The sequence below is a fragment of the Amycolatopsis sp. NBC_00348 genome (assembly GCF_036114655.1).
In the GTDB taxonomy this organism is placed as follows: Bacteria; Actinomycetota; Actinomycetes; order Mycobacteriales; family Pseudonocardiaceae; genus Amycolatopsis.
Genome location: NZ_CP107994.1, coordinates 4,252,462 through 4,367,804, shown reverse-complemented (window position 1 = coordinate 4,367,804; position 115,343 = coordinate 4,252,462). Strand labels below are relative to the sequence as shown.

96 protein-coding genes and 2 pseudogenes (2 of these 98 only partly in view) are annotated in these 115,343 nt (G+C 72.2%); 56 read left to right on the top strand and 42 right to left on the bottom strand.

Annotated elements, in window-relative coordinates; genetic code table 11:
• From OHS58_RS18960 to OHS58_RS18945, 4 genes are all read left to right on the top strand, one after another.
• Positions 1–360: the end of an alpha/beta fold hydrolase gene (locus tag OHS58_RS18960; protein WP_328649248.1), read on the top strand. The gene continues 510 nt to the left of window position 1, outside the view; only the last 360 of its 870 coding nucleotides appear in the window; the start codon falls outside the window, past its left edge; it ends in the stop codon at positions 358–360.
• 66 nt (positions 361–426) lie between these two features.
• Positions 427–1,881, top strand: a complete 1,455-nt coding sequence (locus OHS58_RS18955; protein ID WP_328649247.1) for an FAD-dependent oxidoreductase — start codon at positions 427–429, stop codon at positions 1,879–1,881.
• On the top strand, positions 1,878–2,948 hold the full coding sequence (locus OHS58_RS18950) for a hypothetical protein (RefSeq protein WP_328649246.1): 1,071 nt from the start codon (positions 1,878–1,880) through the stop codon (positions 2,946–2,948). The genes OHS58_RS18955 and OHS58_RS18950 overlap by 4 nt, the downstream gene beginning before the upstream one ends.
• 28 nt (positions 2,949–2,976) lie before the next feature.
• The gene (locus OHS58_RS18945; RefSeq protein WP_328649245.1) at positions 2,977–3,576 is read left to right on the top strand and encodes a TetR/AcrR family transcriptional regulator; all 600 of its coding nucleotides are present in this window, start codon (positions 2,977–2,979) and stop codon (positions 3,574–3,576) included.
• Between the two features lie 53 nt (positions 3,577–3,629).
• Here the strand turns inward: OHS58_RS18945 and OHS58_RS18940 are convergent, their stop codons facing one another.
• The 4 genes from OHS58_RS18940 to OHS58_RS18925 are packed head-to-tail and all read right to left on the bottom strand — an operon-like array spanning position 3,630 to position 7,029.
• Entirely contained in the window at positions 3,630–4,748 is a 1,119-nt protein-coding gene (locus OHS58_RS18940) for an alpha/beta hydrolase family protein (RefSeq protein WP_328649244.1), read from the bottom strand.
• 21 nt (positions 4,749–4,769) lie between these two features.
• Complete coding sequence (locus OHS58_RS18935; RefSeq protein ID WP_326954211.1) at positions 4,770–5,759, bottom strand: ABC transporter permease subunit; 990 nt, start codon at positions 5,757–5,759, stop codon at positions 4,770–4,772.
• Positions 5,756–6,637, bottom strand: coding sequence for an ABC transporter ATP-binding protein (locus tag OHS58_RS18930; RefSeq protein WP_328649243.1), 882 nt, complete (start codon positions 6,635–6,637; stop codon positions 5,756–5,758). Before OHS58_RS18930 ends, OHS58_RS18935 begins: the two co-directional genes overlap by 4 nt.
• Positions 6,634–7,029, bottom strand: a complete 396-nt coding sequence (locus OHS58_RS18925; RefSeq protein WP_326948488.1) for a GntR family transcriptional regulator — start codon at positions 7,027–7,029, stop codon at positions 6,634–6,636. Before OHS58_RS18925 ends, OHS58_RS18930 begins: the two co-directional genes overlap by 4 nt.
• A 149-nt stretch (positions 7,030–7,178) precedes the next feature.
• Between OHS58_RS18925 and OHS58_RS18920 the strand changes: the two genes are divergently transcribed.
• The 5 genes from OHS58_RS18920 (at position 7,179) to OHS58_RS18900 (ending at position 10,465) form a co-directional block, all read left to right on the top strand.
• Positions 7,179–7,328, top strand: coding sequence for a hypothetical protein (locus OHS58_RS18920; RefSeq protein WP_328649242.1), 150 nt, complete (start codon positions 7,179–7,181; stop codon positions 7,326–7,328).
• Positions 7,329–7,366: 38 nt separating this feature from the next.
• Entirely contained in the window at positions 7,367–8,146 is a 780-nt protein-coding gene (locus tag OHS58_RS18915; RefSeq protein WP_328649241.1) for a hypothetical protein, read from the top strand.
• Between the two features lie 84 nt (positions 8,147–8,230).
• Positions 8,231–8,710, top strand: a complete 480-nt coding sequence (locus OHS58_RS18910) for a MarR family winged helix-turn-helix transcriptional regulator (protein ID WP_326954207.1) — start codon at positions 8,231–8,233, stop codon at positions 8,708–8,710.
• Position 8,711: 1 nt separating this feature from the next.
• A complete protein-coding gene (locus OHS58_RS18905; protein WP_328649240.1) occupies positions 8,712–9,809 on the top strand; it encodes an FAD-dependent oxidoreductase in 1,098 nt (365 codons plus the stop codon).
• A complete protein-coding gene (locus tag OHS58_RS18900) occupies positions 9,806–10,465 on the top strand; it encodes a VC0807 family protein (protein WP_328649239.1) in 660 nt (219 codons plus the stop codon). The genes OHS58_RS18905 and OHS58_RS18900 overlap by 4 nt, the downstream gene beginning before the upstream one ends.
• 22 nt (positions 10,466–10,487) lie before the next feature.
• Here the strand turns inward: OHS58_RS18900 and OHS58_RS18895 are convergent, their stop codons facing one another.
• On the bottom strand, positions 10,488–10,847 hold the full coding sequence (locus tag OHS58_RS18895) for a hypothetical protein (RefSeq protein ID WP_328649238.1): 360 nt from the start codon (positions 10,845–10,847) through the stop codon (positions 10,488–10,490).
• Positions 10,848–10,931: 84 nt separating this feature from the next.
• Between OHS58_RS18895 and OHS58_RS18890 the strand changes: the two genes are divergently transcribed.
• Positions 10,932–11,705, top strand: coding sequence for a maleylpyruvate isomerase family mycothiol-dependent enzyme (locus tag OHS58_RS18890; protein ID WP_326948495.1), 774 nt, complete (start codon positions 10,932–10,934; stop codon positions 11,703–11,705).
• Between the two features lie 10 nt (positions 11,706–11,715).
• On the opposite strand, the gene OHS58_RS18885 is transcribed toward OHS58_RS18890, so the two are convergent.
• The gene (locus OHS58_RS18885) at positions 11,716–12,597 is read right to left on the bottom strand and encodes an aminoglycoside phosphotransferase family protein (protein WP_328649237.1); all 882 of its coding nucleotides are present in this window, start codon (positions 12,595–12,597) and stop codon (positions 11,716–11,718) included.
• A gap of 70 nt (positions 12,598–12,667) precedes the next feature.
• On the opposite strand from OHS58_RS18885, the gene OHS58_RS18880 reads away from it, so the two are divergent.
• Complete coding sequence (locus OHS58_RS18880) at positions 12,668–13,429, top strand: MBL fold metallo-hydrolase (RefSeq protein ID WP_326954202.1); 762 nt, start codon at positions 12,668–12,670, stop codon at positions 13,427–13,429.
• A gap of 10 nt (positions 13,430–13,439) precedes the next feature.
• Here OHS58_RS18880 and OHS58_RS18875 read toward each other — a convergent pair whose 3' ends face one another.
• Positions 13,440–14,003 (bottom strand): hypothetical protein, encoded by a 564-nt coding sequence (locus tag OHS58_RS18875; protein WP_328649236.1) that lies wholly within the window; start codon positions 14,001–14,003, stop codon positions 13,440–13,442.
• 195 nt (positions 14,004–14,198) lie between these two features.
• Here OHS58_RS18875 and OHS58_RS18870 point away from each other — a divergent pair, with 195 nt between their 5' ends.
• A complete protein-coding gene (locus OHS58_RS18870) occupies positions 14,199–15,014 on the top strand; it encodes a hypothetical protein (RefSeq protein ID WP_328649235.1) in 816 nt (271 codons plus the stop codon).
• Between the two features lie 12 nt (positions 15,015–15,026).
• Here OHS58_RS18870 and OHS58_RS18865 read toward each other — a convergent pair whose 3' ends face one another.
• From OHS58_RS18865 to OHS58_RS18835, 7 genes are all read right to left on the bottom strand, one after another.
• Positions 15,027–16,871 carry a glycoside hydrolase family 5 protein gene (locus tag OHS58_RS18865; protein WP_328649834.1) on the bottom strand — a complete coding sequence of 615 codons (1,845 nt, stop codon included), beginning with the start codon at positions 16,869–16,871 and terminating at the stop codon, positions 15,027–15,029.
• A 79-nt stretch (positions 16,872–16,950) separates the two neighbouring features.
• Complete coding sequence (locus tag OHS58_RS18860; RefSeq protein WP_328649234.1) at positions 16,951–17,685, bottom strand: (R)-mandelonitrile lyase; 735 nt, start codon at positions 17,683–17,685, stop codon at positions 16,951–16,953.
• Between the two features lie 15 nt (positions 17,686–17,700).
• Positions 17,701–18,264 (bottom strand): TetR/AcrR family transcriptional regulator, encoded by a 564-nt coding sequence (locus tag OHS58_RS18855; RefSeq protein WP_247050376.1) that lies wholly within the window; start codon positions 18,262–18,264, stop codon positions 17,701–17,703.
• 459 nt (positions 18,265–18,723) lie between these two features.
• Positions 18,724–19,299: a PadR family transcriptional regulator gene (locus OHS58_RS18850; protein WP_328649233.1), complete on the bottom strand. Its 576-nt coding sequence runs from the start codon at positions 19,297–19,299 to the stop codon at positions 18,724–18,726.
• A 34-nt stretch (positions 19,300–19,333) separates the two neighbouring features.
• Positions 19,334–19,729 (bottom strand): nuclear transport factor 2 family protein, encoded by a 396-nt coding sequence (locus OHS58_RS18845; RefSeq protein WP_326954196.1) that lies wholly within the window; start codon positions 19,727–19,729, stop codon positions 19,334–19,336.
• Positions 19,730–19,780: 51 nt separating this feature from the next.
• On the bottom strand, positions 19,781–20,041 hold the full coding sequence (locus tag OHS58_RS18840) for a hypothetical protein (protein ID WP_328649232.1): 261 nt from the start codon (positions 20,039–20,041) through the stop codon (positions 19,781–19,783).
• A gap of 110 nt (positions 20,042–20,151) precedes the next feature.
• Positions 20,152–21,060 carry an SDR family NAD(P)-dependent oxidoreductase gene (locus OHS58_RS18835; RefSeq protein ID WP_328649231.1) on the bottom strand — a complete coding sequence of 303 codons (909 nt, stop codon included), beginning with the start codon at positions 21,058–21,060 and terminating at the stop codon, positions 20,152–20,154.
• Positions 21,061–21,194: 134 nt separating this feature from the next.
• On the opposite strand from OHS58_RS18835, the gene OHS58_RS18830 reads away from it, so the two are divergent.
• A complete protein-coding gene (locus OHS58_RS18830) occupies positions 21,195–21,860 on the top strand; it encodes a TetR/AcrR family transcriptional regulator (protein WP_328649230.1) in 666 nt (221 codons plus the stop codon).
• Here OHS58_RS18830 and OHS58_RS18825 read toward each other — a convergent pair.
• Positions 21,857–22,441 (bottom strand): TetR family transcriptional regulator, encoded by a 585-nt coding sequence (locus OHS58_RS18825; protein WP_328649229.1) that lies wholly within the window; start codon positions 22,439–22,441, stop codon positions 21,857–21,859. The two genes, OHS58_RS18830 and OHS58_RS18825, sit on opposite strands and share 4 nt — an antisense overlap.
• 107 nt (positions 22,442–22,548) lie before the next feature.
• Between OHS58_RS18825 and OHS58_RS18820 the strand changes: the two genes are divergently transcribed.
• Positions 22,549–23,445, top strand: coding sequence for an SDR family oxidoreductase (locus OHS58_RS18820; protein WP_328649228.1), 897 nt, complete (start codon positions 22,549–22,551; stop codon positions 23,443–23,445).
• Between the two features lie 3 nt (positions 23,446–23,448).
• Here OHS58_RS18820 and OHS58_RS18815 read toward each other — a convergent pair whose 3' ends face one another.
• Positions 23,449–24,174, bottom strand: coding sequence for an AraC family transcriptional regulator (locus OHS58_RS18815; protein WP_326948509.1), 726 nt, complete (start codon positions 24,172–24,174; stop codon positions 23,449–23,451).
• Between the two features lie 53 nt (positions 24,175–24,227).
• On the opposite strand from OHS58_RS18815, the gene OHS58_RS18810 reads away from it, so the two are divergent.
• Positions 24,228–25,499, top strand: coding sequence for an MFS transporter (locus tag OHS58_RS18810; protein ID WP_328649227.1), 1,272 nt, complete (start codon positions 24,228–24,230; stop codon positions 25,497–25,499).
• Here OHS58_RS18810 and OHS58_RS18805 read toward each other — a convergent pair.
• A complete protein-coding gene (locus OHS58_RS18805; RefSeq protein ID WP_328649226.1) occupies positions 25,489–26,094 on the bottom strand; it encodes a hypothetical protein in 606 nt (201 codons plus the stop codon). The two genes, OHS58_RS18810 and OHS58_RS18805, sit on opposite strands and share 11 nt — an antisense overlap.
• Before the next feature lie 222 nt (positions 26,095–26,316).
• On the opposite strand from OHS58_RS18805, the gene OHS58_RS18800 reads away from it, so the two are divergent.
• Positions 26,317–27,945, top strand: a complete 1,629-nt coding sequence (locus tag OHS58_RS18800) for a GMC family oxidoreductase (RefSeq protein ID WP_326948512.1) — start codon at positions 26,317–26,319, stop codon at positions 27,943–27,945.
• Between the two features lie 14 nt (positions 27,946–27,959).
• Entirely contained in the window at positions 27,960–29,534 is a 1,575-nt protein-coding gene (locus OHS58_RS18795) for a succinic semialdehyde dehydrogenase (RefSeq protein WP_328649225.1), read from the top strand.
• On the opposite strand, the gene OHS58_RS18790 is transcribed toward OHS58_RS18795, so the two are convergent.
• The gene (locus OHS58_RS18790; RefSeq protein ID WP_328649224.1) at positions 29,527–30,051 is read right to left on the bottom strand and encodes a CGNR zinc finger domain-containing protein; all 525 of its coding nucleotides are present in this window, start codon (positions 30,049–30,051) and stop codon (positions 29,527–29,529) included. The two genes, OHS58_RS18795 and OHS58_RS18790, sit on opposite strands and share 8 nt — an antisense overlap.
• A 72-nt stretch (positions 30,052–30,123) precedes the next feature.
• Here OHS58_RS18790 and OHS58_RS18785 point away from each other — a divergent pair, with 72 nt between their 5' ends.
• On the top strand, positions 30,124–31,293 hold the full coding sequence (locus OHS58_RS18785; RefSeq protein ID WP_328649223.1) for an MFS transporter: 1,170 nt from the start codon (positions 30,124–30,126) through the stop codon (positions 31,291–31,293).
• A gap of 132 nt (positions 31,294–31,425) precedes the next feature.
• Here OHS58_RS18785 and OHS58_RS18780 read toward each other — a convergent pair whose 3' ends face one another.
• Positions 31,426–32,280 (bottom strand): SDR family oxidoreductase, encoded by an 855-nt coding sequence (locus OHS58_RS18780; RefSeq protein WP_328649222.1) that lies wholly within the window; start codon positions 32,278–32,280, stop codon positions 31,426–31,428.
• Positions 32,281–32,397: 117 nt separating this feature from the next.
• Here OHS58_RS18780 and OHS58_RS18775 point away from each other — a divergent pair, with 117 nt between their 5' ends.
• Both OHS58_RS18775 and OHS58_RS18770 read left to right on the top strand, forming a co-directional pair.
• Positions 32,398–32,799 (top strand): winged helix-turn-helix transcriptional regulator, encoded by a 402-nt coding sequence (locus OHS58_RS18775; protein WP_326948517.1) that lies wholly within the window; start codon positions 32,398–32,400, stop codon positions 32,797–32,799.
• Positions 32,800–32,860: 61 nt separating this feature from the next.
• Positions 32,861–33,853 (top strand): YihY/virulence factor BrkB family protein, encoded by a 993-nt coding sequence (locus OHS58_RS18770; protein ID WP_328649221.1) that lies wholly within the window; start codon positions 32,861–32,863, stop codon positions 33,851–33,853.
• Here OHS58_RS18770 and OHS58_RS18765 read toward each other — a convergent pair.
• Positions 33,850–34,641, bottom strand: coding sequence for an SAM-dependent methyltransferase (locus tag OHS58_RS18765; RefSeq protein WP_328649220.1), 792 nt, complete (start codon positions 34,639–34,641; stop codon positions 33,850–33,852). The genes OHS58_RS18770 and OHS58_RS18765 overlap by 4 nt on opposite strands.
• A gap of 146 nt (positions 34,642–34,787) precedes the next feature.
• Here OHS58_RS18765 and OHS58_RS18760 point away from each other — a divergent pair, with 146 nt between their 5' ends.
• Positions 34,788–35,777: a TerC/Alx family metal homeostasis membrane protein gene (locus tag OHS58_RS18760; RefSeq protein ID WP_328649219.1), complete on the top strand. Its 990-nt coding sequence runs from the start codon at positions 34,788–34,790 to the stop codon at positions 35,775–35,777.
• Between the two features lie 62 nt (positions 35,778–35,839).
• Here the strand turns inward: OHS58_RS18760 and OHS58_RS18755 are convergent, their stop codons facing one another.
• A complete protein-coding gene (locus OHS58_RS18755; protein ID WP_328649218.1) occupies positions 35,840–36,193 on the bottom strand; it encodes a hypothetical protein in 354 nt (117 codons plus the stop codon).
• Between the two features lie 76 nt (positions 36,194–36,269).
• Between OHS58_RS18755 and OHS58_RS18750 the strand changes: the two genes are divergently transcribed.
• Positions 36,270–36,884, top strand: coding sequence for a TetR/AcrR family transcriptional regulator (locus OHS58_RS18750; RefSeq protein ID WP_328649217.1), 615 nt, complete (start codon positions 36,270–36,272; stop codon positions 36,882–36,884).
• A gap of 15 nt (positions 36,885–36,899) precedes the next feature.
• Here the strand turns inward: OHS58_RS18750 and OHS58_RS18745 are convergent, their stop codons facing one another.
• Complete coding sequence (locus tag OHS58_RS18745; protein WP_328649216.1) at positions 36,900–37,619, bottom strand: TetR/AcrR family transcriptional regulator; 720 nt, start codon at positions 37,617–37,619, stop codon at positions 36,900–36,902.
• Positions 37,620–37,708: 89 nt separating this feature from the next.
• On the opposite strand from OHS58_RS18745, the gene OHS58_RS18740 reads away from it, so the two are divergent.
• Entirely contained in the window at positions 37,709–39,238 is a 1,530-nt protein-coding gene (locus OHS58_RS18740; protein ID WP_328649215.1) for an FAD-dependent monooxygenase, read from the top strand.
• Positions 39,239–39,356: 118 nt separating this feature from the next.
• On the opposite strand, the gene OHS58_RS18735 is transcribed toward OHS58_RS18740, so the two are convergent.
• Positions 39,357–40,904 carry an adenylate/guanylate cyclase domain-containing protein gene (locus OHS58_RS18735; RefSeq protein ID WP_328649214.1) on the bottom strand — a complete coding sequence of 516 codons (1,548 nt, stop codon included), beginning with the start codon at positions 40,902–40,904 and terminating at the stop codon, positions 39,357–39,359.
• Between the two features lie 79 nt (positions 40,905–40,983).
• A complete protein-coding gene (locus OHS58_RS18730; protein WP_328649213.1) occupies positions 40,984–41,724 on the bottom strand; it encodes a sulfite exporter TauE/SafE family protein in 741 nt (246 codons plus the stop codon).
• An 87-nt stretch (positions 41,725–41,811) separates the two neighbouring features.
• Between OHS58_RS18730 and OHS58_RS18725 the strand changes: the two genes are divergently transcribed.
• The 17 genes and pseudogenes from OHS58_RS18725 to OHS58_RS18645 all read left to right on the top strand — a co-directional run bounded on the left by OHS58_RS18725 (position 41,812) and on the right by OHS58_RS18645 (position 81,177).
• Positions 41,812–42,576, top strand: a complete 765-nt coding sequence (locus tag OHS58_RS18725) for an AraC family transcriptional regulator (RefSeq protein WP_328649212.1) — start codon at positions 41,812–41,814, stop codon at positions 42,574–42,576.
• 86 nt (positions 42,577–42,662) lie between these two features.
• Positions 42,663–43,571: an AurF N-oxygenase family protein gene (locus tag OHS58_RS18720; protein ID WP_328649211.1), complete on the top strand. Its 909-nt coding sequence runs from the start codon at positions 42,663–42,665 to the stop codon at positions 43,569–43,571.
• Between the two features lie 4 nt (positions 43,572–43,575).
• Complete coding sequence (locus tag OHS58_RS18715) at positions 43,576–45,063, top strand: FAD-dependent oxidoreductase (protein ID WP_328649210.1); 1,488 nt, start codon at positions 43,576–43,578, stop codon at positions 45,061–45,063.
• Between the two features lie 547 nt (positions 45,064–45,610).
• Complete coding sequence (locus tag OHS58_RS18710) at positions 45,611–45,943, top strand: WXG100 family type VII secretion target (protein ID WP_247050426.1); 333 nt, start codon at positions 45,611–45,613, stop codon at positions 45,941–45,943.
• A 29-nt stretch (positions 45,944–45,972) separates the two neighbouring features.
• Positions 45,973–46,272, top strand: coding sequence for a WXG100 family type VII secretion target (locus OHS58_RS18705; RefSeq protein ID WP_247050428.1), 300 nt, complete (start codon positions 45,973–45,975; stop codon positions 46,270–46,272).
• Positions 46,273–46,364: 92 nt separating this feature from the next.
• On the top strand, positions 46,365–46,931 hold the full coding sequence (locus tag OHS58_RS18700; RefSeq protein WP_328649209.1) for a hypothetical protein: 567 nt from the start codon (positions 46,365–46,367) through the stop codon (positions 46,929–46,931).
• A 65-nt stretch (positions 46,932–46,996) separates the two neighbouring features.
• Positions 46,997–50,665, top strand: coding sequence for a WXG100 family type VII secretion target (locus OHS58_RS18695; protein ID WP_328649208.1), 3,669 nt, complete (start codon positions 46,997–46,999; stop codon positions 50,663–50,665).
• Positions 50,662–54,669 (top strand): type VII secretion protein EccCa, encoded by a 4,008-nt coding sequence (eccCa, locus tag OHS58_RS18690; protein WP_328649207.1) that lies wholly within the window; start codon positions 50,662–50,664, stop codon positions 54,667–54,669. The genes OHS58_RS18695 and eccCa overlap by 4 nt, the downstream gene beginning before the upstream one ends.
• A gap of 5 nt (positions 54,670–54,674) precedes the next feature.
• Positions 54,675–56,054, top strand: a complete 1,380-nt coding sequence (eccD, locus tag OHS58_RS18685) for a type VII secretion integral membrane protein EccD (protein ID WP_328649833.1) — start codon at positions 54,675–54,677, stop codon at positions 56,052–56,054.
• A 4-nt stretch (positions 56,055–56,058) separates the two neighbouring features.
• A complete protein-coding gene (locus OHS58_RS18680; protein WP_247050436.1) occupies positions 56,059–56,301 on the top strand; it encodes a type VII secretion protein EccB in 243 nt (80 codons plus the stop codon).
• 13 nt (positions 56,302–56,314) lie between these two features.
• On the top strand, positions 56,315–59,725 hold the full coding sequence (locus OHS58_RS18675; RefSeq protein WP_328649206.1) for a hypothetical protein: 3,411 nt from the start codon (positions 56,315–56,317) through the stop codon (positions 59,723–59,725).
• A 16-nt stretch (positions 59,726–59,741) separates the two neighbouring features.
• On the top strand, positions 59,742–62,780 hold the full coding sequence (locus OHS58_RS18670; RefSeq protein WP_328649205.1) for a right-handed parallel beta-helix repeat-containing protein: 3,039 nt from the start codon (positions 59,742–59,744) through the stop codon (positions 62,778–62,780).
• Between the two features lie 10 nt (positions 62,781–62,790).
• The gene (locus OHS58_RS18665; RefSeq protein ID WP_247050442.1) at positions 62,791–63,192 is read left to right on the top strand and encodes a YbaB/EbfC family nucleoid-associated protein; all 402 of its coding nucleotides are present in this window, start codon (positions 62,791–62,793) and stop codon (positions 63,190–63,192) included.
• The gene (locus OHS58_RS18660; RefSeq protein WP_247050444.1) at positions 63,185–63,556 is read left to right on the top strand and encodes a hypothetical protein; all 372 of its coding nucleotides are present in this window, start codon (positions 63,185–63,187) and stop codon (positions 63,554–63,556) included. Before OHS58_RS18665 ends, OHS58_RS18660 begins: the two co-directional genes overlap by 8 nt.
• Before the next feature lie 19 nt (positions 63,557–63,575).
• Positions 63,576–63,914: pseudogene (locus tag OHS58_RS48790) on the top strand (WXG100-like domain-containing protein); the annotation flags it as partial.
• A gap of 3,675 nt (positions 63,915–67,589) precedes the next feature.
• Positions 67,590–80,681: a hypothetical protein gene (locus tag OHS58_RS18650; RefSeq protein ID WP_328649203.1), complete on the top strand. Its 13,092-nt coding sequence runs from the start codon at positions 67,590–67,592 to the stop codon at positions 80,679–80,681.
• A complete protein-coding gene (locus OHS58_RS18645; RefSeq protein ID WP_328649202.1) occupies positions 80,671–81,177 on the top strand; it encodes a type VII secretion system-associated protein in 507 nt (168 codons plus the stop codon). Before OHS58_RS18650 ends, OHS58_RS18645 begins: the two co-directional genes overlap by 11 nt.
• Before the next feature lie 68 nt (positions 81,178–81,245).
• Here the strand turns inward: OHS58_RS18645 and OHS58_RS18640 are convergent, their stop codons facing one another.
• From OHS58_RS18640 to OHS58_RS18630, 3 genes are all read right to left on the bottom strand, one after another.
• Complete coding sequence (locus OHS58_RS18640; protein WP_328649201.1) at positions 81,246–82,412, bottom strand: M20 family metallopeptidase; 1,167 nt, start codon at positions 82,410–82,412, stop codon at positions 81,246–81,248.
• The gene (locus OHS58_RS18635; RefSeq protein ID WP_328649200.1) at positions 82,409–83,296 is read right to left on the bottom strand and encodes a polysaccharide deacetylase family protein; all 888 of its coding nucleotides are present in this window, start codon (positions 83,294–83,296) and stop codon (positions 82,409–82,411) included. Before OHS58_RS18635 ends, OHS58_RS18640 begins: the two co-directional genes overlap by 4 nt.
• Positions 83,297–83,391: 95 nt before the next feature.
• Positions 83,392–84,351: an ArsR/SmtB family transcription factor gene (locus OHS58_RS18630; protein WP_328649199.1), complete on the bottom strand. Its 960-nt coding sequence runs from the start codon at positions 84,349–84,351 to the stop codon at positions 83,392–83,394.
• 264 nt (positions 84,352–84,615) lie between these two features.
• Between OHS58_RS18630 and OHS58_RS18625 the strand changes: the two genes are divergently transcribed.
• Positions 84,616–85,209, top strand: coding sequence for a hypothetical protein (locus OHS58_RS18625; protein WP_328649198.1), 594 nt, complete (start codon positions 84,616–84,618; stop codon positions 85,207–85,209).
• Between the two features lie 79 nt (positions 85,210–85,288).
• The gene (locus OHS58_RS18620; RefSeq protein ID WP_326948546.1) at positions 85,289–85,963 is read left to right on the top strand and encodes a GntR family transcriptional regulator; all 675 of its coding nucleotides are present in this window, start codon (positions 85,289–85,291) and stop codon (positions 85,961–85,963) included.
• On the opposite strand, the gene mftR is transcribed toward OHS58_RS18620, so the two are convergent.
• Positions 85,949–86,578 (bottom strand): mycofactocin system transcriptional regulator, encoded by a 630-nt coding sequence (gene mftR / locus OHS58_RS18615; RefSeq protein ID WP_326948547.1) that lies wholly within the window; start codon positions 86,576–86,578, stop codon positions 85,949–85,951. The two genes, OHS58_RS18620 and mftR, sit on opposite strands and share 15 nt — an antisense overlap.
• Before the next feature lie 106 nt (positions 86,579–86,684).
• On the opposite strand from mftR, the gene mftE reads away from it, so the two are divergent.
• The 4 genes from mftE (at position 86,685) to mftD (ending at position 90,835) form a co-directional block, all read left to right on the top strand.
• A complete protein-coding gene (gene mftE / locus OHS58_RS18610) occupies positions 86,685–87,389 on the top strand; it encodes a mycofactocin biosynthesis peptidyl-dipeptidase MftE (protein WP_328649197.1) in 705 nt (234 codons plus the stop codon).
• Between the two features lie 61 nt (positions 87,390–87,450).
• Positions 87,451–88,236, top strand: a complete 786-nt coding sequence (locus OHS58_RS18605) for a mycofactocin-coupled SDR family oxidoreductase (RefSeq protein ID WP_328649196.1) — start codon at positions 87,451–87,453, stop codon at positions 88,234–88,236.
• Positions 88,233–89,663 (top strand): mycofactocin biosynthesis glycosyltransferase MftF, encoded by a 1,431-nt coding sequence (gene mftF, locus OHS58_RS18600; RefSeq protein ID WP_328649195.1) that lies wholly within the window; start codon positions 88,233–88,235, stop codon positions 89,661–89,663. Before OHS58_RS18605 ends, mftF begins: the two co-directional genes overlap by 4 nt.
• Positions 89,660–90,835 (top strand): pre-mycofactocin synthase MftD, encoded by a 1,176-nt coding sequence (gene mftD / locus OHS58_RS18595; RefSeq protein ID WP_328649194.1) that lies wholly within the window; start codon positions 89,660–89,662, stop codon positions 90,833–90,835. Before mftF ends, mftD begins: the two co-directional genes overlap by 4 nt.
• On the opposite strand, the gene OHS58_RS18590 is transcribed toward mftD, so the two are convergent.
• On the bottom strand, positions 90,836–91,909 hold the full coding sequence (locus tag OHS58_RS18590; RefSeq protein WP_328649193.1) for a DUF2235 domain-containing protein: 1,074 nt from the start codon (positions 91,907–91,909) through the stop codon (positions 90,836–90,838).
• Between the two features lie 154 nt (positions 91,910–92,063).
• Between OHS58_RS18590 and OHS58_RS18585 the strand changes: the two genes are divergently transcribed.
• A complete protein-coding gene (locus tag OHS58_RS18585; protein ID WP_328649192.1) occupies positions 92,064–92,861 on the top strand; it encodes an FkbM family methyltransferase in 798 nt (265 codons plus the stop codon).
• On the opposite strand, the gene OHS58_RS18580 is transcribed toward OHS58_RS18585, so the two are convergent.
• Genes OHS58_RS18580 through OHS58_RS18565 form a run of 4 tightly spaced genes read right to left on the bottom strand, consistent with a single transcriptional unit; the run spans position 92,858 to position 96,276 of the window.
• On the bottom strand, positions 92,858–93,346 hold the full coding sequence (locus OHS58_RS18580; RefSeq protein ID WP_328649191.1) for a DUF3592 domain-containing protein: 489 nt from the start codon (positions 93,344–93,346) through the stop codon (positions 92,858–92,860). The two genes, OHS58_RS18585 and OHS58_RS18580, sit on opposite strands and share 4 nt — an antisense overlap.
• A 21-nt stretch (positions 93,347–93,367) precedes the next feature.
• Positions 93,368–93,925 (bottom strand): TetR/AcrR family transcriptional regulator, encoded by a 558-nt coding sequence (locus OHS58_RS18575; protein WP_328649190.1) that lies wholly within the window; start codon positions 93,923–93,925, stop codon positions 93,368–93,370.
• A 2-nt stretch (positions 93,926–93,927) separates the two neighbouring features.
• A complete protein-coding gene (locus tag OHS58_RS18570) occupies positions 93,928–95,412 on the bottom strand; it encodes an MFS transporter (RefSeq protein ID WP_328649189.1) in 1,485 nt (494 codons plus the stop codon).
• Between the two features lie 48 nt (positions 95,413–95,460).
• Entirely contained in the window at positions 95,461–96,276 is an 816-nt protein-coding gene (locus OHS58_RS18565) for a class I SAM-dependent methyltransferase (RefSeq protein WP_328649188.1), read from the bottom strand.
• 122 nt (positions 96,277–96,398) lie between these two features.
• On the opposite strand from OHS58_RS18565, the gene OHS58_RS18560 reads away from it, so the two are divergent.
• Entirely contained in the window at positions 96,399–96,629 is a 231-nt protein-coding gene (locus OHS58_RS18560) for a hypothetical protein (RefSeq protein WP_247050471.1), read from the top strand.
• A gap of 51 nt (positions 96,630–96,680) precedes the next feature.
• On the opposite strand, the gene OHS58_RS18555 is transcribed toward OHS58_RS18560, so the two are convergent.
• Positions 96,681–97,853 (bottom strand): ROK family transcriptional regulator, encoded by a 1,173-nt coding sequence (locus OHS58_RS18555; protein WP_326948558.1) that lies wholly within the window; start codon positions 97,851–97,853, stop codon positions 96,681–96,683.
• 147 nt (positions 97,854–98,000) lie between these two features.
• On the opposite strand from OHS58_RS18555, the gene OHS58_RS18550 reads away from it, so the two are divergent.
• From OHS58_RS18550 to OHS58_RS18540, 3 genes are read left to right on the top strand one after another with little or no spacing between them, the layout of a single operon-like run.
• Positions 98,001–99,443 (top strand): APC family permease, encoded by a 1,443-nt coding sequence (locus OHS58_RS18550; protein WP_326948559.1) that lies wholly within the window; start codon positions 98,001–98,003, stop codon positions 99,441–99,443.
• A complete protein-coding gene (locus tag OHS58_RS18545) occupies positions 99,440–102,334 on the top strand; it encodes a glycosyl hydrolase 2 galactose-binding domain-containing protein (RefSeq protein ID WP_328649187.1) in 2,895 nt (964 codons plus the stop codon). The genes OHS58_RS18550 and OHS58_RS18545 overlap by 4 nt, the downstream gene beginning before the upstream one ends.
• On the top strand, positions 102,331–103,224 hold the full coding sequence (locus OHS58_RS18540) for an ROK family protein (RefSeq protein ID WP_326954147.1): 894 nt from the start codon (positions 102,331–102,333) through the stop codon (positions 103,222–103,224). The genes OHS58_RS18545 and OHS58_RS18540 overlap by 4 nt, the downstream gene beginning before the upstream one ends.
• A gap of 154 nt (positions 103,225–103,378) precedes the next feature.
• On the opposite strand, the pseudogene OHS58_RS18535 reads toward OHS58_RS18540, so the two are convergent.
• Positions 103,379–104,584: pseudogene (locus OHS58_RS18535) on the bottom strand (MFS transporter).
• A 228-nt stretch (positions 104,585–104,812) separates the two neighbouring features.
• Here OHS58_RS18535 and OHS58_RS18530 point away from each other — a divergent pair.
• Positions 104,813–105,655 carry a 1-aminocyclopropane-1-carboxylate deaminase/D-cysteine desulfhydrase gene (locus OHS58_RS18530; protein ID WP_328649186.1) on the top strand — a complete coding sequence of 281 codons (843 nt, stop codon included), beginning with the start codon at positions 104,813–104,815 and terminating at the stop codon, positions 105,653–105,655.
• Between the two features lies 1 nt (position 105,656).
• Here OHS58_RS18530 and OHS58_RS18525 read toward each other — a convergent pair whose 3' ends face one another.
• On the bottom strand, positions 105,657–106,652 hold the full coding sequence (locus OHS58_RS18525; RefSeq protein WP_328649185.1) for a LacI family DNA-binding transcriptional regulator: 996 nt from the start codon (positions 106,650–106,652) through the stop codon (positions 105,657–105,659).
• Between the two features lie 144 nt (positions 106,653–106,796).
• Here OHS58_RS18525 and OHS58_RS18520 point away from each other — a divergent pair, with 144 nt between their 5' ends.
• Together OHS58_RS18520 and OHS58_RS18515 are read left to right on the top strand one after the other, a co-directional pair.
• A complete protein-coding gene (locus tag OHS58_RS18520; RefSeq protein WP_328649184.1) occupies positions 106,797–108,458 on the top strand; it encodes a peptide-N4-asparagine amidase in 1,662 nt (553 codons plus the stop codon).
• A gap of 53 nt (positions 108,459–108,511) precedes the next feature.
• Complete coding sequence (locus tag OHS58_RS18515; protein ID WP_247050488.1) at positions 108,512–109,789, top strand: cytochrome P450; 1,278 nt, start codon at positions 108,512–108,514, stop codon at positions 109,787–109,789.
• Positions 109,790–109,841: 52 nt separating this feature from the next.
• On the opposite strand, the gene OHS58_RS18510 is transcribed toward OHS58_RS18515, so the two are convergent.
• The 3 genes from OHS58_RS18510 to OHS58_RS18500 form a co-directional block, all read right to left on the bottom strand.
• Positions 109,842–110,153 (bottom strand): hypothetical protein, encoded by a 312-nt coding sequence (locus tag OHS58_RS18510; RefSeq protein ID WP_328649183.1) that lies wholly within the window; start codon positions 110,151–110,153, stop codon positions 109,842–109,844.
• A gap of 486 nt (positions 110,154–110,639) precedes the next feature.
• A complete protein-coding gene (locus tag OHS58_RS18505) occupies positions 110,640–111,266 on the bottom strand; it encodes an alpha-ketoglutarate-dependent dioxygenase AlkB (protein WP_247050490.1) in 627 nt (208 codons plus the stop codon).
• A 43-nt stretch (positions 111,267–111,309) separates the two neighbouring features.
• Positions 111,310–111,885 (bottom strand): dihydrofolate reductase family protein, encoded by a 576-nt coding sequence (locus OHS58_RS18500; protein WP_247050492.1) that lies wholly within the window; start codon positions 111,883–111,885, stop codon positions 111,310–111,312.
• Between the two features lie 217 nt (positions 111,886–112,102).
• On the opposite strand from OHS58_RS18500, the gene OHS58_RS18495 reads away from it, so the two are divergent.
• On the top strand, positions 112,103–112,705 hold the full coding sequence (locus OHS58_RS18495) for a hypothetical protein (protein ID WP_371827507.1): 603 nt from the start codon (positions 112,103–112,105) through the stop codon (positions 112,703–112,705).
• 52 nt (positions 112,706–112,757) lie between these two features.
• On the opposite strand, the gene OHS58_RS18490 is transcribed toward OHS58_RS18495, so the two are convergent.
• The 3 genes from OHS58_RS18490 to OHS58_RS18480 all read right to left on the bottom strand — a co-directional run bounded on the left by OHS58_RS18490 (position 112,758) and on the right by OHS58_RS18480 (position 115,077).
• The gene (locus tag OHS58_RS18490) at positions 112,758–113,099 is read right to left on the bottom strand and encodes a tyrosine-type recombinase/integrase (RefSeq protein ID WP_328649182.1); all 342 of its coding nucleotides are present in this window, start codon (positions 113,097–113,099) and stop codon (positions 112,758–112,760) included.
• Between the two features lie 146 nt (positions 113,100–113,245).
• Positions 113,246–113,881, bottom strand: coding sequence for a response regulator transcription factor (locus OHS58_RS18485; protein ID WP_328649181.1), 636 nt, complete (start codon positions 113,879–113,881; stop codon positions 113,246–113,248).
• Positions 113,878–115,077, bottom strand: a complete 1,200-nt coding sequence (locus OHS58_RS18480) for a sensor histidine kinase (RefSeq protein ID WP_328649180.1) — start codon at positions 115,075–115,077, stop codon at positions 113,878–113,880. Before OHS58_RS18480 ends, OHS58_RS18485 begins: the two co-directional genes overlap by 4 nt.
• 166 nt (positions 115,078–115,243) lie before the next feature.
• Between OHS58_RS18480 and OHS58_RS18475 the strand changes: the two genes are divergently transcribed.
• Positions 115,244–115,343, top strand: partial view of an ABC transporter permease gene (locus OHS58_RS18475; protein WP_328649179.1) — the 5' portion only. 983 nt of this gene lie beyond the right edge of the window; only the first 100 of its 1,083 coding nucleotides appear in the window; the start codon lies at positions 115,244–115,246; the stop codon falls past the right edge of the window.

Sequence of the window (115,343 nt, the reverse complement as noted above, 5' to 3'; positions counted from 1 at the left end):
TACGCCATTCCCGCGCTCAACGCCACGCCGGACGCGTTCACCGACGCCGACATCGACGAGCTCGCCCGCACGTACAAGCGGCCCGGCGCGTTCCGGGGCGCGAGCGGCCTCTACCGATCGATGCTCCGCGAAGGCGACGAGATTCGTGAGCTGGCGAAAGAGAAGCTCGGGATCCCGGTGCTCACCGTCAGCGGACGGCCGGGCGAGTTCCTGTCGTCGACGATGCGGCAGGTCGCCACGGACGTGACGACCGTGACGCTCGACGGCGTCGGGCACTACGTGGCCATGGCGGCACCCGAGCGGCTCGCGGACGCGATGCTGCGTTTCTACCGCGACGTCGACGGTTCGCCGGTCCCTTGACACGCACCCGGCGTCATTCATACATTCGACGTCCATCTGTATGAATGACGCTGGGAGTTGATCCGCATGCGGCTCGGCAAGACGGCCGTCGTCCTCGGTGGCAGCGCCGCCGGTCTGTGCAGCGCCGGGGCGCTCGCCCCCTACTTCGACCAGGTGCTGGTGCTGGAGCGCGACGAGCTGCCCGCCGAGGCCGAGCACCGCCGGGGCGTGCCGCAGAGCAAGCACCCGCACTTCCTGCTGAACTCGGGCCGGCGCGCGATCGGGGCGCTGTTCCCCGGCTTCGAGGACGACCTCGTCGCCGCCGGGGGACTGCACCTGATGCCGTCCCTGGACGCCGCCTACCTCGACGGCGCGGGCTGGTCGGCCCGCAAGCGCAGTGCCATGACGATGATCTACAGCTCGCGGATCCTCATCGAACGCGTGCTGCGCGACAAGGTGCGCGGCCTGGCGAACGTCGTCATCCGCGAAGGCGTCACCGTGAGCGGCCTGACCACCCACGACGGCGCGATCACCGGGGTCACCCTCACCGCCGGCGGCGAGGAGCCCGCCGACCTCGTGGTCGACGCACTCGGTCGCGGCTCCTCCGTGAGCGCGTGGCTGGTGGCGGCAGGCTGGCCCAAGGTCGAGGTGCGGACGCTCGACGCCAAGGTCACCTACACCTCACGCTGGTACGACCTGCCCGCCGAACGGCCCGCGTCCTGGTGGTGGCAGCACCTGGTGATCATGCCGACGCCGGACCAGGGCGAGCATCCCGCCGAGCACGACTTCCTGGTCAACTTCTTCCCGATCGAGGGCGACCGCGTCATCGCGTGCATGGGCTCGTGGGGGCTCGAGATGCCACGCACCACCGACGCCTTCGTCGAGACGGCGCGCCGCGTGCGGACGCCGTTGTTCGCCGCCGCGATGGACCGGTGCGCGCCCACCTCGGAGGTGCACCTGACCCGCTCCACGGGCAACAAGTGGCGCCGCTACGACCGGCTGCCCGGCCCACCGAAGGGGCTGGTGTCCGTCGGGGACTCGATCTGCGCGTTCAACCCGTTCTACGCGCAGGGCATCAGCTCCGCGGCGGGCTCGGCCCTGCTGCTGCGCGAACACCTTTCCCGCGCCGGAACGCTCGACGCCGGGTTCGTGACGGGGTTCCTGGCCGCGCAGCGCAAGCTGCTCGGCGTGCCGTGGTCCCTGGCCATGGCCCGGGACCAGGGTTACGCGTGCGCGGTCGGCACGGAGAAACCGCCGGAGTGGCGGCGGCGCATCGTCGCGGCGTTGTCGGCGCCCGCGTTCAGCCTCATCGTCGGGGCCGCCCGGGAGTACGAAGTGGTCGACGAGCACTTCGCCAAGGTGTTCAACCTCGATGAGTCGCTGGGGGAGATGCTGCGGAACCCGCGGGTGCTCGCCGGCCTCGTGCGCTACCGCCTCCGCGCCGCGCTGGGGCGGCACCGGGTGCCCTTCGGGTTCGACCCCCAGGCCGAGCCGCCGGCCACGGACTACTCGCCGGCCGCGGCACCGGCCGGCGCCCGGTGAGCGACGGCTGCGGACCGGACGCCGAGGCCGTCACCCGCACCCTCGGCTTCGACTGCCACGACGTCTCGCCGGTGGTCTCGGTGCGCGCGCCTTGGGACCTTGCCGATCCGACGATGCCGCTGCTGGAGGTGCTCGTCGTCGGCGGCGCCGTGTTCGCGCTGGTGCACGCGCTGCGCCGGTACCGCGGCGGCGACCCGGTCAACCTGGCGCTGTGGTGGGCTTCGCTGGTCTACCTCTTCGTGACGGAACCGCCGCTGTACTTCCCGGAGTGGTTCGGCCTCGACAAGGTGTACGGCTTCATCTTCGCCCACAACCTGTTCACCGTGCAGTTCATGGGGGACCGGCTGCCGCTCTACATCGTCGCGTTCTACCCGGTGATCAGCCAGCTCGCCTACGAAGTGGTGCGGTCGCTCGGCGTCTTCCGGCGCCGCGGCCCGCTGGTCGCGTCGGTGGCCGTCGCGTTCGTGTGCCAGCTGTTCTACGAGGTCTTCGACCAGCTCGGCCCGCAGCTGAGGTGGTGGGCGTGGAACCCGGGCAACGACCTCGTCAACCACCCCGCGCTGGCGTCGGTGCCGATGACCAGCATGCTGCTGTTCGCCTCGGTCTCGATGGGCGGGCTGACCTACCTCGTCGTGCGGCTGGCCGGCACCGGTCCGCGACGCGGGTGGCCGCTGGTGTGGCGCGTGGTGGTGGCCGGCGTCCTGACGCCGTTGACGATGGCGCTCGGCGGGCTCCCGTCGAGCCTGTTCACCGGGAACGTCACCGCGCAGGCCTGGGTCCTCGGCGTCGAACTGGCCCTGCTCTGGGCCGCGGGCGCCTGGATTCTCTTCACGCGCCGAGGGGAGCCCGAGCCGCTGTCCGCCTTCGTCCGGATCTATCCCGCCGTCTACCTGGGCGGCCTGGCCGTGTGCTGGATCCGCGCGCTGCCGGCGTACTTCGCCGCGGCCGGCGGCGTCACCGGCGACGGCACCCCGATCGGCAGCGGGCTCTACGCGCTCGGCTGCTTCGCCGCGGCCGGCCTGCTGCTGACCGCGCTCCACCGCGCCCGCCGACCTGCTCCCGTCTGAGACTTCCGGCTCGGGGAAGATGGACCGCATGGGGTACCACGGCTGGCGGGGCAACCCGCCCGGCACCGAAGACGAGGCACGCCGCCGGATCGTCGAAGCGGCGACGGCGTGCCTCGACCGGGCCGGGCTCGCCAAGACCAGCCTCTCCGACGTCGCCGCCGAGGCCGGGGTGACGCGGCAGACCGTCTACCGCTACTTCCCGGGCCTGAAGGACATCCTCCGCGCCGTGGGCCTGGCCGGCGTCGAGGAGTTCGCCGGGCGGATGGAGCGGCACCTGGCCTCGTTCGGGACCGCCGCCGAAGCCGCCGTGGAAGCGGTGGTGTTCGCCGTCCGGACGGTCCCGGGCGAGCCCTACCTCGGCCTGCTCCTGCAGGCGGGCGAAGGCGAGTACTTCACCGCCGGCGTCACCTCGCAGCTCGCCTTCTCGGCCGGGGCGGGGATCCTGCGCAACGTCCCGGTCGACTGGGCCGCCGCCGGCGTCGAAACCGACGACGATCTCCAGGGCCTGGCCGAGATCCTGATGCGGCTGTTCCTGTCGTTCCTGCAGTACCCCTCGACCCCCGCGCTCACCGACGACGAGCTGCGCGCGCTCGTCCGCCGCTGGCTCGGCCCGGCGTTGGGCGGCTGAGCTCCGCCAGGGCCGGCCCCGGCCCCCAGGCCCGGGGCCGGCCCTCGCTCCCGTCAGCGGATGAAACTCACCTCCGGGAAGGCGGGCGACGGCGCGGCCAGCAGGGGCTGGGGCCGGCAGCGCAGGTGCTGCTCGAAGAACGCCCCGACGTAGGCCCGCGTGATCGCCAGCGCGCGGGTCCCCTCGATGGACGCGCCGATGTCGACGCCCAGCTGGTCGGCCAGCACACCGAGGTCGGTGAACGAGCTGTGCACCGTGCCCGACACCATGAGCCAGCGCTTCCAGCCGGTCAGGTTCGGCCAGTCGGTTTCCCAGTCGTCGTACGGGTTCGGCGTGCCCGGGGTGTAGTTGTCCATGCTGCCCAGGAACAGGACCGGCCGGGACAGCCCGGACGCGGGCAGCGGGACGTGGGTCGAGCCGTCGATGTCGATCCCGGCCCGGACGCGCGGGTCGGCGAGCATCGCCTGCAGGGTGTTGGCGCCGCCGGCGGAGTGCCCGGCCATGCCGACCCGCTGCGGGTCGATCAGCGCGCTGCCACGCCACTTCGGGTGCGGGCCGATCAGCTCGTCCAGCACGAACGACGTGTCGGCCGACCGCGTCGCCGCCACCTTCTCCCAGATCCCCGGCTGGTCGTCGACGTCGCAGGCGGCGCAGTCGGTGACGTGGCCGTCGGGGAAGGTGGTGGCGCGGTTCTCGTAGGTGTGGTCGATGACGGTGACGACGTAGCCGTGACTCGCCAGGTCCTCGGCCAGGCCGCTGAGCACGGCCCGGGGCTGCGTCCAGCCCGGTGACAGCACGACCATCGGCAGGCTGTGGCGCCGGCCGGCCGCCGGCGCGTCGACGACGGCGTTCGTCCGCACGGTGCTCAGGGCGTCCAGCGACAGGCCGGGAATGCCCTCCCGTTCGAGGTTGCGTTCGGACTCCAGCGGCGTCATGTACGGCTTCGTCGGCCCGTGCGCCGAGGCCGCCGGGTAGAAGACGGAGACCATCAGCTCCCGGTAGGGCACCGACGGCACCCAGGGGTCCGGCCGTGAAGTGTCCACAAGCGACAGTGAGGTGACACCGACCGGCTGTGACCCGGTCGGTCTGGGCAGGTGCGGCGTCGTGCTCGCCGCGGCGGGTGTCGCGGACAACGCGAGGCCCAGAGCGGTGGCGACAACGAGTGTGCGCATGGTTCCCCCAGCAGGATCGGATCAGGACAGGTGGCGGATGCGCCGGTAGCAGAACCAGGTGAGCAACGCGGACAGGGCGAGGAGCAACGCCAGTTCGAGCCACTGCAGCGGCCAGAACCGGGAGCCCGGCTGGTAGGTCAGGCGCTGGTGGTAGCCCCGGGTGTCCAGCTGGGCCATGCAGGTGTCGACGCCGCGCGGATCCGGTGGGCCGCCCCGGCCGCCCGGCTTCGGCACGCAGTTCTGCACGAAGTCGGGCAGTGGCGTGACGACGTTCCCGGCCGGGTCCACGGTTTCGTCGGCCAGCAGCCAGACACCGGCCGGGGTCTCCACCCCGATCTCCTCGATCACCCCGTCGCCGTTCCCGCTGATGTTCCTGATGGCCGAGTTCCCGATCGAGACGTCCTGCTGCACCGCGGGCAGGAGGTACGGGCGCACGTACAGGGGGACGGCGAGCAGCACGGCGGCGAGCACGACGAGGGTGACGGCCATGGCCGCGACGGTCCGCCGCAGCACCATCCCGACGGCGACACCGAGGACGAGCGCGAAGACCGCGTACCCGACCGGGACGACGCCGCGCGCGGCGAACACCACCGGCGAGATGCGGGACAGCGTTTCGCCGTTGGTCGCCGAGCTCGCGAGCGCGTCGATCGGGGACGCCCACCACGTGACCGCCAGGCTCAGCACCCCGGCCGCCACCATCGCGGCCGGCACCCCGACCACCAGCTTGGTCGTGAGCCACCGCTTGCGGGTGATGGTCTGGTTCCAGACCAGGTTGTGCGTGCCGTGCTCCAGCTCGCGGGTGATCATCGGCGCGCCCCAGAACAGGCCGATGACCGCGGGCAGCAGGTACAGCGCGAGGATCGTGCCGCCGAACAGCGTGTCCTGGTCCGAGAAGTTCGTGCGGCCCACCAGGTCCGGGCCGGTGATCGCGAGGATCACGGCGATCAGGAGCAGCGCGGCGAACACCGCCAGCGCGGGGACGCGGATCTGGCGCCAGGCCAACCAGGTCATCGGAGCACCTCCAGTGCGGGACGGGCGGCGGCCGGGTTGCTCATGTACTCGAGGACGAGGTCCTCCAGGCTGAGCTGCCCGACCGTCCACACGGGATCGAGAATGGGCGCTTCGGTGCGGACGAGCACCGTGGTCTGGCGGTCGGTGTGCGTCGCGGAGACGACGTGCTGGTCCGCGGGCAGGGTCTCGACGTCGCGCAGCGGCCCGGACAGGCGGTGGTGCGTGGCGAGCAGCTCGTCGACGTCACCCATCACCCGGACCTGGGACGCCACCAGCACGACGAGGTGGTCACAGACCCGTTCGAGGTCGTTGACCAGGTGCGAGGACATCACGACCGACAGCCCGTCCTCCGCGACCGCCTCCATCAGGACCTGCAGGAACTCCCGGCGCGCCAACGGGTCGAGCGCGGCGACCGGCTCGTCGAGCAGCAGCAGTTCGGGGCGTTTCGCGAGGCCGAGGGTCAGCGCGAGCTGGGCGCGCTGCCCGCCGGACAACTTGCCCGCGGGCTGTTTCGGGTCCAGCCCGAGCCGTTCGATCCGCTTCGTCGCGAGCGCGGCGTCCCAGCGCGGGTTGAGGTGGGCGCCGAACCGCAGGTGCTCGTCGATCGACAGGCCCGGGTAGACGGGCGTGTTCTGGGCGACGTACCCGACCTTGGCCAGCTGGTCCGGCCCGCTGCCGGGCACCCCGCCGCACACCTCGATCGTGCCGGTGGTCGGCTCGAGCATGCCGGCGGCGATGTTCAGCAGGGTCGACTTGCCGGCGCCGTTGGGGCCGACGAGCCCGGTGACGTGGCCGGCCTCGATCTCGAGCGTGCAGCCGGTCAACGCCCATTCGCGCTTGTACTTCTTGCCCAGTCCCTGGGCGCGCAGGACGATCACGCTATGTCCTCTCTTGCGGAGTCGCGAAACGTGGACATCAACAGGGCCTCGATGCTCTCTTCGTCGAGACCGGCCTTGCGGGCCTGGGAGAGCCAGCGGTTGAGGTCGCGGCGCAGCGGCCCGATCGCCGCGAACGACACGCCGTTGCCGAGCGTCGCCGTCACGAACGTGCCGACGCCGGGCCGCGCCGAGACGAGGCCGTCGTGCTCCAGCTCCCGGTAGGCCTTCAGCACGGTGTTGGGGTTGATCGCGAGGCTCGCGACCACGTCCTTGACCTTGGGGAGCTGGTCTCCCTCGTTCAGCAGGCCCAGGCGCAGCGCGTGCCGCACCTGCTGGACCAGCTGCTGGTAGGGGGACAGGCCCGACCGGGCGTCCAGGTGGAATTCGATCATCGGCAACTCCATTTAACTAGGTGACTAGTACTATAGCTAAACAGGCGACGCCGGCGCCAGTGCCCCCCTGTCTCATAGTGAGACCCGGGCGCTACGGTGCTCTGTGCTGTGATCGGAAGGCCTTGCCGGGCAACGAAAAGGGGTGCCGGATGCCGGAGGTCATGAACGGGTCTCGCCGAGCCGGCGCCGCGGACGACGCGCCGCAAGCCGAGGCCGAGCCGCACCTGGAGTGCCTGGAACGCGCCCGCCGTGACCTGGCCCCGGCCGGCTGGCGGATCGATGGCCTCGCCGAGGAGTGAGGCCTAGCCGGCCGACGGAGCAGCCGTAGGGTGACTGCGTGCCCGAGGACGTGAACCCGTGGCCGCTCGCCCCGTCCGGCACCACCGACTGGTTGCGGGAGCGGTGCGGCGACGGCTTGACCGGGTTCATGCCGCCGGCGATGCCCGACGCGGCCTGGGTGCTCAACGCCATGTACGAGCACGAGCGAGGGCCGACCGAGACGTCGTACCACGAGTACCGCCAGGCGCGGCTCGCGGACGGCAGCGTCCGGCCCCGCGTCATCGGCGGCGTCGACCTCGAAGCCGGGAGTGTGGCCACCGGCGGCGGACTGGGTCGCGCCGAGCATCCCGGCGCCGGGTGGCGGCGGCTGCGCTGGGCGGAACTCGCGCAGCGCACCGGCGACCCCGTCGTCCCCGAGGGGCTGCTGCCGTCGTACCGCTGTTTCCCCTCGGTCAGGAAGGACGGCAGCTGGCCGCTCGGCATCATCCCGCCTGCCGAGGGCAGCCTGGACCGCGAGACCTGGACGCGGCTGATCGGCATCCTCATCGAACAGACTCCCGCGGGCCCGAACACCCGCTGCCTGGCTTACTACAGCCCGCTGACACTCGGGGCGACCGACTTCGAGCACCTTCACGTGCGGGCAGGAACGCTCGGCGACGCCGAGAGTTTGTACGACGATTCCGAGGTCGACTTCAGTCCGGCCAACCTCTGGGCCGAGGATCGCTCATGGTGCCTCTGCACCGACTACGACCTGTGGGCCACCAAGGTCGCCGGCCCGTCGGCCCTGGTCGAAGCGCTGTTGAGCGACGTCGAGATCGAAGCCGTGCGGCTGCCCTGAAGCCCCTGATAGCGGATCGGGGGCATCCCTGAACTTCTCACGAACCACTTGTTTGCGTGGCGCAAATAGTGCACCGTGGAGTTCATGCCCCACGACTACGAGGACCTCGAGCAGGTGGTCTACCCGCTGATGCGGATCGGCCAGACGATGCGCCGCGCGCAGAACAAGGCCATCGATCCGACCCGGCAGGCGATCCTGCAGCAGGCGGCCGTCAAGCAGCAGGTGCGGCCGTCCGAGCTGGCCGCCGAGCTCGACCTGTACCCGTCGTCGATCACCCGGCAGACGCGGTCGCTGGAGGACGACGGTCTCATCGCGGTCGAGGCCGACCCGGCCGACCGGCGTTCCTGCCTGATCTCGCTCACCGAGGCCGGCTGGGACGAGGTCCGCACGCTGACCCGGATCGGGCTGGACCGGTTCGCCGACTTCATGGCCGGGTGGGACGCCGAAGACGTGCGGACGCTCGGGCGCCTGCTCACCCGGCTCGAGACCTCGGTCGATGAGGCCAAGCGCCGCACCCAGCGGCCCGGTGGCCGGCCGTGGCAGCAGCGGACCGGGGGCGAGTGACGTGCACGTGCTGATCGCCGGGGCCGGCGTCGGCGGCCTGTGCCTCGCCCAGGGACTGCGCGCGGCGGGGGTGCGGGTGAGCGTCTTCGAGCGCGACCCGGACCTCGGCGAACGCGACCAGGGCTACCGGATCCACATCGACGGCCACGGCGGCGAAGCGCTGCGACGCTGCCTGCCCGAGCACCTGTACCGGCGCTACCTGGCGACGTCGTCGGTGCCGGGCGCGGGCCGGATCAGCACGCTCGGCACCGACCTGACCGTGCTCTCGACGTTCGACGTCGGCACCGGCGGCGAGCACAGTGCCGTCAACCGCCGGACCCTGCGCCAGATCCTGTTCACCGGACTCGAGCAGGACGTCCACTTCGGACACCGGGTAACGGCCGCGGGCCAGGACGAGCACAGCGTGCGCGTCCGGTTCGACGACGGCCGGGAGGTCCGCGGCGACGTGCTGGTCGGCGCCGACGGGGTGCACTCCGCGGTCCGGGCGGCGGTCGCCCCCGGCAGCGCCCCGATCGACACCGGGCTGCGCTGCGTCTACGGCCGGACGCCCCTGGCCGCGCTGCCGGACCTGCCCGCCCGGTTCTTCGACGGCTTCACCGCGGTGGCCGGCGGCCCGGCGACGCTGGCTCTCGCCGCGTTCCGGGCGCGCACCCCGGTCTTCCCGCCGGAGCTGACCCCGGTCGACGACTACCTGATGTGGGCGGTCGTCGGCGCGGCGCCGCAGGAGCGGGAACCCGCTGCGCTGCACCGGTTCGCGCAGGACGTCGTCCGGGGCTGGCACCCGGAGCTGGTGCGGATCGTGGATCACGCCGACGTGCCCGCGACGTTCCGCACGCCGATCCGGACGTCGCCGCCGGTCCCCGCGTGGCCGGCCGGGCGGATCACCGTGCTCGGCGACGCGATCCACGTGATGCCGCCGTCGGGCGGGGTCGGCGCGAACACGGCGTTGCGGGACGCGGCGCTGCTGGCGGCGGGGCTGGCCGGCGGTGATCCGCTGACCGCGATCGCCGCGTACGAAACGGAAATGCGGGAGTACGCCACGGCCGTGGTGCGCCGCAGCAACCAGCTCGCCGGAGTGAAAACGGGGGAGAACCGATGAAGGGGAGAATCCGCGTACTGGCACCGTTCGCGCTGGACCTGGTGCTGCCGATCGTGGCCTACTGGCTGCTGCACACGGTGGCCGGGCTCAGCCCGTTCTGGGCGCTGGGCATCGGCGGCCTGGCCACGATGGTGAACGCGATCATCACGACCGTGCGCCGGGGAAAGCTCGACGGCTTCGGCATCCTGGTGGTCGTCGAGGTGGCGCTGTCGGTGGTCCTGCTGTTCGTCAGCGACGACCCGCGGGTGCTGCTGCTGAAGCCGGCGTTCTACGTCGGCGTCGCCGGGGTGTACGCGCTGGGCAGCCTGTTCGTGGGCCGGCCGCTGGTGTTCGAGGCCGGAAAGCCGTTCGCCACCCGGGGTGACCCGCGAACGGTCGAGGCCTACGACCGCAGCTGGGCGGTGTCCGAGCCCTTCCGCGCGGCGATCCGCGCGGTGACGCTGGTGTGGGGCGTGGGTTTCCTGCTGGACGCGGTGCTGCGGGTGATCATCGTGTACAGCTTCCCACCGGCGGAGATCACGGACTCGCTGCTGTTGTCGCAGGTGCCGTTGATCGCGGTGCTGGTGGCGATGATCGCCTACACCCGGCTGCGGATGCGCAAGGTCCGCCCGATCATGCTGGCCGAACGCGACCGCCTGCCGGCCGAGCGGCACTGACCGGCCTCCCCGGACATCACGGCTAGTGCAGCCACCGCAGCGCGGCGTCGACGCAGTCCTCGGGGGTGCTGTCGAAGGCGATGGCCGCGCCGGGAACGTGCAGCCGGACCAGGTTGATCACCTTCTCGAAGAACCCGAGCAACGGTTCGTGGGTGCGGATGCCGCCCCCGATCACCACGCAGCCGTAGTCGTCGCCGGTCAGTGCGGTCACCAGCGTTTCCTCGGCGTTGTCGCCGAGCGTCAGCAGGCACCAGTCGGCCTCGACGCCGTGCTCCACGAAGCGCGCCCGGCCGCGGGCGATCGCCGCCTGGACCGGCGCCGGGTCCCAGCCTTCCAGCTTGGCCGGATCGAGTCCGACCACCAGCACACGTCCCGTTGTCACGCGTCCTCCTCGGGCGAGCGGCGCTTCCTCACCGGAAACGGTGATCAGTGGAACACACACGTCCCCTCGGGAGTTGAGCGTGGCATGAGTCAACTCGTGGACCGCACCATCGCCGCCCTCCGCTCCGAGCACGACACGCTCGCCGGCCTCGTCGGCGGCCTCACCGACGACCAGCTCGCCACCACCAGCGGTGCCTCCGAGTGGACCGTCGCCCAGGCGCTTTCCCACCTCGGCAGCGGCGCGGAGATCGGCCGCGGGCCCATCGCCCGCGCCGCCGGGGAGACCGTGGCGGCCGAAGACAACCAGACGATCTGGGCCCGCTGGGACGCGTCCGCGCCGCGAGCGCAGGCCGAGGGTTTCCTGGAGCACAACGCCCGCTGGCTCGACACGGTCGAGGCGCTCACGCCCGAGCAGCGCTCGTCGCTGACCGTCGACCTCGGCTTCTGGCCGGAGCCGGTCCCGCTGCTGACCGCGCTGGGCATGCGGTTCAACGAGGTGGCCAACCACTCGTGGGACGTGCGCGTGGCCTTCGAGCCGGACACCGGCGTGGACCCCGGCTCGGCCGAGGTGCTCGTCGAGCTCCTGTCCGGGCCGGTGGGCTTCCTGCTGGGCTTCCTCGCGAAGCCGGCCGAACTCGCGGACCCGGTGTCGGTCGCGGTCCCCGGCGGCGCGCTGGTGATCGACGACGCCGTCACCCTGGTGGATCACCTGGAGGCACCGACCGCGACGTTCGACGGCCCGGCGGAAGCGTTCGTCCGGCTGATCAACGGCCGGCTCAAGGCGCCCTACGACAAGGGCGTCACCGTCGAGGGCGGCGTCACGCTCGACGACCTGCGCCGCGTGTTCCCCGGCTTCTGACCGGCCCGGTTCACCGGGTCAAGGCGAGCAGCTCGTCGATCACCGGCTCCGGACCGTCGTGGGTGAGGTGCGCGATCGCGAACATCGGCGCGACCACGCGGCTCCAGGCGTAGAGCCGGTCGCCGTCGAGCCCGCACGCGGCCGCCACCCGCCGGCACCGGGTCTCGACACCTTCGAGCCCGGCGCCGGCGACCACGTAGTCCACGGCGTCGAAGCACGGATCGCCGAGGCACGCCTTCGGGTCGATCGCGACCAGACCGCGCGACGGGCCGCCGTCCAGGGCGTTGCCGAGGTGCAGGTCGCCGTGCAGCAACACGACGGTGTCCTGCGTGTCCAGCAGTTCCCCGCAGCGCCGGATCGCGCGGTGCCAGGTGGCCTGGCCGATCCGGGCGCCGATCGCCGGGTCGGCCAGTTTCCGGCCGATCCGGGCGAAGGATTCGTCGAACCGGCCGCGCAGGTCCCACGGCCAGTCCGCGGGCGGGGCCACGGCGTGCAGCGCGGCGAGCAACTCGCCCCACAACCGGGGCAGTGACGTCTGCGGCAGGTCTTCGGCCTCGGTGCCGGGCCGGATCTCCTCCAGCACCATGGCCCCGGCTCCCGGGTCGGTGGCCAGCACGGCCGGCACCCGGCCCGAGGCCGCGAACACCCGCAGCATCTCCGCCTGCTTGGTCAGCAGTGTCCGATCCGGACTGAGCTTGAGCACCGCGGGTGTCCCGTCCGGCCATCGGCAGCGCAAGACGACGGACGCGGCCCCGCTCGCGAACACCTCGCCGAGCCCGAGACCCCACCGGGCGGCCAGCCGGGCCGCGAGAGCGGGGACGTCGGCGAGCCACCCCGCGGCCCCGGGACCGAACCGGTCCACCAGCCGCACGCGCACGTCGTCCAGGTCCACCTCGGCAGTTTGCCACCGCCGGAGGGTGTCGCTCCTCGCGCCGGCCGGGGACATCTGACAAAGTGGCCCGATGCTGAAGCAGGTGGCCGACGGGGTCTGGGTCCGGCAGAGCGAGTGGGTCTGGAGCAACGCCGTCGTCGTGCGCGGGGACACCGGGCTGGTCCTGGTCGATCCGGGCATCGACGGCGCCGACCTGAACCAGCTCGCCGACGACGTGGACGCGCTCGGCGTGCCGGTGGTCGCCGGGTTCTCGACCCACCCCCACTGGGACCACCTGCTCTGGCACTCCCGCTTCGGCGACGTCCCGCGTTACGCCACCGCCGCCGGCGCCCAGGTCGCGGGTGAGGCCCGCGAGCGGGCGCAGAAGATGGCGGAGGAGAGCGCCACGGGCATCCCGCTCGAGCTGATCGGGCTCCTCACCCCGCTGCCCGCGGACGGCGGACCGGTGCCGGGCGAGATCCTCGAGCACGAAGCGCACACCATCGGCCACGCCGCGATCCTGCTCGCCGACCGCGGCGTCCTGCTCGCCGGCGACATGCTCTCCGACGCCCTGATCCCGCTGCTCGACCCCCGCCGCCCCGACCAGCTGAACGCCTACGAGGCGGCCCTCGACCGGCTGGCCGAGGCGTCCCGGCAGGTCGACGTCGTGGTCCCCGGGCACGGCGCCGTCGCCGAGGGCGCCGAGGTGGCGGGCCGCCTCGCCGCCGACCGCGCCTACATCGAAGCCCTGCGCCGAGGAGAAGAACCGGTGGACGCGCGCCTCGAACAGCACGACTGGCTTTCCGCCCCGCACCAGATGAACCAAAAGCAGGCCGGCCACACCTCCGGCTGACAGACGTTTCCTAGTTCGCGCCGAACCGGTGTGCACCGGCCGCGGACGCCATGAGGGTCATCGGCCAGCGGACGTCGTAAGGCTCGTCCCGGGTCCGGCGGCGCAGCACGGTGTCCAGCTGCTCGCCGGTGAGGCGGCCGCCGGTGGCGACGCACTGGCGCACCAGGGAACGCGTCTCCTCGTCCGCCGCGGCGTGTTCGGGCTCCCACAGCTTCAGCGCGTGCACGGCCGCGCGGCGTGACAGGTCCGGCGTCGCCGCGTACCAGTGGCCGGTCTTGCCCGGCGGCGGATCGGCGGGCACGCGGCGGCCGAGCCGTTTCTGCTTCACGCGCGAGTCCGCATAGGCGGCGCCGGCGCTACGCCACTGCGCCCGGCCGGCTTCCAGCGCCGCCAACGCGTCCAGGAGGGCTCGCTCGTGCCGCTGGTACGGGCCGGCGAGCTCGGCGAGGAAGCTCAACGTCGCCCGGTGGCCGATCGGGTGGTAGAGGCGGACGCACGAACACAGTGCCGCGACGCGCTGACCGTGGGCCAGCCGGCCGTCCCGCACTCTGCGTGCTCGCTCGCCGAACCCCATTCCGGCAGCCTACCGAGCGGCACCCACCGGATTACGCCCATTGGTGCCGCCCAGGCGTTACAGAAAGACGCATTCAAGAATTGCAACCACTGAATCGAGTGAATCCGCGGCGTTCGCGGTCACGGACGGCTGGCGGCCACGTACGGTTGTTGTTTCCGCACCTCCGATCCGAGCCGTCGAGCACGGACGGACGGTGTGCGTTCCGGGCTCTACCAATCCAAGGCGGCGAGCTACGGCATGCAGGCGGACAGCCCGCTCGACTGGGACCTGTCCGAGTGGCAAGGGGCGACGATCATTCGCCCGTCCGGGGTACTGGACGTCGGCACCTACGGGGTGCTGCGGGACGCGCTGCTCAAGTGCGCGGCCGACCAGCCCCGTGCGGTGATCGTCGACCTCGAGGCACTCGCGATCACCAAGGATCACCTGACCAGCGTTTTCGTCGCCGTGTGGCTGCGGATCTCGCAGTGGTCGACGGTGGCGCTGGTGGTCGTCCCGGGCTCGGCGCACGCGGCCCTGGCGCGGCACGGCCCGATGCGGCGCTTCGTGACGGTCCGGCCCACCGTGCTCGACGCACTGGCCGGGCTGGGTGACCCGCCGCCGCGTCGCCGCACGGAACTGTGGTTGCCGTCCTCACCGCGCAGTGTGGGCGCGGCGGCCCCGTTCGTCACCGACACCTGCGGCAACTGGGACATCGATTCGCTGGGGGAGCCGGCGGTCACGGTGGCGGGTGAGCTCGTGGCGAACGCCGCCGAACACGCGCATTCGCCGGCGCGGTTGCGGTTGGAGCTGCGGCTGGGCCGGCTCACCGTCGCGGTCGCCGACGACGACGTGCGTCCGGTGTCGCTGCCCCAGGTCGGTAAGAGGACGCCGGAGCCGCGCAGCGGGCTTCCGCTCGTCGCGCACCTCGCGCACGCCGCGGGCTGGTCGCCGAAGCAGTCCGGCGGGAAGATCGTCTGGGCCGTCCTCCGGCCGCCGCACGCGCAGCCGGTACCGGTGCCCGACGGCGACTGAGCCGGCCCCGGTTCAGGAGCGGCAGAGCAGCGCGTCCGGCGTCCGGTTCGAGCCGACGCGGCCGGTGTAGGCCACCCCGGCGACGTACTCGCCCGGGGCGCACTGGCCCTTGTAGCTGCCCGAGGCGAAGTCGCCGCCGAGGTCGCCGGAGGGGCGGTTGTCGCCGCGGTCGAACCAGACCGTGCGGCCGGTGCGGCCCAGCGGGGTCGCCGACTTGCCGCACAGCACGGCCGAAACCGCCGCACCCTTCACGCTGTAGCCGACCACCGCGTGGTCGGCCGGGCACTGCAGCTTGGTGTAGCCGGACGCCCAGTCCGTGTCCACAAAGGACTCGTCGCGGGTCACGACGTACCCGGACGGCACCGGGAGCGTGCCCGTGCACAGGCCGCGGTTGCCGGTGTGGGCGAGACCGGTGAGGCGCTGGCCGTCGGGGCAGACGCCCTTGCGCGCGCCGGGATTCCAGTCCGGCAGCGCGCGGACCGCGCGGGATTCCTGGAAGTCGCCGTAGTCCAGGTTCAGCATCGACCAGTGGTCGGCCTGCGGGATCGGGCCGGTGCGCGACGGCGCGCTCACCAGCCGCTGCCACGCCGGGCCGCGCCAGTCCCGGCCGTCGAGCACGTCGATGCGGTTCCCGGCGCTGTCCCACGCGAGCAGCGACCAGCCGTCGCCCGTGCCACCGGTTTGGAAGCCGACCGCGGGCCAGTAGGCGAAGTCCGTGTCGGTCTCGGCGAGGTAGTTCACGAAGGTCTCGAAGAACGCGCGGGACGCCGGGTCGGTGGTGTTGCGGCCCTCGCCGAACTCGCTGATCCACAGCGGCGCGGTGTAGTGCTTGCCGGTGTCCTGCTCGACGAAGAACGCCTGCCGGTACAGGGTGTCACGCAGGCCCTGGGGCGAGAGGTCGCGGTAGCGCGGGTCGTGGGTTTCGCCGATGCCGGTCGCGCCGGAGTGGTTCGGCCCGGTGTAGCCGTAGAAGTGCGCGGAATAGACCAGCTTCCCGGAGTCCACGAGCGTGTGCGACAGCGTCCGGGCGGGTTCGAGGGTGGGCCGGCCGTGCGCGAAGCCGTCGATCGGCAGGCCGGTCCAGTTGATGCCCTCGACGATCATCAGCAGGTCCGGGTTCGCCTCGGTCAGGATGCGGTCGGCCACCTGCTGGCTCGCGCGCTGCCAGTCCTTGTCGTTGCCCCAGCCCCAGTTGGGGTCGTCGAAGGTGTTGCGGCGCACCTCGTTGTACAGGTCGGCGCCGGCCACCCGCTTGTTCGCGGCGTAGCGCCGCGCCATGAACAGCCAGTCGTCCTGCCACTGCTGCTCGGTCTGCGCGGTGTTCCAGCGCTCGTTGCCGTCGAGACCGCAGCACCAGCGCGACGTCGTGGTGTGGTTGTTGAGGATCACGGCGAACCCGCGCGCGGTCAGCCGTTCGACGACGCGGTCGTAGACCTGCAGCGGCGTCTTGCCGCGCAGGTCCGGGTTGGCCGGCAGGTCGGGCACCGGCGTCGTGTCGTGGATCATCGCGTTGGAGAACTGCAGCCGCACGCTGTTGAGGCCCAGCTGCGCGAGCCCGTCGATGACGGTGTCGATCGACGCGCGGTCCAGCCCGAGCGGCGTCTGGTAGGCGATCTCGCCGGCATGGTGGTCGGCCGGATCGCTGATGTCACCGGAACCGGTCCACGTACCGCTCGCGCCGTGCCAGTTGGCGGCCTTCAGCTTGAACCGGTTGCCCGCCGCGTCGACGATGTAGCGGCCGCGGGTGCTGAGCGGGCCGGCCCAGGGCGCCGGATCCGCGTGGGCGCGATCCGGCGCCAGCGCGGAGATCGGGGCGGCGACGCCGGTGGCCAGCAACGCGGTGAGCAGCGCACTCATGATCCTCACGCGCGGAGGCTAACGGGTGTTTCGCCCGGTTGTATACCGGCAGCCGGGTGCGGGCCCGCCGTTCGTCGGGTCAGCTCCCGAGCGGGGTCAGGCTGGGGGTTTCGCCCGGCCCGACGGGGAAGCAGGCCAGGAACGTGACGCCGTCCTCCTGCGCGTCGAAGCGCGCGATGCGGGCCGCTTCGGGCTCGTAGAAGACGTCTCCGGGCGTGAGCACCGATTCCGGCTCGCCGTCGATCTGGTAGACGGCCGAGCCGGTTTCGATGCTGCCGAAGACGGGTCCATTGTGGACGTGCAGCCCGGTGCCGAAGTCCGGTGCGATGGTGATGCGGCGCAGCTCGACGTAGTCGACCACCCGGGGTTCCGGGAGCCGCTGCTGCAGCACGAGCGTGCGCGTGACGGGCTCGGCCGGGACGGTCGCGGGTTCGGCGGCGCCTACGGGTTCGGCGAACTCCGCCGTGGTCCCGTCTTCGGGGAGTTCCTCGATGGCGAGGTGCGTCATCGACGTGGTGTCGGTGGCGCCGTGCCAGTGCCATTCGCCAGGGGCGACGCGGACGGTGTCGCCGGCCCGGATCAGCTGGGCCGGGCCGCCCCGGCGCTGGACGTAGCCGGTGCCCTCGGTGACGACGAGCACCTGGCCGAGCGGGTGCCGGTGCCAGCGCGTACGCGCACCGGGGGCGAACTGCACGCGGTCGACCTGCGTGCGCGACGGCCCTTCGGGGACGGCGAGCGAGGTGACCCAAGCGCTGCCGGTGATGACGTCGGCGGGCGCGACGGCGGTGGCGGACGGAACGTGACGGACGTGCACGGGAACTCCCCAGGTTCAGCGGGTGTGGGCAGCGAGCAGCGAGAGCACGCCGGAAACGGCTTGGTCGAACGGTCCGGGCGCGGCGGCGGCGCGAGCCAGCACGTACCCGCCCTGCAGCACGGCGACGATGGTGGCGGCGAGCGCGGCGGTGTCCAGCGCGGCGGGCAGTTCTTGCGCGGCCCGGCCTTCGTCGAGAACCGCGGCGAGTTTGGCCTGCAGGAGGGTCAGGGTCTCGTCGACCGGAGCCCGCAGCTGCGGGTCGGCCACGATGTCGGGATCCTGCGTGAGCCGGCCGATGGGGCAGCCCCGCAGCACTTCGCGCTCACGACGCAGGTACGCGGTGACCCGTTCGACGGCGGTCCCGGGCCCGCGCAGCTGAGCGTCGGCCGCGGCAAGCAGCTCATCGGCACTACGCCGCACGGCGGCCAGCGCCAGCTCCCGCTTGCCGGCGAAGTGGTGGTACATGCTGCCCTGTCCGGCACCCGCGCGCTGCTGGATGGCCTTGGGGCTCGTGCCCACGTAACCGCGTTCCCACAACAGTTCCCGGGTGCTGTCGATCAGCTGGTCTCTCGTCCCCATGAGTCGGACTGTACATACTAGTAGGTACAGAATCAACACAGGGGTCCGCGACGGATCCGCCCGTTGTCGTGTCGGCCGCTCCGGTCAGCGTGCTGGCTGCCGGCAGCGGGACCGTCGGCTGTGAACAGCCACCTCGACGGTCGCGGGTGGCAACTCGGTTGCTGGGGGTGGTCAGCGCGGCGTCCGGAAGGGTCAACTCGGCGGCGGAAGGCCCAACACGTTGGCCGGAGCGGCTAACGCGGCGACTGGAGCGGCCAGGTCGGCACCGGAGCGACCAACTCGGTGGCCGGAACGGCCGACGCAGCGACTGGAGTGGCTAACACGGTGGCCGGAGCGGCCGACACGACAACCGGAGTGACCAACTTGGCGACCAAGGCGGCCGACACGGCCACCGGAGTGGCCGACTTGGCGGCAGCCGAAGCGGCGGGCGGGAACGGGCGGAGCGAAACCGCCCTGTGGTCAGGGTTTTGTCGGTTGCCTCACCCGCGCGCGGAGGTCGAGGGTCCGGAGGGCCTGTCGGCACCAGCGGAGGTTCTCGTGTTCGAACGACAGCCCGCGCATCAGCGTCAGGTACGGCCCGATCCGCTCCGCCTCCACCAGGTAGTCGTCCTCGAAGCGGCCGTCCAGCAGGCGCGTGCGGAGCTTCTCGTAGCGGGCGATCTTGGCCTCCGCCGCCGTCGCCCGCTCCTCGAGTGCGGTCCGGACGGCGGGTTCGTCGCCCGCGTCCACCGCCTGGACCTGCACCATCAGCTCGTCGCGGATCGTGCCGGGGCGGGGTGGGCCGGCCGTGAACGCGTGCAATGCCTCCCGGCCGGCTTCGGTCAGCGAGAACAGGCGCTTGTCGGGCCGTCGTTCCTGGTGGACGACCCGGGCGCGCACCAGGCCGGCGGCCGCCATCCGGTCCAGTTCGCGGTAGAGCTGCTGCGGGGTGGCCATCCAGAAGTTCGCCACGGACGCGTCGAACACCTTCGCGAGGTCGTAGCCCGACGCCTCGCCTTCGAGCAGCGCGGCCATCAGCGCGTTCCGCAGTGCCACCCGGTTCCCTTCCGTGACCTAGTCAACGAATTGACTAGGCGCCGACGGCCTCGCGCTGGATCTGCTCGAACTGCGCGGCCATCGCGGCCGAGAGCGCCTGGGCGGCCGACAGCGGGCGCACCATCACCGTGAACTCGTCGATCAGGCCGTTCTCGTCCAGGTGCAGGAAGTCGCAGCCCTCGACCGCGGTGTCGCCGATCCGGGCCTCGAAGACGAGCGCGTGGTCCCGGCCGTCACCACCGTCTAGCTCCCGGACGTACCGGAAGTCCTCGAACACCCGGAGCACGCCGCGCAGGATCGCGGCGGTGATCGCCTTGCCCGGGTACGGCCGGAACGCCACCGGGCTCCGGAACACCACCTCCGGCGCCAGCGCGGCCGCCATGGCCTCGGGATCACGTGCCTCGACGGCCTGCCGGAAGCTGCTGCTCACATCGCACCTCGGGTAGTCAAAAAGTTGAGTACCCGACCAGCTTAGAGGGTGCTACTCCGGCATGGTCACCGGATCGCGTTCGGACTCGGTCGTCCACAACCAGGCGTCGTGCAGCGCGGCGATGAGCCGCTCGTCGTCCTCTTCGCTGGGCTCGTCGCCGACCGGCAGCCAGGTCTCCTCGGCCGGTGCGCCGTCCAGCTCGCGCCGGAGCACGATCCCGGTGTACTCGAACTCCGCGTCCGGGTCCGGATCGACACTGACATGACGTGGCTGAGCGGCCACATCGACCCGCCGAGCTCGACGTTCGGACATCCGCACCCCAGCCTTCCCGCGCGATACTGGACAGTCGCTGCGGCACCGGGACTCGTTACAGCCGTGAGGGTAGAAATACCCTCGTGCGAGATGAATTCACCGGGTAGGGGTCACCCGACGGGGTATTCGACGGCCGTGAGCTCCTCCGAAACCTGCCACAGACGCCGCTGAAGCGCCAGGTCGTGGGACTGTGGGCTGGAGGCGACGACCTCCGGGTTGCCGCGGTAGCCGCCCAGTCCGTCGGGGCCGTAGTACTGGCCGCCGAGGGCGCCGGGGTCGGTGGCGGCGCGCAGGATCGGCAGCGAGCCCCGCGCCGAGTCCTGGGTGAACAGGGGCGCGACCGCGGCGAAGACCCCGCGGAGCGCGGCGGGGGAGTTGCGCATCAGCTCGGTGCGGGCCACGCCGGGGTGGGCGGCGAGGGCGGCCGTGGTGCCGTGCGGCGCGAGTCGGCGCTGCAGCTCGTACCCGAACAGCAGGTTGGCGAGCTTGGACTGGCCGTAGGCCGCGACGCGGTCGTAGGAGTTCTCCCACTGCAGGTCGTCGAAGTGGATCGCGGCGCGGAGGCGGTGGGCGATGCTGGCGACCGCCACGACCCGCGAACCGGGCACCGGCAGCAGGAGGTCCAGCAGCAGGCCGGTGAGCGCGAAGTGCCCGAGGTGGTTGGTGCCGAACTGCAGCTCGAAGCCTTCGCGGGTGGTCTGCCGCGGCGGGTACATCACGCCGGCGTTGTTGATCAGCAGGTCGATCTTCGGCAACGCCGTGTGCAGCTCGGCCGCGGCGGTGCGCACCGACTCCAGTGACGCCAGGTCCAGCTCCTGCACGGTGACGTCGGCGCCGGCGCCGAAGCGGGCCGCCGCCTGCTTGCCCTTTTCGACGTCGCGGACGGCCAGCACCACCGACGCGCCGCGCTCGGCGAGCACCTGGGCGGTCTCGAAGCCGAGGCCGGTGTTGGCGCCGGTCACGACGGCCACGCGGCCCGTCTGGTCCGGGACGTCGCGGGCGGTCCAGTGTTCGGCCATGTCGGTCGCTCCTTCGGGGATCGGCCCTTGCGGACCGGCGGTCTGTTATGCCTCCGACGTTAAAGAACCGTCGGTCTATTGTCAAGAGACTGCCGGTCTTTAACTCCGGGTGCAAGACGGTTACCCTGTGTCGCATGACGTTCCAGCGGGCGCGCAGCGCGGAGCAGCGGGAGGAACGGCGTCGCAAGATCCTCGACACGGCGCTGGTGATGCTCGACGAGATGCCGGTGGCCGAGGTGAGCCTCAACGAGCTCAGCCGCCGGGTCGGGCTGGCCAAGTCGAACGTGCTGCGGTACTTCGAATCCCGCGAGGCCGTGCTGTTCGAGCTGCTGGACCAGGCGCTGGGGGACTGGCTGCCCGACGTGGCGGCCGAGCTGGCCGCCGGCGTCGATCCCGGCCGGTCCGTGCGGGAGCGCGGCGACCGGCTGGCGGCGATCGTGGCGAATTCGCTGGCCGAGCGCACCGTGCTGTGCGACCTCATCAGCGCGCAGGCCGGTGTCCTGGAGCACAACGTCTCCGTCGACGTCGTCGTGCGCTACAAGCGATCCGCGCTCGCGAGCCTCGACGCCATGGTCGAGCTCTTCGCCCGGCACGTGCCGGAGGTCGGGGCCGCGGCGAAGCAGGTGTGCCTGCTGGCCATGATCCTGGCCGGTGGCCTCTCGACGCACTGCCGGCCCTCGGCCAGCACGCTCGCCGCGTACGCGACGGATCCCGCGCTCGCCGAGCTGCGGATCGACCTGGCCGCCTCGCTGGAACACGGCCTCGCCCTGCTGATCTCGGGGGCCGTGGCGCGGGGTTAGCCCGCCGGCGTCGGGCTCGCGCTGGTCAGGGTGCGCAGTTCGGCCAGGACGTCGTCGGCGATGTCGCCCAGCGACCGCTCCTCGCCGTCGCGGATCCACTGCGTGAACGCGATCCCGAACACCGCGGTGACCGACTGCCCGGCCAGCGAGGCCGCCGGATCGTCGACGCCCCGCGCGCGGAAGGCGTCGGCGAGCGTGGTGGCGAGGACGGCCATCTTGTGCAGTTCCCGTTCCTGCAGTGCGGGATTCCGGTCGATGACGGACTGGCGGGTGCGGGAGTGCGGGCGGCGCTCGTCCGGGAAGAAGGTGGACGCGGACCGCAGCGCGCCGGCGACGACCTCGATCGGCGACGCCTCCGGCGGCGCGGCGTCCATGCCGCTGAGGAACGCCTGCGCGAACAGCTCCTGCCCGTGGAAGAGGGCCTCGCGCTTGTCGGCGAAGTGGCGGAAGAACGTGCGCTCGGTCAGGCCGACGGACTGGGCGATCTCCGCCGCCGTCGTCTCTTCGAACCCGCGGGTGGCGAACAGCTCGAGCGCGGCCCGCTGCAGCCGCTCCGGGGTTCCCGGTTCCCAACGCACCATGCCGTCGAGTCTAGGTGATGACAGCGACTGACTTCGGGAGTACGTTGATGTCAGTCACCGACGTCAGTCGCTGACATCGAGTTTGACCACAGAGGGAGTTACACCTCATGCGCGTTTTCGTCACCGGAGCCTCCGGCTGGATCGGCTCCGCCGTCGTCGACGAACTGCTCGCCACCGGCCACGAGGTCACCGGGCTCGCCCGGTCCGACGCCTCCGCCGCGGCCCTCGAAGCCAAGGGCGTCCGGGTCCGCCGCGGCGACCTCGACGACCTCGACGGCATCCGGGCCGGCGCCGAGGCGGCCGAAGCCGTCATCCACCTGGCCAACAAGCACGACTTCGCGAACCCGGCCGTGTCGAGCGCGGCCGAACGGGGCGCCGTCCAGACCATCGGCGACGCGCTCACCGGCACCGGCCGCCCGTTCCTGCTGGCGTCGGGGATCGCCGCGCTCACCCAGGGCCGGCCCGCCACCGAGGCCGACGCGTCCCCGTTCCACGGCCTGGAAAGCCCGCGCGGCGGCAGTGAGAACCTCGCGCTCGAGTTCGCCGGCCGCGGCGTGCACCCGGTGAGCCTGCGGTTCTCGCCGACCGTCCACGGCACCGCCGACCACGGGTTCATCGCGGTCCTCACCGCGATCGCCCGCGAGAAGGGCGTTTCCGGTTATCCCGGCGACGGGACCAACCGCTGGGCCGCCGTGCACGTGACCGACGCCGCCCGGATGGCCGTCCTCGGCCTGGAGAAGGCGCCCGCGGGCAGCCGCCTGCACGCCGTCGCCGAGGAAGGCGTGCCGACGCGCGAGATCGCGGAGGCCATCGGCCGCGCGTACGACCTGCCCGTCGCCTCCATCGCGGCCGACGACGTCCAGGACCACTACGGCTGGATCGGCGGCTTCTTCGCCATGGACCTCGCCGCGACCAGCACGCAGACGCGTGAGCTGCTCGGCTGGACGCCCACCGGGCCGACCCTCGTCGAGGACCTCGACGCGGGCGCGTACGGCACCAAGTAGCCGCTAACCGCCGGCGGCCGCGGCGCGGTAGGTGCCGGGGGTCTGGCCCATCGTCCGGGTGAAGGTGTCGACGAAGGCGCTGGTGGTGGCCCAGCCGCAGCGGTGCGCGGTCTCCGTGACGGTGCTTCCCGCGGTGAGCTCGAGCATCGCCTGGAAGACCCGGGTGGTGGTGCGCCACTGGGGGTACGTCGTGCCGAACTCGCCGCGGAAGAGCCGCGCGAGGTGACGGTCGCTGGCGCCGACCTGACGGGCGAGCCAGGTGATGGTCCGCGGGCTCCCGAGGTCGTCGGTCACCAGCCGGCAGGCGTGGGCCAGCCGGGGGTCGCGGGCGCGGGGGAGCGTCAGCGGGGCGACGTGGGCGCGGCGGACGCGGTCGTGGATCACGGCCCGCAGCCGGCGGGCCTCGCCCGGCGCCAGGCCGGGCTCGGTGGCCGCGATCAGCAGTTCGCGCAGCAGCCCGGAAACGGCGATGACCGTGGGCGAGTCGCCGGGCAGCAGCGCTTCCTGCGTCGCGAAGGCGAGGGTGTGGACCTCGGCGTGCCCGTGGACGCGGTGCTCGTGCCAGGTGCGGGCGGGAATCCAGGCGGCGCGGTGAGCGCCGGCGGCCCACGTCCCGTGGTCGGTGTGGACGGCGAGGACCCCGCTGCTCACGTAGATGAGCTGGTGCTCCTCGTGCCGGTGCCGGGTGATGACCTCACCCGGGTGGTGCCGATGGCGGGTTTGCGACACGAGGCGGCAGTTTATCGGAAGTCTGCCGGGTCGTGGCCGACCATCGTGGAGGGATGACCCCTGTCGTGCCGCCCCGGTTCCGGGACCGCCTGCGCCGCGTCGTCGCGGACACCCGGCCGCTGGCCGTGCCCGCGTTCCGGCGGACCTTCCTCGGGCAGAGCACCGCCGTCATCGGCATGACCGTCACCGCGGTCGCCGTCCCGGTGCAGCTGTACGCGCTGACGCGGTCGTCGCTGGTCGTCGGGCTCGGCGGCCTGGTCGGCTTCGTCCCGATCGTCGTGTTCGGCCTCTACGGCGGCGCGGTCGCCGACGCCGTCGACCGGCGGAAGCTGTACCTGCTGACGTCGCTCGTCACGTGGGTCGTGACGCTCGCGCTGCTGGCCCAGAGCGTCCTGGAGGTGCGGTCGCCGGCGCTGATCCTCGCGCTGGTCGCCGTGCAGTCGGGCGGGTTCGCCGTCTCCGCGTCCGTCCGCAGCGCGATGGTGCCGCTGCTGGTGCCCGCCGAGTACATCCCCGCGGCCAACGCCCTGAACTACACGGCCGGCAGCGTCGGTCAGGTGGTGGGCCCGCTCGTCGCGGGTGTCCTCATCGGACTGCCGGGCGGCTTCGGCTGGGCTTACGGTGCCGACGCCGTGTTGTTCGCGGCGGCGCTGTACGCGGCGGTCCGGTTGCCGTCCTTCCCGTCGGCGGCCCCGGCCGGGCGTCCCGGCCTGCGGTCGGTGCTCGAAGGCCTGCGGTTCCTCGGCGGGAACCCGGTCCTGCTGATGTCGTTCGCCGTCGACATCGCCGCGATGGCGCTGGCGATGCCGGAGGCGCTGTTCCCGCAGGCCGCCGCCACCCAGTTCCACGGCGGCGTGGGCCCGCTGTACTCGGCGATCGCCGTCGGCTCGATCCTGGCCGGGTCGCTGAGCGGGTGGATCGGCCGGGTGCGCCGGCAGGGCGTCGCGCTGACGTGCGCCGTCGCCTGCTGGGCGGCCGCCGTCGCCGCCGCGGGGTTCGTCCAGAGCCTCTGGGCCGCCGTCGCGCTGCTGGTCCTCGCCGGGGCGGCCGACCTGGTCAGCGTCGTCTACCGGCAGACGATCCTGCAGACCTACGTGCCGGACCGGATGCGCGGCCGGCTGCAGGGCGTCTACACGGTGGTGGTCTCGGGCGGCCCGCGTCTGGGCGACGTACGGGCGGGCGCGATGGCCGCCGCGACGACGTTGACGATCGCCTGGTCGGGGGCGGCGCTGCTCTGCGTCGTCGTGGTCATCGCCGGGGCGCTGTGCGTGCGGCCGTTCTGGCGCTACGACAGCCGGGACCACACCGGGGAAGTCAGAACCTGACCTGGCCGAGGAGTGCGTCGGCGACGGTGTGCAAGGCGTCGTCACGCACTTCGGGCGCTTCGGAGGACACCATCAGGGCCGCGTCCCCGCCGGTGGCGGCCAGCCCGCCGACGGCCACCGAACCCCCGACGACCTTGACCTCACCGGGGCCGGGTTTGGTGTCCAGGAAGGCCCGCAGGTCGTCGACCGCCAGGCGCGCGTCCCGCTGGAGCTGCGGGGCGAGCAACGCCATCGCGCCCTTGGCCCGGGTGGCGACCAGCCGGACCGTGAGCGCCTTTCCTCCGACCTGGTAGCCGCACTCGAGGTACGCGCCGGCGGCCGCGTCGAGCGCGGACATCCCGTTCTGCTGCGCGGCGATCGGGTCGGCCGCGGGCGTGCTGGTTCTGGACACCTCGACGTCGACGGCGTCCGGCGTGACCGGGCGGTCGACCCCGGCGGTCCGCAGGGCGCCGGGTACGTCGAAGCCGACGGGGCAAGGTCGCGGGCTTGCCGCCGGAAGCGGCCTGGCGGACCGCGTCCACGGCGACCTGGACGAACAGCCGGCCAGCGACGTGGCTCCGGCGAGCAGGGCCAGGCAGAGCAGAGAGCGCACCATGAAGGGAAGTTAGCGCGCCGGCTCCGGTCCGCGAGGCGGAATGGATCAACCGCACGGCGTGGTGGACGCCCTCGTCGTGGACGTGCGCAAGCCGCGGTCCGGCCGACCGCGCCCGCCAGGGGCCCGGCGGGACATTGCGCGTCGTGGGCGAACGCTATACGGTGACGCCAGAACTAGAACAGGTTATAGTTTCTGGGTGGCGGGCCGGACCGAGGAGCGGACATGGCGAACAAGGCGCCGCGCGGCGACGAAGCCGACTACGTGGTCGTCGGGTCGGGGAGTTCGGGGGCCGCGATCGCGGGGCGGCTCGCGGCGTCGGGCGCGAGCGTGATCGTGCTCGAAGCCGGCAAGACCGACGAGAAGCTGCTGCTCAAGAAACCGGGCCTCGTCGGACCCATGCATGCCGTGCCCCAGCTCAAGAAACCCTTCGACTGGGGCTACTACTCCGTGCCGCAGAAGCACGCCCTCGACCGCCGGATGCCGGTGCCGCGGGGCAAGGTCGTCGGCGGCTCCAGCTCCATCAACGGCATGGTCTACGTCCGCGGCAACCGCGCCAACTTCGACTCCTGGGCCGCCGAGGGCAACACCGGCTGGGACGCCGACAGCGTCAACGCCGCGTACAAGCGGATGGAAGATTTCGAGGACGGCGAGAACGCGTTCCGGGGCGCGGGCGGGCCGATCCGGGTCACCCGCAACAAGAGCCCCGAAGAGGGCGCCCTGCAGTTCATCCAGGCCACCGCCGACACCGTCGGCTGCAAGATCCTCGACGACTACAACGGCGAGTCGCAGGAAGGCGTCAGCCGGATGCAGCAGAACGCCGCCGACGGCCTGCGCTACAGCGCCTCGCGCGGTTACCTCCACCACCTCGCGGCCCCGACCCTGCAGCTGCAGTCCGGCGTGCTGGCCAAGAAGGTCGTCATCGAGAACGGCCGCGCTGCCGGCGTCGAGGTCGTCGACGCCGACGGCACCCAGCGCACGATCCGCGCCGGCAAGGAGGTCATCCTCTCCGCCGGGTTCGTCGGGTCCGCGCAGCTGCTCATGCTCTCCGGCGTCGGCCACGCCGAGCACCTCCGGGAGCACGGCATCGACGTCGTCGCGGACCTGCCGGTCGGCGACAACCTGCACGACCACATGTTCCACGCACTGACCTTCCACGTGACGTCGAGCCGCAACTCCGGCACGCCGGCGTACTTCGCGCGCGGCCTGGTCAAGGAGCTGCTCCGGCCCGGAACGACGTTCCTGGCGAACTCCGTGTTCGAGGCGGTGGCGTTCCTCAAGACGTCCCAGGCCGACGCCGTCCCCGACCTCCAGCTGCACCTGCTGCCGTGGGCGTACGTCTCGCCCAACCAGGACGCGCCGATCCGGCACGACGTCGACAAGCGCACCGCGCTCACCGTGCTGACGACGCTGATCTACCCGAAGAGCCGCGGCACGCTGCGGCTGGCGTCGGCGGATCCCACCGCTGCTCCGCTGATCGACCCCCAGTACCTCGCCGACCCGGCCGACCTCGAGGTGCTGGGCGAGGGTTCGGAGCTGGCGCGCGAGATCTTCGCGTCGAAGGCGTTCAACGGCGCGGTCAAGGAAGAGATCCACCCGGGCCCGGCGCTGAAGGGCCAGGCCCTGCGCGACGCCATCCTCAACCGCGCGACGTCGGTCTACCACGGCGTCGGCACCTGCCGGATGGGCGTCGACGAGCTCGCGGTCGTCGGCCCCGACCTCAAGGTCCGCGGCGTCGAGGCGCTGCGGGTCTGCGACGCCTCGATCATGCCGTCGATCACCGGCGGCAACACGAACGCCCCCAGCATCATGATCGGCGAGATGGGCGCGCACCTCGTCCTCTCCGGCAACTGACGGGAAGTGCGACCATGACCCTCACCCCGCTCGGGATCACCCGGCCGGCGTCGGCGACGGACGCGTTCCTGAAGGGGCTCGTGGCCCGCGTGCCGGGCACCTCCGGCGCGACCTGGAAGCTGACCGAGGTCTACACCGGCGACACGCTCGTCGAGCTGCCGCAGTCGGCGCCGGCCGACATCGAGCGGGCGTTCACCGTCGCGCGCGAGGCGCAGCGCAAGTGGGCGGCCACCCCGCTCAAGCAGCGGCTCGCGGTGTTCAAGCGGGCGCACACGCTCTTCGTCGACCAGGCGCGGATCGTCACCGACCTCATCCAGGCCGAGAGCGGCAAGAACCGCCGGATGGCGATCGAGGAGACCTGCGACCCGGCGATGGTGATGAGCCACTACCTCCGGCGGGCCGCCAAGCTGCTGGCGCCGACCAAGCGCGGCGGGCCGGTGCCGCTGCTGACGACGTCGACCGAGATCCGCCAGCCCAAGGGTGTCGTCGGCATCATCGCGCCGTGGAACTTCCCGTTCGCCACCGGCATTTCCGACGCCGTGCCGGCGTTGATGGCCGGCAACGCCGTCGTGCTGAAGCCCGACAACAAGACGGCCCTCTCGCCCCTTTACGGCATCCAGCTGCTGGAGGAAGCCGGCCTGCCGAAGGGGCTGTTCCAGGTGGTGTGCGGCGAGGGCCCGGACGTCGGCCCGACGCTCATCGACCACGCCGACTACGTGATGTTCACCGGCTCGACGGCCACCGGCCGGGTGATCGGCGAGCGGGCCGGGCGCAACCTCATCGGCTGCTGCCTCGAGCTCGGCGGCAAGAACCCGATGATCGTGCTCGACGACGCCGACCTCGAGGAAGCCGCGCAGGGCGCGATCTTCGGCGCGTTCGGCAACACCGGCCAGATCTGCATGCACATCGAGCGGATCTACCTGCCGGAGTCCCGCTACGCCGAGTTCACCAAGGCGTTCGTGGCCAAGACGCAGGCCCTCGACGTCCGCGCGGCCTACGACTTCGGCCCCGACATGGGCTCGCTGGTGTCCGTCGACCACATGCGCCGCGTCAAGGAGCACGTCGACGACGCCGTCGCGAAGGGCGCCACGGTGCTCTGCGGCGGCAAACCGCGGCCCGACCTCGGCCCGGCGTTCTTCGAGCCGACGATCCTCGAAGGCGTCACGAAGGACATGCTCTGCGGCGTCACCGAAACCTTCGGACCCGTTGTGGCACTGCACAAGTACGGCACCGTCGACGAGGCCGTAGCGCTCGCGAACGACACCGACTACGGCCTCAACGCCTCGGTCTGGGGCGGTGACCTCGACGCCGCCCGGGCCGTCGCCGCGCGCCTGGAATCGGGCAACGTCAACATCAACGACATCCTCGCCACCGCGTTCGCCGCCAAGGGAACGCCGTCCGGCGGGGTGAAGAACTCCGGCGTCGGCGCCCGCCACGGCGATCAGGGCCTGCTCAAGTACACCGACGTGCAGAACCTGGCCGTGCTCAAGAAGCAGGTCATGGGGCCGAAGCCGGGCCAGGATCACGAGAAGTACGTCAAGAGCATGCTTTCCGGGCTGAAGCTGATGCGCAAGCTGCGCATCAGGTGACTTCCGCGTTCTTGCGACGCCGGTAGTTCGCCGACTTCGTCTTGGTGCCGCAGGTTGTCATGCCGCACCAGCGGCGACGTCCCGCGTGGGACGCGTCGAGGAACAGGCGGCTGCAGTCGGGGTGCGCGCACTCCCGGATCCGGTCGGCGTGCGGGCCGGCGAGCAGGTCGATGGCGTCGCGGGCGAGCGTGGACAACGCCTGGTCCAGGTCGCCGCGGTACTCGACCGCCGTACCGGTCCACTGCGATACCAAAGGCGGCCCGGCCGCGAAGTCGTTGAGCCGGGCGCGGTCATCGGCCCGGTTCGCGGTGCGGCACAAGCGGTTGACGACCTCGCGGAGGTCGACGGTCCGGCGCAGCCCGGCGTCGTCGACGGCGGCGGGGGAGTAGCCCGCCTCGGCCAGCCAGCGCGTGACGTCCTCCGGGACCGCAAGCAGCTCGCGGGGGTGCTCGTGGTGACGGACCTGCAGGGTCGTCGTCAGGTCCAGGCTGGGCCGGCCGCTGAGGAAGGTGAACACGTCACCATATTGACCGGTGACGCGCCCCTCTGACAAGGTGGCGTCACCAGTCAAAGGGGTGACGGGGGTGTGATGTCCGGCTTGGCGCGTTACCTGACGGCGGCGGTGCTGGTCCGCGGGGCCGACAGCGGCGCCACGGTCGGGCTGGTCCTGCTCGCCGCCGACCAGCACCAGCCGGCGGCGGTGGGCGGGCTGCTCGTCGCCGCGCTCAACGCGCCGCACCTGCTCGGGCCGTGGCTGGCGGCCAGGCTGGACCGGACCCGCGAACCCCGGCGGCTGCTGGCGGCGTCCTACCTGGTCTACGGCCTGGCCCTGGCCGCCGGCGCGCTGGCGCTCGGCCGGACGTCGCTGGTCGTGACGGTGCTGCTGGTGGCCGTCGCCGGGTGCTGCGGGCCGCTGCTGACCGGCGGGCTGAGCAGCGTGCTCGACGACCTCGGCCCGAACCGGCGCCGGCAGGGCTGGGACGCGTTGTCCTACGGGATCGGCGGCACCCTGGGCCCGGCGGCGACGGCCGGGCTCGCCGGCGTGACCGGTCCGGTCGACGCGCTGCTCGGGCTCGCGACCGCGGCCTTGGTCGCCGCCGGCCTGGCACTGACGTTGCCGCTCGGCACCGGGCGGACGCCCCGCGAAGCCCTGGGCCTGCGCGCCGGGCTCGGGATCCTGGTGACGCGCCCGCCGCTGCGCCGCGTCACGGTGCTGACGCTGCTGGGCGCGGTCGAGCTGGGCGCGCTGCCGGTGGTCGCCGTCGCGTTCGGCCGTGACCTGCACGGCACGGCCACGGCGGGCGCCGCGCTGACCGTGGCCTACGGCGCGGGCAGCCTCTTGGGCTCGGCGCTGGTGACGGTGTGGCCGCTGCGCGGCGAACCCGAGGTGCAGGCGGTCCGGCTGTTCGCCGCGATGGCCGTGGCGACGGCGGTGTGCGCGCTGGCCCCGGGGTACGGCCTCGCGGTCGCGGGGTTCACCGTGCTGGGCGTGGCGAACGCGACGTCCTTCACGGCGACACTGGCCTCCCGCAGCACCTACGCCCCGGAGGGCGCGCAGGCCCAGGTGTTCGTGACGAGCGCCGGGCTGAAGGTCGCGATGGCGGCGGTGGGCGCCGCCCTCGCCGGCACGGCAAGCGGCCTAGGCGGCCGAGCGTTGTTGCTGGGAGTGGCGGCGATCACCGGCCTGGCCGTGCTCGCGGCCTTGGTGGACCGGAGGCTCACGACCAGGCGGCTCGTCGCCGCCGGTTCGACGGACTGACGAGCCGCTTCGCCGACCTTCTGACGAGGGTTGTGATCGCGTCGGCGGGCGGCGTGGTCACGACGGCCCTGTGGTACTGGTTCCCTTTCGCAGTAAAGGGTTTTGGCCGCCGGTGGACCGCCGTCCGGGGGCTCAGCCCTTGACGAGGGCCGCGACCGCGTCGGCCAACGGCGTCGTCGGGCGGCCGATCAGCGTGCTCAGGTCGCCGCTCGTGGTGTTCAGTTCGCCTTCGCGGATGCCGCGGTCGGCGTCGGTCAGCATGTCGGCCACCGGGTCGGGCAGGCCCGCCGCGACGAGGAGCTTCCGGTGCTCCGCCGGCGGGACGTCCTGGTACGTCACGGAAGTCCCGGACGCCTCGGTGATCGCCGCGGCGAAGTCGGCGTAGCTCCACGCGTCGTCGCCCGCCAGCTCGTACGTCTTTCCGGCGTGGCCGTCTCCGGTCAGGACGGCGACCGCCGCCTGCGCGAAGTCGAGCCGAGGGACGGCGCCGAGACGGCCGTCGCCCGCGCTGCCCGCGAACGAGCCGGTGGACAGGGCCTGCTGCACCGTCGCCGCGTAGTTCTCGGTGTACCAGCCGTTGCGCAGGACGGTGAACGGGATGCCCGCCTCCTGGATCAGCCGCTCGGTCGCCTTGTGGTCGGGCGCGACGAAGATCTTCGTCGTGTCGGCGTACAGGACGCTCGTGTAGACGAGGTGGCGCACGCCGGCCTCGCGGGCGGCGTCGATGACGGCCTGGTGCTGCGCGAGCCGCTGGCCGGGCGTGCTGCTGGAGATCAGCAGGACCTTCTCCGCACCCGCGAAGGCCGCCGCGAGGGTCTCGGGCCGGTCGTAGTCGGCCTCGCGGACCTGCACGCCGCGGGCGGCGAGGTCGTCGGCCTTCCGCGGGTCGCGCACGGCGGCGACGACCTGATCGGGCGAGGTCTTCTCGAGCAGGCCGTCCACGACCAGGCGGCCGAGATGTCCGGTGGCGCCGGTGACCACGATCATGCGTAACTCCTCAGGTCGGGTTGCTTACCTTGAGAGTGTACTAACTTTCAGGAAGTGCAAACCAATGGTGAGTACCGTCACTGGGGATTGTGCTGTCTGCCCGGTACCGTGGGGGGCATGACGGAAGCGCCGGAGTGGGTGGACGAGCACGGGCAGGTGGTGTTCGACGTGTTCGCGCAGGCGTGCACGTCCCGGTCCACGCTCGAGCACATCACCGGGCGCTGGGGGATCCTCGCGATGGCCGCGCTCTACGACGGCACCTTCCGGTTCAACGCGCTGCGCCGCCGCGTCACCGGCGTCAGCGAGAAGATGCTGGCCCAGACCCTGCAGGCCCTGGAGCGTGACGGCTTCGTGCTGCGCGAAGCCCAGCCGACCATCCCGCCGAAGGTCGAGTACAGCCTCACCCCGCGCGGCCGGCGCACCGCGGACCTGCTGGTGAACCTGATCCACGACGTCGAAGGCCAGATGCCGGACGTGATGGCGGCGAACGAGGCCTACGACGCCCGCAAGGACGGCTGAGTCACTCGACCGGGTTTCTCCTCGCCCCGATCGGGTATGCCCCGCGGCGACGAAGCAGGAGATGGTGCCGGTGCGCAAGGGACGACAAAAGCAACCGGACGGCCCGACGGAGTTGTCGCGGCGTTCGTGGTGGGAAGTGCTCAAGCGCACCGTCCGGCAGTTCGGCCGGGACAACCTCACCGATTGGGCGGCCGCGCTCACCTACTACGGCGTGCTCTCGATCTTCCCCGGCCTGGTGGTCCTGACGGCGTTGCTGGGCCTGCTCGGCCCCGGCCCGACGCAGACCGTGATCGACAACATCAACCAGGTCGTTCCCGGTCAGGGGCGGGAAATCCTCGTCGGCGCGATCAAGGAGCTGTCCGGTTCGCGCAGCCTCGCCGGCCCGGTGGCGGTGCTCGGGCTGCTCGGCGCGCTGTGGTCGGCGTCCGGGTACGTCGGCGCGTTCATGCGGGCGGGCAACGCGATCTACGGCATGCCGGAAGGCCGTCCACTGTGGAAGGTCCTGCCGCTGCGGCTCGGGTTGACGATCGGCATCGTGGCGCTGCTGGCCGCGTGCGCGCTGGGCGTCGTGGCGACGGGCACGATCGCGCGGCGGCTCGGCGACCTCGTCGGGCTCGGCCCGACCGGCGTGCAGGTGTGGGAGATCGCGAAGTGGCCGGTGATCGCGGTCCTGATCAGCCTCACGTTCGCGCTGCTCTACTGGGCGGGCCCCAACGTGCGGCAGCCGGGCTTCAAGTGGCTGACCCCGGGCGGGCTGCTGGCGGTCGTGCTGTGGGTGGCGGCGTCGGCCGGGTTCGCGTTGTACGTCGCGAACTTCGGTTCCTACAACAAGACCTACGGCTCGCTGGCCGGGATCATCGTGTTCCTGGTGTGGTTGTGGATCTCCAACCTCGCGGTGCTGCTCGGCGCCGAGCTGGACGCCGAGCTCGCCCGCGGCCGCGGTATCGAAGGCGGCCAGGAGAGCGAGGACGAGCCGTTCCTGCCGCCGCGCGACACGAAGGCGATGGACGCCGACGAGGTCGGGGAAGTGACCGACGCCGAGCGGGCGCGCTAGGGCTTGCGGCCCACGCCTGCGTAGACGTCGTCCGGTTCGGCGTCGCGGATGCCCGGTTCGGGGTGCCAGAGCGGGGCGCTCACCACGCCCGGCTCGACCAGCTCCAGCCCGTCGAACAGGGCCGCGACGTCGCTGTAGGGGCGGAAGTACATCGGGTCCCGGCTGTGGCGCATCGCGTCCGCGACCGCCGCCATCTCGCGCGGCGCGTGGTCGGCCGTCAGGTGCGACAGCGCGACGAAGCTGCCCGGCGGCAGCGCCGCGCGGTAGTCGGCGACGATCTCGGCCGGGCGCAGGTCGTCCGGGACGAAGTGGAACACCGCCACCATGAGCAGCCCGATCGGCCGGTCGAAGTCCAGCAGGGCCCGCACGTCCGGGTCGGTCAGCACGGTCTGGGGGCGGCACAGGTCCGCCTCGACCACGACGGCGTCGCGGTTGCCCTCGAGGATGAGCCGGCTGTGGGCGACGGCGACCTCGTCGTAGTCGACGTAGACGACCCGGCACGCGGGGTCCAGGGCCTGCGCGACCTCGTGCACGTTGCCGACCGTGGGGATGCCGGACCCCAGGTCGAGGAACTGCGTGACACCCCGGTCGATCATGTACCGCACGGCGCGGCGCAGGAAGGCCCGGTTGGACGCGGCCACCTGCCGGCCCGACGGCAGGACCGCCATCACCCGTTCGCCGACGACGCGGTCGGCGTCGAAGTTGTGGCTGCCGCCGAGCAGCCAGTCGTAGACCCGGGCCGCGCTGGGCAGCTTGATGTCGACACCCTCCGGGATCCGCTCGCCCACGGACACCGCGCACCTCGTTTCGCTCTCGTCCCCGGTGCGAAGGATACCCGGAAATCGCGCGGCCCCGGTGTCCGTCCACTGTGGACTCCACGTGCGCGGACGCGGAAATGTCCCTACTATCGGTGACAACGGAAGCGGGGGACGAAATGGACATCGGGGTCGGCACCTGGCTGGTCACCCTGGCCGTGATCCTCGGGCTGCTCGCGCTGGACCTGGTGCTCGCCGCGGTCCGGCCGCACAAGGTCGGGTTCCGCGAGGCCGTCGCGTGGTCGGTCGGCTACATCCTCGTCGCGGTCGTGTTCGGGGTGTGGGTGACCCTGGCGCACGGCGGCGAGTTCGGCACCGAGTACTTCGCCGGCTACATCGTCGAGAAGAGCCTCTCGGTCGACAACCTGTTCGTGTTCGTCATCATCATGACCACGTTCGCCGTCCCGGAGGAGCACCAGCACAAGGTGCTCACCTTCGGCATCGTGCTGGCCCTGGTGCTGCGCGGGATCTTCATCGTCGTCGGGGCGACCCTGTTGTCGCTGTTCACCTTCATGTTCCTGCTGTTCGGCCTGCTGCTGATCTACACCGCCGTGCAGCTGTTCCGCCACCGCGACGAGGATCCCGACGTAGAGAACAACGTCGTGGTCCGCACCGCCCGCCGGGTGCTGCCGCTGTCGGACGACTACGACGGCGGCCGGCTGACGACCAGGGTCGCGGGCCGCCGGCTGGTGACCCCGCTCGTGGTGGTGCTCGTCGCGATCGGCGGCGTCGACCTGCTGTTCGCCCTGGACTCGATCCCGGCGGTCTTCGGCGTCACCGACGAGCCGTACCTCGTGTTCGCCGCGAACGCCTTCGCCCTGCTGGGCCTGCGCGCGCTGTACTTCCTGGTCAAGGGCCTGCTCGACCGGCTCGTGTACCTCTCGACCGGGCTCTCGGTGATCCTCGCGTTCATCGGCGTGAAGCTGATCCTGCACTGGGCGCACGTCGACATCGACGAGGGCTTCCCGGAGATCCCCACCCCGCTCAGCCTCGGCGTGATCCTCGGCATCCTCGCCGTGGTCACGGTGGCCAGCCTGCTCAAGACCCGCCGGGACCCGGATGCGAAGGCGCACCCGGGTTCCCTGCGGGGGTCCGATCCCGAACCGTGACCCTCAGCCGATCACGTGCGTGGTCCAGTTCCGCTCTCGTCACCCGGGCAACCGGGATTCCCTTACGGCTCCAGCCGCACCGTGACCGTCACGGCGCCTTTCGCGTCCTGGCGGGCGATCGCGTGGCCGGTGCGGTCGGTGCCGTCCAGCTCCACGGCGATCGGGCCGCCCTCGCCGGTGAAGTTGCGCCACCAGTTCTTCCGGCCCGGGATGCGGACGCCGATCTCGACCTCATCGCCCGTGCGCCGGTAGCCCACCGGGATGCTGAACGTGCGGCCCGAGCGCCGTCCCGTGTACGTCACGATCGTCAGGTGCCGCCGCACCGCCGCGCCCCAGCGGCGTGATGAGCGCAGGGCCAGCACCCGGCGGTTGACCCCGCCGACCGCGCGTTCGACCAGCCGGCCGTTCGTCCTCATCGGACCTCCTTTTCCTTGTCCGCCACCGTAGCCGCGTAAGAGGAGAGACCTGTCCGCTTGGCGTAAAGTGAGAAACATGAGTGCGGACCCTTCTCACCCGGCGCTGCGGCGGGACGCCCGGCTCAACCGCGAGCGCATCGTCGAGGTGGCCCACGACCTCTTCGCGCGCCGGGGCCTCGACGTGCCGATGGCCGCCGTTGCCCGGCACGCCGGCGTCGGGATGGCCACGCTGTACCGCCGCTTCCCGACGAAGGAAGCGCTGGTCGGCGAGGTGTTCTCGCACCAGTTCGACACGTGCGTCTCGGTCGTGGACGACGCGCTGGCCGACCCGGACCCGTGGCGGGGGTTCGTCACGCTCGTCGAGAAGGTGGGGGAGATGCAGGCGTGCGACCGCGGGTTCAGCGTCGCCGTCGCGACGGCGTTCCCGGCCGACGTCGCCGCGGAACGGGCGCTGGGCCGCGTCACCGAGCTGATCGACCGCGCGAAGGCGGCGGGCGAGCTGCGGGCCGACTTCGCGGTCACCGACCTGGCGCTGGTGCTCATGGCCAACGACGGCGTGACGACGGACTCCCCGGCGGCCACGCGCACGGCGTCGCGGCGGCTCGTCGCCTACCTGCTGAACTCGTTCCGCGCCGAGCACGCCGGGGTGCCGTTGCCGCCGCCGGCGCCCATGAGCGTCCTGCCGGTGTGAGCGTCGTCAGCGTCGTCAGGGGAGGTGGGCGGCGATGCCCGCGAGCACCCGCTCCAGGCCCGCCTCGAACCACCGGTCCCGGCGGTCGGCGGCGTGCGGCGTCTCGGCTTCGACCATCACCCGGGTGAACCGCGGGTACCGCCCGCTGCTCACGATCATCGGGCCGTACTCGCCTTCGCGCTCCATCCACTGCTCGTGGCTGAGCCCCGAGAGCCGCGCCGCCTCCTGGTCGCCCAGCTCGCTCAGCACGTGGCCCAGGACGAACGACGCGAGCGTGCCGAGGTTGGCGAGCAGCTCGTCGGTGTCGAGGTCGAGGCCGTCGAACGCCGAGAACGTCAGTTCCGTCCACCACAGGCTGTTCGGGCCGTGGTTCGGCCGGCCCGAGGCCAGTGCGGGGAACCACGGGTGCCGCAGGGCCGTGGCGCGCATCGACCGGGCGATGACGCGCAGGGCGTCCCGCCAGCCCCCGGGCAGCACGGTGCCGCGCAGCTCGCCGGTCACCTCGTCGCCCATCAGCTGCAGGATGTCGTCCTTTTTGGACACGTACCGGTAGAGCGACGTGGTCCCGGTGCCCAGCTCGGCGGCGATCCGCCGCATCGAAACGGCGTCGAGTCCCTCGGCGTCGGCGATCTTGATGCCCGCGGCGGCGACGTCGCGGCGGGTGTGGGCCGGTTTCGGCCCGCGTGTTCCGTGTTCGGGACGCAGCCAGAGCGGCGGGCTGTCGTTCGCCGGCAAGAGGCCTCCTCGGATATTGCGAACACTGTACCCAGTTCGCTACGGTGGCGATACCGGGAACGGTGTTGCCGGGTTCTTAAGGGGGAAAGATGGACTACGACGTGGTGGTCGCGGGCGCGGGCCCGGTCGGCCTGCTGCTGGCCTGCGAGCTGCGCCTGGGCGGTGCCCGGGTGCTGGTCGTCGAGCGTGAGACGGAGCCGCCGCGCTCGCGGTTCGGGTCGATGGGGGCCCGCGCGGTCAACGCGCCGTCGGTGCACGCGCTGCACCTGCGCGGCCTGCTGCCCGAGGTCGAGCGCGCGGCCGCGATGTGGCTCGGCGGGGGCGCCGGACTGCCCGAGTTCGAACCCGGGGACACGGGGGAGCGGCCGGACATCTTCGTCGGCCACTTCGCCGGGATCGGCATCCGCATCGACCGGCTGCGCCCGCCCGGCCCCGGCGAGGAGTTCCTCGGCGCCGGGGTGATCGCGCAGGGTGATCTGGAGGCGATCTTCGAGCGGCGAGCCGCGGAACTGGGCGTCGAGGTGCGGCGCGGGGTCTCGCTGACCGCGTTCGAGTCCGATGCGGACGGTGTGACCGTCCACATCGGACGTCCGATCCGGACCGGCTGGCTGGTCGGCGCCGACGGCGGCCGCAGCACCGTGCGGCGGCTGGCCGGGATCGACTTCCCCGGCCTGGATCCGGTGTTCACCGGCCGTCAGGCCATTGTGGACCTGGACGACCCGGGCAAGCTCGTCGCGGACGGCTGGCAGGCGGGCGAGCACGGGTCCTACGTGGTCGGTGGCTGGGACGACGGCTCCGGCCCGCCGCGGGTGCACACCGTCGAGTACGAGGTCGTGCCCGACCGCGACGCACCGGTGACGGCGGAGGAGATCCAGGCCAGCCTGCGGCGGGTGAGCGGCACCGACGTCCGGGTCACGCGGCTGCACGTCGCCACCCGTTACGCCGACACGACCCGCCAGGCCGAGACGTACCGGAGCGGCCGGGTGCTGCTGTGCGGCGACGCGGCCCACGTGCACTCGCCGGCGGGCGGGCAGGGCATGAACCTGGGCCTCGGCGACGCGGTCAACCTCGGCTGGAAGCTCGCGCTCGTCGCGCGCGGCGCGGCCCCGGACGCGTTGCTGGACACCTACACCACCGAGCGGCACCCGATCGGCGAGTGGGTGCAGCGCTGGAGCATGGCGCAGACGGCGCTGAGCACCCCGCGCGGCCCGCGCGCGGACGCGCTGCGCGAAGTGCTGGCGGACCTGCTCGACACCCAGGACGGCGCCACGTACGTCGTCTCGAAGATCGGCGGCGGCTGGCAGCACTACGACCTGCCGGGCGACTTCCCGCTGATCGGCCACCGCGTGCCGGACCTGCCCCTGTCCGACGGAACGACACTGGCACCGCACTTCCGCACCGGCCGCGCGGTGCTGCTGGACACGGGCACGGGCGCGGCGGAAGTGGCGGCGGGCTGGGAAAGCCGGGTCGAGCTGGTGACGGCGACCCCGCTGGCGTTCCCGGACCAGAAGCTGGCGGCCCTGATCCGCCCGGACGGCCACATGGCCTGGGCCGCCGTCGGCCCGGATCCGGAGGGCCTGCGCGAAGCCCTGACAACGTGGCTGGGCCCACCCGCCTGACCGCCTGCTCGCGCTTTCGGCTCCGGTGCAGGGAGGTCCGTGAATGCCACATTGAGGGACACTAGGTCTCTCAATGTGGCATTCACGGACTTCGGGTGGCTTACGCGGGCGGCGGGTGTCAGGTGCGCAGGGTGGCCAGTGTTGTCGGCCGGCTGCGGCCGCGCAGGGTGACTTCCTCCGTTGCCTGCCACTGGTCCGACTCCGCCGAGTCCGCCGACTCGACCGCCGTCCACGAGGCCAGCAAGCGGCCGTCGACGTTCTTCGCCAGCTCCGTCAGCCGTGCCGCTTCGTTGACCGGGTCGCCGATCACCGTGTATTCGAAACGGCGTGGGTCCCCGACGTTGCCCGCCACCGCGTCGCCCGTGGCCACGCCGATGCCCGCCGGGCAGTCCGGGACCTCCGTCGCCAGCCGGGCCGCGATCGCCCGGGCCGCCGCCAGGGCGCAGGTCGCGTGGTCGGCCAAGACCGTCGGCGCGCCGAAGATCGCCAGTACCGCGTCGCCGACGAACTTGTTCACCAGGCCGTGGTTGCGGTCCACCTCGTCGACCACCACCGCGAAGAACCGGTTGAGCAGCCCGACGACCTCCTCGGGCGGGCGGCTCGCGGCCAGCGCCGTCGACCCCACCAGGTCGACGAACAGCACCGACACCGTGCGCACCGTCCCGCCCAGCTCCGCGGGCGCCCGCATGGCCTCGACCGCGACCTCGTGCCCGACGTGCCGGCCGAACAGGTCCCGCATCCGCTCGCGTTCCCGCAGCCCGGCGGCCATCCCGTTGAACCCGGCCTGCAGCAGCCCCAGCTCGGTGCCGTCGTAGACCGGGATCTCGCCGTCGAAATCGCCCGCCCGCACCCGGGCCAGCGCGTCCTGCACCGACCGGATCGGGTTCACCACCGCGCGGGCGGTGAACACCGTGACCAGCAGGCCGAAACACAGCACGACCAGCCCCAACGCGATCACCGAGACAGCCAGCTTCGTCGTGGAGACGTCGCCGCGGACCCACGCCAGCACCGCCGTGACCACCAGCCCGGCGACCGGCACCCCGGTGCCCAGGCACCAGAACAGCAGCATCCGCAGGTTGACGCCGCCGCTGACCGGCCGCGCCGGTGTCGTGCCCGCCAGCGCGCGGGCCGCGTACGGCCGCAGGGCGAACTCGCCGAAGAGGTACGCGATCGCGCAGACCACCACACTCGCGAAGGCGACCACCAGGAACACGGTCAGCGCGACGTGCGGCTGGAACAGCGCGGCCAGCCCGGCGAACACCACCGTCGCGACGCCCCACAGCACCGCCTGCATCAGCGTGAGCCGCAGCGGGACGCGCAGGCTGGCGGCGCGTTCGGCGTCGGTCGGGCGACGTCCGTCGGCGGCCCAGCGCAGCGTCCGCAGGGCACCACGGGTGCCCCAGAGCGCCCCGACGACCACCGCGGACACGACGTAGGTGGGCACCGCGACCGCCGTCACCCGGACAAGGTCGCCGGACAGGCCCGGGGCGGGCATGAGCAGCGCCGCGAGGCCGACCACGACCAGCGCGCCGATGACGTTGGTGGCGATCAGCGTCCCGGTGAGCAGCAGCTGGACGCGCCGCCGCAGCGTGGGGACGTCCTGGTCGAGGGGCCCGAGCAGCCCGGAGCCGAACGGCCCGGCTGGAGAGTCAGGGTGGAGAGTCACCGGTTCCTGCCGTTCGCCACACGATTGAGTGAACGACTGTACACCGGAATGCCGCCCCGCGAGGCCAGGCGCGCCGGGCTCACACCAGGACGGTGACCAGCGCCGCCGCCAGCAGGCCGAGGTAGGCCACGGCGTGCGCGCGGTCCGGGATGTCCGGGGACCACCGCCGCAACAGCGCGATCGTCGGCAAGGACCCGGCCAGCAGGAGCGCCGCCGCGGCCGGGTCGATCGCCGCGGGCCCCGGTGCGGCCAGGTAGACGGCGGTCGCCGCGACGGCCACCGGCAGGCTGAGCGGGTTGGCCAGCGCCGTCGCGTCGCTCATCGGCAGGCCGCGCCGCCGCAGCAGCGGCACCGTCAGGACACTGCCGCCGACGCCCAGGAATCCCGCCACCGCCCCGATTCCGACGCCGCCGGCCGTCACGGTGGCACGGCTCAACGGCCGGGGCCGGCCGCCGCCGAGGAACCCGCGCCGCAGGACGCCGTCCAGGATGGTCAGGGCCAGGTACGCGGCGAACAGCGCGTGCAGCACGCCGTCCGGGACGCTCGTCGCGGCCAGCGCGCCGAGGCCCGCGCCGACGGCGATGAACGCGGCCAGCGGCCAGACGTACGCGCGGTGCAGCCGGCCGGCGCGCACGACCGTGACCGTCGCGCCGAGCGAGTTGACCAGCATCACCACCGCGGACGTCCCGACCGCGACGTGCATCGCGGCCGGGCCGGTCGCGGCCACGGCGTAGACCACCGGGACCGTCACGAACCCGCCGCCGAACCCGAAAAGCGCGGTGGTGACGCCGCTGAGGACGCCCAATCCGAAGAGGAGCACGTACCGGAACGCTAGGCCGGACGAGCCTGGCGGGCATTCGATGATCAGCCACGTTCCTCCGAGTTCCGGCCACCTAGACTCGAGGGTGTGCGCAACACCCACATCGACACCGTGGACGACCTCGACCGCGACGTCGTCGCCATCGGCACCGACTACCCGCCCCGGCACGTGCTCCCCGAGCACCGCCACCGCCGGGCCCAGGTGCTCTACGGCGTCACCGGCTCGATGCGCGTCGAGACGGCCGACGGCGCGTGGACCGTCCCGCCGCACCGGGCCGTGCTGATTCCCGCCGGCACGCCGCACGCGGTCCGGATGGCCGGCGTCAGCACACGCAGCCTGTACGTCGAACCCCGTGCGGTGCCGTGGTTCCCGGCCCGCTGCCGGGTCGTCGAGGTGACGCCGTTGCTGCGCGAGCTGCTGCGGGAGGCGGTCGACGTCGAACCGCGCTACGCCGCCCGCGGGCGTGACGCCGTCCTGCTGCAGCTGGCCCTGCACGAACTGCGCCGGGCCGCGCCGCTGCCGCTGGACCTGCCGCTGCCGGCCGACCCGGAGCTGCGCCGGCTGTGCCAGGACTTCCTGGCCGCGCCGCGCGTCGACGTCCGGCCGGCGGCCTGGGCGGCCCGGCTGCACGTCGCCGAGCGGACGCTGCACCGCCGGTTCCGCGCCGAGACCGGGCTCGGCCTCGCGCCGTGGCGGCGTCGTGCCTGCGTGCTGCACGCGTTGCCGCTGCTCGCGGCGGGTGCGCCGGTGGCCGAGGTGGCCGCGGACCTCGGCTACGCGGGCCCGGGCGCGTTCACCACGATGTTCCACCGCCTGCTCGGCGCGCCACCCAGCGAGTTCCGCGAACGCTGACTCCGAGGACGGGTGTGCACTGGAACATCTATGTGTTACGTTTGGTAACAGTAAACTGCGGTAACACCCTGACGAGGAGGTCGGCCATGACGAGCATCGGCGAGCGCGTGCCGGAGGTGTCGGACCGCGAGACCATCGCGCGCCGGCTGCTGGACTCCTCGGAGCAGCTCTCGTACGACCCCGTCACGGAGGTCGACTGGGAGACGCCGCTCGACAAGGACTTCCACGGCGCCAGCCCCGAGTGGAGCACGCTCTACGGGACGTCCTACTGGGACGAGATGACGCCGGAGCAGCAGCGCGAGCTGACCCGCCACGAGGCGGCGTCGGTGGCGAGCACCGGGATCTGGTTCGAGATGATCCTGCAGCAGATGATCCTGCGTGACTTCTACGCCAAGGACCCGACCGACCCCGCGTTCCAGTGGGCGCTGACCGAGATCGCCGACGAGTGCCGGCACTCGATCATGTTCGCCCGCGGCGCGGCGAAGCTGGGCGCGCCCGCCTACCGCCCGCGCCGGTTCGTCGTCGAGGCCGGCCGGATCTTCAAGGCCACCGCGACCGGTGAAGCCGCCTACGCGGCGATCCTCGTCGCCGAAGAGGTCCTCGACGTCATGCAGCGCGACTGGATGCGCGACGAGCGCGTCGTCCCGTTCGTCCGGACCATCAACAACATCCACGTCGTCGAAGAGTCGCGGCACATGAAGTTCGCGCGCGAGGAGACCCGTCAGCGGCTCGAAGGCGCCGGCTGGGTGCGGCGGCAGATCAACGCGCTGGTCGTCGCGATCGCGTCGTTCTTCATCGTCACCAGCATGGTGAACCACCAGGTCTACGAGAACGCCGGGCTCGATGGGAAGCGCGCCCGGCGCGAGGCGAAGGCCAACCAGCACCACAAGTCGATGCTGCGCTCGAGCTGCTCCGGGCTGATGGAGTTCCTCCACTCCGCCGGGTTGCTGACCAAGCCGGCGCTGTGGTTCTACAAGCGCGCCAACCTCATCTGACGCCATGGCCTTCGCGATCACGCAGACCTGCTGCGCCGACGCCTCCTGCGTGTCGGTCTGCCCGGTCAACTGCATCCACCCGACGCCGGACGAGCCGGACTTCGGCCGCACCGAGATGCTCTACGTCGACCCGGCCACCTGCATCGACTGCGGCGCCTGCGCCGACGCGTGCCCGGTCGACGCGATCTTCCCGGCCGGCGACCTCACCGGGCCGCTGCGGGCCTACGAGGAGATCAACGCCGAGTACTACGCGGGCCAGGACGTGCTGGCCGAGGCGAGCACCGCGCCCAACTTCCACCGCTGGGCGCAGCCGGCGTTCACCCGGGTGCTCCCGAGCGACTTCGCGCCGCTGGACGTCGCGGTCGTCGGCAGCGGGCCGGCCGGCATGTACGCCGTCGAGGACCTGCTGCTGCACACGAACGCCCGGGTCACCCTGGTCGACCGCCTGCCGGTGGCCGGCGGCCTGATCCGCTTCGGCGTCGCGCCCGACCACCCGTCGACGAAGAAGATCGGCGAGACGTTCGCGCGGTTCCACGACCACCCGCGGCTGCGGCTGCGCCTCGGCACCGAGGTCGGCCGCGACGTCACCGCGGCGGAGCTGGCATCGCGGCACGACGCGGTGGTCTACGCGGTCGGCGCCACGGCGGCCCGGGCCCTCGGCGTCCCGGGGGAGGAGCTGCCCGGCAGCCTGGCCGCGGCGACCGTCGTCGGCTGGTACAACGGCCACCCGGACATCGCACCCGGCGCCGTCGACCTCTCGGCCGAGCGGGTGGCCGTCGTCGGCACCGGCAACGTCGCCCTCGACATCGCCCGCATCCTCACCGCCGACCCCGAGAGCCTGGTGGGCACGGAGATCGCCCCGGCCGCGCTGGCCCGGCTGCGGTCGGGCAAGGTGCGCGAGGTCGTGCTGCTCGCCCGCCGCGGCCCGGAAACCGCCGCTTACACGCGCCCGGAGCTGCTGGCCCTCGCCGACCGCGCCGGCGTCGACCTCGTGGTCGACACGCACGACCCGCGCGTCGCGGCGGCCATCGACCAGGGGGACGGCAAGGCCGTGTTACTGCGTGGCCTGCCGCGGGAGTCCGTGGACTGGTCCACGCCGCCGCCGGACGACCGCCGCCGCATCGTCCTGCGGTTCCACTCGGCGCCGCTCGCGGTCACCGGCGACACCGAAGTCCGGGGCGTGCGCGTCACCGGCGTCGAGGGTGACGTCGAGATCGGCGCGGGCCGGGTCGTGCGGGCCGCCGGGTTCCGCGGCACCGGCGTGCCGGGCCTGCCGTTCGACGAGGCGACGGGGACCGTGCCGAACGTCGAGGGCCGCGTCGAGGGCCACCCGGGCACCTACGTCGCGGGCTGGATCAAGCGCGGCCCGTCCGGCGGCATCGGCGCGAACCGGGCGTGCGCCCGCGAGACGGTCGGCGCCCTGCTCGAGGACGCCGTCGCGGGCCGGCTGCCGGTGCGCCGCCGGGCCCGGAAGCTCTTCAGCCGCGTCTGAGTGCCCGTTCGTCCACCACCCCGGTCTCCGCGGAGACCGGGGTGGTTTCGTCTTCGCGGCATCCCCCGGATGAGTGATGCGGTACCGCACCAAATCCGGTTCGGTACCGAAGAAATAAGAATGTCCACACCGGACAAGCCGATTGTTCGTACACGGCTCCGGCGCGATTATTCCTCACCGGTGGAATGAATCCGCGACTTTAGTAGGGTTGCCCGCCCGCGCGCCGGGCGTTCGCGGGCAGATATTCGTGGCCGGAGGGGCAGCCACCCGGCGCCGCGACCGGCTTTCGGAGCCGTTCTGCTGGGTGGTGACCACGAATGTCCGGTTCTGCCCGACCGTTCGCGCCTGTGTGTCCTTAAGGGAACCGCGTCGCGCGCCCTTCGGAAATCATCCATACGATCATCGTGCTGTCTCCGTCAGGCTTTCACGTCTTCCGGCGTCGAGAGTGCCGGGCGGGGCGATGCCGGGGCCCGCGGAACTCCTTTGTGGACGGAGGCGGCCCGACCCCGTTGAGGCAGGGCAGAACAACGGATTCGAGGAGGCGAAAATGGCGGCTCAGAACGGCGCCAAGGTAGACACCGGGATCATGCGCCAAGGCGCTAGCACCATCACCGACACCGGCCAGGGCATCACGGGCGTGAACCGCCAGGTGGACTCCACGATGCAGGAGCTGCTGGGCACCTGGCGCTCGGACGCGGCCGTGGTCTTCCACGAGGCGATGGGCACGTTCGACCGCACCGTGCAGACGATCGTCGACCGGCTGAACACGCTTTCCCAGCACGTCACGACCGGCGCGAACGACTACGACCGCCAGGACGAGGACAACACCTCGAACGTGCGCCAGCAGGCCGCGACCATCGGCGGCCTCCCCGGCTTCTGACCGGACTCCCTCTTCAGGAAAGGAAACCCATGGCTCTGGGTCAGTTCACCATCAGCTTCGCGCAGATGGAAGCCACGGTCGGGCGTGCGCAGCAGCAGTCGCAGCAGATCACCGAGCTGCTCGACCAGATGAACCGCACCATCACCGCGCAGCGCGAGCACTGGCTCGGCAGCGCGGCCGACGAGTTCCAGTCGACCTACGAGTGGTGCCGCCAGCAGGCGCTGACGCTCCCGCAGTCGCTCGACGCCGCCGGCCGCACGCTGGCGACCGTCAACGAGGGCACGTCGAGCACCGAGAGCGCCAACGCGACGCGGTTCGCGCAGCGCTGAGTCTCCCGCGCTCCGGCCGGGGCACGGCCGTCAGCCGCCGCGCCCCGGCCGGTTCGTCCGAACGCGACAGACCGGAAAGGACTCCTCCCGCCATGGCCTTCGACCCGGTGGTCTTCGAAACCGCCTCGATCGCGAACCCGAACAACCAGCACAGCGACACCCCGCCGTCGACCGAGGGCGCGTTCAACAGCCCCGGCCACCAGGACCCGGGCGACCAGGGCAACGTCTACATCCCGGTCGGTGACGTCTCCACCGCGCCGCCGGTCCCGGGCGGCGCGGACCACCCCGGCAAGGGCGTCACCGCGGTGAACACCCAGGCGATGCACACGTTCGCGCAGAACCTGCGCACGCTCGCCGACGGCCCGCTCTCCAAGCTGCCGGGCCAGCTCGACACCGTGAACATCAAGCCGGGCGTGTTCGCCACCGCGCACGACAAGCTCATCCAGCCGATCGTCGGCGAGGGCGGCCTGCGCGACTCGACCCGCACCACCGTGCAGGACCTCATCACGGCGATGCACGACGCGGCGGACGCGGTCGACAAGGCGGCCAACGCCTACGACTCCGCCGACGAGGCCAACAAGATGACGACCGACGCCTACAACCAGTACTTCGGGCAGCTGAGCTCGGAGATCACCGGCGCGGGGTCCAAACAGCACTGATCGATCGCACGCGGGGCGGGACTGCGGCGGGCTGAGGCGAACCAGGGACGGGCGAGCGAGGGACGATGGGCGACGACAACAACACCCACGGGTTCACCCAGGACGACAACGGCGTCTGGCCGGATTCCAGCAACACGCCGTCGAACTCCACCGGCGACCCCGGCAAGGACTTCGACGGCCTGACCTGGAAGCAGATCGAAGCCGCCATCCTCGGCGGCGGGTCGATGGCGCCCGGCCAGGACCAGGCCGACCAGGCCTACGGCAACGTGAACTGGCAGTCCCTGCAAGCCGCCGCCGGCGTGTTCCAGACGACGCAGCTGAGCCTCGCCGTCGTCGCGGAGGCCGTCCAGAAGCAGGTCGAGGCGCTCGCCGGGGAAGACGGCCCGTGGAAGGGCACGGCAGCGACCAACTTCAAGGGCATGATGAACGACATGGCCTCGAAGTTCCAAGGCCTCGTCCACCAGATCAGCGACGGCAGCAGCGGCGGCCGCAACATCCCGAACCAGCTGGCCAACTCGGCCGCGTACCTGCAGTGGGCGCAGAACACCTTGCGCTACATCGACTCCTACTACGCCCAGCAGGTCATCGCGCGCGGCAAGGTGCTCAACGACGGGCGCGCGTACATCTCGCAGTTCCCCGACGCCGTCGAGATGATGACGAACGACATGCGCCAGGTCGGCAACCAGCTGTCCGGCAAGTACCACTCGTTCTCCGTCGCCAGCTACACCGCGCCGCCGCCGGCGACCCCGCCGCCCGTGGACGTCCCGCCGCCGCCTCCGCCGCCCGAAGCCCCGCCGCCCCCGGACATCCCGCCTCCCGCGGACGCGCCGCCCCCGCCCGCCATCCCGCCCCCGCCCGGCGGTTCCGGTGGTGGCGGTGGTGGCGACGTGCCGCCTCCCGAACTCCCGCCCCCGCCCGGCGACACGGGTGGTGGCGGTGGCGGCGGTACTCCGCCGCCGTTGTCCAGCGCCGAAATCCCGCCGCCACCCGGCGGTGACTCCGGTCTGGGCGGGGACGGCGGGGGCACACCCCCGCCGTTCCAGAACCTCGCCGTCGCGCCGCCGCCCGGCGCGGGCGGCGACAGCGGCACCGGTGGCCCCGGTGATCTCGGGGCCATCAACCCGCCCTCGCTCGACGGCCCGCCCGGCGACGTCGGCGCGGGTGGCGCCCTGCCGCCGTTGACCTCGCCGAACCTGACCCCGCCGCCGTCCGGTGCCGGGGGCAAGGACGACCAGAAGGCCGGCGGCCTCGGCGACATCAAGCCGCCCGCGCTCGACAGCCCGCCGGGCGACGTCGGCGCCGGCGGACTGGGGGACATCAAGTCGCCGTCGTTCGATTCGGCGCCGGGTGACGTCGGCGCGGGCGGTGGCGCGGGTGGTCTCAACGGCCTCGGCGACCTGAAGTCGCCGGCGCTGGGCACCCCGCCGGGGGCCGGCGGTCTCAACGGGCTGGGCGCGAACGCCCTCAACCCGGCCGACGTGCCGTCGTCGCTGCAGGACCCCAAGGCGGGCGGCGGTTTCACCTCGCCGATGGGCGGTGGCATGCCGATGATGCCGCCGGGTGGCATGGGCGGCGGGATGAACCCCGCCGGCTCGGAGCGCCCGGACTCGGCGGGCCTGCTCGGCGGCGTCGACAAGCCGTGGACGAGCAGCCTGCCTGACGGCCTCGGCGACCCCAGCGCACTGACCGACGCCCCGGCGTTGAAGTCGGCTTCCTGGTCGGCGCCCCCGGGTGACGTCGGTGGCGCGGGCGGTGTCGGCGATGTCGGCGGCGCGGGTGGCGTCGGCGACGTCGGTGGCGGCGCTCTCGACCCAGGTGGCATCAAGGGTCTCGACCCGAGTCAGTTGCAGGCGCCGGGCGACCTTTCGTCGTCGAATGGTGGTCAGCAGCAGGGCATGCCGGGTTCGGGGATGCCGATGATGCCGCCGGGTGGCATGGGTGGCGGCATGAACCCCACCGGTGCGGAACGGCCGGATTCGGCGGGTCTGCTCGGTGGCGTCGACGCGCCGTGGGATTCGGCGTTGCCGGACGGCTTGGGCGACCCGAGTTCGTTCGGCGAGACCCCGGCGCTGGAGTCGGCTTCGTGGTCGGCGCCTCCCGGTGACGTCGGGGGCGCGGGCGGTGCGGGTGACATCGGCGGCGGTTCCGTCGACCCGGGTGGCATCAAGGGCCTGGACCCGAGTCAGTTGCAGGCGCCGGGTGGTCTCTCGTCGTCGAATGGTGGTCAGCAGCAGGGCATGCCGGGTTCGGGGATGCCGATGATGCCGCCGGGTGGCATGGGTGGCGGGATGAACCCCACCGGTGCGGAGCGGCCGGATTCGGCCGGTCTGCTGGGTGGCGTGGACGCACCGTGGACGGCGGACGTGCCGGACGGTCTCGGCGACCCGAGTTCGTTCGGCGAGACTCCCGCGCTGCAGTCGGCCTCCTGGTCGGCGCCGCCGTCGGACGTCGGCGGCGCGGACGCGGTCGACCCGGGCGGCGTCAAGGGCCTCGACGCGAGCCAGTTGCAGGCGCCAGGTGGCCTGTCGTCGGCGAATTCTCCGCAGCAGCAAGCGTTTCCGGGTTCGGGCATGCCGATGATGCCGCCGGGCGGCATGGGTGGCGGCGCGAACCCGACGAGCGCCGAGCGCCCGGATTCAGCGGGTCTGCTCGGCGGTATCGACGCACCGTGGACGCCGGACGCGCCCACCGGCGTCGGCGACCCGACATCCGCCGGCGAGACTCCGGCCCTGGGGGCGGCCTCGTGGTCGTCGCCGGCTTCGTGGGCGGCACCGTCCACTGGGGACTCGACACCGGCGGCGCCCGGGATGCCGATGACGCCGCCGGGCGGCATGGGCGGTGGCGCGAACTCGCCGGGAGCGGAGCGGCCGGACTCGGCCGGTCTGCTCGGGAGCGTGGACGCGGCCTGGACGCCGGACACCCCCAGCGGGACCGGCGACCCGACCTCGGTCGGCGAGACCCCGGCGCTGGGTGCGGCCTCGTGGTCTCACCCCGCCCCGCCCGGTGGTGTGGGCGGCGGAATCCCGGCCGCCCCGCGCGTCGACACTCCCCGGACTCCGGAGGCGCCTGCCGCCGCCGGTGCGGGCGTGCCCGCGATGCCGATGATGCCGCCGCCGATGACGCCGCCTGACAACGGCGCCACCGCGGAACGTCCCGACTCCGCCGGTCTGCTCGGCGGCGACGTCTCGGCCTGGGCCACCGCCGACACCCCGGGCGAACCCGACCCGGGCGCCGGCACCCCGCGCGGCTGGGCGACGGCCGTGCCGGTCAGCGGCTGGGGCACCGCGCCCGTCGGGAAGTCCACATCGGACGATCGCGACGACGACGTGCGGATCTCCGTCGTGCGGCCCGTCGAATCGAGCGAAGACACCTCCGCCTGGGACGTCGGCACCGCCGAATTCCTGCCCGGCCTCCTGCCGTTCGCGCCGCCCGCGGAGGAGGAACAGGACGTCAGCACGGACCTCGTCGAACGCAGTGACGAGCCGTGGCGGCCCGCCGAAGACGAGCCGCGGGAAACGTACCGGCGGATCCGGGTCGGTGATGGCGAGTCCATTCCGGACGAACTGCCGACCTGCGGTGACGGCCCGGTGATGGAGACCGAAGCCGAGGCGCCGGAACCGGAAGCCGAAGAGGGCGAAGAGGAAGAGGCCGAACGCACCATGGCGGACCTGCTGAGCCAGGACGACTCCGCCTGGGGCCGTCCCGCGAGCCGGCCTTCGGGGGTGCTGGAGTGAGCACGGAAACCGTCAAGCGCGGCCCGCGCGCGTCCGGCCCCGAACTGCCCGAAGGCCAGGAAGAGCTGCAGGAGCCGCCCGTGCTCGCCGAACCGGCGGCGCGGGACTTCAACTCGCTGCTCATGATGCTGCCGATGGGCATCGGGTCGATGGTGATGGTGCTGTCGTTCTCCGGCGTCGGCGGCAGCTCGCCGATGACCTACGTCCTCGGCGGCGGCATGGGCCTGTCCATGATGGCCATGAGCGTCGGCCAGCTCACCCGCGCGGTGGGGGAGCGCAAGCGCAAGATGCGCGCCGAACGCCGTGACTACCTGCGCTACATCGCGCAGGTCCGCACCCGGGCCCGGGCGACGGCCGAGCAGCAGCGCCGCGCGGTGGCGTGGAACAACCCGTCGCCGGACTCGCTGTGGTCGCTGTCGATGGGACGGCGGCTGTGGGAGCGGCGCGTCAGCCACGACGACTTCGGCCGCGTCCGCATCGGCCTCGGCTCCCAGCAGTCGGCGCTCGAACTGGTCCCGCCGGTGACGAAGCCGATCGAGGACCTCGAACCGCTGTCGGCGATCTCCCTGCGCCGCTTCACCGAGACCTACCGGTCGCTGTCGGGCATCCCGACGGCGGTCGGCCTGCGCAGCTTCACCAGCGTCGAGTTCGACGGCGACCCCGAGGCCGCCGCGAGCCTGGTGCGGGCGATGCTGGCGCAGCTGGTCGTGTTCCACTCGCCGGACGAGCTGCGGATCGCCGTGCTCACCACCGAAGCCGCGCAGTCCCAGTGGGACTGGGTGAAGTGGCTGCCGCACAACCAGCACGCCACCCTGCGTGACCCGGCCGGCCCGCTGCGGCTGCTGGCCGCCGACCACGACGACCTGATGGACGTCCTCGGCCCGGACGTCGCCGACCGCGACGACCACGACAAGGCCGTCGGCCCGACCACGACCGAACCGTTCGTGGTGATCGTGGCGCACCTGGCGATGATCCCCGAGTCGTCGCGGCTGCTGGGCGCGGGCCTGCGCAACGTCGTCCTGCTGGACGTCACCGGCGCGCTTCCCGGCGGCCCCAAGGTCTTGCGACTGACCACAAAGGACGATCGCGTCGAGTTCCCGGCCGGCACCGGCGTCGGCTCCGCGATCCGCGACGAGCTGTCCGTGACGCAGATCGAGGGCCTGGCCCGGCTGCTGTCGCCGAAGCGCACCAGCGGCACCCTGGAAATCACCGAACAGCCCCTCGAGAGCGACTTCGGGCTGACCGCGCTGCTCGGCATCCGCGACGTCCACAGCTTCGACATCCCGGCGCAGTGGCGTCCGCGTGCGGTGCAGCGGGCGCGGATGTCGGTGCCGATCGGCGTCACCGAGGACGGCGAGATCGTCGAGCTGGACCTCAAGGAGTCGGCGCAGGGCGGCATGGGCCCGCACGGCATGCTCATCGGCGCCACCGGCTCGGGCAAGTCCGAGCTGCTGCGCACCCTGGTGCTCGGCCTGGCCGCGACGCACTCGTCGGAGATCCTCAACTTCGTCCTCGTCGACTTCAAGGGCGGCGCGACGTTCCTCGGCATGGACCGGCTGCCGCACACCTCGGCGATGATCACCAACCTGGCCGACGAGCTCCCGCTGGTCGACCGGATGCAGGACTCGCTCAACGGCGAGATGGTGCGCCGCCAGGAGCAGCTGCGCGCGAGCGGGCACCCGTCGCTGTTCGAGTACGAGAAGGCCCGCGCGGCCGGCGAGCAGCTGCCGCCGATGCCGACGCTCTTCCTGGTCGTCGACGAGTTCTCCGAGCTGCTGAGCGCGAAGCCGGAGTTCATGGAGCTGTTCGTCTCGGTCGGCCGGCTGGGGCGCAGCCTCGGCGTCCACCTGCTGCTCGCGTCGCAGCGGCTGGACGAAGGCCGCATCCACCGCGTCGAGGGCCACCTGTCGTACCGGATCGCGCTGCGGACGTTCTCCTCGATGGAGTCCCGCAGCGTCATCGGCGTCGGCAACGCGTATGAGCTGCCGTCCGAACCGGGCAACGGCTACCTCAAGATCGACACGACGAACCTGGTCCGCTTCAAGGCCGCCTACGTCTCGGGCCCGGTCCCGGCCGGCGGCGGTGACGGCGCGAGCGATGTCGCCCGCGCGGGTGCCGAAGTCGTCCCGTTCTTCACCCGGACCCGGCCGACCCGGTTCATCGTCCGCGACGACGAGCCGGACCCCACCGCCGAGAAGACCGCCCAGGAAGTCCTCGAAACCGCGCCGAGCGGGCCGACCCTGGCCGACGCGTTCGTCGAGCGGCTCACCGGCGCGGGCCCGGCGGCGCGTCAGGTGTGGCTGCCGCCGCTGGCCGAGTCGCCGAGCCTGGACGCGCTCCTGCCGGGCGTGCTGCCCGACGCCGTGCGCGGCATGAGCGTGCAGGACCCGGCCCAGCTGGGCCGCCTGCGCGTGCCGCTGGGCATGATCGACCGGCCGTTCGAGCAGGTCCGCGAGCTGCTGACGGCCGACCTGTCCGGCGCGGCCGGGCACGTCGCGGTCGTCGGCGGCCCGCAGACCGGCAAGTCGACGCTGCTGCGGACCCTGGTGCTGGCCCTGGCCATGACGCACACGCCGGCGGAGGTCCAGTTCTACGGGCTGGACTTCGGCGGCGGCGGGATCATGTCGATCAGCGGCCTGCCGCACGTCGGCTCGGTCGCGACCCGCCTCGAGCGCGACCGCGTCGTGCGGACCATCGAAGAGATCTCGCAGATCATGGAGCACCGCGAGAACATCTTCTCCGAACGCGGCGTCGAGTCGATGGACGTCTACCGGCAGCTGCGTCGCCGCGGCCAGGTCGAGGACGCCTTCGGCGACGTCTTCCTGGTCGTCGACGGCTGGTACTCGCTCAAGAACGACTACTCCGAGCTGGAGCAGAAGATCGGCGAACTCGCCTCGCGCGGCCTGTCGTTCGGCGTCCACGTCGTGATCGCGTCGACGCGCTGGTCGGAGATCCGGCCGTACCTGCGCGACCTGCTGCAGACCCGGTTCGAGCTGCGTCTCGGCGACCCGATGGAGTCGGAGATCGGCTCGCGCAAGGCGAAGACCGTGCCGAGCCAGCCGGGCCGTGGCCTGACCCCGGACGGCCTGCACTTCCTCGCCGGCCTGCCCCGGATGGACGGCAGCGCCGCCACGGACGACCTCGCCGCGGCGACCAAGGCCGTCGCCGAAGAGGTGCACACGTTCTGGCCGGGCCGCCGCGCGCCGGCCGTGCGGCTGCTGCCCGCGACGTTGCCGCTGTCCGAGCTGCCCCGCCCCGACGGCGACCTGCGGCTGGCCCTGGGCCAGGACGAGCAGCGGCTGCTGCCGGTGTGGCACGACTTCCGCGCCACGCCGCACCTGCTGGTGTTCGGCGACAACGAGACCGGCAAGACCAACATGCTGCGGCTGGTGCTGCGCTCGGTGCTGGCGCGGTACGGGCCGGGCGAGGCGAAGATCGTGCTCGCCGATCCGAGCCGTCAGCTCGACGCCGAGGTCCCCGAGGCCTACCGCGTCGGCTACGCGACCACGACCGAGGCGCTGCAGGAACTCGCGACCCAGACCGGGGTTTCGCTCTCGCCGCGGGTGCCGGACCAGAGCGTCACCGCCGACCGGCTCAAGCGCCGCGACTGGTGGACCGGCCCCCGGCTGTTCCTCGTCGTCGACGACTACCAGCTGCTCACCGGCGGCATGGGCTCGCCTCTCGAGCCGCTGCTGTCGCTGCTCGCGCAGGGCGCCTACATCGGCATGCACCTCGTCGTCGCGCGCAGCACGTCGGGCGCGATGCGGGCGCTGAGCGACCCGGTGATCCGCCGGCTGTGGGAGCTGGGCAGCCCCGGCGTCGTCTTCTCCTACCCCAAGGAAGAAGGCAAGTTCCTCGGCGAGGCCGCGCCGCGCAAGCTGCCGGCCGGCCGCGCCCAGCTCGTCACCCGCCGCGGCGTGAAGCTCGTCCAGACCGGGTTCGTGCCCGGTCCCGACCAGCTCGTCGGCAGCACATTCGGCACTCTCGAAGGGAGCGGACGTTGACCGCCATGCAGCAGGGCGAGCTGTGCCGGGTCACCGTGCACGGCCCGCAGGGGCGCGCCGACCTGGCCGTGCCGATGGGTGTCCCGGTGACGAGCCTGCTGCCGGTGCTGCTGCGGCACACCGGCGGCCACGAGGACCTCGGTGACTCCTGGGTCCTGCAGCGCCTCGGCGAGGCGCCGCTCGACCCGGCGGGCACGCCGGAGTCGCTCGACTGGAAGGAGGGGGAGGAGTTCCACCTCCGCCCCCGGCTCGACCCGTTGCCGGAACTGGACTTCGACGACATCGCCGACGGCATGGCCACCGCCGTCAGCCGACAGGCCGGCCGCTGGAAGCCCGAGTTCAACCGGTTCCTGTTCCTCGGCTTCGCCATCGCCGGCCTGCTGGTGCTGGCCCGGGTGCTGCTCTACCCGGGCGCGCTGGGCCTGTCCGCCATCGGCTGCGCGGTCGTGGCACTGGGCCTGCTGGTCGCGGCCGTCGGCTCAGGCGTCCGGTCCGAAGACACGGCGCTGATCACGCTGCTGGGTCTGGGCGGCTGCGGGTTCGGATTCGTGGCGGGCGCGGTCGCCGTCGCGGGCCTCGGGCCGGCGTTCGACCTGCAGACCGCGCCCCTGCTGTCCGGCTGCTTGGCTTCCGGTCTGGCGGGCGGCCTGATGCTGGGCGGCCGGGCCGCGTGGGCGCCGGTCACGCCGTTCATCCCGTTCGGCACGGTCGTGGCCACCTCCGCGGCCGGTGCGGTGACGCTGTGGCTGCACTACGGCCCGGAGTTCTCGCCGGTGCAGTCGGCCGCGCTGGTCTCGGCCGTCCTCATCGGACTGCTGGTGTTCGCGCCGCGGATCGGCATCCGGTTCGCGCGCATCCGCGGCCCGCAGCTGCCCCGCACGGCCGACGAGCTGCAGTACGACATCGAGCCCGCGCCGGCGGAGAAGATGGTCGCGCAGACCGCGTACGCCGACGGCTACCTCACGATCGCCTGCGTCACCTCGGCCGTCATTTTCGCTTGCTCTTTCCCTTTCCTGGTCGGCCAAGGCCTGTTCCCCGGCATCCTGGCCGGCCTGCTCGCGGCGGCGGTGCTGATGCGCTCGCGGAGCCTGCTGGGCGCGTGGCAGCGAGTGCCGCTGGCCGTCGCCGGCGCGCTCGGGTTGGTGCTGCTGACGTTCTCGCTGATCGAACCGCTGACCCCGGACTGGCGCGGCGCGTCCGCGGCCGGGGTGGTGCTGGTGTTCTTCCTGCTGGTGCTGGCCATGCTGCGGCCCCCGCCACGGCGGCTGCTGCCGATCTGGGGCCACCTGGCCAACTGGCTGGAGACGTTGAGCGCCGTCGCGATCCTCCCGATCCTGCTGCAGCTGTTCGGGACGTACGCGTGGGCCATCGGACTGACGGGCTGAAACCATGGTGCAGACGCAAAAGGACCACGTCGAGGCGTATTCGTTCCTCATCGGGCGGATGACCTCGGCCCTCGTGCTCGGCGACGCGAGCCACCTCGACGTGCCCGCCAAGCGCACCTGGACCGGCCTGCTGGTCGGCGCGGCGCTGGCGGTGCTGATCGTGCTGGGGTTCTTCGTGTTCGGCCTGATCGCCCACCACACCGGGCACGCCGTCCAGGCGACGCCGCCCCCGGTCCGCCGAGCCTGAAAGGAGCGTCACCATGGATCTCTCGCTGGTGCGCCGCCGCGGCGGCCCGGAAACCGACCTGAACCGGCAAACGGTCGGCAACGCCCTGGTCGTCCACCCCGCCGCCGGGATGACGGAGGAGGCGCAGGCGCTCGCGCTGGGCGTCGCCGCCGACTCCGAGCACGACCTCGTCGTCGTCGACCTGCCGGTGGACTCGCCGATCTCCCTGTGGGAATCGGTGGCGAAGGCGCTGCCGCGACGTCGTCGCGGAGTGCGTCTTGTCATCGGCGGACGCTCGCGGGAGACGTCGGCGCTGGCCGGGCAGTGGCTGGCCGAGCGGATCGGCCGTCCGGTGCTGGCCCCGGACGGTTCGGTGATCCCGAGCGCGGGCGGCGCCCTGTTCGTCCACAGTGGACGCGGCAGCGGCTGGGTCCGCTTCCAGCCCGGCCGGCCGCCGAAGTGGGAGGCGAAGCGCTTCCCGCGTCCGTCCTGGGACTCGGGCGTCACGGCCGAACTGACGTCGACGAGCTCCCGCGGCGTGGCCGAGCCGCTGCCGGGCGGCCTCTGGATCCGCCCGGTGGGCTTCGACCGCCAGCTCGGCTACCACCGGTCGGCGCTGATCCGCGGGCTGCCGGCGCTGCCGGACACGATGACGATCGTCCTGGGCTGCCCAGGCTGCCCACCCCTGACGATGGACGACGCGGCCCGCCTGTGGATGCGTCTGCCGGAACCGGTGCGCCACAAGGCCCGCTTCGTCCAGTACGGCCCGATGTCGGTGCCGTCCGGCACGACGCTCGGCCAGTCGCTCGCCGACCTGCTGGGCCGCGAAGTCGGGTTCTACAGTGGACTCCCGATCGGCACCCCGCACGACCTCGACGTCTGGACGGTGCTCTACGACGGCGGTCTCGGCTGGGCGACGTTCGCCCGCGAGCTGGCGTACGTCCCGCAGCAGCCGATGCCTCGCCTGCTGGACCACCGCCTGCCGATCGAGGGTTTGAAGGAGATCGAGCCCGCCGTCTACTGGTACTCGCCGGACGCGGTGCTGGAGGTCGTCCAGTCGGGCCTGCTGCTGCGCCCGCCGTCAGCCGGCCCGACGGCCGAGGCGCTGCGCGAGGTCACGCTGGACACGTCGGTGCACAACCTGACGTACGACGTCCCGGAGGAGGGCGCGGACGCGGTGGAGCGCATGCGCCTGCTGGCGGAGGACGTCCTGGCGAGGCTGGACGAGCACACCCGCCGCATCAGCCGCATCCTCCCCGCGGCGGCCCTGCTGGCGGAGCGAGCCCGGGTGACGATCCCGCGACGCGCGATGGCGGAGATCGAAGCCCCGGCGTCGCCGGTGCCCCCTGCCGCCGCAGTCCGCCCGGCGGCGGCCCCGGCCCGAGTGGGCGGCACGTCCCCGGCGGAGGCCCCGCTGCTGACGATCTCGGAGCGCCTGGACCCGGGCGCGGTGATCGCGGCTTCGCTGACCCCGGTGACGATCACGACGGCAGCGCCGCCCCGGATCCCGGCACTGGCGGCGGAGGAGCGAGCAACAGAGGCGGTCAAGGCCCCTTCGCACACTTCGGCCGGCCCGGTGATCACCTCGCCCGCCGACGCACCGGCGGTCTCTGCCGGTCCGACGACGATCTCTCCTGTCGCGGACAGGGGTGCCACGACAGTTTCCGGCGGCCCGGTCACCCAGCCGCCGCCCGCGGTCACTTCGACAGGTGCGGCCACCCCGTCGCCCGCTGGCATGGACGCCCCGGCAACCGGCGCCGCCACGCCCGAGTCGTTCACATCGCGTGGCCCGGCAACCCCGCCGCCGGCGGTTCCGCTGATCGGCGTGAATGGCTCGGCGACCCGCGCTCCCGAGGGGCCGGCCACTCCGCCCTCGGCAACTCGGCCCGTCGGCGTGGATGGTCCGGCGATCAGCTCGGCAAGCTCGGTCACCCTGCCGCCCGCTGGCGTGACTGGTCCCGCGACTGGCGCTTCTCGTGGCCCGACTACCCCGCCGTCCGCCGGTGTGGATAGCCCGGCGACCGACTCCGTCTCTGCGATCGACCCGCAGCCCGAAGCCCTGCCTGAGGTCGCCCGACCGGTAGTCACCGACCCCGCGCCCCTCCCGCCGCCAGCGGTTCCTCCCGCTGGCCTCCGCGAGGCTGCGGCCGGTTCCATGGTCTCGAGTGGCCCCGCGACCCTGCCGCCGCCCGCGGTTCCGCCGGCTGGAGTCCTCGGCGGCTCGGCCGCGGATCTTCCCACTGGACAGTCTCCGGCAGCCGCCCTCGGCGGATCCGGTACCACCGCGACCACGCTTCCCACGACTCAGCCTCCCGTGGTCCCGCCGATGGGCGTTCCTGGCGGGCCCGCTGGAGCGGGCAGCTCTGCGACCCCGCCTCCCGCGGTTCCGCCGGCGGGAGTCCCTGGCGGACCCGCCGCAACCGGCGGTCCTGCGACCCCGCCGCCGGCAGTTCCGCCCGCCGGAGTTCTCAGCACCTCGGTCGGCGCAACCGCCACCCCACCCGCCGGGTTCCTCGGCGGACCGGCCACCGGAACCGGCACCCCACCCCCCGCTGCCCCGGGCGAAACGCCCCAGAAAGCGGACACTCCCCAGACCCCGCCGTCCGCGGGTTCGCCCCTCGAGGTCGCGGACGGCGATACCAACCATGCTCGGCTCCAGCCCACCCCCGCCGCCGAGGCGACCGCTCTGCTGCCCAAGCGGGGCGTCGACAAGGAACGTGAGTGGCTTCGGAAGTCTCTCGGCGCGGAGTACGGCCTGATGTCCAACGCCGCCGCGCGGATCCTCTCCGAACATCCCGGCTTCCAGGGTGCGCTCGCCGCGTCGCCTGCCGATGTGCTCACCGATGCCGTTGCCGTGCAGCTCTACCTCTCGGCCAAGGGTGCGGCCATCGACGCCGGGTTGCGGGCCGGGCGCAACGGGCCGCACGTGCCGATCGCGCGCTGCGTGGTCGCCGGGCTCGGGCGGCTGCCCTCGCACCGGGGGCCCGCGAGCTTCGCGACCAGTCCGACCGCCGGGCAGTGGGCGCTCTACCGGAGCCGGAAAGTGCTCACCGAGTGGGGTTTCCTGCACGCCATGACGACTCCGATGTCCACTTCGGACGGTGACACGGACATCCTCGTCTGGTCGGTCACCGCCCGTCGGACGAAGCTGCTGGAGCCCGCCGAGGGCGTCGCCAACCGCGCGCTCTTCGTGCCCGGCACCAGTTTCAAGGTCCTCGAGATCACCGAGCCCACCGCCACCCGGCGCGGGCTTGTGCTGCTGCGAGAGCTGACCGTGAGCGAGGTGGACGAGACCGGCCGCGTCGCCGCCGACCGGATCTCGCTCGACGAACTGGCGCTCGAGTCGCTGCGGCGCGAACTCGAGGTGTGGGCCGAGACGGACGGCCGCGAACCGATCGCGACGGTGGCCGCCGGGCGGTTCGGCGTCGTGCCGGGGCTGGTGTGAGGGAGAGGCGGAACTGATGAACCGACAGGTGCTCACGGTCGGCGGAGAAGGCGCCTACCCCACGATCGGCGCCGCGCTGGCGCAGGCTCAGAACGGCGCCACGATCACCGTCCACTCCGGACGCTACGAGGAGAACCTCGTCGTCGACCGCATGGTCTCGCTGGTCGCCGAGGGAGACGTCGAGATCGTCGCGCGCGAAGGCAGCGTGCTCGTGGCCAACGCCGAGGCCGTCCAGCTGCGCGGCTTCACCCTCACCGGGCAGGACGACAAGCTCGTCGCGGTCGACGTCGTGCGCGGCGAGGCCGCCCTCGACGGCTGCCGCGTCACCGGCGCCTCCTGGGCGACGCTCCTCGCGCGCCTCCAGGGGTCCCTCGCCCTGCGCGGCTGCGCCGTCACCAGCACCGCCGGCGCCGGGATCGTCGTCGCATCGCCCTCGCAGAGCACCATCGAGGACACCGAAATCACCGGCACCGCGTCGTCGGGCGTCGTCGTCGCCGAGGTCGGGTCCGTCGTGCTGCGCCGGTGCGCGGTGCGGCAGCCGAAGGGCAACGGCGTCTGCGTGAACGGCGAGGCCGTCGCGGTCGTCGAGCAGTGCGAGATCACCGGCGCCGAGAAGCCCGCGATGGTCGTCGAGCAGCAGGGCCGCGCCACCATCACCGGCCTGACCGTGCGCGACAGCGCGAACGTCGACCTGTACCTGACCAGTGAAGGCCGGGTGTCCGTTGTGGACTCCCGGTTCCTGTCGGCGCCGATGCAGGCCGTGCACGTCGCCGCGTCGGCCGCGCCGGTGCTGCGTGAATGCGTCTTCGCCGGCGCGGAACGCAACGCCGTGCAGGTCACCGGCAACGCGTCGCCGCACTTCGTGGACTGCACGTTCGAGGACTCACCCGTCATCATCCTGGCCGACGGCCAGGCGACGCCGAACTTCGAGCGCGCGACGATCCGGGGCGCGACCCAGACCGGCGTGCTCGTCACCGCCGACGCGAAGGTCCGGATCGCCGGGCTGCGGCTCGCGGGCCACGGCATCGTCCTTTCCGGACAGTCGCGATTGGACCTCACCGACGCGTCCGTCGAAACCGGACGCGAGATCGCCGTCGAGGTAACCGAATCGTCCTGGCTGACCGGAACCGACCTCCACGTGCGGGGGAGTGGCATCCGCGTCGCCGGCACGGCCGAGCTGCAGGACTGCGAGATCGCCGACGAAATCGTGGTCAAGGCCGGCGCCACGCTCACCGCGTCGCGCTGCCGCGTGCACAACGGCGTCTCGTCCGACGACGGTGCGAACGTGACGCTCACCGAGTGCGAAGTGGACGGTGTGGCGAGCGAACCGGTCCGAGAGATGCCGCAAGCGGAGACCGTCGAGCCGAGCACGAGCGACGCCTCGGGCGAGGTGCTCGACGGCCCGCTCGGCGAGCTGGAGTCGCTGGTCGGCCTGGCCGGGGTGAAGAAGGAGGTCACCGGCCTGATCAACCTCATCCGGATGTCCCAGATGCGGGAGCGGATGGGGCTGCCGATGCCGCCGATGAGCCGGCACCTCGTCTTCGCGGGCCCTCCCGGTACCGGCAAGACGACGGTCGCGCGCCTCTACGGCACGGTCCTGGCGGAGCTGGGCATCCTGTCCAAGGGCCACATGGTCGAGGTCGCGCGGCAGGACCTCGTCGGTCAGTACATCGGCTCGACGGCGATCAAGACCACCGAGGTCGTCGAGAAGGCCATCGGCGGCGTCCTGTTCATCGACGAGGCGTACACGCTGTCGGCGGGCTCCGGCGGCTCCGGGCCGGACTTCGGCCAGGAGGCCATCGACGCGCTGATGAAGATCATGGAGGACCAGCGCGACTCGCTCGTCGTGATCGTCGCGGGTTACTCCGAGCAGATGGACGTCTTCCTCGAGTCCAACCCCGGGCTGGCGTCGCGGTTCACCCGGACCATCGAGTTCCCGAACTACAGCGTCGACGAGCTGGTCACCATCACCACCGGCCTGACCCGCAAGCACTACTACGAGCTGACCGACGACGCGATGACGACACTGCGCGAGTACTTCGAGCGGGTGCCGAAGAGTTCGACGTTCGGCAACGGCCGCGTCGCGCGGAAGCTGTTCGAGGCCATGGTGAACAACCAGGCGTCGCGCCTGGCGCTGCAGCCGCCGTCGAAGGACTCGGAGCTCAACCGGCTGACGGCCGAGGACCTGCACGCCGAGCTGGCGAACCTGCCCGCGGCGGCCCAGGCGGCGGTGTCGGTGGGTACCGATCCGGCCGCCGCCGTCGGCGCGGCGACCAGCGTGCACCGGCTGCGCAAGCTCGTCGGCCAGAAGGCGGTGCGGGAGCACGCCGAGCGCCTGCTGGTCCGGCTCGGCGGGCTCAAGCACGGCCGTCAGCCGCTCGGCCAGGAGGCCAACGTCGTGCTCAGCGGCGAGCGCGGCTCGGGCCGGGCGGAGTTCGCCCGGCTGTACGCGCGGGGGCTCGCCGAACTGGGCCTGGTCGGCGTCGGGCAGCTCGTCCGCCGGTCGGTCGCGGAGGACCTGATGCCGCGCTGGCCGGGACAGGCCGAACACCTGGTCCGCACCGCGCTGGACGACGCGAGCGGCGGTGTCCTCGTGCTCGATCTGGACGGCGAGTGGGAGTCCACTGTGCACACTCCGGGCCACGAAGTCCTTGAAGCGCTGGCGGAAGCGGTCGGACGGCGGCCCGCCGATCCGGTCGTCGTGCTGACCGCCGAACCGCGGCGCGTCCGGACGCTGGCCGGGCTGGTGCCGTCGCTGCGCGACCGGTTCCCGGCGGTCTGGGAGCTGGGGAAGTACACAGTGGACGAACTCGGCGAGATCGCCGTCCGGCTGCTGGTCCGCGGCGGTCACGAAGTGCCGGACGCCGTCCGTGACGCGCTGGCGCACGAGCTGGCGGCGGCGTCGGAACGCACGGTGCACGCCGCACACGAACTCGCCCGCACGCTGTCGGCCACGGCCGCGTCCCGCACGCTGGCGGCGGCCGACCTGCGCGGCGTCCGCCCGCCGGACGTCGAACCCTTGGCGCTCGGACAGGGTCTGGCCTCGGTCGGCTGAAGGAGGAGTCATGGCATCGCCCTACGAGAAGATGCTGGAGGACGCGCTCGGCGCGTACCAGCGGCAGCGCGAGAACCTCACCGCGACGAAGGAGCGGATCGACGAGGCCACCGGCACGGCGACGTCCGCGCGCCGCGAGGTGACCGCGACCGTCGGGCGCACCGGCGAGGTCACCGAGCTGACGTTCCCGACCAGCGCGTACAAGCGGATGGCGCCGGCCGAGCTGGCCGGGGTGATCGTCCGGACGATCGCGCAGGCGCGGCAGCAGGCGATCGACGCGTCGGCCGAACAGCTCGCGCCGATGCTGCCGCCGGGGTTCTCCGCGCGGGACCTGATGGCCGGGAAGGTCGACGTCGAAGCGTTGTTCGCCGCTCGCGTGCCGGGTTTCGAAGGAGGGACCGAGGATGACTGATCAGTTCTTCGTGGACGCCGACGGCCTCGATACGGGCCGCAACGGCTACCGCGAGAAGGCGACCGAGCTGGAGGCGCTGACGCAGCGCATCCAGGCGCTCGGCAGCTCCGGGCGCGTCTCCGAGGCGGCGGGTCACGACAAGAACGGCAACGCCTTCGCCCAGACGCACATGAAGGCGGTGGCGGAGATCCGCGACGGCGTCCGGCTGTGGGCGAAGGCCGTCGACGGCACGTCGGACGCGATCCACGACATGGCCGGCTCGTTCCGCGAAGCCGACCAGGGCGCGTTCGACATGGCGCGCGACCTGCAGAAGAACTTCCTGCAGCTGCAGGAAGACGTCTCGAAGCCGCCGGCTTCTTCGTAGTCCGGGGAGGTTACTCGCGATGAGCCTGATGGTGGATCCCAGCCTGAACTGGATCTTCTACATCATCGCGGGTGACGCCTGGCCGCAGGGCGACGAGGACAAGCTGCGCGAGCTGGCCGCGGAGTGGGACCAGGTCGCGCGCGACATCGCGGCGGCGGGCCAGGGTTTCAACCAGCTGTCGCAGCACGTGACGGCGAACGTCGGTGGCGACGTCCAGCAGAACTTCTCGGACTTCTCGCGCAACCTGAGCACGTTGGGCGCGGACTACGTCCAGCGCGCGCGAGCGCAGGCGGCGTCGCTGCGAGAGCAAGCGTTGAACGTCGAGAACGCCAAGTACGGCATGCTGATCTCGATCGCCGTGACGGCCGCGGAAGTGTTGTGGGCGTTGACGAACCCGTTCACGGCACCGCTGGTCCCGGAGATCATGGCGGCCGGCCGGACCGCGGTGGTGACGGTGCAGCGCACGCTCGTCCGGCGTCTGACGAGCCTGCTGGCCCGCATCGCCCGCGAGGCGGCGCAGGAGGCGGCCGAAGAGGTCGCGGAAGACATGCTGGCGCAGTTCATCCAGATCGCGCAGGGCAACCGCCACGGGTTCGACTGGAAGTCGATCGGCCAGTCGGCGGCCCTGGGCGCGGTCGGCGGCGCGTTCGCGCACGTGGCGGGCAACGGTCTCGGCAAGGTCGACGGCAAGTTCGGCACGAAGTTCTCGAAGAACGTCTGGGGCGAGGCGGGAAACGAGGCCGCGACGGAGGTGGTGGTCGGTTTAACGGGAGCGGCAGCCTTCGGCGGCGACCTGGACAGCTTGGGCTGGGGCGCGCTGAACGGAGGCTTGAGCGGCGCGGCGACGCACGGGGCACACCACGCGGGGGAGTCGCTGCACGACAAACTGACCGGGGGCGGGCCGGGGGCCGAAGGGGCCGGGCCCAAGGACGTCGGGGACGTGGGGTTCGACAAGGGGAACATCGGGCCGATCGACGCACCGCCCGCGCCGGGCTCGGGTTCCGGCGGTGGGTCCGGTTTGGGGAGCAGCGGTCCGGGTTCGGGTGGTCCTGGCTCCGGCGGGGCGGGTTCCGGGACGGGGGTTCCGTCTTCAGGTGGAGCGGGTTCCGGGACGGGTGGTCCGGGTTCGAGCGGGGCGGGTTCCGAGACGGGGGTTCCGGGTTCAGGCGGGGCGGGTTCGGGGACAGGCGGCCCGGCTCTGGGCGGGGCCGGTTCCGGGACGGGCGGCTCTGGTTCGGCCGGGAACGGCCCGGGTGCGGTTGGTACCGGTGGCCCCGCTCCTGGAGGGACGGGTACCGGAACCGGCGGGTCCGGTATGGGCGCGCCTGGTACCGGCGGAGCGGGGACTGGTTCGGCCGGTACGGGTGCGCCCCTTTCGAGTGGGACAGGCTCCGGTCCTGGAGCCGATACCGGCTCCGGCGAGCCTGGTTCGAGTGGAGCAGGTGCCGGTTCGAGTGGGTCCGATTCCGGGACGGGCGCAGGTGCAGGTGTCGGACCCGGTACGTCTGGTCATGACGGAACAGGCGCTGGTTCGAGCGGGGCCGGTGCAACTGTCGGTTCCGGCACGTCAGCTCCTGGCGGGTCGGGCTCCGGTGCCGGCTCGGCCGGGTCGAACGGGGCGGGTTCCGCTCCGGGCCCGTCGGCTTCCAACGGCTCCGGCGCAGGGAACGGCGCGCAGGGCATCGAAGGTGTCGGTGTCGGCACGGGTGGGATCGCCTCTCGGGCTGGTCAGCCAGATTCGACCGGCGTGGGTTCGGGTCAGCTCGGTACGGCTGGGGCGGGTTCGGGTCAGCCAGGTTCGACTAGCGCGGGTTGGGGTCAGCCCGGTCTGAGCGGCGCAGGTTTTGATCAGCCCGGTGCTGGTGGGGCGGGTGCTGCCCCCGGTCAGTCCGGTTCGAGCGGGCCCGGCGCGGGTTCTGGTCAGTCCGGCGCGAGTGGGGCCGGCGCCAACCCGGGTCAGGCCGGTTCGGGTGGGATCGGCTCCGGTCCAGGTGCATCCGGTTCGGCCGGGTTGGGGCAGGGTGCGGGCGGGTCCGGTTCCGGCGTCGGCACGAGTGGTTCGGGTGTGGGAACCGTAGCGGGCTCGACGGGTACCGGTGTCGCGGCGAGCGGTTCTGGGCCGTCCGAGGGTGTGGGCTCGTCCGGTTCCGGCACCTCGACGGGCGGCCCGGGCTCGACCGGAGTGGTGGGCTCCGGCACAGGCGTCCCGTCGGCGCCGGGTGGTTCCGGCCCGGGTACGGAAGGTGCGGTCGAGCAGGGTGCGACCGCACCTTCCCCAGGTCCCGCCGTCGGTTCAGCCGGGAGTCAGGGGCTGGGCACCGGCTCCGTGGGCACCAGTCCGGCGAGCCAAGGTCCCGGTGCGACGGGCACCAGCTCGACGGGCCAAGCAACCGGTGCCGGCCAGAACACGGGCACCAGCACAAACGGTTCGGCGAACTCGGTCACGGGCAACCCGTCCGGCCTAGGCCCCAACGGCTCCAGCGCGGTGACGCCTGTCGAAGCCCCGAGCAGCACCGGTGGCAGTGGCTCGCAAGACCAGAACGGCACTTCGAGCACGGCACCGCAGACTGCCACCGGCCCGGGTGCCACGGGGCCGGGCACGTCCGCCGGTACCGGAGCGACCCCGTCGGGATCCGGTGCCACGACCCCGGCAACCAGCGGCAACTCGGGTATCACCGCTCCCGGTTCCGGCCCGGGTGCGAACAGCGCAGGTATGAACTCGCCGGCCACGGGCAACTCGGGTATCTCCGCTCCCGGTAGCGGCCCGGGTGTGAATAGCGCAGGTATGAACTCGCCGGCCACGGGCAACTCGGGTATCTCCGCTCCCGGTAGCGGCCCGGGTGCGAACAGCGCAGGTACGAACCCGCCGGCTACGGGCAGTTCGAGCTACGGTGCTCCCGGTTCCGGACTGGGTACGAGTGGCACCGGCACGAACCTGTCCGCGACCGATGATTCACGTTTCGGTGCTCCGGGTACGAGTGGCACCGGTACCAACTCGTCCGCGAACGGCAACTCGAGTGCTGGTGCTCCCGGTACCGAGAGCACCAGCACGAACTCCTCCGCCACGGGCAGCCCGGGGAGCAACGCTTCCAGTACAACATCAAACCCGCCGGGGGCCGGCTCGCCCGGAACCGGGGTGAACAACACCGCGGGCAGCAATCCCGCACCCGGTCCTTCGAATGGGCGCTCGAACCCCACCGAAAGTGGACTGCCGGGACTCACCCCGCCGGACACTCATTCCTACACACCCGCGCCGCCGTCGGTGGCGGGAAGCGTAGGCGGGGTGGCTGCGGCAGGCTCGCCGACACCGGGCCCCACACCAAGCCTTCAGCAGCTGAACACCGGACCGGCGACCGACGGCGCTTCTGCGGCCAACGCCCACCCGACCCCCGATGTCGGAGCTGCCGAGGTCGGTCCCGGGTCTGGGACGGCCCAGACTGGTTCCGAGCCGACTACTGGAACCAGGCCGGCCCAGGGCAGCCCCGACCCGTCAACCGGTCCTGGACCGGTGAAGGCCGATTCACATCCGACGGTGGCCGCCGGGCCGATCAAGCCCGAGTCGACGACGGGTTCTGGACCGGTCGAGGGTGACGCCCGGCCGGTCACCGGGATTGGAACGGCGAAGCTCGGCTCCGAGTCGATCACGGGCTCAGGGGCGGATAAGGGCGATGCCCGGCCGACCAGCGGGAATGGAACGGCGAACGCCGGCCCCACGGCGACAGGATCGGCCAAGAGCAGTGTCGACCCGGCCTCGGCGATGGGAAGTGCCGAGCCTGTTCCCGAGCCGGTCGTCGGGACTGAGCCGGGTGGGGCGGTAACCGGGACGGCCAAGGGCGGTCCGCAGTCGGCCCTTGGGGTTGGGGCGGCCAAGGCCGGTCTTGAGACTGGGCCTACCAACGGTGGTCTCCGGTCGGTGACCGGGACTGGGCCGAGTGATGTAGGTCCCGGGGCGGCGACCGGGGCGAGCACGAGCGGTGCCGGCACGGCGGAGCCCCGCCCGGTTGTGCCGCCCTCGCCGATCGAGACTGATTCTGTGCCCCGCCTGGTCACGTCCGAAGGGGGCGCGGCCGCCAAGGATGGCGTGCAGTCCGCGGTCACCAGTGCGAACAGCGATCCGGGGGCCGAGAATGCCGTCAAGACGCCTGCGACCGGCCACCAGAGCCCGTCCCAGGCACCGCCCAAGGTCCACTCCGGACAGTCCACATCGGAGGCCACGAAGACAACCGACACCCGCCGTCGGGATGTCGCTCCGCCTGCGCGGCTGGTCTCCGAGCGGTTTGATCCTGCCAAGTCCATCTCGCAGCAGTTCGAAGGCGACGGCCTCAAGGACGGCGAACTCGACGGCGCCGTCACCCAGATCCGCTACGACGTCCGCCGCTACGAGACCGAGGACGGTGGCTGGGTCCGGGACTTCACCGTCCCGCTCGACCTGACCTCGAACTCCGGCTCGGTGACGTCCGAAGCCCGCGCTCAGCTAGCGAAGGACCTCCAAAAGCACCTCGACGCCACCGTCAATCAGGGAAATCAACTTCCCGGTGGTGACCAGCTGCACGTCACCGTTGACGTCCGGACTCCATTAGGGCCGGTCGACGGCGACTGGCAGAGCGACCGCAGCCGCGGCGTGCCCGTCGACGTTCACGACTCCACAGTGGATGGAGCCCGGCCGACCGATCAGACGCACTGGGACGTCCACGACGCCAAGACCGGGCTCACCCACGAGGTCATGCACTACCTCGGCCTCGGCGAGGGTTACCACGACGACCGGCTGCTGTTCCGCCGCGACGACCAGCCCGGCGTGATGGGGCCGGACGCCTGGACCGACTCGACGCTCACCGACCACAACCTCGCCAAGATCCAGGAGATCTCGGACACCGCGCCGATCCGCGACCATCATCTCGGCGACCCTGGCGTCACGTCCGCTCCGCGTTCCGAACCACCGTCAGGGCACACGAAACCGCCGTCGAATCACCACAGTCCGGCCAAGGCGCCCATCACCGTCAACACGGTGACCGTTGACGACCCGCATTCCGGGCAGGTGCTCGATCGGCGCGTTCTGCCGCCGCCGCAGCACACCGTTCTCGGCGTGCACGGCATGGATCCCGTGTTCGTCGGCGGGGACACGTCGCACGACAACTTCCGTGAGGCCGTCGCCGCCAGTCTGTCCGACAATGCGCCCAACGAGCACGCCCGGATCACTGCCGCTCTCGATGCCAACAAGAATGAAACGAACCTCGACGAGCTCGCTAAGGCCGCCGATGTTCAGGTTCATGTGCTTGATAGCCAGGGAAACTGGACCAGTCACGGCCCGGAGATCGGCCGTCCGGTCCACATCATCCAGACCACTGTGGACGGGAAGCCGACTTATCTCGGTACCAAGGAGAACGTCCACATCGGACGTCCACATGTGAGTTATCCCGGCTCGACCGTGCTGCGCACAGAAGAAGGCCGCAAGGTCGTGCACCGGGGCGAGTTCGAGATCGAGACGGTCAAGGGGCAGCACCACGTCCGTCTCTACACCGCGATCCTGACGCCGGCCGCGCGGGGCTCGGAGTTCAAGGACGTTCATCAGGACGCCGACGGCCACGTCCATCCGTTCAGTGGTGACGGTAAAGAGGGCTCGAAGATCTTCTGGGTCGGCGGCGGCCGGCCTCTGCGGGCTCTGCAGTGGACGGCGAAGTACGAGCACGACGTCAACCGCAAACCCGGGATGCAGCCCGTCCTGCGGTCGTTCCTCGTGCCGCTCGACACGTTCACGAAGGTCAGCGAGCAGGCCACCGTCGAGGCGCAGTCCCAGGGCAACAGTCTGTCGATGAACGTCGACCAGAACGGCGACACCAACCAGTTCGGCTTGCGTGGCAAAGACTTCGACGCGCTCCAGCAGCAGGCGCTCAAGGGGTCGCTCGTCACATACACCCCGGGTGGGCACGACCGGCAGATGCCCGACGTCGCGGGCCGGCAAGAGGATCTCGCCGACCTCTACCACCGGCTCGGCATCAGCCCGGACTTCGACTCCGCCGCCCTCGGGCGCGAGAACGACCCGTGGTTCAGCTGGACGCCGGACGGCCGCAAGTACTTCCGCAACGACCCCGCCGCGCTGCGCGGCCTCGCCCGGACGCTCGGAAACCATTACCACACCTGGAAGAACTCGCCCGACCTGTTCTTCAGCCCGGCCGGCGACAGCATTCCGGACGTCACCGGGCACGCGAGCCCGGACAGCAAGGCGCGCCGCACCGAGGAGATGAACGTCTTCCTCAACACCCACGGTCCCGGGCGCGCCATCGTCGGACAGCTCTCCGACGGGATCGGCGCCGCTATCGACACGGCTGTCCGGCAGCACGCTCCCGATGGCGTCCCGGTGGGTTCCAAGGAGCTGAAGGACGCCGTTCTCGGCGAGGTCAAGGACAGCCTGAAGCTGCCGAACCAGGTCCTGGCCGAGGCCATGGGCGACGCGCGGCGCGACACCCTCGACAACATCCGCGCCGCGATGACTACCGACCCGCAGGTGGCGGCGAAGGCCGCGGACGTCGTCACCAAGGCCGTCACCGACCGGCTGACCAACGAACTCGGCGACACCGGGACGTTCGGACCGGACGTCGCGAAGATCGTCCACCAGACCGTCCGCGAGCACTTCGACGAGCTCAAGGGCGCCCGGGGCACCCAGCTCGACGGCCTCAAGCAGGGCAAACGCGGCTACCTCAGCGGTCCGCGCGCCGAGGCGTTCACCAAGGGGATCGCCGACGACCTCGGCAAGAACGCCGGCCTCAAGAAGCTGCTCGCCAAGCCGGGCGTCACCATCGCGCCGGACGTCTTCGCCGCGCAGCTCAAGGCCCAGGTCGTCCCGAAGGCGATGCACCCGGTCACGAAGACGTCGCTGGCCGGCCTCGACGCCGACGCCCTGCGCGCCCACTTCCAGGCCAAGCAGAACGACGTCGCCGACGCGCTCGCCAAAGAACTCGGCCGCAAGAACGCGGGCAAGCTCGCCGACCCCGGCTTCCGGAAGAACCTCGCGAACGCCGTCGGCCCGGAGGTCCGCAACCCGGACCTGCTGCACAACGCCCGGTTCGACCCCGTCACCCACGAAGATGCCGACGCCTTCATGGACCGGCTGCCCGACTTCGCGACGCAGGCGGAGATCGGCTCGGCCATCGCCACCGACGAACGCCGGATCAAGGCCGACTTCGACACCCACGAGACCGACCTGACCGACGACGGGATCGCGGGCACGCCGTTCGCGAACGAGTTCGGCCGCTGGCAGGCCGAGCACACCCGCGGCTACACCCAGAAGAACGACCCGGCCGTGTTCGCCCGGCACCAAACCGCGGGTCACAACCTGGCCTCGACGATCGAGGACGCGCTGGCGGACCCGAAACCGGAGTCCGCCAAGAAGATCGTTGATCAACTGGTGTCCGATGTGGACTCTGATGGCACCTTGGCGCGCAAGTTCGCCGAGACCGTCAAGCCGCAGGCCGACGGCCGCCCGGACCGCGCGCCGGGGCAGACGAAGCCGAACACCTTCGGCGAGCACGCGCAGATGGTGCTCAACCAGTACCTCACCCTGACCCAGGGCCAGCCGGACGCCGGCCGGTTCGTGTCGCGGGACGCGATCGCGAAGGCGATCCTGTTCCACGACGCGGACAAGGTGAACTCCAAGAACCAGTACGGCGACGCCCAGGTCAGCCACGACCGCGAGCCGGAGCACCGCGGTGCGGTCCAGCACATGAACCGCCACGAAGGGCTCTGGGCGTCCAAGCGCGACTTCGAGATCGCGCGGGCGTTCGTCGACTCCGACCCGTTCGGCTTCTACTTCCGCGACCTGGGTGTGTCCGCAAAGGACGTTCACACGTTCGTCAAGGCGCTCGCCCACAAGGCGAAGACGCCGGACGGCCGCACGCCGAACGCGTCCGACGTGCGCGACCTGTTCCGTGAGTTCCACCAGTACTACCAGGCGGACTTCTCCTCCTACAGCCCGCAGGCGAAATTCGTCAACGACACCACCGGCGAGGTCCAGGACGGCTACGACAAGCTGACCGGCCTGGCCGTCGAGGGCGGCGATCACGTCCGGGTCCTCGGCGAGCACCGGTTCGCCTACTCGAACGACCCCCGCGACGGCGGGAAGACGCCGTACGAGCAGAAGTACCAGGAGCTGGCGAAGCTGTTCGACGACGCGGTGCACGACGGCACCGTGCTGGTCGGGGACGCCGATCCCGGCCCCGACGGCACCGACCGCGACTCGGCCCACGGCGTCCGCGCCGTCCACGAGACGAACCCGCAGGCCAAGCCCGCCGTGCTCGCCCGCGTCAAGCCGCGCGATTTCAGCGAGAACGAAACCCGCGCGATCGACGACGCCCTGAAGCACTACGCCCCGATCCTCGGCGAGCGCCGGGCGAACTCGAGCCGCGCGCACGCCGAGCAGGAGGTCCGGCACTTCGCGGCCGTGTCGTTCGGCGTCGAACGCGGCCAGATCGCGCCGACGGCCCGCGCGGAGTACCTCGCCTCGCACGGGACCGTGAACCTCTACGCGATGGGCGTGATCAACAGGGAATTCGGCGGCGGCCACCGCGGCATCGAGGGCACGGTCACCCACGAACTCGCCCACGGCCTGCTCTCCTACGCCCTCGACGACTACGGCAAGCACGTCGGCAGCTGGAACGCCGACGGCTCGCCGCACCGCGAGCCCGGCGGCGAACCGCCGGCCGACCCGAAGATCCGTGACGATGTCGCCGACTTCAAGGCCGCTCTCAAGTCCCACCTGCTGGACCCGGACGGCTTCGCGACGCGCTCGCCGCGCCGCTCGGAGTTCGTGACCCGGCTGGCCCAAGCCCACCCGGACGTCTTCACCCGGCTCGAGAACGAGCTGTCCGGCAAGGCCGCCGAGCGGATCTTCAAGGAAGTCAAGGGAAGCCAGGCCGAGTTCAACGTCCACACCGGACACTGGGACGCCGACGGCTACCCGGCGTTCGCCGGCGAACGCCCGATCAGCAAGTACGGCGCGACCAACGTCCACGAGGACATGGCCGAGACGGCCAAGTACTACTTCATGGACCCGGATCACCTGCGGCAGCACGCGCCGCAGCGGGCCGGGTTCTTCGACCGGCTCATCGCCGGCTGGGACCCGGCGCACCGCGACGACGTCCTGGTCGACGACGCACCCGACACCCGGCCGCTCCGGGCCCGGCTGCCCGAGTACGCCCGCGACGGCCGCGCGCTCGGAGCCCTCGCCCCGGTCGACGTCCGGGGCGCCGACGAGGTCGGCACGCGGATCGCGCAGCTGCTGAGCCCGCTGGCCGGCGGCCGGCCCGAGGGCGTCGACGCCATCACCGGCTCGCTCAAGGGCGGCGGCTTCGAGTCGTTCCTCGGCGCGGGCAAGGCATCGATGGTGCGAGTGGGGGAGAAGTGGTTCGAGGTCCGCGTCCAGGCCGAGCCGGACCTGGCCTCGGTTGCCGCGGACCGGATCACCGACGCGACGCCCGCGGCCGGCGACGTCACCAACAAGCACGAGACCACGCACGGCGACCCGAACGCCGACACGACGACGGGCAGCGTCGGCACGTCGGTGTTCTGGCTGTTCCCGGCCGGGCCGTACGCCTCGGTCGGCGCCTCGGCGCAGCTCGCGTCGCCCGCCGTCGAGCACACCTCGACCAGCACCGGCACCGAGCAGCGGGTCATCCGCTCGGCCGGTGACCTGCGGAACGCCGACGTCCCGGTGAAGTACCGGATCACCGTCACCACCCAGACCGGCGGGCAGACCGGGTCCGAAGTGGACGGCAGCGTCCGGCTCCTGGTGCCCACCGACCTCGCCGGCCTGGAGACCCACGACCACCAGGACACCACCCCGCGCGACGACTGGGCCGAGCGCGTCGAGTTCCTCGCGCCGGAAGCCGTGCTCCTCGACGAGCAGGCGTTCTTCGACCAGGTCAGCGGCAAGCTGCACCCGTCGGTGACCAAGTTCGGCGCGCCGGGCCGCACGGCGCTGCGCGAGTTCGTCAGCGGTGGCGGCCTGCGGCAGGTGCTCGGCACCGCGCTGTCCGGCTCGCCCGTGGTGTCGAACGACCTGGCCAGCCCGCACGGCAGCTACCGCGAGGCGATCGAGCTGCGGGCGAAGCCGACCGGCGTCGAGCTGCTCGGCACCGTGCCCGGCGACTCCGAGGTGAAGCTCACGGACTCCTCCGTCGCGGGTGGCAGCACGTCGGCGGCGTCCAGGTCCGGCGGTGACGTCAACGGGATCTTCGGCGGCGGCGCCTACATCCCCGGCGCCGTCGGCGGGGTCGCCGGCGTCAGCGCGAGCGCGTCGGCCAAGGTCACGCAGACGTCGCAGAGCGGCACGAGCGTCACCACCAAGACCAACCTGAACGCCAAGGGCGACATCGGGCTGTACAAGGTGACCGTGGACCTCGCGGTGACGACGTCGAGCGGCGAGACCGTCACCGTGCCGGCCACCGCGTATGTCCGAATGGGACTGCCGGAGGCGAAGGCGCAAGGCCTTCCGGTGCCGGACGGCACGCGCGACAAGGTCACGCCGGGGGAGAAGCGGTTCGAGCCGCCGTACCTCGCCGCGGCCGCGGCGGCCGGGCACGTCCGCGCGGGCACCTTCACCCCGGCGACGAAGGTCCAGGCCCAGATCGAGAACACCCTGCGCGAACGCCCGGGCTTCGCGAAGTTCCTGCCGCGCTTCGACAAGCTCCAGCGCGACGTCTCGAAGGGCTCCGGCGCCGACACCGCCGAACGGCTGGGCAACCTCCGCAAGATCACCGCGAACTTCTCGCCGGCCGCGCTGCGGTCCAAAATGGACGATCTGCTCGGGCCGGGCGTGTCGACGCAGCTCAAGCGGCGCGGCCTGTTCACCGACGAGTACCTGAGCGTCACGGTCAAGGCGAAGCTGTCGCCGGGCCGGCACCTCGGTCAGGCCACCGGCCGGTCGGTCAAGGGCAGCACCGCGACGTCAACCACCCTAAGCAGCAGCACGACGACCGAGAAGGGCTGGAGCGTCGGGCTCGAAGGCCGGATGATGATCCCGAAGACGACGCCGCTGACGTCGCTCGGCATCAGCCCGACCGTCACGCCGGTGCAGTACTCCGACACCACGACCTGGAAGAACTCCGGCGGCCCCACCACCACGACGACCACCGGTGTCGGCGGCAGCCCGGACGCGCAGGTCTTCGAGCACGACGTCGAGTTCGAGGTCGAGATCACCAGCCACACCCGCCACCGCCCGTGGGTGAAGAAGCTGACGCCCGGATCGCCGTTCCGCCAGACGCCGCGAGTGTCCACAGTGGCCAAGACCGGCGACGGCCTGCCTAAGATCGCCGGCCAGGTCGACCTCTGGGTCAGCGACGGCTCGGCGCCGAAGACCGACCCGACGCGGTTCGCGCCCGGCAAACCCACGGCCGTCGACCTGGAGACCGCTCCGAAGCTCGACCCGCTGCTCGGAGCCGACCGGCCGCCCGCGCCGAAGTTCCTGCACGTCGAGGCCGTCGCGAACACCGAAGCCCTGCGGGACGAAGCTGTCCGTCAGCTCGGCCGGGCCGCGGGCGGCGACGGCGTCCTCGGCCTGCCCGGCGGCGAAGCCCGCAAGCGGATCGACCGGATGTTCTCGCCGCAGACGTTCCGCTCCGGCCTCCCCCGCTTCCTGCGCCAAGGCGCGCGCTCGGGCGGGTTCCGCTACGAACGCCGCGTCGCCGACCGCGTCGGCGGGCTCGGGATGAACGTCGAGCTGAGCAACCCGAAGCTCGTCATGACCTCCGAAGCGGGCGGCAGCGACACGACGTTCGCCGGCGGCACCAAGGCGGGGTACGAGAAGTCCCGCAAGCAGGCCGTCGAGGCGAACGCCCAGTTCGGCATGACCATCCGGGCCGACGGCAGCGACCCGCACGGCCAGGGTCAGCTGTACACCTCGGCCAAGTGGAGCCCGTGGAGCCGCACGAAGGGCACGTCGGCCGAGCTGAGCGCGAGCGTCGACCACGTCCGTCGCGCGCCGTCCGACAGCCGGACGGTGCTGGTGCAGTACGACGCCGACGTGCGGCTCGTCGCCGAGACGCGCCAGGAGAGCGTGGTCAACGGCGGCAAGTCACGGGCCGGGGCCGACGTCAAGCTGCCGGGCGCGGTGTTCGTCCGGATGACCGAGGACCAGGCCCGCGAGCAGGGTCTGCTCCCGTCGGTCGAGCCGCGCACCCCGGCGCCCGGCACGCTCACCGCGCCCGCCCTGGTCGGCGGCACGTCGAGTGCGCTGGGCGCGGCCGTCGTCGAGGACGCGCCGGACCTCAGCGGACTCATCCGCGACGCGCGCGCGACCCTCGGCAAGACCGGTGACCGGCTGCTGCCGAAGTCCGTTTTGGACGACTCGATGAACAACCTGCAGCGGATGCTGGACGCGGCGTCACCGGAGAGCGTGACGTCTCTTGTGGACGGTGCGCTCGACGGCGGCGTGCCGCTCGTCCTGCACGACCCGGGCGTCGTCACCACCGACACCTACCAGGTGCTGCTCAAGGCGCGCGTCACCGAGACCGGGTTCCTGGACGTCGCGCACGACGGCAGCGAGATCGACCACGCCGTCAGCGCGACCGCGACGGCCAAGGAGAACGCGGGCCGCGGCTCGTCCTACGGCGGCCAGTTCCGCGGCGCCGGACGCGGCCTCTTCACCGACAGCCACGCGAAGGTCAGCGGTTACGACGGTGTCTACAAGGGAGTGTCCGGGACCCGCACCAGGACCGACCAGACGACCGCCACCGATACCAAGACGACGTCGAAGACGGCGTCCTCGAGCGGGCCCGCGGTGCGGTACCGCGCGAAGGTGACGTTCGACCTGGCCGTCACGCGCGGCGACAAGACCTTCCCGGTCACCTCGCACGACGCCGACCTCGTCGTCCGGGCGGCAGCCGACGACCAGAAGATCACCACCGGGGCCGCGCCGAAGGACCACAACGCGGCGGCGACGAACGTCAAGGCCTTCACCGACGCCGACCTGAGGACCTGGCAGGACGGCGGGCACGGCGCGCTGCCGGCGTCGGCGACGACCGAAGGCCTGCGCGGGGCCGCCGAGGTGCGCGCGGCCGCCCGGCAGGCCCTGCGGACCGCCGGCGCCCGCGACGGCCTGATCGGCAACACCACCCTCGCGCCCGCCGTCACCAACGAGATGCTCCAGGCGAACCTGCCCGACCTGGTCAAGGGCCCCCTGGACGTCCCTGAGCTGCACGAAGCCGCCGTGCTGCGCAACGGCCACGGCACGGTCAAGGTCTACGCGCGGGTCGTCAACCCGAAGCTCGCCGGGCTGAGCGACAGCGTGAAACTGGAGCACTCGGCGACCGAGACGGCGACCTTCACCGGCGAGGCCAAGGCCTCGTCGAGTTCCGAGCAGCAGCACAACCTCGGCGGTGGCGGGGTCACCGACCCCGGGCAGAACGCGCACTCGTGGGGCGGCCTCGACACCCGCTCGCCCGACGCGAGCACCGACCCGACGTCGTCGACGTCCGCCGGCGACCGGTCGGTGACCGGCAAGCCGAAGGGCCGCACCGGGCTGGTCGGCTTCGACGTCGAGTACCGCGTGGTCGCCGACCTCGGTGGCGGCCGGACCGCGGCGGTCGAGGTGAAGGTGCCGTCGTCGGCCCTGGTCCGGATGACCGACGCCGACGTCGAGGCGTTCCTGCAGGCGAAGCTGCCGGACACGCTGAGCCGGGCCCAGGACGCGGTGAAGGACGCCGCCGAGGCGTGGCGCACCGCCGAAGAGGCCGTCGACCAGGCGCAACGCGGTGCCGACGACCGGTGGCTCGATCAGCGCGAAGGCGCGCGTCGATTGGCCGAAGACGGCCCGGCGCTCGGCGTCGACACCTCGACCGACGCCGTCCAGGCCCTGCGTGACGCGCTGGCCGCGGCGGAGACCGACGCGCGTGACGCCGGGGCGCGGCTGCGCGCGGGCAACGCGGAGATCTCGCGGCTGAACGACGTCGCCGACCAGGCGCTCACCCTGGCCGGGGCCGCCGAACCCGGCTCCGACGAGCAGCGCGCTCTCCTCGCCACGCGCGGGAAGGCCTTGGAGGACGCGGCGGCGATCCGGGCCGCGCAGCCGGAGCTGACCCGGGCTCGCGGTGCGGCGCAGGATCGGGCCGAACGGCTCGCCGCCGTGCTCGACGACCACCGCAACGACCGCGCCGACCAGATCTCCCGCCGGGACGCCGCGCTCGACGACGTCGTCGAGGCCCGGCGTCGGGCCGATGAGGCCCGGCAGGCGTGGTGGGACGCCAAGCGGGAGCTGGACCGGCAGGTCGACGCGTTCGATCCGTCTACTGTGGACGCTGTGCTGGCGCAGGACACCGTGACCGGCGTCGACACCGGGACCGGCCTGCCGTACGACTTCGACGTCTCCCAGATCGAGGCGCGTCCGGTCACCGACCGGTCCGGCCGGGTCGTCGCGGTGTCGTTCCTGCCCGCCGCCGAGCACACCGCGGACATCGAACGCGACTGGGCGGACGACCACTCCGACACTGTCGGTTCCCTGCCCGAAGGCGCGACGCCGGAGCGGACCGCGCCGCTGCTGCGTGACGCCCGGGAGAACGGCGCGAAGCCGGACCTCGACGGACGCGCGTTCGGCGAGTGGGCGTCGCAGAGCCCCGCGCCGTGGGATTCGAGCACGCTGTTCGTCATGGCGCACGGCCGGCCGCAGTCGGTGAAGCTCACGCTGCTGAGCGGGCGGACCGTGCGCGTCGACGGCGCGTCGTTCGCGAAGATCCTCGCCGCGTCGAAACCGTTCGCGCAGGCGGCCGGGTCCGCGCGGCCGTCGATCACGCTCATCGCGTGCGCCACCGGCAAGCTCGACGGCCCGGGCGGTGTCGCCCACGACTTCCAGCGGGCGCTGTCCGAGCTGGGCGGCCCGCTGCAGGTGCACGCGCCGACCGAGCCGGCGCTGTTCGGCCGCCCGTCGGCGACCCTGGGCCAGGCGACCGGCGCCACGCACGGCTTCACGACTGTGACCGACGGCGGGCACTTCGCGACCTTCGGTGAGCGGTTCAGGGGAGAACTGGCCGATCAGCCGGGGACCACCGTCGAGTTCGACGCGCCCGCCGCGACGCCGCTGCTGGACGCGTCCGGCGAGGTTCGCGGCGTCAGTTTCCTCGAGCCGGACGAGGCGGCGAAGGTGCAGGCCTGGCTGTCGCAGACCACCGGCGAGAACCTCATCGTCGAAGCCGCGCCGGACGAGATGCGCGAGTTCGCGTCGGGCGCGCAGCCGTCGTTGCGCGGTCGCGGGCCAGGCGAGGGCGGCGTGCTGGTCCGCGCGCCGTGGGCCGACGAACTGGCGCGGGGGAAAACGTTCCTCGTCACCGGGCACGGTGAGGAGACCTGCGCCAAGGTCTTCGCCCGGGTCGACGGCGAGCGTCGCGCGGTGTTCGTCGATGGCGCCACTCTCGCTCGGCTGGTGACGTCTTCCTTTGGTTCCGCGCGACCGGAATCGGTGACGCTCTTCCCGTGCGCGGCCGGACGTCGTCCCGGGCCGGGTGGGGTCGCTTTCGACTTCCACGCGGCTTCCGGCCTGCCGGTGCACGCGGCCACGGACTCGGTGCTCGCCAACCGCCGTGGTGACGACGAGCCGTCGGCGCCGCTGTTCGGCGCCACCGACGACGCGTTCACGGCCGTCGTCCGCGGCGGGCACTGGACGACGTTCGGGAAGCCCGTCGACACCGCGGCGGTCGTCGAAGAGCTGGCCGAGGCGCTGGGCAAGGACTGGCAGTACGCGCGCCCGGAGCCTGCCTCAGGACTGGTGTCGCTGGCCGATCGCGCCCGGACTCTCGAGGTGGTGCGGGAAGCCGTCGCGACGACCCTCGCGCTGCGCGACCCCGCGCCGGTGCTGGCGCAACACGAACAGCCCGACGTCGTCCGCGCGGTCGTCGACCGGCATCTCGGGCACCGGGACACCGGCCTGGCCGCGGGGGCGCGTGAACTCGCGCGGGCGGTGCTCGTGGCCGACACCGGCGACGGTCCGTTGCCCGCCATCAGCGTCACCGGCACCGGTGCCGGTTCAGTCGCGAAGGCCTTGGCCGGGCACCTCGGCGAGGCCCTCGCGCACGACGTCCTGGCGCGCGTGCCAGTGAAGATCCGTGGCGGCGAGGGCGGGCACGTCGAGATTTCCTTCGCCTCGACGCGGCTGCGGATCGACCCGGCGGTCGGGGAGATCGTCGGGCAGCTCCGGTCGGGGCTGCCGGTGTTGCGTTTGGACAGTGTCGCGGACGTCGTGGAGTCGCACGAGAATCCCGGTCTACTGTGGACGTCGGTGCTGACTCAGGTCGCGACGTCACCGGATTTCGACGGTGTCACGCACGTCGTCGACCGGCGGTTCGATACGGTGTCCGAGAAGTGGCGGCCAGTCGGACCGTCCATTCGGGACTTCTTCCCGAGCGTGGGCAGGGGCGAGTGGCGGGACGGCTTGGTGTATCGGCCTTTGGCTCCGAGCACCTCTGCTGTGGAAACGCCTCGTACGCTCGCCGAGTCTATTGTGGAGCATCTCGGCGACGGCCTGCCCGCGCCCGTTGTTCCGGACGCGCTGATGGCTGATGTCCAAAGTGAACTGATCGCGTTGACTCCGCCGGGTGCGGCGCCGTTTGTAGTCGATGGCGCCTTGAGTCCGGCCGACGCCGCGGCCACGGTCGGGCTGGCCGAGGAGTTCGCGTTGCTGCAGCTGCACGGCGTCACCGACACCGTCGTCGGCCGGGACGACGTCCTGGAGATCGCGGCCCGGGTGGCCGGCGGCCTGGACGTCGGCGCCGCCGCGGACGCCATCGACGCCCTGGCCCGGCACGGAGCGTTGCGGCCGGGACTGGTGACCGTCGCGATGGACGCCGTCCTGGCGTCGCCGGACGTCGAGACGCGGGCCGGCGCGGTCGCGGCGGTGATCCGGGAGCAGGCCGAGGGTGATCTGCCGATCGGGGTCATGCGCGAAGCGGTGCGTGGCGCGGTGGACGACCCCGAGCCCACGCGGCGCGCGTTGTGGTTGATGCGGCGGTTCCGGGTCACGAACCTCGCGTGGCTCTACCGGTGGCGGATCGCGGAGGGCGTGCGACGCTATCAGGAACAGGAGAAGGCGGCGTCGGAACGATCGGCCCGGTTGACGGCCGCGGTGGGAGGGGTGCGTGATGACGGCTGAGAAGTGGGTGCTGCTGGTCGATCCGGCGTGGCCCCCGGTGCCGTCGGCGCCCGACCGGACCCACGTGGTCGGCGGCTGGCCGGCCGCGGCGGACGGCTCGATCGGCGACTTCGAGCCGAACCCGGAGTACGTGCCGTCGGGCCCGGACAGCCCGGCGGACCCGCTGGACGCGGTCCTGCGGCTGCTGGCCGTGGGTGACGCGGAGTTCGCCCAGGTGGCGTCGGTGTTCCGCCAGGTCAAGACGGCGGTGGCGCTGGACGCGTCGGGCGCACCCTTGACGGCACCGTCGCCCGACGGCGTCCCGTGCCTGCTGGTCGCGACGGCGCCCGCCCACCGCCACCGGGTCCGGACGGCGGGCTGGCGGGCGGTGGACGCGGCGGAGCTGGCGGCGCTGCTGGCGGACCGCCCGGGCACGGACCTGCTGCTCAACCCGGGCGCGGTCGGCTGCACCCGCCTGCCGGCGGCGACGGTCCAGGACCTCACCTCGCGCCCGTAAAACTTGAAGTCCGTGAATGCCACATCGAGGGACACTAGGTCTCTCAATGTGGCATTCACGGACTTGGCTTAGTCCGCCGGACCGCCTGGGGTCACCGGGCTTTCGCCGAGGCGGTGCAGGACGGCGGCCGCCAGGGCTGTTCGTTCCAGCATCCCCTCGACGCTGATGTGCTCGTGCCGCGCGTGCGCGCCGTCGCCGACCGCGCCGAAGCCGTCCAGGACCGGGTGGCCCAGCGCCGCCACGAAGTTGCCGTCGCTGGCTCCGCCCACCGAGCACTCAGCCAACGTGACGCCCAGCTCCGCCGCCGTCGCGCGGGCCAGGTGGTACAGCTCCGCCGTTGCCGGGGAACGCTCCATCACCGGGCGGTTCCAGCCGCCCTCCACCACGAGCGTCGCGCGGGGGTCGTGGGCCGTCAGCGCCGCCAGGCCCGCGTCGATGCGGGACGCCTCCGCCGCGCTCGACACGCGCACGTCGACCTCGCCGGACGCCGCCCCCGCGATCACGTTCTGCCTGGTCCCGCCGGAGATCACGCCGACGTTGACCGTCGTCCCGGCAGCCGGGTCGGCCAGCGCGTGCAGGGCCAGGACCGCCCGGGCCAGCTCGTCGATCGCGCTCGCGCCCTTCGCCGGGTCCAGTCCGGCATGGGACTCGACGCCGGTGGCGCGCACGCGGAACAGGCCGACGCCCTTGCGCGCGGTCTTCACCGCGCCGGCCGCGCTCGCCTCGAACACCAGCGTCGCGCGGGTGCCCGCCGCGGCCTCCTCGATCACCGGCCGGGACGCCGGGCTGCCGATCTCCTCGTCGCCGTTGAGGACCAGCCGGACGGCCGGGCGGGGGAGCCCGGCGGCGTCGAGCGCGCGCAGCGCCCACACCGCGTGGACCAGGCCCGACTTCATGTCGAAGATCCCCGGCCCGGTCGCTCGGTCGCCGTCCACCGTGAACGGCCAGTCCGCGAGCGTCCCGAGCGGCCACACCGTGTCGTAGTGCGCCAGCACGAGCACCGGCTGACCGGCACCCGGGTAGTCGTAGACCTTGACGTCGCCGTGGACGCCGCCGTCGACGTCGCGCACCGACGCGGGCGGGCCCAGCCGCTCGCGCAGCCAGCCGTCCACCCAGGACAGTCCCCGCGCGAGGCATTCCTTGTCGTCACTGGGAGTCTCGATGCCGACGTAAGCGGCGACGTCGGCCAGCAGTTCGTCGCGATGGGCGCGCACCCACTCGTGCAGGATCGTCACGGCAGCTCCCCGAGAACGTGGTCGACGACCTGGGCGTGGGTGGCGAACCAGACGCCGTCGTGGCCGGTGATGTGGTCGAGCAGCTCGGTGAGGATCGCGATCCGCGAGCGGTGCCCGATGATGTGCGGGTGCATGGTGAGCTGGAACAGGCCGCCGTCGGCGTAGGCCGCGTCGAACTCGTCGCGCCAGATCGAGAGCACCCCGCGTGGTGGCGTGTAGGGCCGCAGGGCGGCGAAGCGGTCCATCATGAAGTACGGCGCGTCGTCGCGGATCCACTCCACCGGCAGCTCGACGACGCCGGTGGGCTCGCCGTGTTCGAGGAGCTCGTAGCAGTCGTCGTCGGCCATCAGCGACGAGTCGTACCGCAGGCCCAGCTCGCGCGTGATGGCCAGGGTGTGCGCGGAGAAGTCCCACGACGGCGTCCGGATGCCGACCGGCCGGGTGCCCGCGAGCCGTTCCAGGACGTCGGCGGCGCGGAAGGCGAGGTCACGCTCTTCGGCCTCGGTGAGGGCGGTGTTGCATTCGTGGATCCAGCCGTGCAGCGCGACTTCGTGCCCGTTGTCCACATAGGACTGTACTTCGCCGTCGTGCAGCAACGCCGAGACCGCGGGCACGAAGAAGGACGCCGGCGCGGAGTACCGCTCGAGGAGCCGCAGCAACCGCGGCACGCCGACGCGCGCGCCGTACTCGCCCTGCGCCAGCTTGCCGGGCAGCACGTCGCCGTCGCGCAACGCGGGCGTCTCGTGGTCGGAGTCGAACGACAGCGCCACGGCCACCTTCGCGCCGCCGGGCCACGACGCGGGCCGCAGCGAGCGGCCCGCCCGGACGTGCTCGACGTGCCCGCGCCACGTCGATTCGTCCCACCGCCAGGGTTGTCCGGTCATGCGTCCTCCAGGGCGGCGGGCTTGCGCGTCTCGACTTCGTTCTCCACCACCGCATCTTGAACGCGGGGAAACGTCGAGGGCAAGGGCCGGAAGAGTCAGCCGGCCCGGATCACGCCCAGGCCCAGCGGCGTGATCTCGTGGATCTGCGACTTGCCCGCCCGGGTGCTGGTGATCAGCCCGCTCGCCCGCAGGACCGACGCGTGCTGGCTGGCCGTGGCCAGGGCGATGTCCGTCAGCTCCGCCAGCTCGCTCGTGTTGCAGCGGGTGATCGCCACCGTCATGAGGACGCGGGCACGGGTCCGGCCGAGCAGCGCGGCCAGTGACGGGCCGGGCTCGGCGTCGCTGTCGAGGGTCGTGTGGCCGATCGAGTAGACGAGCACCGGCGGCAGCCCCGGGTCCTTGTACGTCGTCGGCATGCCGTGGGCGAAGAACGTCGGGAGCAGCCGGAGGCCGCGGCCGGCCAGGTGGAGCGTCTGGTCGACCGGGAAGCGGACGTGGAGCACCGGCGGGTTCCACGTGATGTCCGGGTGCAGCGTCGAGAGCAGCAGCTGGGGCCCGCCGCGCTCGAGGCCGGACTGCAGCCGGCGGCGGTCGCGCGCGACGGTGCGGCGGACCGCCGGCCAGTCCGGAGCGAGGCACTGGCGGTAGTAGTCGTGCAGCGCTGTGCCCAGCCGGCGCAGCTCGCGCGGTTCGCCGTCGCCGAGGCGGCGCAGCCACGGGGGGACGCGGGTGCCCTGCGCGGCGAGCTCGGCGACGTCGGCGGCCAGGACCTGCGGCGGGGTCTCGAGCATGGCGGCGATGCCGTCGCCGACCGTGCGGGCGCCGAGCGGGGTGAGGAAGTCCGGGCAGTAGCCGTACGGCGGCACGGCGGCCATGAGCAGCCGCCCGGACTCGGGGACCGCGGAGCGCGACCCCCGGCGCCACCGGCCGAAGAACGGCTCACCCTCGGGTCGCCGGATCCGGTAGCTGCTCATCAGCAGCTCCCACATCGGGTCGGCGTCCTCGGCGATGGTCAGCTTCGCCAGGTCCGCGTCCGTGAAGTGAATTTCCAACATGCCGGGCGCACCCCCTTCCCGGCGAGAATAGCGCTGGTCGGACGCGGTTTCCGCCGGGGCGCCCGGCATTCCCGCCGGACGACGTTTCGGCCGGGCGCGAAACGTTTTCGGGCCCGTTGACCCGCTCGCGCGGCGCTGGCAGGTTCTGCTCGACGGGACGTGCCCGCAGCCGGCTGGGGGAGGGCTGCGGGCACGCCCGGTGACCAGGGGCCGGCGACGCTCGAACAGGCGGTATCCGGATGCCTGCCGTGCGATCCTGGTCGCATGACGCAGCCCGGCGAACCCCCACCGGACGGCGAGGTCGATCCGGCGGCCCGCACCCAGATCTTGCTAGCCGAGTACAACGCGCTCCGGACCGAGACCGAGCGGCGAGCGACGGTCCAGTGGAACGTGTTCGCCCTCCAGCTGGCCTCCGCGGGCGCGATCTCCAGCGTGGCGATCTCGTCCGCGAACTTCGCCCTGCTGCTGCTCGTCCCGTTCGCGGCGTACCTGCTCGGCAGCCGGTACATCCTGCACGACTTCCACATCAAGCTGATCCGCCGCTACGTTCGCGAGTCGCTGGCGCAGCGGCTCGGCGGGCAGGTCCGGTGGGAGTCGTGGCGGACGTCGGCGCTGGCCGCGCCCACGACCCGCGGCTGGTTCAGCGTCACCGGCTGGAACTTCCTGCACCCGACCAGGCTGGCGTTCGAGGGGGTCGGTTTCCTCAGCCTGGCCGCCGGGCTGCTGTCCGCGGGCTACCACTGGTGGCGGACCTCGGTGCCGTGGCCGTTGACGGTCGGTTTCCTGCTGGGCTGGCTGCTCGGGCTCGCCGCCGTCCTGCTGCTCGGTCGGGCTTTCCGGCGCGCGTCGGACCTGTGAGCGGCCGGCCCGAGCCGTCGCGCACGGTTTGCCGGGCCGGCGATGTTAACTTTGGGACAAGCCTGGAGGAAGGACAGCGATGAGCGAACCCGGCCGGGTGGTGCCCGCGCGGCGGCGGGGGCTGGCCGACGAGGTCGCCGACCGGATCCGGGACGCCATCTTCGACGGCGCCTACCCGCCCGGCAGCCAGCTGCGGGAGGTGGAGCTGTCCGCCGCGCTGGGCGTCAGCCGGGGGCCGGTGCGGGAAGCCCTCCTGCGGCTCGAACGGGAGGGCCTGGCGCGCAGCGAGTGGCACCGCGGCGCGACCGTGACGGCCCTGACCGAGCCGGACGTCGCCGAGCTCGACACGCTGCGCGCGGCCCTCGAGCAGCTCGCCGTCGCGCTGGTGATCGAGCGCGCCCCGGCCGAGGGGCTGGCGGCGGTCGACGCGGCCGTCGGGCGGATGGCGCGTGCCGCGGACGAGCACGAGATGGTCCGCTGCGACATCGGCTTCCACGACGCCGTGTACGCCGCCGCCGGGCACCGGCGCCTGCTCGAAGCGTGGGAGGCGATCCGCTCGCAGGTGCACCTGTTCCTGCTGACGCGCGTCGGCGTCGAGGCCGACGGCTACCTCGCGGCGATCCCGGAGGAGCACCGGCAGCTGGCCGCCGCGCTGCGCGCCGGTGACCGCGAGGCCGCGCTGGAGCTGTTCGCCACCCACCGCCGGCACGCGTTCGACATCCTCACCGGCAAGGGCGGCTCAGCCGGCCGGTGACGGCTCGGCCGTGAGCGCCGCGTCCGCGAAGCCCGCGGTCAGCGCCCGGAGCGCCGCGTCCAGGTAGACCGTCAGGTCCGCGTCGGCCCGGGCCGACCAGCGTTCGTAGGCCGCGCGGCACGCCGCCAGCACCGCCCGGCCCACCGCCAGCGGGTACAGCGAGTCCGCGGGCTGGCCGGTCCGCGTGCCGACGTACGCGCTGACCGCGCGTTCCCAGGCGTCGTAGTGGATCGCCGCGCTCGCGGCCAGCTCGGGGACCGAGCTGAGCAGGCTCATCCGCTTGCGCAGCTCGGGGACGTCCTCGGCGCGGTAGTGGTTCGCGGCCAGCACGGCCGCGCGGACGGCGTCCATCACGGGCAGGCCGGCGGGCGCGTCGGCGAGCAGCTTCCGGATCGTCTCGACCTCGGTGTCGAACTCGTTCCACAGGACGTCGGACTTGGCGTCGTAGTACCGGAAGAACGTGCGGCGGCTGACCCCGGCGGTCGCGGCGATCTCGTCGACCGTCGTCTCGTGGAAACCCCGTTCGGTGAACAGCCGCAGGGCGATGACCTCCAGCTCACGGGCGCTGGTGCCCGGTGGGCGGCCGCGGCGGGCGGCGGGGGTCGGTTCGGTCATTCGTGTGCCGTTCCTTCGTGAGGCTTGTTTCTGACACTGGGTGACATTACTCTGCCTGATATTCGTCACAGGGTGCCGAAATCGTCCGCGTGTCACAGGAGCCACGATGACCGACCAGAACGCCCAGCTCACGGCCTTGTCCTCGCCGGACGTCGCCGAGCGCGCGGCGGCCGGGGCGATCCTGGCGGTGCCGGTCGGCGCGACCGAGCAGCATGGCCCGCACCTGCCGCTGACCACCGACACCGACATCGCCCAGGCCCTGTGCGACGGGCTCGCGGCCGCACGCCCGGACGTCCTGGTGGCGCCCGCGGTGGCCTACGGCTCCAGCGGCGAGCACGCGGGCTTCGCCGGGACGTTGTCGATCGGCCAGGAGGCGACCGAGCTGCTGCTGGTCGAGCTGGGCCGCTCGGCTTCCGAAACCTTCCGGCGGCTGCTGTTCGTCTCCGCCCACGGCGGCAACGCGGGCCCGGTCGCCCGGGCCGTCGCCCGCCTGCGGGCGGAGTCGCGCGACGTCGAGGTGTTCCAGCCCCGCTGGCCGGGCGATCCGCACGCCGGACGGCCGGAAACGGCGCTGCAGCTGGCGTTGCGGCCGAGCGGAGTGCGAATGGACCGCGCGGTCGTGGGGGACACGCGGCCGCTGGGTGAGGTCCTGCCGCTGCTGCGCGAAGGCGGTGTCCGCGCGGTGACGGCGACCGGGGTGCTGGGCGACCCGACGTCGGCGACGGCGGCGGAGGGCCGGGAGCTGCTGGCGCTGCTGACCGGAGCGTTGGTGTCCCATGTGGACGCTTGGCATCCGGCGGTGGTCGCATGACGGCGCCTGCACCCGGCGCCGGTGTCCCCTGTGGACACCCGACCCGAGGCGTGGTGGCGGCATGACCCCGCGCATCGCCCTCGTGACCGGCGCGGCGCGCGGGATCGGCGCCGCGACCGTCCTTCGGCTGGCCGAGCAGGGTTATGCCGTCCTCGCCGTCGACGTCGCCGCCGATGATCCGGCCCTTCCGTACCCGATGGGCACCGCGGCCGAGCTGGCCGCCGTCGTCGCGAAGGCGGGGGACAACGCCGCGGCCTTCGTCGCCGATGTCCGCGACCCCGGCGCCCTGGCCGCCGCCGTGGCCGAGGCCGAACGTCGCTGGGGCGGGCTCGACGTCGCGATCGCCGCCGCGGGCGTGATCGCCGGGGGAGTGCCGCTCTGGGAAGTCCCCGAGGCGCGGGAAAAGGCCGTTCTCGAGGTCAACCTGAACGGCGTCATCCACCTCGCCCGGGCCGCCGTGCCCGCGTTGCTGCGCCGGCCCGAACCGCGGGACGGCCGCTTTCTCGCCGTCGCCTCGGCCGCCGCGACCCGCGGCCTGCCGATGCTCGCGGCCTACTGCGCCGCGAAGGCCGGCGTCGCCGGGCTGATCCGCGCGCTCGGTGCCGAACTGGGCCGCAGCGGCGTCACCGCCAACGCCGTCAGCCCCGGTTCGACCGACACCCCGATCCTCGCCGAGAGCGCCCGGCTCTACGACCTGCCCGAGGCGGCCGCGTTCGCCGATCAGCAGCCCGCCGGGCGGCTCCTCGACCCGGCGGAAGTCGCCGCCGTGCTGGCGTTCCTCGCCGGGCCGGACAGCGGGGCGATGACCGGCGCGGTCGTGCCGGTGGACGGAGGCCTGGCCTTATGACGCCCTTACCGCCCGGGTTCCGCGTCGCGCTGGACCCGGACACCCGCGAACTCGCCGACGGCCTCTGGTTCGGCGGCTCCCCGGCCCGTGTGCTGCGGCTGACCGGGGCGGGCCGCAAGGCGTGGCAGGACCTCGGCGACGGCCCGGTCACCACCGCCGCCACCGGCACGCTCGCCCGGCGGCTCACCGACGCCGGTCTCGCCCATCCCGTGCCGCCGGAGCCCGCGGCGCCCGCGGACGTCACCGTCGTCGTCCCGGTCCGCGACCGCGCGGAACTGCTCGGCCGGTGCCTGGCCGGGCTCGACCAGAAGCACCCCGTGCTCGTCGTCGACGACGGTTCGGACGACCCCGCCGCCGTCGCGGCCGTGGCCGCCGCGCACGGCGCGAAGCTCGTGCGCCGCGACGTCAACGGCGGCCCGGGCGCCGCGCGCAACACCGCGCTGGACCACGTCGGCACCGAGCTGATCGCCTTCCTGGACAGCGACTGCGTCCCGGCCGACGGCTGGGCCGACCGCCTCGCGACGCACTTCGCCGACCCATTGCTCGCCGCCGTCGCCCCCCGCGTCCGCGCGCTGGCGCCCGGCACCTGGGCCGGCCGCTACACCCGCGCCGCGGGCAGCCTCGACCTCGGCGACCGCCCCGCGCGGGTCGCGCCGGGCACGCGGGTGTCGTACGTGCCGACCGCCGCGCTCGTGGTCCGCCGCAGTGCGCTGACGTCGGTCGCGGTCGACGGCGCCGTCTTCGATCCGGCGCTGCGCGTCGGCGAGGACGTCGACCTCGTCTGGCGCCTGCACGAGGCCGGCTTCCGCGTCCGCTACGCCCCGGACGTCGCCGTCGACCACCACGAACCGGAGACCTGGCGCGACCTGCTGGGCCGCCGGGCGCGCTACGGCACGTCCGCCGCGCCGCTGGCGCTGCGGCACCCGAAAGCGCTGGCGCCCTTGGCTTTGCACCCCTGGCCCGCGCTGACCGTCGGCGCGCTGCTGGCCCGCCGGCCGGCGCTCGCGGCGCTCGCGTTCGGCGGCTCGGTGGGCAGCATGGTCCGGCTCCTGCGCGCCCACGACGTCCCGGACGCCGGGGTCGTGCGCGCGATGGCCACCGCCGTCCGGCAGACCTGGCTCGGGTGTGGCCGCTACGGCACCCAGTTCGCGGCCCCGCTCCTCGCCGCGCTGCTGGTCCCCGGCGGGCGGCGGCGCTGGAGCCGCCGCGCCGCCGTCGCTTCGCTGCTGCTGGGCCCCCCGCTGACCGCGTGGGCGCAGCGGCGGCCGGAGCTCGATCCCGTCCGCTACACCGCGGCCGCGATCGCCGACGACATCGCGTACGGCGCCGGCGTCTGGGCCGGCTGCCTGGCGCAGCGCACCACGGTGCCGGTCCGCCCGGCCGTCGTGCGGCGCCCGCTCGAGATCGACCCGAAGGGAACACGATGACCTGGTTCGAGTCCGTCGCCGAAGCCCAGCGACGCGCGAAGAAGCGTCTCCCCGGTTCCGTCTACTCCGCCCTGATCGCCGGTTCCGAAAGGGGCCTGACGCTGGCCGACAACCTCGGCGCATTCGACGAGCTGCGGTTCGCGCCGCGCACCGCCGGGCACTACGGCGAGCGCGACCTGAGCACGCACGTGCTCGGCCGCGACGTCGCGCTGCCGGTGCTGATCTCCCCGACCGGGGTGCAGGCGGTGCACCCGGACGGCGAAGTGGCCGTGGCCCGCGCCGCCGCCGCGCGCGGGACGTCGATCGGCCTCAGCTCGTTCGGCAGCAAGCCGATCGAAGAGGTCGTCGCGGCCAACCCGAACACGTACTTCCAGGTCTACTGGACCGGCACCCGCGAGGACATCCTGCGCCGTCTCGAGCGCGCCCGCGCGGCCGGGGCCGTCGGCATCATCCTGACCCTGGACTGGTCGTTCTCGCACAGCCGCGACTGGGGCAGCCCGCACATCCCGGAACGGCTCACCTTCCGCGAGCTGCTGCGCTTCGCGCCGGAAGGCCTGACGCACCCGCGGTGGCTGCTCGACTACGTGCGCACCCGCGCGCTGCCGGACCTCGGCGTGCCGAACATGGCCCAGCCGGGCGAGCCGTCGCCGACGTTCTTCGGCGCGTACGGCCAGTGGATGCAGACGCCGCCGCCGTCGTGGGAGGACGTCGCCTGGCTGCGCTCGCAGTGGGACGGCCCGTTCCTGCTCAAGGGCGTCATCCGGGTCGACGAGGCCCGCCGCGCGGTGGACGCGGGCGTCAGCGCGATCTCGGTGTCCAACCACGGCGGCAACAACCTCGACGGCACCCCGGCGACGATCCGCGCGCTCCCGGCGATCGCCGAGGCGGTCGGCGACCGGGTGGAAATCCTGCTGGACGGCGGAATCCGCCGCGGCAGCGACGTCGTGAAGGCCCTGGCCCTCGGCGCTCGCGCGGTGCTGATCGGCCGCGCGTACCTGTGGGGCCTGGCCGCGGACGGCCAAGCGGGCGTCGAGAACGTCCTCGACGTGCTGCGGGGCGGCATCGACTCGACGCTGCTGGCGCTGGGCAAGCGGAGCGTGCACGACCTCAGCCGGTCGGACGTGCTGGTGCCCACGGGGTTCGAGGCCGACCTCGGCGTCGCCGTCGGCTGATCAGCCGACGTCGGTCTCGGGGACTGCCTTGGCGAGTTCGTCGAACCCCGGCGGGCAGTACGCGGCGCCGGCGTCGTGCCGCCGGACCGCGCTCGACGCGACGGACATGGCGACGGCTTCGCGGAGGTCGAGGCGAAGCCGCGCCAGAGGCCGCTGCAGGCGGTAGATCCCTTTGCGTGACTCGTGGATCTCGCCGAGGGGGTTCGCGTGCACCGCGGGGAGGTTCTCGACGCCCCACCCGGCTTCGGTCGTGAACGCGCCGTTCCGCAGGCCCAGGCCGTGCTCCGCCGCGCGGCCCGCCAGCCACCGGAGGGCGACGTCCGCCAGGGACGAGTCCGGGTAGCCGCCGCCGACGTCGCTGTGCACCCCGGAGAACCAGACCTGCTCGACCACCTGGTCGCCGGCGTCGTCGTGCCGCGTCCACAGGGCCGGCCGGAAGGCCTTGCGCCGCTCGTCGATCGCGACGGCGTGCATCGCGACGTCGACCCGGCTGCTCAGCTCGGTGTCGTGGAAGGCGAACCGCCGGTTGATCCGGTCCATCAGGAACTTCGGCCCGATCGTGGGGATCCCGAGCGCGCCCACCGTGTCCCAGACGCCGATGAACCGGATCCGGGTGTCTTCGTGGCTGTAGGACCGCCGGAACAGCTCCGACTCGATGTCCCGCGGCTTGATCGACCGCGCGCGGTACAGCGCGTACGCGTCGTCGAGCCGCTCGACGGCGGCCGGCTTGAGCACTCCGGCGTTCCGGATCAGCCCGGCGACGCTGCGCGCGGTGTAGGCGCCGCGGCTGAAGCCGAACAGGAAGATCTCGTCGTCCGGCTCGTAGTTATCCACGACGAACCGGTACGCGCGGAGCACGTCGTGGGCCACGCCGACCCCGAACGCGCCGCCGCGCAACCGCGCCCGGCCGTAGGACCCGACACCGCGGTGGTAGTACAGGCGCTGGGGAACGCCGTCGAACTCGCCGGCGACGGCCAAGGCCAGCTTCGTGACGTTCGTGGGGGACGGCGTTCCGCCGGAAGTCTGGTCCGGTGTGTTCCACGTGCCGTCGCAGCAGATCACGAGACGTTTCATGGCACCCCTCTCCGGAGCTTCCCCCAACGGGTCGCAGGAGCGAAGGCCTGGTTACGCGGAATCGGACACGTCACCCGGATGGCGTAGCCGTGGCCGGCCGTTCCCGACGTCCGGGTCTGGACCACCGGCCCCCGGGACTGGTAATCCTTCGCGGATGACGATGGACGCGATCGCCCTGCACAGCATCAACCCGTGGGAAGTGTCGTTCCTGCGCGAAGAGGTGGCCGGCTACTTCGCCCACGGCATCGAGTTCGCACCCGGCGCCACGGTCCTCGACGTCGGCGCGAACGTCGGCGTCTTCTCGGCGGCCGTCTACGAGCGCCTGGACGGCGACGTGCGGATCTTCGCCTTCGAGCCGTTGCCGCCGCTCTACGAGACGCTGGAGCGCAACGCCCGCGAGTTCTTCGGCGGCCGGCTGACCGCGCTGCCGTTCGGGTTATCCTCGACGGAGGATGAACTCGACTTCAGCTACTTCCCGGCCGCGACGATCTTCTCGTCTTCCTTGCGGGACGCGGGAAACGTCGAAGCCGAGCGCAAGCGCGTCACGGCCAGCATCGTCGAGATGATCCGCCGGGGCGGCCTGGGTGCCACGGCCCGTCGCGTCCCGGCGCCGGTGCTGCGGGGAATCGTCGGCCGCAAGCTCCGGGTCATGCGGGAACTGGAGACGCACCGCGTCCGCGTCCGGCCGCTGTCGCCGGTACTGGACGAGCAGGCCATCGACCGCATCGACCTGCTGAAGGTGGACGTCGAGGGCGCGGAGCTGGACGTGTTGCACGGCATCGAGGACCGGCATTGGCCGTTGGTCCGGCAGGCGGTGGTGGAGGTCGAAGGCTGGCGGCGCAACCGGGACACGATCCGGGAGGTGTTCGCGGGCAAGGGTTTCACGGTCAGCGCGGAGCAGGACCCGGTGCAGGAAGCCGCGGACATCGGCATGGTGTTCGCGGTTCGCTAGCCGCGCCGCCGCCGGCGGAGGAGCGCGAAGGTCACGATCGACGACGCCGCCAGCACCGCGGACAGGGCGGCCAGGAAGATCGTGGCGCCGGTGAAGGCCAGGGGGTCCCGGACGTCCCAGAGCGTGGCGTCCGGGCGTTCGGGGTCGTAGCCGACGCGGAGCCGGTCGCCGGTCTTCAGGCCCGGGTCGCGCGGGAAGTCCTTGAGCCGGGCGGTGATCTCCCGGCCGTCCGCGGTGGTGAACCGGACGTCGACGTTGTAGCTGGACTTCGTCGGCACGACCGCCGTGACCGTGGCCGGCGCTTCCTGGCCCGACGCCCGCAGCCGGCTCTCGGTCCGCTGCACGGCGACGGCCCCGAGTGCGACGGCGACGGCGAGCACGAGCCCGGGGACGAGGACCCACCCGGCGGCCCGGCGTGGCCGGGCCGGGGCGGGTTCGCGACGTCGTCGCACCCAGGCGACGGGGACCGGCTCGGGTTCGCTCATGTGTCCAGTATGGACGAAGGATCACGGTTCGCGGGTCAGGTCCAGCAGTTGCCGTTCCAGCCGCCGGGCGGCGGGCACGTCGATGCCGACGCCCCACAGCGGCGCCGTGCTCGCGCCGTCCGCCGCCGCGACGACCAGGGTCACCACGTCGGGCGGCAGGCCGTCCGCGTGCAGGTCCCCGTCCCACCGCTCGGCGTCCGCGCGGGCCAGCTCGGCGACCTCGGGCATCGAGATCAGCTGGGCGATCAGCGCGATGTTCTCCCGGATCGCGACCTCGTCCTGGGACGTGTCCAGCGACGCCCGGACGTACGCGCGGGTCAGCCGGCCCGGCGCGGTGTCCGCCGGGTCCAGCGCGGCGGACACCTCCGCCCGGAACGCGTCGAGGAGGTCCTGGGCGAGTGCGCGCACCAGGGCGTCCTTGGCCGGGAAGTGGTACAGCAGCCCGCCTTTCGACACCCCCGCCTGCCGGGCGATGTCGTCCAGCGACGCGGAGACCCCACGGGCGCGGATCGTCCTCCCGGCCGCGTCGAGCAGGGCCCGGCGCGTTTCTTCGGGGCTGCGCCCGGCTTTGCGAGGCATCGTCAGTCCTTTCCGGACGGGATCGTACGCCAGGCGATCAGCGCGGCGACGGCGGTGACGAGGGCCGCCGCGACCGACGTCACCTGCATGGCGCCGGTGAACGCCTGCCGGGCGCTCTCGGCCACCGGTGACGCCGGATCGAGCACGGTCACCGCGGCCGCCAGCGACTCCCGGACCTCGGGCGCCACCGCCGGCGGCAGCAGGCCGCGGTAGACGAGCGTCACGAGCGAGCCGAGGAGCGCGATGCCCAGCGCCGCACCCAGTTCGTACGCGGTTTCGGAGATCGCCGACGCCGAGCCCGCCTTGTCCCGCGGGACGGCCGACAGCACCGAGTCCACGGTGAGCGTCAGCGCCAGCCCGACGCCGAGCCCGACCGGCACCAGCGTCAGGCCCAGCCAGATGTACTGCGGCGCCTGCTCGGTGACGGCGACCAGCAGCAGCCCCACGGCCGTGACGGCCAGGCTGACGGCGACCGCGCGGCCCCGGCCGAGCCGCGTGACGACCACGCCGACGGCGGCCACGACCACGATCGAGGCCAGCGTCGCGGGCATCTCCGCGAGCCCGGCCTGCAGCGGGCTGAACCCGCGGACCAGCTGCAGGTACTGCGAGAAGAAGAACAGCAGGCCCATCAGCGCGAAGACCGCGACGAAGTTCGCCACCACCGCGCCGCTGAAGGCGCCGTTGCGGAACAGCGTCACGTCGATCAGCGGGTCGGCCACCCGGCGCTGGCGGCGCACGAACAGGACACCCGAGACCAGCCCGATCACGGCCGTCAGCACGACCTGCGCGTCGACGCCGGAACCGATGGCGTGCTTGACCGCGTAGACCAGCGGCACGATCGCGGCCATCGACAACGCGGCCGAGAGCAGGTCGAAGCGGCCCGGGTTCGGGTCACGCGACTCCGGCAGCAGCCACGCGCCGGCGATGAGGAAGACGACGACGATCGGCACGTTGATCAGGAACACCGAGCCCCACCAGTAGTGCTCCAGCAGCACGCCGCCGACGAGCGGGCCGAGCGCGATGCCACCACCGGAGCCCGCCGACCAGATCGCGATGGCGCGGGTGCGCTCGCGGGCGTCGGTGAACAGGGTGCGGATGATCGACAGCGTCGACGGCATGATCGTCGCCGCCGCGATCCCGAGCAGCAGCCGCGCGGCGACGAGCACGCCCGCGGTGGGGGAGAAGGCGGCCAGCGTGGACGCCACTCCGAACGCCGCGGTGCCGATGAGCAGCACCTTCTTGCGGCCGAACCGGTCGGCGAGGTTGCCCGCGGTGACGAGCAGGCCGGCCAGCGCGAGCGAGTAGACGTCGCCGATCCAGAGGATCTCGGTGGCGCTGGGGGAGAGCTCACGGGTCAGGGAGGGCACGGCGAGGTAGAGCACCGTGCCGTCGACGGCGAGCAGCAGCACGGCGCCGACCAGCACGCTCAGCGCGGCCCAGCGGCGGCGGTGGCTCAACGGTGCGGAGGTGGGCGCGTACGTGGTCATGCCAGTTACTGTACCGGCTGGACGGTACAGTGAGCCAGGTCAGACCGGTCACACCACGCCGGGCTTGGACAGGAAGAAGTACGCGTAGTGCCGGTCGAGCGCGTTGTGCGGCACCAGCTGGACGGTCTCGGGCTTGAGCCCGCACCGCTCGGCGAGCTCCCAGAACGCCGCGATCGGGTAGGTCGTCATCTCGGCGAGCCCCGAGCGGTAGTTCCGCCGCCGCGGCCGGGTCCGCCAGCTGCCCGGGTCGTACTTGATCTGGATCAGCGCCAGGCCGCCGGGCGCGAGCAGCCGGGCCGCGATGCGCAGCAGGCGCTCGCCGTACTCGGGCGTGGGGATCAGCTCGAAGACGTAGAAGCTCAGGAAGACGTCGCACGGCTCGGTGATCTGCCGCAGCGCCGCCTCCGGCTCGTCGACGTCGATCGAGACCGGCGTGAACGGCGTCGCGCACGCGTCGGCGACCTCGCGCTCGCACTCCTTCAGCGTCTCGCCGGAGATGTCGACGCCGATGTAGTGCTCGGCGCGCGGGGCGAACGCGACGGCGTTGGCGCCGCCACCGCAGCCCCAGTCGACGATCCGGTCCCACGACCGGGTGAAGCCGGTCATCCGGGCGCCGCGCTCGAACAGCTCCAGGTGGTCGCGGCCGATCGCCGACCAGAGGTCGTTCTCCTGGAAGACCAGGGCGTCGCGCCAGTGGGAGTTCGCGCGCCACCGGTCGCCGGCGGGCTGGTGCCAGTAGTCCTGGGCGTCGGCCGCGATCCGGCGCTGCGACTGCGTGGCGCCGAGGGTCGCCAGGGACCGGTGGACGAGTTCTTCGGTGTGCCGGGCGAGTCGTTTCGCCTGGTCAAGTGGGGTCGTGCGCATGATCGAGTCTGCGTCGCGGCGGCGGCCGCCGTGATCGGCCGGACGGCCTGATCATTCCGGGCCGGATGGCCCTACCGCGGCGCGCGGCGCGGGTACGCTGGAACCAGCGGAAGGAGGCGGACGTGACGCAGGAGGAACTGATCGTCGAGTTCGCCTTGACGCGCCTCGACCACCCGGACCTCGACCTCGAGGAGCTGGCCGCGCTCGTGGTGCGGCGCGGCGGCCCGGAGCGCGAGCTGGAGTTCGCGTCCCGGAACCTGGCCGATCGCGGCGAGCTGCGCGGGGCCGCGTTCCCGGCGGCGGTCGAGCACGTGCTGCGCGTGGTGCTGACCCTGCGCGGCCGCTCGGACTGACGCCAGTCCGAAGTGGACGCCCGGCTGTGTGGTCGTGTGACTGTGCGGCCCCTACGCCTCGCCTGCCGCGCGCCGCAGGCCCCGCCGGTCGAACACCAGGTCCCGGGCCGTGCCCAGCGCCGTCGCGATCGCGCCCGCCAGTACCGCGTCCTCGCCCAGCTGACCGGCCACGATCTCCGGGACCACCGGGATCGTCGCGGCCAGTGACCGCCGCATCGGTTCCGCCAGCAGGTCGGCGTTGCCGCCGATGCCGCCGCCCAGCACGATCAGGCGCGGGTCCAGCACCGCCGTCACCGCCGAAACCACGTACGCGAGCTTCTCCGCCTCGTCCTCGACCACCCGCACGGCCCGCTCGTCGCCCGCGCGGGCCAGCCGGAAGACGTCCTTCGCCGAGCGCGCCTTCGTGAGCCCGTGCTCGTGGGCCGCGTCGACCACGGCCTGGCCCGCCGCCGCGGACTCCACCGGGCCGGGACGGCCGGCGTCGGCGCCGGTCGGCAGCGGACCGAACGGCAGGTCGGCGATCTCGCCCGCCGCGCCGTTCGCGCCGCGGAACAGCTTGCCGTCCACCAGCAGCCCCATCCCGATGCCGGTGCCGACGGTCAGGCACACCAGCACGTCGACGCCGAGCGCGGCCCCGAGCGCGTGCTCGCCGACCGCGCACAGGTTCGCGTCGTTCTCGACGACGACGTCCGAGCCCGCCCCGGCCAGCCCGGCGACGAGCTCGTGCAGCAGCCCGCGCCGCTCCCAGCCCGGCAGGTTGGGCGCGCGGTGCACCGTCCCGGTGGCCGGGTCCGGGACGCCGGGGGTGCCGACGACGGTCGAGACGACCTCGTGCGGGTCCAGCCCGGCCGACGCGACGGCGCGTTCGACGGCTTCGCTCACCGTGCGCACCAGGGCGCTCGCCGAGCGGCACCGGTTGGGCTCGTCGAGCCGCGCGACGATGCTGCCGTCGAGGTCCGCGACGGCGACGCGGATGACGCGCCGCCCGATGTCGACGCCGACGACGTGGCCCGCGTCCGGCGCGGCCTGGTAGACGACGGCCGCCCGCCCGGGGCCGGCCAGGCTGCGCCCGGTCGCCCGGACCAGGCCGTGTTGTTCGAGGTCGAGCAGGGCTTGCCCCACGGTCGGTTTCGACAGCCCGGTGTCGGCCGCGATCTGTGGTCGCGTCGCTTCCCCGTGCGCGCGAAGCCTTTCCAGCACGAGACGCTGGTTCAGCGCCCGCATGCTGGCCGGAGTCCCCACCTGCGGCCCGTTTTGGCCCACCAAGTCCCCATCTCCTGTCTGCGTTGCCGCAAGTTTACCCACGGACCTCTTTCGACCCCGCACGTTTTATGTTAAGAAACTTTACTAACTATCGGACGGAGGCACGTCGTGAGTTCACCCACTCGTTCAGGGGACTCCGGGGCCGCGGTTTCCCCGCAGCCCGCCCTCGAACGCAAGATCGGCCCGCTGCAGGCCACCGCGATCAACATGACGCAGATGTGCGGTATCGGCCCGTTCGTCACGATCCCCGCCATGGTCGCGACGATGGGCGGCCCGCAGGCGATGTTCGGCTGGGTCATCGGGGCGATCGTCGCGCTGGCCGACGGGCTCATCTGGGCCGAACTCGGCGCTTCCATGCCGGGCGCCGGTGGCACCTACATCTACCTGCGCGAAGCGTTCCAGTACCGCACCGGGCGGCTGATGCCGTTCCTGTTCGTCTGGAGCGCGGTGCTGTTCATCCCGCTGATCATGTCGACCGGCATCATCGGGCTGGTCCAGTACCTCGGCTACCTGATCCCGGGCGTCACCGACGACGGCGGGGTCACCGCGCTGGGCAAGATCATCGGCATCGGCGTCACGCTGCTCATCGTGCTGGCGCTGTTCCGCAAGATCGGCCAGATCGGCAAGCTGACCACGGTGTTGTTCGTGGTCATGCTGATCGCGGTGCTCACCACGATCGTCGCGGCCGCGACGCACTTCAGCGCCTCGCAGGCGTTCGCGTTCACGCCGGGGGCGTTCAGCTCCGCCGGCGACGGCACGTTCTGGGGCGGCCTCGGCGCCGGCCTGATCATCGCGATCTACGACTACCTCGGCTACAACACCAGCGCCTACCTCGGCGGCGAGGTCCGCACGCCGGGCCGGACGCTCCCGCGGTCGATCATCTTCTCGATCGTGGGCATCATGGCCCTGTACTTCCTGCTGCAGGTCGGCGTGCTCGGCTCGATCCCACTGGAGGAGCTGAAGAACGCGACGTCGGTCGCCTCCACCGTGCTCGAACAGGCCTGGGGCACCACCACGGCGAAGATCGTGACCGTCTTCATCGTGATCGCGGCCGTCGGCTCGGTGTTCGCCGGCCTGCTCGGCGGCTCGCGCGTGCCGTTCGAAGCCGCGCGCGACAAGGTGTTCCTGTCGGTCTTCGCCAAGCTGCACCCGAAGCTCAACCTGCCGACCGCGGGCGTGCTCACGATGGGCGCCATCACGATCGTCGGCTCGCTGTTCACCCTGACCGACGTGATCAACGCGGCGGTCGCGACCCTGGTGATCATCCAGTCGCTGGCCCAGGTCGCCGCCATCGTCGTGCTGCGCCGCCGGCAGCCGGACCTCAAGCGGCCGTACCGCCAGTGGCTCTACCCGTTCCCGACGATCCTCGCGCTCGTCGGCTGGGTCTACATCTACATCTCCGCGACCTGGCTCTCGATCGGGCTGTCGGTGGGCTGGCTCGTCCTCGGCGGGATCGCCTACCTGATCTACGCGAAGACCGAGAAGACGTGGCCGTTCGGGCCCAAGGAGATCAAGGAAGCGTTCGCCGACACCGAAGGGGCTCACGCATGACGAAGTCGCCCAAGGCCAGGATCGCCGCCGTCACGGCGCTGCTCCTGGTGCCCGGGGTGCTGAGCGTGGCCGCGCCGGCCGCCGCTCAAGAACCCGCTCAGCAGGAAACGGCCAGGCCGCACGGCTTGAGCACCCTCGGCGCGCAGGGCTGGCAGGTGCTGACCACCGCGAGCGTCAAGGACGGCGGGGACAAGGTCTCCACGCCCGGGTACGCCACCCGCGGCTGGCTGCCGGTGAAGCCCGACGACGCCGGCGCGCCCGGCACCGAGATCAACGCGCTGGTGCAGAACGGCAAGTGCCCGGACGTGTTCGTCTCGGACAACATGCGCAAGTGCTTCGGGTACGTCACCTCGGTCGGCCCCGTCGTCACCAAGCCGTTCTCCGACCCGTGGTGGTACCGCACCGACTTCACCCCGGACTTCCACGCCGGCCAGAGCGCGAAGCTGACCATCCCGGGCATCGTCGGCGAGGGCGACGTCTGGGTGAACGGCAAGCTGGTGGCGTCGAAGGACATCGTGAGCGGCGCGTACGCCGGGCACACCTTCGACGTCTCGAAGCTGGTGAAGCCGGGCAAGAACACCCTGGCGATCAAGGTCTACCCGAACGACCCGTCGAAGATGTACACCCTCGACCAGGTCGACTGGGGCCAGATCCCGCCGGACAACAACACCGGCATCCAGTTCCCGCCGACCCTGCAGGTGTCCGACGCGCTCACCGGCGACAACGCCCACGTCGTGCAGGACAACGCGGCCGACCTGTCCAGCTCCTCGCTGACGGTGAAGGTCGACGTCACCAACAATGCGGCCACCGCGCAGACCGGGGACGTCGCCGCGACGATCACGCCGCCCTCGGGCGCGCCGATCGTCGTCAAGCAGCGCGCGACGATCCCGGCGAACACCAAGCGGACCGTGACGTTCGCGCCGGTCAAGATCAGCAAGCCTCGCGTGTGGTGGCCCTACTCGATGGGCGACCAGCCGCTGTACACGCTGACCACCGCGGTCTCGCAGAACGGGACGCTGTCGACGTCGTCGAAGAGCACCTTCGGCATCCGCACGGTGACCTCGCGGCTGGTCGGGAAGTCGGTGCCGCTGCCCGAGGGCGCGCGCCAGTTCGCCGTCAACGGCAAGGACTTCGTGTTCCGCGGCGGCGGCTTCGCCCCGGACCTCTTCCTGCGCTACGACAAGGCCGACACCGCCCACCAGATCGCGCTGATCAAGAACATGGGCCTGTCCGGCGTCCGGCTCGAGGGCCACGACATGCCGCAGGACTTCTACGACCAGGCCGACCGCGCCGGGCTGCTCGTGATCGGCGGGTTCATCTGCTGTGACGCCTGGCAGCCCGAGGACGCCTCGACGCTGACCGAGCGCGACTACCGGATCATGCACGACTCGGCCTACACCATCGGGCAGATGGAGCGGAGTCACCCGAGCGTCTTCAACTACGGCTGGAGCGACAACGAGCCGGTGCCGCGCCAGGAGAGCGAGACGCTCAAGGCGTTCAAGGAAGCCGACTTCCAGGTGCCGGTGATCGCCTCGGCGGAGTACAAGAGCACGCCGACGCTGGGCAACTCGGGGGAGAAGGAGGGCCCGTACGACTGGGTCCCGCCGTCCTACTGGTACGACACGTCGCACTTCGACGCGGACGACTCCTCGCGGACCAACGCGGGCGGCTCGTGGGGCTTCGCGAGCGAGCAGAGCGCCGGGCACACCGTGCCGACGCTCGACTCGATCAAGCGGTTCCTCTCGCCGACCGAGCAGGCGAAGCTGTGGCAGGACCCGGCGTACAACCAGTACCACGCCAACTTCGAGCCCGACCACGGCGGCTACGCGTTCGGCACGCTGTACACGCTGGACCAGTCGATCACCCAGCGGTACGGCAAGTGGACCTCGCTCAAGTCCTATGTGGACCTCGCGAACATCGCGAACTACGAGAACACCCGCTCGCAGTTCGAGTCCTTCCTGCACCACTCGACGGACAAGGACAACCCGGCCACCGGCGTCGTCTACTGGCAGCTGAACAAGGGCTGGCCGACGCTGCTGTGGTCGCTCTACAACGACGACGGCGACCAGGCCGGCGCGTTCTTCGGCGCCAAGAAGGCCAACAAGCCGCTGCACGCGATCTACGGCTACGACAACGGGTCCGTCACCCTGGACAACCTGGGCGCCGGTACGCAGAACGGCCTTTCGGTGCAGGCCCGCGTGCTGGACACCGCGGGCAAGGTGCTGGACGACCAGACGGCGTCCGGGCTCTCACTGGGTTCGCAGGGCGTCAAGACCGGCGTCCTCAAGCCGAAGGTGCCGGCCGAGACGAAGGCACCGGCTCCCGCGAAGGTGTATTTCGTCGAGCTGCAGGTGAAGCAGGGCGGGAAGGTCGTCGACCGGAACGTCTACTGGCTCTCCACGCAGAAGGACGTCGTCGACTGGGGCAAGACGCTCGGCAACCCGCAGGCCACGTTGTCGCAGTACAGCAACCTGCAGGCGTTGCAGGACCTGCCGAAGTCGCAGGTCAGCGCCGTCGCCTCGACGAAGCCGGGTCGTGGGCCGGACGGCGACGACACCGTCACCACGGTCACCGTCACCAACACGTCGAAGACCCCGGCGGTCGGCTTCTTCCTGCGGGCCGACGTCCGCCGCGGCACGCCGGACGGGCACGAGGCGGGCGGTGACAACCAGCTCGCGGCCGCGACCTGGGACGACAACGACATCACGCTGTGGCCGGGCCAGTCGCAGACGCTGACCGTCACCTACAAGGCGTCGGACCTGCGTGGCGCCGCGCCGGTGATCAGCGTCGACGGGTTCAACACCGGCCGGATCGTGGTGGGGGCGGCCGGCGGGCACGGCCACCACGGGGACGCGGCGGTGCCGCCGCAGATCGAGGGGACCAGGGAGTGAGTGACAACCGGATTCTCGGGATCGACTTCGGCGGCACGAAAGTGGCGCTGGGGCTCGCCGACGACGACGGGAACCTGCTGGCCACCTGCCGGCTGGACACCGACGCGCAGGCGGGAGCCGACCAGGTGGTCGTGCGGGCGCTCGCCGGGGCTCGTTCGCTCCTGACCGAGGCGGGCGCAGTGCCCACCGCGATCGGCGTCGTCAGTCCGGGGATCGTGCTGCCGGATCGGATCCTGCTCGCGCCGAACGTGCCGGGCTGGGAGCAGCTGCACCTGGCGGAGCTGGTGGCGGCGGAGTTCCCGGACGTGCCGATCTCGGTCGGGACCGACGCGAAGGCGGCGGCACTCGCGGAATGGCGGTGGGGCGCGCTGGCCGGGACCGATCCGGCCGTGTTCCTCTCGCTGGGCACCGGTATCGCCGCGGCGGTACTGGTCGGCGGCCGGTTGCTGACCGGCGCCAACGGAGCTGCGGGTGAGATCGGGTACAACCTGCTCTCACCGCAGGACACCGAGGGTTTCGCCAGCGGAGCGGCGCCGCTGGAGGAAGCCGTCGGTGGGCGTGGGCTGGGCGGCCGGGCGAGCAGTCTGCTCGGCCGCCCGGTCACCGCGGGCGAGCTGTTCGCCCTCGCCAAGGAGAACGCCGAGGCCAAGGAACTGGTGACCGCGGCACTCGACGAGCTGTCGATGCACGTGGCGAACCTCGCGCTGGCCCTGGACCCCCAGCGCATCGCGGTGGGCGGGGGCCTTGTCCGCTCGGCGGACGTGCTGCTGCCGGCACTGGCGTCCCGCTTGGCGCACGCGGTCCCGTTCCCCCCGGAGCTGGTGGCGGCGCGTTTCGACCAGGACGCGGCACTGCTGGGCGCGATCGCCCTGGCCCTGGGGGATCAGTAACGACCGGGTGGCGTGCCGGTGCCCCGACCCGGCACGCCACCCGGTATCAACCCTGGGCCGTACTCGCCTTGGGGTCGTGAGTGTTTAGGAGGGTTAGAACCCGCCTAAACACTCACGACCAGCTGCGGCAGACCTTCCGGGCCGGCATGCGGCGTCAGGCTTCGGCGGCGGCCAGTTCGGTGCGGCGGAAGGCCTCCGGCGACAGCTGGAACCACACGAGGACCGCGCTCACCGCCTGGATCGCCGCGACCATCACCCACACCCCGCGCAGGCTCCAGTGGGCCGCGACCAAACCACCGGTCAACGCGCCCAGTGGCGTCAAGCCCCAGGCCAGCGCGCGGTGGCTCGTCAGGACCCGGCCCAGCAGCGGGGCCGGGGTGAAACGCTGGCGGCTCGACTGCGAACAGACGTTCCAGACCAGCACCGTCGAGGTCATGAACACCAGCACCGCCCCGATCAGCGGCGGCCACGGCGGCAGCACGGCCAGCAGCAGCGGCGACACCGCGCCCAGGCCCTGCGCGAGCCGCATCGACCACGAGTAGCCGAGCCGGTCGACGATCCGCTGCACCACGAACGACGACAGCACCCAGCCGACCGCGAGACACGCCAGCAGCATCCCGTACCCGACCGAGCCGACGTGCAGGATCTGCGTCGCGTACAGCACCAGCATGGAACTGCTGGCGCTCGCGGCGAACGAGCCCAGCGCGACGTTGATCGTGATCGACCGCAGCAGCGGCGTCCGGACCAGGTGGGTGAGCCCGGCCGAGAGGTCACGCAGCGGGTGCGTCCGCGCGGCGACGATCGACTCGGACGGGATCCGCCGCGCCAGCACCAGCGCGACCAGCGCGAACGCGGCGGCCAGCCACGCGGGCGCCCCGGTGCCGACGGCGATCAGGAACCCGGTCGCCGGCGGCACGATGAACTGCACCACGCCCCGGTCGATCACCGTCAGCCGCGCGTTGGCGTGGGCCAGCCGGTCGGGCGCGACCAGTTCGGGCACGAGCGCGCCGCTCGCGCCGTCCCCGAGCACCTGCGCGGAGGTGATGACGAACGCGATGACGAGCAGCGCGGGCAGCGTCAGCACCCCGGCCGTGGTGATCGCGGCCAGCACCAGCGCGGTCCCGACCTACACGGCATACGCCCAGGCGAGCACGGTGGTCCGCCGCACGCGGTCGATGAGCACCCCGGCGAACAGCGACAACAGCAGCCACGGCGCCTGCCCGAACACGTTGACCAGCGACACCTCGCGCGGATCGGTGGTGATCGACACGGCCAGCAGGGGCAGCGCCGCCAGCAACAGTCCTTCACAGGCCGAACCGGACACCGCGACGGCCTGCAGCCGCACCCATCTGCTGGTCATGATCGTTACCTTGCCTAACGATCGCGCCCGGCCCAAGCGATTTACGCTCTAGGCGCTGCCGGAGTGAGTCTGCTCGATGGGCTTCGTGATCCAGGTGGTTCCTGACGGTGCGGGCGGCTCGCCCTCGTACCGGGGTTGTACTCGGGCGGGCCGCCCGTGCCGTCAGGGGCCGCCTGGGCGCGAAGACCGCGAGCGTGACTTGCTCCGGTAGTGCCTAGGCTGATCACCGTGGATCAGCTCCGGGTGCCATCGCCGCTGGTCGAGCTGCGGGAACCCGGCCTCGGCGCGCGCGTCTTCCTCAAGCGCGACGACCTGATCCACCCCGAGCTGCCCGGCAACAAGTGGCGCAAGCTCAAGCACAACCTCCGCGACGCGGCCGGCGCGAAGCGGCTGCTGACGTTCGGCGGCGCCTACTCCAACCACCTGCTCGCCACGGCCGCCGCCGGGCACCACTTCGGCTTCGAGACGGTCGGCGTCGTGCGCGGCGAGGAGCACCGGCCGCTCAACGACGTCCTGGGCGCGGCCGTCGCCCACGGCATGGCGCTGACCTACCTCGACCGCACGGCGTACCGCGCGAAGACCGAGGCACTGCCCGCCCTGCGCCGCCGGTGGGGCGAGTTCTTCCTCATCCCGGAAGGCGGCGCGAACCCGGCGGGTGTCCGCGGCTGCGCGGAGCTGGTCGCCGAGATCGACGTCCCGTTCGACGTCGTCGCCTGCTCGTGCGGCACCGGCGCGACGCTGGCCGGGATCGCCGCCGCCCTCGCACCGGGGCAGCGCGCCCTCGGCTTCTCCGCGCTGAAAGGCGGCTTCCTCGACGCCGACGTCACGCGCCTGCAGACCGAAACCTACGGCGGCCGTCGCGGGGACTGGTCGATCGACGCGGACTTCGCGTTCGGCGGCTTCGCCCGCCGCACCCCGGACCTGGACGCGTTCATCGACGGTTTCGAGGCCCGGCACGGCCTCCGGCTCAACTGGGTCTACGAAGCGAAGATGGTGTACGGCCTCCTGCAGCGGATCCGCCGTGGCGGCTTCGCGCCCGGGACGACGATCGTGGCCGTCGTCGCCGGGTAGGTCAGCGGCGCACCCGGGTCGACTCGCGGACGACCAGCTCCGGGGTGAACACCACGGCCTGCCGTTCCGTCTTCGTGTCCGCCGTCTCGGCCAGCAGCAGCTCCGCCGCGGTGCGCCCGAGCCGTTGCGCCGGCTGCCGGACCGACGTCAGCGGGACCGCCGCCGCGCCCGCGAACTCGATGTCGTCGTAGCCGACGATCGCCATCTCCTCCGGGACGCGCACGCCCGCGCCCACCATCGCCTGCAGCACGCCCAGCGCGAGCAGGTCGTTGGCGCAGAACACCGCCGTCGGCCGGGGACTCATGCCGAGCAGCCGGGAACCCGCGTCGCGCCCCGATGCGACGTCCAGGCCGAGCCCCTCCAGCACCGTCAGCTCCGCCGCCGAACTCCCCAGCACCGAGTGGACGCCCTGCTCGCGGTCGCGGCACTGGGCGAGGATGGCCGGGCCGTTGACGAACGCGATCCGCTCGTGGCCGGTCTCCAGCAGGTGCCGGGCGCCGAGCGCGCCGCCGGCGATGTCGTCCACCGCCACCGAACTCGCTTCGGACGTCGGGGCCTTGCGGTCGACGAAGACGTACGGCGTGCCGCTGCGCCGGAACGCGTGCAGCGCCTCGCTCGACGCCCCGACCGGGCTCAGCAGCACCCCGCGGACCCGCTGCTCGGCGAACATCGCCAGGTACGACGCTTCGAGGTCGGAGCGCTGCCCGCTGTTGCAGGTGATGATGTTGAGGCCTTCGGCGTGCGCGGCCTGCTCGGCCCCGCGGGCGACGTCGACGAAGAACGGGTTCCCGAGGTCCAGCACCAGCAGCCCCATGATCCGGCTGCTGCCGGCGCGCAGCTGCCGCGCGGACTCGTCGCGGACGTAGCCGAGCTCTTCGATGACCGAGAGCACCCGGTTGCGGGTGGCGGTCGCGACCACGTGCGGCCGGTTGACCACATTGGACACCGTGCCGATCGAGACGCCGGCCTGCTTGGCGACGTCCTTGATGCCGACCACCGAACCCCCTCGCTGAGAAAGGGTCAGCTTAGCACGCGGATGAAACGTTTCAGCGAATGTCTCACTCCGGTCATTTCCCACCGTTCGTCGCATGATCGCGGTACTAGGATTCGTCTCGCGTTCCTGCCACTGGGAGGAGTCCGGGTGCGGATCTTCACGATCGTCCTGTCGCTGGTGCTGATGACCGGAATGTCGGGGGCGGTCGCCTCGGCCGATCCCGTCCTCGAACACGACACCGACGATCCCGTGCCGGCCGCGCCCGCGGTGACGCGGCCGGACACGCAGCACTGCACCGTCACGCTCGCCGACGCCTTCCGCTCCAACGCCGCCGACGGCGCCTCGCAGTTCTACCAAGGCACCCTCACGCCGCCGAAGGCGTGCGCCGGGCCGTGGGCGAAGGTCGTCATGGACCAGACCGTCACCGTCAGCGGGCGGCAGTACGACCGGATCGGCGACCTGAAGATCGGCGACGCCGAGGTCTGGTGGGGGACCACCGAAGAACCCAGCGGCGAGGGCAACCGCCCGATCACCTACCACTTCGACAAGGACCTCACGCCGTACGCCGCGCTGCTGCGCACCCCGCAGCCCTTCCGCGGCGGCATCGAGAACTTCACCTCCGACGTCTACACCGGCGTCTACGCCCAGACCGTGACGCTCACCTACTACCGCGCCGACGGGAAGCACCCGGCGCCCGACGTCGCGGACCACGTCGCCGGCATGGGCCACGCCGACGCGACCCCCGCGGCGCCGACCGTCCACTTCACCGCGAAGGACCTGCCGCGCAACATCACCCACGCGCAGCTCGAGGTGACCCTCGAAGGCCACGCCTGCGACGAGCAGTGGTTCGACGACGTCCCCGACGAGATCTCGGCGAAGTACCCGGCGGCGGGGATGTGCGGCCACGGGCCCTACCGCGAGGCGAACTTCGCGATCGACGGGACGGCCGCCGGCTCGGCGTTCACCTTCCCGCACATCTACTCCGGCGGCATCGTCCCGCAGCTGTGGCGGCCGATCGTGGCGATCGACACGTTCAGCCTGCACGCCGAGACCTACGACGTCACGCCGTTCGTGGGCAAGCTGGTCGACGGCGGCGCGCACGACCTGTCGTTCACCGTGCCGGACATCGGCGGCGAGTGGACGGTCGTGCCCACCCTGCTGCTCTACACCGACGACCACGCCGCGCGGACGTCCGGCGCGCTCACCCAGGACGACGTCGCGGCGGCGCCGGTCCGGCAGACGACGGTGAAGGACATCGCCGGCGGCGTCAACGCGACGGTCACGGCGAAGCGCCACGACGTCACCGCGGGCTACGTCGACACGTCGGCGGGGCGCGTCTACACCCGCGTCGAGCGCACCCGCGACTACCGCAACAGCGACGACGTCACCGGCGGCGGCTTCACCCAGCACGTCGTCCAGGCCGACGCGGGCCAGCAGACCTCGACGTCCACTGTGGACGGCCGGGTGCGGACTGCGGACCGGCACACCTGGTCCTACCCGCTGACCACCGACGCCACCGCGAACATCACCGACGACCAGAACCTGCGGATCTCCGGCGCCGCCGAGATGACCAAGATCCTCGGCGACCTGACCGGCGACGGCCGGTCGTGGCGCCCGGTGCGGGCGTCGCGGGAGTGGCTGTCCGCGTCCGGCGTGCTGGCGCGCACGAACGGCGTCAACACCGAGGCGGACGGGCAGTCCAAGACGCTCTACACGGGAGCCGACGACGCGGGCCGGCCGTACCTGCACTACATCGCCAGCCAACACGGACGGATCACCGAAAACCGGGAGCTACCGCCGCGAAGGTGAACCCCGTCTCGCTGCCGCTCACCCGATCGGGCTAGTGGGGTACTGTCGGAGACATGGGGAGTCTCCGCTCACGGGTCCTGGGCTGGGTCGGCCGACGCTACCTCGCGCGCCAGTCGAAAAAGGGCTTCGACCTCGAGAAGATGTCGTCCTTCCTGCCGGATTCGGCGCTGCTGCCGCTCAAGCGCGAGGGTCTCGACCCGGTCGCCGAGCTGGCCGCGACCCGGGCCGAGGCCCCGATCAGCAAGCTGGACCTGCCGTTCGGGATGAACGCCTGGCTGGTCACGGGGTACGACGAGGCGAAGGCCGTCCTCGGCAAGGTGACCGGGTTCTCCAGCGACTTCACCAACCTGGTGGGCAGCGCCGGGGTGACCGAGGACCAGAACCCGGGCGGCCTCGGGTTCGCGGACCCGCCGGTGCACACCCGGCTGCGCAAGCTGCTCACGCCCGAGTTCACCATGCGCCGGCTGGGCAGGCTGACCCCGCGCATCGACGAGATCGTCGCCGAGCAGCTCGACGCGATGGCCGCCACCGACGGCCCGGTCGACCTGTGGCAGGCGTTCGCGCTGCCGATCCCGTCGCTCACCATCTGCGAGCTGCTCGGCGTGTCCTACGAGGACCGCGAGGACTTCCAGCGGCTCAGCACTGCCCGTTTCGACCTGTTCGGCGGCGCCAGCGCGTCGCTCGGCGCGATGACGGAGTCGCTGACCTACCTGCTCGACATCGTGAAGAAGCAGCGCGAAGAGCCCGGCGACGGCCTGCTCGGCATGCTGATCAAGGAACACGGCGACGAGATCTCCGACCGCGAGCTGGCCGGGCTCGCCGACGGCGTGCTCACCGGCGGCCTGGAGACCACGGCGAGCATGCTCGCCCTGGGCGCGCTGGTGCTGCTGCGCGACGAGAAGGCGTTCGACGCCGTCCGCGGCGACGACGAGTCCGTGCACCGTTTCGTCGAGGAGCTGCTGCGCTACCTGACGGTCGTCCAGATGGCGTTCCCGCGGTTCGCCAAGCAGGACATGGAGATCGGCGGCGTCCACATAGCCGAGGGCGACATCGTGCTGGTGTCGCTGTCGGTCGCGGACCGCGACCCGAAGCTGGGCCCGGACATGGAGAAGTTCGACGCCACCCGCGAGCCGACATCGCACCTGGCGTTCAGCTACGGCATCCACCGCTGCATCGGCGCCGAGCTGGCCCGGATGGAGCTGCGCACGGCGTACCCCGCCCTGGTGCGCCGGTTCCCGAACCTGCGCCTGGCCGTGCCGGCCGAGGAGCTGGCGTTCCGCAAGGTGTCCATTGTGTACGGCCTGGACGAACTCCCGGTCCTGGTGGACTGAGCCCCTGCCCGTCCGTCCTTTGTGGATCGTGTCGGCCGCTGGGTTACCGCGGTCAGGTCCAGTTGCCCTCGGTGGGGCGGGTGTCGGGTACGTCCGGGTCGTACTCGAACGGGATGGCGACCAAGCCGGCGAAGGTGAAGGCCAGGCAGTTGCCGTGTTCGAGGCAGCGCCGGGCTTTCCAGCCGAGCAGCGCCGCCGACCCGCGGATGACGGTGATCGGCCAGGGGCCCAGGACCGGGGAGAAGATCCAGATCCAGTCACCGACCTTGGCCGTGGTATCGGCGATCTTCGCCGTCTCCTCCCTGGTGCACTTGACCTCCATGTAGCCGGACCTGGGCGTGGTCCCGTAGTGGATGTGCGGCACGGTCAGCCTCCCTCGACGCTCCGGAGCGCTCGCCCGGGCAGTCTCCGAGCCGACCGGGCTCGTTACAGGCCACGGCGGATCGACACCCGCATCGTGCCGAACGGGGCCGCCGTCGGCTGTAGGCGAGCGCCTCGGGGTTCGGGTGGTCGAAGGCCATGGCACACGCACAGGTTGCCGCGGAGGTGAGTCGCGCGACACCGTGCGAAGCGACCAGGCCATGGCACGCGACCAAGCCGCCGCGGAGACGTGGTTGTGAGTCGGGCGAGACCGTGTGGGGCGACCCAGGCCACGGCACGCGCTCAGGCCGCCGCTGAGGCGTGGATACGGATCGCGCGACACCACGCGGCGGTATCCGCGGACCCGGAAAACCTCGCCTCCGTAAGAGCATCAGTCCTGCATCGGCTCCGCTCGGCCTCGCCCAGCCGAGCGAGGCGCGCGTCGCGATCCCCACGACGGCCCCAGGTGGCAGTGGGGCCCACGGAACCCTCAGTTCACCCCGCGTGGCCGGAACTGCACGCTGATCCGCGGCCCGACCGGCTTGGCCGTCTTCGGGATCGAGTGCTCCCACGTGCGCTGGCAGCTGCCGCCCATCACGAGGAGGTCGCCGTGGCCCAGGGGGCGCGCCAGGGTCTTGCCGCCGCCTCCGCGTGGGCGTAGTGCCAGGGTGCGGGCCGCGCCGACCGAGAGGATGGCGATCATCGTGTCCTCGCGGGCGCCGCGGCCGATGCGGTCGCCGTGCCAGGCCACGCTGTCCCGGCCGTCGCGGTAATAACACAAGCCCGACGTGCGGAACGGCTCCCGCAGCTCGCGCAGGTAGTGCTTGCTCAGTGCGTCCCGCGCCGCGGTGAGCGCGGGGTGGGGGAGCGGCACGTTCTCGCGGTAGTAGCTCAGCAGCCGCGGCACGGCGACGACCCGGTCGTACATCTTGCGCTTCTCGGCCTGCCACGGCACGCCTTCGACGAGCGCGGCGAAGAGCTCGTCGGCACCCTCGAGCCAGCCGGGCTGGATGTCCACCCACGCGCCCGCCCCGAGGTCGGTCCGCTCCGGGGCGAGCGGGCGCAGCGAAATCGAGCCCTGGGTGCCGAACAGCGAAGACTGGAGACCCGGGTTCATGACCTCACCTTACACCAAGATCGAACACCTGTTCTAGTGAATCTCAGTGCGCGACGTCGTAGACGAGCTTCTGGACGCCGTTGCCGTAGGCCTCGCTGCTGACCAGCTTCAGGTTCTGCTTGTCCTTGTCGGTTCCGCTGAACAGTCGCTTGCCCGCGCCGAGCAGGACCGGGAACACCAGCAGGTGGTAGCGGTCGATCAGGCCGGCGTCGGCCAGCGCCTGGTTCAGCGCGGCGCTGCCGTTGACGATGATCGGCCCGCCCTCGGTCTCCTTGAGCGCGGCGACGTCGGCCAGCGAGCGGAGGATGGTCGTCTCGCCCCAGTTCGTCACCAGGTCGGACTCCTGCAGCGTGGTCGACACGACGTACTTCGGCATCGCGTTGTAGCCGGCGAACTCGACGGTCATCCCCGGCCACACCGGCGCGAACGCCTGGTAGCTGACCCGGCCCAGCAGCAGGGCGGTGGCCTCCTCCTGCTCGCTGCCCTTGATCTCGTAGGCGGCGGGGTCGAACTCGACGTCCTTGAAGGTCCAGCCCGAGTTGCGGTAGCCCGGCTCGCCGCCGGGTCCTTCGACGACGCCGTCGAGCGAGACGAACGAGGTGGAGATCAGGGTGCGCATGCGGTGCTCCTCGGGGTTCCGATCTTGCTTCTGCCAGTGTGTCGAACGGCGGACGCCGGATTCGACAAGTCGCGCCCGAAAACTTCCGACGCACCCTTCCGGGTGGAAGTGGGTCTTGTCCGGGGGCCGCCCCGGCTCGTACAGTCTTCCTCAGCCGGGCAAAGGTCTGAACCTGTGACCGGTCACCGCCGCCTCTCGTCACACAGGAGGTTGGACGGTGCGCAGACTTCGCGGTGCGGGAGTGCTCGTGACGGTCGCGGCGGGGCTGGCGGTGCTCGCCCCGACGGCGGAAGCCCAGGTCGGAGGCGGTACGTGGACCTCGGACTCGCCGGGCTACAAGACCCAGAACGTCGGCTGCGGCTCGACGTCCGGGCTCACCTTCAAGCTCACCTGCTCCAGCAGCAGCGGTGAGCAGCGGGCGGAACGCCGTTACGACACCTACACGGGCGGCACCCACCAGTTCGAGGGCTCCTTCAAGATCACCAGCATGACCGGCACCCGGATCAGTCTCAAGCAGACCTTCCGGGACGGCTCGGACTCCGGGCCGTACTTCCTGCTGGCGGTCGAGAAGGGCGGCCGGATGTACGCCGTGGAGGGCGGGGCGACGCTGGGCAGCGGCGCGACCGTCGGCACGTCGGTGAAGGTCAACACGATCAACCAGGTCGGCAGCTCGCACAAGGTGTACCTGAACGGCTCGCTGAAGCAGACGATCTCGAGCCCGAGCGGCAGCTACTACGACAAGTTCGGCAGCTACCGAACCTCGAGCGGCGCGGGCCCGATCACGGTGACGTGGAGCGGCGTCAAGTTCTGGCACAAGTAGGCGATAGGGCTTGACCTGCGGTTTTGTAATTGTTGATCTGGTCAGGCCGTCGCTAGGCCGTCTCGGGATCTTCAAGCCGTGCCGCCCCGGTGTGGCGTGGCTTGAAGATCCCGTCGGCTGCTTCGCGCGCCCGGCGGTGGCTCGACGGGACCAAGTGGGTGTAGATCCGGAGCGTGTAGCCCGGGTCGTGGTGACCGAGGTACTCGGCAAGCTCCTTGGCCGACACCCCCGACGCCAGTGCGATCGATGCGTAGAAGTGCCTCATGCCGTGCATCCCGTCCCGTCGCCTAACGTAGTCGAGCTTGGCTGGTTCGAGCGGCGGCAGTTTCGCGGTGCGCGGTCGTCGTGCTCCGCGACCAGGAGCTGTTCCGCGGGCGAGGACGTTATCGATCACCTGAAGGAAGCCACAGTGCCACGCTTGGCGTCCGCTGTCTGCTCCAGGCCTGCGGCTTCGGCCACGTGCTCATCGAGCTGCTCGCGGTCGTCGCCGCACACCATCGCTCGGTTCGGTGACCACCTCCCTGCGGTGGCCGGCGCGACTCAGCGGCGGAGGATGCCCAGGGCCACGGCGGTGGCGACGGCCGCCGTGCGTGAGTCGACGGCGAGCTTGGTGTAGATGCGGGCCAGGTGGGATTTGATGGTGCCTTCGGTGAGGTGGAGGCGGGCGGCGACGGCTTGGTTGGACAGGCCGTCGGCGACCAGGGCGAGGACCTCGGTCTCGCGGCGGGTCAGCGCGGTGCCGGGGACGCGCAGCCGGGCCATCAGCCGCTCGGCGACCGACGGGGCCAGGGTGGTGCGGCCCGCGGCCGCGGTGCGGACGGCGGCCGCCAGCTCGTCCGGCGGGGCGTCCTTGAGGAGGTAGCCGGTGGCGCCGGCTTCGATGGCGGGCAGGGTGTCGGCGTCGGAGTCGTAGGTGGTGACGACCACGACCCGCGGCGCGCCCGGCCGGGCGGTGATCGCGGCGGTGGCCTCGGCGCCGCCCATGCCCGTGCCGAACTGCAGGTCCATCAGCACGACGTCGATGTCGCCCGCGGCGGCGCGGGCGACCGCGGCCTCGGCGGTGGCGGCTTCGGCGACCACGACCATGCCAGGCTCGGTCTCCAGCACGGCCCGCAGCCCGGCCCGGACGACGGGGTGGTCGTCGGCCAGCAGGAGCCGGATGGGCGTGCCGGTCACCGGGGCGCCTCGGGGTCGGTGTGGGGGAAGGGAAGCCGGGCCAGGAGGGTGGTGCCGTGGCCGTGGGCGGACTCGACGGTGAACTCGCCGCCGAGCGAGGCCAGCCGGGCGCGCATCGCCGCCAAGCCGAAGCCACCGCTTTCGGGAGCGTCAGCGGGGTCGAAGCCCGTCCCGTCGTCGGCGACTTCGAGGGTGACGTCGTCGCGGCCGTAGCCGAGGGTGACGTCGACGGAGCCGGCGCGCGCGTGCTGGACGGTGTTCGCGAGTGCGGACTGGGCGACCCGCAACAGGGCGACGTCGTGCGCGGTCGGCAGGGGGACCGCGACGCCGCCGAGGTGGCAGCGCGCCGTGATCGGGTGGCGCGCGGAAGTGGTGGCGCACAGCCGTTCCAGCGCGCCGCCGAGGGTCGTGCCGTCCAGTGCGGGCGGGGCGAGCGCGGCGACGAACCGGCGCGCTTCGGCGAGGTTGTCCACAGTGGCCTGGCGGGCCTGGACGACGTACCGGGCGGCGTGCTCCGGGGTGCCGGGCAGGGCCCGTTCGGCGGCGCGCAGCAGCAGCTGGATGCTGGAGAGCCCCTGGGCCAGGGTGTCGTGGATCTCGCGGGCCAGCCGCTCCCGCTCGGCCAGCACGCCGGCCGCGTGCTGCACCTCGGCGAGGTCGGCGCGGGTCGCCGTGAGCTCGGCGATCAGCTCGCGACGTCGATCGCTCTCGCGGTACAGGGTCTGGTACCCCCGGACGACGGCGACGGCCACGGCGGCGCCGAGAGCCGGGCCGATCACCGCGGCCGGGGTGAAGCCGCCCTGGTGGACGGCGAACGCGGTGATCGCCGCCGCCGCGGTGGCAGTCACGGCGGAAAGTCCCGCGGCGCGGGGGAGCAGGTGGAGCTGGAGGAAGTACAGGGGAAAGGCGACCCAGACCCCGTCGGCGGCGAAGACCAGCAGCACCAGCCAAGCGACGCCGACCGCGGCCAGCCACCCGGCCGCCGCCCAGCGGGAGCGGCGGATCACCGGCAGCAGCGGGCCGATCGCGTACACCAGAGCGCACACCGAAGCCGCGGCGACGGTCGCCCCGGCGGAGGCATGGTCACCCGTCACCGCCCGGACGGCGGCCAGCGCGAGCAGGCCGACGATCAGCAGGTGCAGGCACCAGGCGAGGGCCTGGGTCGTCGGGGTCGGTGGCGGAGTGGTCGTGTGCACGGTCCGCCCAGCCTAAGCGAGCCGGCGCCGGGGCGCCTCTGTCGAAAGGTACAACCGGCGTGGCGCCTTCCGGCTCGTGAAGTGCCGTCCTGCGCGCGATGCCGCGGAACGTCCCGGGAGGCGACGGTGGAGGCACATCGCTTCCGTCGTGAAAGGACAGTCTCCTGTGTTCGTCGCCTGGAGGGACCTGAAGTTCGCCAAGGGGCGGTTCGCCTTGATGGGGACCGTGGTCGTGCTGATCACCCTGCTGGTCGGCTTGCTGTCCG

Coding starts and splice junctions, on each gene's coding strand:
- OHS58_RS18835 (WP_328649231.1), bottom strand. CDS start 21,060: ATGGCCGAACACTGGACCGCCCGCGACGTCCCGGACCAGACGGGCCGC.
- OHS58_RS18800 (WP_326948512.1), top strand. CDS start 26,317: ATGGCGAACAAGGCGCCGCGCGGCGACGAAGCCGACTACGTGGTCGTC.
- OHS58_RS18805 (WP_328649226.1), bottom strand. CDS start 26,094: ATGGTGCGCTCTCTGCTCTGCCTGGCCCTGCTCGCCGGAGCCACGTCG.
- OHS58_RS18920 (WP_328649242.1), top strand. CDS start 7,179: ATGCCGGAGGTCATGAACGGGTCTCGCCGAGCCGGCGCCGCGGACGAC.
- OHS58_RS18820 (WP_328649228.1), top strand. CDS start 22,549: ATGCGCGTTTTCGTCACCGGAGCCTCCGGCTGGATCGGCTCCGCCGTC.
- OHS58_RS18570 (WP_328649189.1), bottom strand. CDS start 95,412: ATGACCACGTACGCGCCCACCTCCGCACCGTTGAGCCACCGCCGCCGC.
- OHS58_RS18680 (WP_247050436.1), top strand. CDS start 56,059: ATGGTGCAGACGCAAAAGGACCACGTCGAGGCGTATTCGTTCCTCATC.
- OHS58_RS18785 (WP_328649223.1), top strand. CDS start 30,124: ATGTCCGGCTTGGCGCGTTACCTGACGGCGGCGGTGCTGGTCCGCGGG.
- OHS58_RS18910 (WP_326954207.1), top strand. CDS start 8,231: ATGCCCCACGACTACGAGGACCTCGAGCAGGTGGTCTACCCGCTGATG.
- OHS58_RS18645 (WP_328649202.1), top strand. CDS start 80,671: ATGACGGCTGAGAAGTGGGTGCTGCTGGTCGATCCGGCGTGGCCCCCG.
- OHS58_RS18900 (WP_328649239.1), top strand. CDS start 9,806: ATGAAGGGGAGAATCCGCGTACTGGCACCGTTCGCGCTGGACCTGGTG.
- OHS58_RS18590 (WP_328649193.1), bottom strand. CDS start 91,909: ATGAAACGTCTCGTGATCTGCTGCGACGGCACGTGGAACACACCGGAC.
- OHS58_RS18840 (WP_328649232.1), bottom strand. CDS start 20,041: ATGTCCGAACGTCGAGCTCGGCGGGTCGATGTGGCCGCTCAGCCACGT.
- mftF (WP_328649195.1), top strand. CDS start 88,233: ATGACGCCCTTACCGCCCGGGTTCCGCGTCGCGCTGGACCCGGACACC.
- OHS58_RS18555 (WP_326948558.1), bottom strand. CDS start 97,853: ATGCGGGCGCTGAACCAGCGTCTCGTGCTGGAAAGGCTTCGCGCGCAC.
- OHS58_RS18705 (WP_247050428.1), top strand. CDS start 45,973: ATGGCTCTGGGTCAGTTCACCATCAGCTTCGCGCAGATGGAAGCCACG.
- OHS58_RS18770 (WP_328649221.1), top strand. CDS start 32,861: ATGGTGCCGGTGCGCAAGGGACGACAAAAGCAACCGGACGGCCCGACG.
- OHS58_RS18500 (WP_247050492.1), bottom strand. CDS start 111,885: ATGCGCACCCTGATCTCCACCTCGTTCGTCTCGCTCGACGGCGTCGTC.
- OHS58_RS18775 (WP_326948517.1), top strand. CDS start 32,398: ATGACGGAAGCGCCGGAGTGGGTGGACGAGCACGGGCAGGTGGTGTTC.
- OHS58_RS18925 (WP_326948488.1), bottom strand. CDS start 7,029: ATGATCGAATTCCACCTGGACGCCCGGTCGGGCCTGTCCCCCTACCAG.
- OHS58_RS18780 (WP_328649222.1), bottom strand. CDS start 32,280: ATGATCGTGGTCACCGGCGCCACCGGACATCTCGGCCGCCTGGTCGTG.
- OHS58_RS18890 (WP_326948495.1), top strand. CDS start 10,932: ATGAGTCAACTCGTGGACCGCACCATCGCCGCCCTCCGCTCCGAGCAC.
- mftD (WP_328649194.1), top strand. CDS start 89,660: ATGACCTGGTTCGAGTCCGTCGCCGAAGCCCAGCGACGCGCGAAGAAG.
- OHS58_RS18720 (WP_328649211.1), top strand. CDS start 42,663: ATGACGAGCATCGGCGAGCGCGTGCCGGAGGTGTCGGACCGCGAGACC.
- OHS58_RS18715 (WP_328649210.1), top strand. CDS start 43,576: ATGGCCTTCGCGATCACGCAGACCTGCTGCGCCGACGCCTCCTGCGTG.
- OHS58_RS18945 (WP_328649245.1), top strand. CDS start 2,977: ATGGGGTACCACGGCTGGCGGGGCAACCCGCCCGGCACCGAAGACGAG.
- OHS58_RS18695 (WP_328649208.1), top strand. CDS start 46,997: ATGGGCGACGACAACAACACCCACGGGTTCACCCAGGACGACAACGGC.
- OHS58_RS18580 (WP_328649191.1), bottom strand. CDS start 93,346: ATGAGCGAACCCGAGCCGGTCCCCGTCGCCTGGGTGCGACGACGTCGC.
- OHS58_RS18940 (WP_328649244.1), bottom strand. CDS start 4,748: ATGCGCACACTCGTTGTCGCCACCGCTCTGGGCCTCGCGTTGTCCGCG.
- OHS58_RS18700 (WP_328649209.1), top strand. CDS start 46,365: ATGGCCTTCGACCCGGTGGTCTTCGAAACCGCCTCGATCGCGAACCCG.
- OHS58_RS18740 (WP_328649215.1), top strand. CDS start 37,709: ATGGACTACGACGTGGTGGTCGCGGGCGCGGGCCCGGTCGGCCTGCTG.
- OHS58_RS18575 (WP_328649190.1), bottom strand. CDS start 93,925: ATGCCTCGCAAAGCCGGGCGCAGCCCCGAAGAAACGCGCCGGGCCCTG.
- OHS58_RS18605 (WP_328649196.1), top strand. CDS start 87,451: ATGACCCCGCGCATCGCCCTCGTGACCGGCGCGGCGCGCGGGATCGGC.
- OHS58_RS18855 (WP_247050376.1), bottom strand. CDS start 18,264: ATGGGGACGAGAGACCAGCTGATCGACAGCACCCGGGAACTGTTGTGG.
- OHS58_RS18565 (WP_328649188.1), bottom strand. CDS start 96,276: ATGCGCACGACCCCACTTGACCAGGCGAAACGACTCGCCCGGCACACC.
- OHS58_RS18660 (WP_247050444.1), top strand. CDS start 63,185: ATGACTGATCAGTTCTTCGTGGACGCCGACGGCCTCGATACGGGCCGC.
- mftE (WP_328649197.1), top strand. CDS start 86,685: ATGACCGACCAGAACGCCCAGCTCACGGCCTTGTCCTCGCCGGACGTC.
- OHS58_RS18810 (WP_328649227.1), top strand. CDS start 24,228: ATGACCCCTGTCGTGCCGCCCCGGTTCCGGGACCGCCTGCGCCGCGTC.
- eccD (WP_328649833.1), top strand. CDS start 54,675: ATGCAGCAGGGCGAGCTGTGCCGGGTCACCGTGCACGGCCCGCAGGGG.
- OHS58_RS18710 (WP_247050426.1), top strand. CDS start 45,611: ATGGCGGCTCAGAACGGCGCCAAGGTAGACACCGGGATCATGCGCCAA.
- OHS58_RS18625 (WP_328649198.1), top strand. CDS start 84,616: ATGACGCAGCCCGGCGAACCCCCACCGGACGGCGAGGTCGATCCGGCG.
- OHS58_RS18675 (WP_328649206.1), top strand. CDS start 56,315: ATGGATCTCTCGCTGGTGCGCCGCCGCGGCGGCCCGGAAACCGACCTG.
- OHS58_RS18935 (WP_326954211.1), bottom strand. CDS start 5,759: ATGACCTGGTTGGCCTGGCGCCAGATCCGCGTCCCCGCGCTGGCGGTG.
- mftR (WP_326948547.1), bottom strand. CDS start 86,578: ATGACCGAACCGACCCCCGCCGCCCGCCGCGGCCGCCCACCGGGCACC.
- OHS58_RS18545 (WP_328649187.1), top strand. CDS start 99,440: ATGACGAAGTCGCCCAAGGCCAGGATCGCCGCCGTCACGGCGCTGCTC.
- OHS58_RS18875 (WP_328649236.1), bottom strand. CDS start 14,003: ATGGGGTTCGGCGAGCGAGCACGCAGAGTGCGGGACGGCCGGCTGGCC.
- OHS58_RS18755 (WP_328649218.1), bottom strand. CDS start 36,193: ATGAGGACGAACGGCCGGCTGGTCGAACGCGCGGTCGGCGGGGTCAAC.
- OHS58_RS18505 (WP_247050490.1), bottom strand. CDS start 111,266: ATGAACCCGGGTCTCCAGTCTTCGCTGTTCGGCACCCAGGGCTCGATT.
- OHS58_RS18955 (WP_328649247.1), top strand. CDS start 427: ATGCGGCTCGGCAAGACGGCCGTCGTCCTCGGTGGCAGCGCCGCCGGT.
- OHS58_RS18880 (WP_326954202.1), top strand. CDS start 12,668: ATGCTGAAGCAGGTGGCCGACGGGGTCTGGGTCCGGCAGAGCGAGTGG.
- OHS58_RS18635 (WP_328649200.1), bottom strand. CDS start 83,296: ATGACCGGACAACCCTGGCGGTGGGACGAATCGACGTGGCGCGGGCAC.
- OHS58_RS18585 (WP_328649192.1), top strand. CDS start 92,064: ATGACGATGGACGCGATCGCCCTGCACAGCATCAACCCGTGGGAAGTG.
- OHS58_RS18825 (WP_328649229.1), bottom strand. CDS start 22,441: ATGGTGCGTTGGGAACCGGGAACCCCGGAGCGGCTGCAGCGGGCCGCG.
- OHS58_RS18665 (WP_247050442.1), top strand. CDS start 62,791: ATGGCATCGCCCTACGAGAAGATGCTGGAGGACGCGCTCGGCGCGTAC.
- OHS58_RS18620 (WP_326948546.1), top strand. CDS start 85,289: ATGAGCGAACCCGGCCGGGTGGTGCCCGCGCGGCGGCGGGGGCTGGCC.
- OHS58_RS18750 (WP_328649217.1), top strand. CDS start 36,270: ATGAGTGCGGACCCTTCTCACCCGGCGCTGCGGCGGGACGCCCGGCTC.
- OHS58_RS18670 (WP_328649205.1), top strand. CDS start 59,742: ATGAACCGACAGGTGCTCACGGTCGGCGGAGAAGGCGCCTACCCCACG.
- OHS58_RS18515 (WP_247050488.1), top strand. CDS start 108,512: ATGGGGAGTCTCCGCTCACGGGTCCTGGGCTGGGTCGGCCGACGCTAC.
- OHS58_RS18830 (WP_328649230.1), top strand. CDS start 21,195: ATGACGTTCCAGCGGGCGCGCAGCGCGGAGCAGCGGGAGGAACGGCGT.
- OHS58_RS18760 (WP_328649219.1), top strand. CDS start 34,788: ATGGACATCGGGGTCGGCACCTGGCTGGTCACCCTGGCCGTGATCCTC.
- OHS58_RS18795 (WP_328649225.1), top strand. CDS start 27,960: ATGACCCTCACCCCGCTCGGGATCACCCGGCCGGCGTCGGCGACGGAC.
- OHS58_RS18865 (WP_328649834.1), bottom strand. CDS start 16,871: ATGAGTGCGCTGCTCACCGCGTTGCTGGCCACCGGCGTCGCCGCCCCG.
- OHS58_RS18630 (WP_328649199.1), bottom strand. CDS start 84,351: ATGTTGGAAATTCACTTCACGGACGCGGACCTGGCGAAGCTGACCATC.